Origin of the sequence: Yersinia fenwicki (assembly GCF_043099325.1) — a bacterium.
In the GTDB taxonomy this organism is placed as follows: domain Bacteria; phylum Pseudomonadota; class Gammaproteobacteria; order Enterobacterales; family Enterobacteriaceae; genus Yersinia.
The window spans coordinates 4,265,475-4,380,817 of record NZ_CP170755.1 but is presented as its reverse complement, the minus strand read 5'-3'; the positions used below and the strand labels follow the sequence as shown (position 1 = coordinate 4,380,817).

The following is a 115,343-nucleotide window of genomic DNA, read 5'->3' as shown; positions in this document are numbered from 1 at the left end:
CGGTATAACCGCTAGTCGATAAACTTGTTCTTTATCCGGCGTGCTAAGCGCTTTAAGCCGTATTTTTCCACTCTGTTTCGGCCCAAGAGTCATTTTGGTTGGAGCTGCAAACAAGGCGGGTTGTAGTTGCTCGCCGACCGGAGTTAATGATTCCTGATCAGGTGGTTCACCGGGGTTATTGAGCTGATACAGTTGCACTGTGACGTATTCAACTTCAGCGCCATGATTAGTGACTGTGACCACCGCACTTTCCTGCTGCACTTCCTGTACATGTGGCTGAATATCAATGGCAGCAAAAGCACCAAGAGGCAGGGTGCTAGCCACAATGTACAGTAAAGGTTTCATTATCTGCCTCACCAGTAAGTTGTTTGGCTGACAAAGTGACTGGGGTACCAGGGTAGAGATTCAGGCTATCTGTCAGTTTTGGGTTATCACCCGATTTCAACTGCGTAAATTTGCTGTGAACGGTACCGGTAGAGTTGAGGATAATTGTGCCATCGGCTGAGCATTGATGTTGCCAGTGACGAGTTTGCGCTGCCAAAGAAGGAACATGATGAATGAGTACTCCATAGCCGATACTAAGAGTTACTGGCGTCTGGATTTTCTTATCATCCTCTCGATTATCGATCGCTTTAACATCAACTACCGGGTTGATATACAAGCGATAAAGTGTTTCTTGTGTGGGTACTTTCAAAGGCAATAACTTAATGTCGCGTTTTTGCTTTGGCCCTAAGGTAATGCGGTTAGGATTGAAAATCATTTCAGGTTGAGTGATATCGCTTATAAGTGTTTTCAGTTCTGGACTGACTCCTGGGTTATCAACGCGCTGTAATGTGATATCCAGATAAAGTGGCTTATCCCCGCTGTTATAAACCTGCACCGTGCGACGCTGATCCAATGCTTCTACCGTGGTGCGGGTGGGGATTGCCACTAATTGCGCATAAGCAGGTGCAATAGGGGTAACCAATAAGGTAATTGCGAAGAATAAGTAAGCGTATTTCATGACCATTCCTATTGATTTTAATCCAAATGACAGAGGTAAATGTGATTGTGTTGCTGGCGCATATCACAGCGGTAACGAACAGAAGCACTTTGAACCGTGATATTTTTTAGTATCACGCCCGATTGGATAGAAAACAGCCCATTGGGATAAGCGCTATCACCGGTTTCCTGAATAACCCCACTTACTGGTTGCCCCTCTGAGTCTTTTAGAAAACCGTTGTAAAGCAGATCTAAAGTGATGTTTGCTTTGCTGGAAAAGACCTGGCCCGGATGAGCGCGCACAATATTGACCGGCAACCGAATGTTCATATCCAGATCACTGCGGTTGCTATGGGTGCGGATGAACAAGCTGTCTTGGTAGCGGGGAATCGGGATTGCGTAGGTACCGCTGCCAGTTATTGGGTGGCCTTCTGCATTGAAGCTATATGGTGTACCCGCCAGATCTGGTGTTTCTATCAGTAGTGCCGTTCCACTGTAGCTACTGCGGCCTAGTGCAATACCTTGGGGGCCGATAGCTAGCATGCCGTTATAGCTGAAACCCCCATTGGCTATCTTATTATCAATACCAAAACGTGCAGAGACATCACCACGACTACCGCTGCGACTGGTAAAGCTGCCAATGCTATTGGTGTTCCCGCTAGTGCTGCCATCGACACCCAAAGTACTGATGCCGTAGTTATCACTAAATTCTTTCTGATAGCTGGCACTGGTTGTTAACTGTTGTCGGGCATAGGCGCTGTTAATGCTGGCACTACTTTTCAGGAACGACAGGGTGGTATTGAGGAATACACCGTAATTATTTTGGCTGTTCCATTGACCGCCCTTTTGCAAGCCGAGTGACAGAGCAATACCAAACTGTGGTCGCCGCCAGTTCCAACGGCTTTGAATACGATGTTGTCTGCTATTTTTATATTGATTAAATTGATAACTAAGTTGGGTTGGCCCAAAACTACGACTATAAGAGGCTGAGGTGCTTCCCGTGTTGGGTGCGTATATCGATACATCCGGTGTTTGATAACGAGCTACCGATGCATACCCCAGGTTAGAATTTCCACCCGTTAAGCGCAAATATCCCCCACTACGTTTTTCACCTGACATGAGCCCCAGTGTTGGGGTGATATTCACACGGGATATCTCCAAAGGGTGCGAAGCATTACCTTCGCTGGCCCAGTGGCTGGCGGTGTCTTTTAGCAGGGTGATATTAGTTTGCAGACTTTTCAGATTCATGCTGCGGCCAAATTGCATCAGATGAGGATGGTGATTATTACGCACAGCACCTTTACCAAGGGTTAGGAACCAGCCATTATTGGTCTGTGTACCAATATTACTGATGGTCTGACTTTCCTGATTGATGATCTTTCCTGTGCGATCGACTAAGCGAATCTCAACAGTGTAATAACCACCGGGGAGCTGGCTGTAATCAATTTCGTTGCGGCCCAGTTGTGCTGGGATACGGCGGATCAGTTGAGCATCGCGGTAAATTTCAAAGTCGCCATCGCTGGTGGCATATAGCACTAGACTGCCTGCCGAGGGTTTATCAATGGCTAAATAGCTTTGGCTACCCAGTGTAACGAATTGGTCTAAGGGCGGGTTAATTAGGGTATGAATACTCCCCGCACTGTTATCGAGGTTATTTTGCCGGCCAGCACGCAAATAATGGGCCTGAAAGTTCTTTTGCAGATACCAGCTACCGATGCCCATCTGGGTTTGTTGCTGATATTGCGGTTGATTTATGGATACGTAATTATTCTTGGTACGAGTGGTGTTGTAAAACCAATGGGCAAAGCCAAATGATTGCCATGGCAAACCAATATACCCTTGCCCACGTGCAGAAATAGCTCGGTAATTTTTTGCTGTCATACGCAGGTCAAAGGATTGATTATGTACCAGCCCCCAAGTAGTGACTGGCATAAGATAGCGGTTGCTGTTATTGGATATGGTAACAACATGATTGACTTTATCTACGGTGACGCGGTGATCCGATAAGATATAGTCACAACCATTTTTGCATTGCAAATACGGGATTTGCGGTAAAATATCGACTAATAACGCAATCGATGATTCATCAATGTGGTTATCGCGATATTGTTGTTGGTCAAAACTTAATTGTTGTTTCTTTTCTGAGAAGAACAGCGGACTGGGTAGGGATTTTCCATCTAATATGCCCAATAATTGTCGTGTGTTATGTTCTTCTGCGGCAGAAAAACCAGTAGGAACTAAATATTCAATAGTGATATCTTCAGTGCTGGATGAGTTAAATGAAATAATCGATAAAGCAAGTACGCTAGCCTTGTTAATTTTGGGCGTTTTTTCATAGGATTCCATTCCTTACTGCATATATGGCAGCATGCTCTTCCCAATAAATAGATTTATATTAGTGGTTGTGGTAACGCTATTTTATATATGTATTTAGTTGAAAGCAGCATGCAGCCAGGAGTTCACCCCTGACTGTATGTATTCAATATAAGAAAGCTATAAAGTTTTACTTAACTACGCATCTTCTTCGATCTTTAATTTTATAGTACCAATATATGTACCTGGAGTCGCATTTTTAGGTTCTTTGGCGCTCATTATCAGTTCAAGACTTACCTCGCCATTAGCTAAATCAAAAAATTGATTTATAGGCCGCAAGGCTCCAAGAAGATTGGCGGGGGACTGCAATGTTTTTCCACCCATTGAGATTGAGTGATCGGTAAATTTATCATTCCCATTAGCCAGAGAAAAACCCTCTAAAAGCGCAACCTTGACCTTATTAGCGCCACCATTTGCTTTTATTTTAATTTGCTCTTTGTGAGTATAAGTACCGTCCATACTATTTACATCGTATTTAAGATCAATGTCATTTATTTCACCACCAAGAGCTTTACCCATGCTTAGTTTAGATTGAACTTCTGCTTTAATATCAATGTTTTTATCTAAGGATTCCGCATTAACACTGCCACTGGCTAATATCGCCATGGTCATAATTGAAAATAATGTTTTTTTCATTGTAAATATCCGATGGTTTATTATATAAAATCCTTATCCATAAATGGAAAGGTATCAATGGTAAGAGTGGCTTACATGTGTATTCGGCAATGATAACGAGGGCGTTAAATAGTTGCGTTAATGCACTCATTCGTAAGCCGGAAAGAACACTAACATTTTAAATAGCATTACTTCAAGTAAGAGTTAGTCCTATTTTATTTGGCTTTAATTATTCCATTTCTTAATGTGATAAATAATGAATCATTATGTTTTATATATATCATTAATGGTTTGTTGATGTTTAAGGTGAATTAATTTTGAGATTATTTTTTATGTTGAGTTTGTTTTTTAAGGAAATAAATAGTCACTATTGACTAATAATCGTTATTTAAATGGTTAACTTGTCTGACACATATTTGACCTGGTGCTTTCATTGTTCTGTCACTTTTTTGTCATATAAAGGTTATATTTCCGTCATGAAAAGGTGTCATGTTTGCTTCCGAACAAAAACTGATTTATTTCGCTCATCCGCGTCATTCATTGTGATGGGCTATACAGATTTATTCAGGGGCCAGATATGTTTAACAGTGCTATTCGTAAAACGTCGATTTGTGTCGCGCTGACCTTGGCATTCAGTGCCAATGCGATGGCGGTAACTGAAATTCCTTTCTGGCACTCAATGGAAGGGGAGTTAGGTGTAGAAGTTAACTCGTTAGCGGATCGCTTTAACCAGTCGCATAGCGATTATAAAATTGTGCCGGTCTATAAAGGCAACTACGAACAAAGTCTGGCGGCGGGGATTGCTGCTTTCCGTTCAGGGAAAGCGCCAGCTATTCTACAGGTTTATGAAGTTGGCACCGCCACCATGATGGCGAGTAAGGCGATTAAGCCGGTATTCCAAGTATTTAAAGATGCCAATATTACTTTTGATGAATCAGTCTTCGTCCCGACGGTTGCGGGTTATTACACTGATGCTAAAACTGGCCACTTATTATCTCAGCCATTTAACAGCTCCACCCCGGTGTTGTATTACAACAAAGATGCGTTCAAAAAAGCGGGTTTGAATCCAGATCAACCGCCTAAAACGTGGCAAGAATTGGCCGAAGATACCGCTAAATTACGTGCCGCGGGATCAAGTTGTGGTTATGCCAGTGGCTGGCAGGGGTGGATTCAAATTGAAAACTTCAGCGCCTGGCATGGCCAGCCAATTGCCAGCCGTAATAATGGTTTTGATGGCACCGATGCGGTATTGGAATTCAACAAGCCTTTGCAGGTTAAACATATTCAATTGCTGTCTGATATGAACAAGAAAGGTGATTTCACCTATTTTGGTCGCAAAGATGAATCGACTGCGAAGTTCTATAATGGCGATTGTGCTATTACCACTGCCTCTTCCGGGTCACTTGCGGATATTCGCCATTACGCCAAATTTAATTACGGTGTTGGCATGATGCCTTATGACGCCGATGCCCAAAATGCCCCACAAAACGCCATTATTGGTGGTGCCAGCCTATGGGTTATGGATGGTAAAGACAAAGATACTTATAAGGGCGTAGCTGAATTCCTACAATTCCTGACCCAGCCGGAAATTGCCGCTGAATGGCACCAGAAGACAGGCTACTTGCCTATCACTACTGCCGCTTATGAACTGACCAAGCAACAGGGCTTCTATGACAAGAATCCAGGTGCTGATGTTGCCACTCGCCAAATGCTGAATAAGCCGCCATTGCCGTATACCAAGGGCTTGCGTCTGGGCAATATGCCACAGATTCGCACGGTGGTAGACGAAGAACTGGAAGGTGTCTGGACTGGCAAGAAAACGCCACAGCAAGCATTAGATACCGCTGTGTCACGAGGTGATGTGTTGCTGCGTCGTTTCGAGCAAACTAACAAGTAATATTATTTGGGTACTTTACCGGCCAGTTTGAGCCAGCGATTTCCGCACTCAAACTGGCTGTACCAGTAACGCCAAATAGTCTTTTACTGTATTGAATCTGGATGTGATGTTTTCGATAGGCGCTTTAGTGCTAATCGCCCTCGTCCGATAAACGGTTAATTATATGTCATCTTCCCGTCCCGGTTTTTCCTGTAGTTGGTTACCTTACCTGCTGGTATTACCGCAACTGGCTATTACCGCCGTTTTCTTCCTGTGGCCCGCCGGTGAAGCATTGTGGTATTCGGTACAAATGCTCGATCCATTCGGCCTTTCCAACGAATTTGTTGGACTGAGTAACTTTATTGCGTTATTTCACGATGAATACTATTTAGCTTCATTTTACACCACACTGATTTTCAGCTCGCTGGTGGCGGGAATCGGCCTGGTGGTGTCGCTATTTCTGGCCGCGATGGTGGATTATGTACTGCGCGGCAGCCGTATCTATCAAACTTTAATGATTCTGCCTTATGCCGTAGCCCCTGCCGTGGCGGCAGTGTTGTGGATCTTTTTGTTCAATCCCGGCCTGGGGCTGATCACTCATTTTTTGGCCGCACTCGGCTACAACTGGAATCACGCCCAAAATAGTGGGCAGGCGATGTTTCTGGTGGTATTGGCGTCGGTGTGGAAGCAAATCAGTTATAACTTCTTATTTTTCCTTGCGGCACTGCAATCTATCCCGCGTTCATTAGTTGAAGCCGCAGCCATTGACGGAGCCGGGCCAGTGCGCCGCTTCTTCAATTTGGTCTTGCCGTTGATTTCACCGGTGAGCTTCTTCCTACTGGTGGTGAATCTGGTCTATGCCTTCTTCGATACTTTCCCGGTAATTGATGCCGCAACAGGCGGTGGCCCTATGCAGGCGACTACTACCCTGATTTATAAAATTTACCGCGAAGGTTTTGCCGGATTGGATTTATCCAGTTCAGCTGCTCAGTCGGTTGTTCTGATGTTACTGGTGATTGGCCTGACGGTTATCCAGTTCCGCTTTGTTGAGCGTAAGGTGCGTTACCAATGATTGAGAATCGCCGTGGGCTGGATATCTTTTGCCACGTCATGCTAATTATCGGCGTGTTGTTGATTCTGTTCCCGCTGTACGTGGCTTTTGTGGCGGCATCTCTGGATGACACCCAGGTGTTTCAGGTGCCAATGACGCTGATCCCAGGGCCACATTTATGGCAGAACATCAGCCATATTTGGCATGCTGGTGTGGGCAATAACAGCGCACCTTTTGGCTTGATGCTGTTTAATAGCTTTGTGATGGCATTTGCAATCACCGTCGGCAAAATCACGGTATCGATGCTGTCTGCGTATGCCATTGTTTATTTCCGCTTCCCACTACGTAACCTGTTTTTCTGGCTAATTTTTCTCACTCTAATGCTGCCGGTTGAAGTGCGAATTTTCCCGACGATTCAGGTTATTGTCAATCTGAATATGTTAGATAGCTACACCGGTCTGACTCTGCCGCTGATGGCGTCTGCGACCGCCACCTTCTTGTTCCGCCAGTTCTTTATGACCTTGCCCGATGAGCTATTGGAAGCTGCGCGTATTGATGGGGCGGGCGCTATGCGCTTTTTCTGGGATATCGTTTTACCGCTATCGAAAACCAATTTGGCAGCGCTGTTTGTTATCACTTTTATCTATGGTTGGAACCAATATCTCTGGCCAATCCTGATTACCAGCGATGCTTCTATGGGTACAGCGGTCGCGGGAATCAGAAGCATGATTTCCAGCTCGGGTGCTCCAACTCAGTGGAATCAGGTGATGGCAGCAATGATTTTGACTTTAATTCCACCGGTCGCGGTGGTCCTTCTGATGCAGCGTTGGTTTGTACGCGGCCTGGTAGACAGTGAGAAGTAATCTGATATGGCATGTTTAAAGCTTCAAGCAGTAACCAAATCTTATGACGGCGTCACGCCAGTGATAAAGCAGATTGATTTAGATGTCGCTGATGGCGAATTCATCGTGATGGTCGGCCCGTCCGGTTGCGGTAAATCGACACTGCTGCGGATGGTCGCCGGGCTGGAGCGCACTACCAGCGGAGATATCTACATCGATAATCTGCGAGTGACGGATATGGAACCTAAAGATCGTGGCATCGCCATGGTGTTTCAGAACTATGCGCTATATCCCCATATGAGTGTGTTTGACAATATGGCTTATGGTTTGAAAATCCGTGGTTTTGGCAAAGAGCAGATTCGTCAACGCGTGGATGAGGCCGCCCGTATTTTGGAACTAGAACCGCGGCTCAAACGCAAACCGCGCGAGTTATCCGGCGGTCAGCGCCAGCGGGTTGCGATGGGCCGCGCGATTGTGCGAGAACCTGCGGTTTTCCTCTTTGATGAACCCTTGTCTAATCTGGATGCCAAGCTGCGAGTACAGATGCGCCTTGAGTTGCAACAGTTACATCGGCGGTTAAAAACCACCAGTTTGTATGTCACTCATGATCAGGTTGAAGCTATGACGCTGGCCCAGCGGGTGATTGTGATGAACAAAGGCGTAGCGGAGCAAATTGGCACACCAAGTGAAGTGTATCAACGACCTGCGACTCTATTTGTTGCCAGCTTTATCGGCTCACCGGCGATGAACCTGTTAGCCGGTACCGTCAGCCGGGATGGGCGAGCCTTTATTTTGGCGGACGGAATGACTCTACCGCTGGAGGTTCCACGGCCACAATGGGCAGATCGGCGCTTGACCCTGGGTATCCGTCCGGAGCATATTCAGCAAACGGTATCTCAGCAGAAAACGTCAGCGCAGGGTGTGCCGATGACGTTATTAACGCTCGAATTGTTGGGGGCGGATAATTTAGCGCACGGGCAGTGGGGTGGGCAGAGTGTGATTGCCCGTTTATCTCATGAAGAGATGCCCGCGGCGGGCAGTATATTGCACTTGTATCTGCCACCTGCGGCGCTGCACTTTTTTGATTCAGAAAGCGGACTACGGATGGAATCATGAGTAAAAACTGGCCTTATCCAACGATTGCTGCTCATCGCGGTGGCGGTTCATTAGCACCAGAAAATACCCTGGCGGCAATTGATGTGGGTGCGCGTCACGGCCACAAGATGATTGAGTTTGATGCTAAGTTATCGCAAGACGGCCAGATATTTCTACTGCATGACGACACTCTGGAGCGCACCAGCAATGGCTGGGGCATGGCTGGAGACTTACCCTGGGAAACGCTGATTCAGCTGGATGCCGGTGACTGGTATAGCACCGCATTTCGTGGTGAGCGCCTGCCATTGCTCTCTGAGGTGGCGTCCCGTTGCGGCCAATATGGCATGGCGGCAAATATTGAAATTAAACCGACCACCGGGACTGAAACCCCTACCGGCCGAGCCATTGCTTTGGCTGCTCGCTTATTATGGCAAGGTCAGGCGACTCCACCGTTGTTATCCTCTTTTTCGTATGAGGCATTAGTGGCGGCGCAGCAGGCAGTACCTGAGCTACCACGCGGTTTATTGCTGGATAAATGGGATGATAACTGGCAGGCGATGACTCGCGAGTTGGATTGCGTTTCTTTACATATCAACCACAAACAACTGACAGTCGAACGGGTGGCGTTACTCAAAGCCGCTGGGCTGCGTATTTTGGTTTACACCGTCAACCAGCCAGCTCGGGCGCAGGAATTGTTAAGTTGGGGCGTTGATTGTGTCTGTACTGACCGTATAGATTTGATATATCCTCATCCTTGAAGCTACAGGGGCGTTAGCTGCGCTCACTCACCCGAATCACATACTTGTTTTGACCTTAAAAAAATAAGTATGCTCATCGGGATGTGCTTGTTTGCTGCCTACCTGTCACTCCAATGGCTTTGATATAAACAGAACAGGAAACAGAGCGGTCAGCCATTCTTACATTTCCGGGTTGACCTGGCCCGGCTTGACAGGAAGTGAACCATGCCCGCCTTTGTTATTTCGCTCTGGCACCAGATTGTCTTGTCTTCACCGCTGTTTGTCCTACTCGCACTGGGCTTCGGTTTGGTTCGATTGGGTAAATGGCCATCTACCATCACCGATGGCTTGACCCGTTTTGTCTTCTCCCTCGCGTTACCTGCCATGCTGTTTCGTATGATGTGTGACTTCTCTGAGCGCCCGGCGGTGGATGCTCGTTTGCTGCTTGCCTTTTTTGGCAGTTGTCTGGTGGTCTTTGTTATCGGGCGAATCATTGCCAGCAGGGTATTTCATCTGGATGGTGTATCCGGTTCGGTATTTGCCCTTGGGGGAATTTTTTCCAATAACGTGATGCTGGGACTACCCATTGCGACCATTATGCTGGGGGAGAAATCCATTCCCGCAGTGGCATTGGTCTTGGTATTTAACGGATTGATTTTGTGGACATTAGTGACTATTTCCGTGGAGTGGGCGCGCAATGGCTCACCAACGTTAGCCGGGTTTACGAAAACCGCCCGTAGTGTACTGACTAATCCACTGATTATCGGGATTATATCCGGTACTTTATTTAGCCTGACCGGTTTGCAATTGCCGTAATTTATCGACCAACCGGTGACTATGCTGGGGCAGGTGGCTCCGCCGCTGTCATTGATTGTGCTGGGCATGGGGTTGGCGGAATACCGCGTGAGTGAGGGCTGGCAAATCAGCAGTGCTATCTGTGTTTTGAAGCTAATTGTGCAGCCGATGGTGATATGGGCGCTGGCGTGGGCAATGAATTTACCCGTGCTGGAAACACAGGTGGTGGTATTGCTTGGGTCAATGGCCACGGGTGTAAACGTTTATCTGATGTCGCGCCAATTTAATGTGCTGACCGGCCCTGCCGCCGCCAGTCTAGTGATGTCCACGGTGCTCGCGGCGGTGACAACCCCACTGATTTTGACCATTATCGGTGTCGGGATGTCTTAACAGCGGAACATGAGTTTTCTCCTGCGAATGGTATTCTGATAGTGGGTATTATTTATTTGGTTTATTATTGCTCATATGTAAACTGAATTTGCTGATAACTAGTGTCCAACTTCCGTTACAATTGCGCTTTATCACCTCAAAGAGCCAATTATTGTGTTGTTACTGATTATTACCACTATCTTGTGGGCATTCTCTTTTAGCCTGATTGGCGAATATCTGGCCGGTCAGGTGGACAGCTGGTTCTCTGTGCTAATGCGTGTCGGGCTGGCAGCGCTAGTCTTTCTGCCTTTCCTGCGTTGGCGCAATATCAATTGGCGTGTGATTGCGCTGTATATGACGGTGGGCGCAATCCAGCTAGGTATCATGTACTTGTTCAGCTTCCGCGCGTATCTCTATTTGACGGTACCGGAGTTTCTGCTATTCACCGTGATGACGCCGCTGTATGTCACATTAATCTATGATTTGCTGCGCCGCCAGCGCCTGCGGTGGGGCTATGCCCTCAGCGCTTTGTTGGCTGTGGCTGGGGCGGCAATCATCCGTTATGACCATCTCAGTGAACATTTTTGGTGGGGATTGGTTCTGGTTCAGGCGGCAAACATTTGTTTTGCCATTGGGCAGGTGGGCTACAAACGGTTGATGGAAGTCCATCCTATCCCACAGCATGTGGCCTTTTCATGGTTCTATGTCGGTGCTTTGATTGTTGCTGTCATTGCCTGGTTTGCTTTCGGCAATCCACAAAAACTACCCACCACGCCATTGCAGTGGGGGGTGCTGGTTTGGTTGGGTGTCGGGGCCTCGGCCTTGGGCTACTTCATGTGGAACTATGGGGCGACACAAGTCGATGCCGGCACCCTGGGTATTATGAATAACGTACATGTTCCGGCTGGGTTACTGGTGAATCTGGCCATTTGGCAAGAAAAGCCCCATTGGCCCAGCTTTATCATTGGGGCAATTGTGATAATGGCCTCGCTATGGGTACACCGGCGTTGGGTCGCTCCGCATTCTTTACAAACGGCAGACTCTCGCAAGCGTGTTGCCGGGCCGAACGAATAAAAGCTTCAGTGACCGGTTGGCGCTGTTCTCCATCTCGGACGGCAGCGTATAACCGGCTCCACAAACCATTTCCCAGTGTTTTCGTCACCACCAGCCCCTGACGTTCGAAGCTCTCTACCACCCAGTGTGGTAGGGCGGCGATCCCCATTCGTGCTGAGACCATTTGAATCAGCAGTAAGGTGTTATCAACATTTTTCAATGCGGGATTGATCCCCGCCGGTTGCAGAAAATGCCGCCAGATATCCAACCGTTGGCGCTGCACCGGGTAAATCATTAACACTTCTTGTGCTAAATCTTCCGGCTCGATGCGGGCTTTATTAGCTAATGGATGGTCAGGTGCTAATACCAAACGCACCTCAAAATCAAACATCGGCGAATAGTGCAACCCACTGCGCGGCAAAATATCCGATGTCAGCACCAGATCCAACTCCCCTTGCTGCAAGGCAGGCTGTGGATCGAAAGTTACGCCTGATTTGAAGTCCATCGCCACTTGCGGCCAGCTTTTGTGGAAATTATCCAGCGCGGGTGTCAGCCACTGAATACAGCTATGACATTCGATGGCGATACGCAACGCAGTTTGATGTGGTTCGTTACAGGTTTGCAGCGCTTGCTTGATTTGCGGCAGCACTTGTTCTGCCAACTGCAACAGGATCTCACCTTGCGTTGTGAAACGTAACGGCTGGCTTTTACGCACAAATAGACGAAAACCCAGGCGCTGTTCCAGATCACTGAATTGATGGGACAACGCCGATTGAGTCTGATGAAGTTGTGTTGCCGCCGCAGCCAGTGAGCCGGTATTACGCAGAGCTTGCAGGGTGCGTAAGTGTTTCAGTTCGATCATGAGAGTCCTTCACAGTGACAGTGAGCAAATTGCGCTTGTGATTAATACAGTACCTGTTGATTATGGATGTGTAAACATCTGGATGGCTAAATGGGAAATAAGACGATGACAATTTTAAATCACACACTGGGTTTTCCGCGTGTAGGTCTGAAACGTGAACTGAAAAAAGCACAAGAAAGTTACTGGGCAGGCAACTCCACGCAAGAAGAATTGCTCAATGTGGGTCGTGAATTGCGCGCCCGCCATTGGCAACAACAACAGCAAGCTGGCGTTGATTTAGTGCCAGTCGGTGATTTCGCCTGGTATGACCATGTTCTGACTACCAGTTTGCTGCTGGGTAACGTCCCGGAACGCCATCAAAATGCCGATGGTTCGATTGATTTAGATACCTTATTCCGCATTGGTCGTGGCCGAGCACCAACCGGTACACCGGCAGCTGCGGCAGAAATGACCAAGTGGTTTAATACCAATTATCACTACATGGTGCCCGAATTCCAACAAGGCCAGCAGTTCAAACTGGGTTGGACTCAGCTGTTGGATGAAGTGGATGAAGCACTGGCATTAGGCCACAAAATCAAGCCGGTACTGCTTGGTCCGGTAACATATCTGTGGCTGGGTAAAGTGAAAGGTGAGCAGTTTGATCGCTTATCATTATTGAAAGATATTCTGCCGGTTTACCAACAAGTGCTGGGAGAATTGGCAAAACGCGGTATCGAGTGGGTGCAAATTGATGAGCCAGCACTGGTGCTGGAATTGCCACAAGAGTGGCTGGATGCTTATCAACCTGCTTATCAGGCGCTGCAAGGTCAGGTTAAATTGTTGCTGACCACCTATTTTGACAGTATCGGGCATAACCTCGACACTATCCGCGCTCTGCCAGTCCAAGGCCTGCATGTTGATGTGGTTGCCGGTCAGGATGATATTGCTGAGCTGAATGCAAAATTGCCGCAAGAGTGGTTGCTATCACTGGGCGTTATCAATGGTCGTAACGTATGGCGTGCCGACCTGAGTCACTGGTTTGAGCGCTTGCAACCGCTGGTGAATAGCCGCCCGCTGTGGCTGGGAAGTTCTTGTTCCTTATTGCACAGCCCAATTGATTTAAGTGAAGAAACGCGTCTTGATGCCGAAGTGAAGAGCTGGTTTGCTTTCGCCCTGCAAAAATGTACCGAACTGGCGCTGTTGACCCAGGCATTGAATGCACCAAGTGAAGCCAAACTGGCTGAATTAGCGGCTTATAGTGCACCAATTCGTGCTCGTCGCGCTTCCAGCCGAGTGCATAATCCGCAAGTCGAACAGCGTTTGGCGGCGATCACCGCGCAAGATATTGAACGCCAACAACCTTACGAAGCACGTGCAGCTGCCCAACGTAAGCGCTTTAACTTGCCGGCCTGGCCGACCACGACTATCGGCTCATTCCCACAAACGACCGAGATCCGGGGCTTGCGTTTGGACTTCAAGCAAGGCCGCCTGGATGGTAAAAACTACCGTACCGGTATTAGCGAACACATCAAACAAGCTATTGCTGAGCAGGAGCGTTTGGGGCTGGATGTGTTGGTTCATGGTGAAGCTGAACGTAATGACATGGTGGAATATTTCGGCGAGCATCTGGACGGTTTTGTCTTTACACAAAATGGTTGGGTACAGAGCTACGGTTCACGTTGCGTTAAGCCACCAGTGATTATTGGTGATATCAGCCGCCCTGAAGCCATCACCGTTGAATGGGCGAAGTATGCTCAATCACTGACCGATAAACCGGTAAAAGGCATGTTGACTGGGCCGGTGACTATTCTGTGTTGGTCATTCCCACGCGAAGATGTCAGCCGTGAAACCATCGCGAAGCAAATTGCGTTGGCACTGCGTGATGAAGTAGAAGATCTGGAAAAAGCCGGTATCGGTATCATCCAGATTGATGAACCAGCGCTGCGTGAAGGCCTGCCTCTACGCCGTGCTGACTGGCAAGCTTATCTACAGTGGGCGGTTGATGCTTTTAAATTGAATGCTGCGGTTGCACAAAACGATACTCAGATTCACACCCATATGTGTTATTGCGAATTCAATGACATTATGGATTCCATTGCTGCGCTGGATGCTGACGTGATTACCATCGAAACCTCCCGCTCAGATATGGAACTGTTGGAATCATTTGAAGATTTCGCGTATCCGAATGAAATTGGTCCCGGTGTTTATGATATTCACTCGCCTAATGTGCCAAGTGTGGAATGGATTGAAGCTTTACTGCGCAAAGCAGCCCTGCGTATTCCAGCGGAACGTTTGTGGGTTAACCCAGACTGTGGCCTGAAAACCCGTGGTTGGCCGGAAACCCGCCAGGCTCTGGCAAACATGGTACTGGCAGCACAACGTTTGCGTGAAGAACAAGTCTGATTAATAACGGTTTACTGTGTGTTGTGAAACTTTGGGCGCATATTTTGCGCCCTTTTTTATGGCTGTTATTTATCATCTTCGGTAATAGGATTAGCTGCGACTCCGTGCTGCGCAAACCAGTCAAGCATGCGCAGCCAGCCATCCAGTGCCGATTCTTCGTGATAGCTTGGACGGTAATCAGCATTAAAGGCATGCCCTGCATCTGGATAAACAATGATTTCGGCATCAGCATTTGCTGCTCGCAATGCCTGACGCATGGTATCGATATGCTCTTGTGTGATACTACCGTCTTTACCGCCATATAGCCCCATCACTGGGGCGCTAAGGTCGACGGCAACATCAACCGGATATCTCGGTAGTAGTAAAGTTTTTTCTCCTACCAGTTTGCCATACCAGGCCACTGCGGCTTTTAATTGTGGATTATGGGCGGCATATAGCCATGCAATGCGCCCACCCCAGCAAAAACCAGTAATGGCTAGTTTGCTGATATCGCCACCGTGACGCGATGCCCAGTGAGCAGTATGATCAAGATCTACCATGACCTGTCGATCGGGCACCTTACTCACCAGATTTTTAACTAACGCATTGATATCATCATATTCTTTGGCATCACCTTGGCGGAAAAACAGCTCAGGGGCAATGGCTAAATATCCCTGTTTCGCCAATCTGCGGCAGATATCTTGAATGTGCTCATGCACGCCAAAGATTTCTTGTACAACAATCACCACAGGATATGGCCCCGAGTGTTGGGCCGGTTTGGCAATATACGCTGGTAATTCATCGCCTTGAGAAGGGATAGTCGTTTCTGTGCAGTGAATACCTTGTTGGTTGGTATGACGGACCGTCGAGGCCAGAGGATCTACTGCGGGTGTAAATCCGCTTGTCGCCTGCCTGAGAGTCATAGATTGATCAGTTTTCACGGTAGTCTCCTTATGAAATGAGGAAAGTATGACTCGGTAAAATCTTATAGAGCTGAGCTATCCATCGCCCTTGATGTATGCTGTTGACGACTTTAACTATAGGTAATCTTTGGGATTAATGAGATGAGGTTTACAGTAATTAAGCATTTTATTGCGACATGAGTACGGTAGGTAAGTCAGTTTCTGATAAGAAGATATTCATCCAACATTGCCCAATGAGTCCTACTATTGTTATTCATATATAAAATCACTACTGCAGAGGGTGGTGTTTGTATGAAATTCCGTCTACATAGTCTTGATTTGTGATATTGATCATATTTCTAATGTATTTGCAGTAATCATTTCTTTTATCAAAGTGATAGTCGTCACGAAATTATGTGGTGATTTTGAGTAAAGTATTCCTTTGTACCTCCATATATTCCTAAGTAATTTGAGTTGCAGGACGGCGGCAAGTGAATGACAACTCGGTGAAAACCGATTTGAACAGCATTTATGCTAGCCCGCAGGGCGAGCCTCTTTGAGGCTTATTAATCCCGATGAGTTTACCTAAGTCATCTATTCGGTAGATTAAAAGTAGCCCATGCACATGCAGCTTGAAGTATGACGGACATAACATCTCTCATGAAAGAGGAGTCTCACACATGGCTAAATCCGACGTTTTTCACTTGGGCCTGACTAAAAATGATCTGCAAGGGGCGACTCTGGCGATCGTTCCAGGTGATCCACAGCGTGTTGAGAAAATCGCTAAATTGATGGATAACCCAGTGCATCTGGCTTCACATCGTGAATTTACTTCGTGGCGTGCCGAGCTTGATGGCAAAGCTGTGATTGTCTGCTCAACCGGTATCGGTGGCCCATCAACTTCTATTGCGGTTGAAGAGTTGGCACAACTTGGTGTGCGGACGTTTCTACGTATTGGTACTACAGGTGCTATTCAGCCACATATTAATGTTGGTGATGTATTGGTTACTACCGCGGCGGTGCGTTTAGACGGTGCTAGCTTGCACTTTGCACCAATGGAATTCCCAGCGGTGGCTGATTTTGATTGCACCACGGCATTAGTTAATGCGGCTAAATCAGTCGGTGCGACGACTCATATTGGTGTTACCGCATCTTCAGATACTTTCTATCCAGGGCAAGAACGTTACGATACCTACTCTGGCCGTGTCGTTAGCCGCTTTAAAGGTTCTATGGAAGAATGGCAATCTATGGGCGTGATGAATTATGAAATGGAATCTGCCACTCTGCTGACAATGTGTGCTAGCCAAGGATTGCGTGCCGGTATGGTCGCTGGGGTGATTGTTAACCGTACCCAGCAAGAGATTCCTAACGAAGAAACTATGAAAGCGACTGAAAGCCATGCAGTAAAAATCGTCGTTGAAGCAGCTCGTCACCTGCTGTAATACAGACGGCTTATGGGTAAAACTCGCAATAAGCGAATAAATGAATACCAAATGAGCGGGTCAGTTTACTGGCCCGTTCTTTTTTTCGGCTGATTATCTGTTAATGTCGTAGCTCTTATATGGACAGCAAAATAAGAGGAAAACATGACAACACCTGCTATATCTCATCCTTCCCTATTGCCACTGGACGGTGGTATTAACTTTCGTGATCTCGGTGGTAATGTCGTTGCAGATGGCCGGCGTATTAAGCGCGGGTTATTGTTTCGCTCGGGATCACTTGACCGTTTGAGCACCAAAGATTGTGCTGTTCTTAGCAGCGGCTCTGTCGCTCAAATTCTTGATTACCGTGATGCGGATGAAGTCCAGGCTAAGCCTGATATTGTGTGGCAAGGTGCCAGTTATCACAATATTCCAGCCAACCCACTCAGCAGTGAAGTTAACGCGAATCTGGAGAAACTGACTAACGAGACGTTAGCGACATTTGATGCCAGAGCTTTCATGTTAGAGCTGTACCGTCGCCTGCCATTTAATAATCAAGCTTATAAACAGTTAGTCAGTTTGTTACAAAATAGTGCCTCACCAGAGCATGCAGCGGCTGGCGTGGTACAGCATTGTGCCGTCGGGAAAGACCGCACCGGAGTGGGTTCGGCTTTGGTGTTGTTTGCTTTAGGCGCTGATGAATCGACGGTATTGGAAGATTACCTGTTGACTGAAACAACTCTGGCACCTTTCCGTGAAAGCATGCTGGCGGAACTGGCACTAAAACTAAATTCTCAGGCGCTAGGGCAATTTGCATTTGTATTGTCGGCTCGAGAAGAGTTTATTCAAACCGCATTGCGCAGTATTCAAGATCGTTACGGGAGCCGCGAGCAGTGGCTGCAGCAGGAATTTGGTCTTGGCAGCAGGGAGCGCGAAAAGTTGCAGTCATATTTCTTGGAGTAATTGTTCCTAAACATGCCACTTTTCCGATTTATCGCATATTGAGCCACCACTGGGTGGCTTTTTTTTACCGCTTAATGATGCAAACTACCGCTTAACCAGTTCGTTGATATTTCTCTTAGGGAGCAAGCGTATGTTAACGCCTGACAAATTCCCTGGAGAGAATGCTCATGCAACATGCGATTACCTTTGTTATCGCCTCCGCGTGTGTCCTTGTGATCTGCTACCGTTTATACGGTATCTTTTTTGTTCGTAAGGTTCTGCGCGTCGATGACAGTGAAGTAACACCTTCCCACACCTTTGAAGATGGCAAAGATTACGTTCCAACTAAAAAATGGGTTAACTTTGGTAGCCACTTCGCAGCCATTGCTGCGGCTGGCCCCTTGGTTGGTCCTGTATTGGCGGCCCAGTATGGTTATTTACCCGGCTTCCTGTGGCTATTGATTGGTTGTGTTATCGGCGGTGCCGTTCACGATACCGTTGTTTTGTTCGCTTCGATGAAACATCAGGGTAAATCTCTATCTGAAGTGGCTAAATCAGAACTCGGGCCAGTCGCTGGCTGGTGTACCGGTCTGGCGATGCTATTTATCATTACTATCACTATGGCCGGGTTATCAATGGTTGTAGTACATGCGCTGGAACGTAACCCTTGGGGTACTTTCGCGGTGTTCATGACAATCCCTATCGCGATTTGTGTTGGCTTATGGGAACGCATGACAGGCAGCATGAAAGGGGCTTCTTATGTTGGTATCGCCGCCATTATGGTGTGCGTGTTCGTCGGCCCTTATATTGAACACACTTGGCTTGGCGAATGGCTCATGCTGAAAGCAGATACCGTCAGTATCATTCTTCCAATGTATGCTTTCTTCGCTACGGCACTACCTGTCTGGATGTTATTGACCCCTCGCGGTTATCTCTCCAGCTTTATGAAAATCGGCGTATTCGGTGCACTGATTGTTGGCGTTGTATTTATTAACCCTGAAATTCAATTCCCAGCAGTAACACAGTTTATCCACGGTGGTGGCCCCGTACTAGCTGGCCCAGTTTGGCCATTTATCTCTATTACCATTGCTTGTGGCGCTATTTCTGGTTTCCACGCATTTATTGGTTCAGGTACTACACCAAAACAAATCGATAAATGGAGTGACATCTTACCTGTTGGTTTTGGTGCGATGCTGGCCGAGTGTATGGTCGGGGTAATGGCCTTGATCGCTGCAACATCTCTGCATCCTGCCGACTACTTCGCGATTAACTCTTCAGCCGAAGCTTGGAGTGTGCTGGGCATGGAAGTGGTTAACCTACCAAAACTGAGTCAGGAAATTGGCTTAGATTTGTATGGCCGTACCGGCGGCGCAGTCACCTTAGCTGTGGGTATGACGGATATCTTCATTCGTGTGCCGTGGTTCAGTAGTCTGGCCGCTTATTTCTTCCAGTTTGTTGTGATGTTTGAAGCTGTATTCATTCTGACAGCTGTTGACTCAGGTACCCGTGTTGCTCGCTACCTGCTGCAAGATTTTTTGGGCGATATCTGGGCTCCACTAAAACGTACTGATTGGTTACCGGGCACATTAGCATGCAGTGTTATTGCTTGCGCGCTGTGGGGTTACCTCCTTAACTCCGGTGATATCAACTCAGTCTGGGCGTTGTTCGGTGTATCAAATCAGCTAATGGCTTCTGTTGGTTTGATTATCGGTGCCACTATTATTCTGCGTCTGGCAACCAAACGGGTTTACATGCTGACTTGCGTGATTCCATTGGCTTATCTGTTTGTCACCGTAAACTATGCTGGTTATTGGATGATCACCCACGTGTACTTCAATTCAGCAGCGAAAGGTTACAACCTGTTTAATGGCATCATCTCTATCATCATGATGACATTGGGTGTCATTATCCTGATATCAGCACTGAAAAAATGGCGTGAGCTGTGGATTCGTAGATCAGCCGAGATGGCAGGCAATAAGGTGGTTACTGCCAACGCCTGATATCCTAAATCGATAGCTTTAGTCCTAATAAACGGTCGGAATCTCACGGCCGTTTATTTTTTGTTAAGTTAAAATGTCGACACATTGAGTATGCTAATGGCTACTTTATTGATAACAGGAAAATGCCTGTGACCTTAAATGATGTCATTACTGTCGTGATTGATTTTGTTCGTGAACATGAAACGTGGGCAATGCCTATCGTGTTTATTCTCGCTTTTGGTGAGTCGCTAGCCTTTCTTTCCTTACTGCTACCTGCCACGGTTATCTTGCTCGGACTAGGTGCATTAATCGGTGAAAGCGGGATTTCCTTCTGGCCAATTTGGGCCGCAGCTGTAGCAGGCGCTTTTTTTGGCGACTGGCTCTCTTATTGGATTGGCGATCATTATAAAGATCGCGTCGGCACCCTGTGGCCTCTTTCTCGCAACCCTAAACTACTCGTCCGCGGTCATGCTTTCTTTGAACGTTGGGGGTTCTTCGGTGCTTTCATCGGCCGCTTCTTTGGCCCACTGCGAGCAGTTGTCCCGCTAGTCGCCGGAATATGTGCTATGCCAAAATTCTATTTCCAGTTGGCTAATATCACATCTGCAATCATTTGGGCATTCGGTATTCTTGCTCCTGGCGCTTTCGGTATTCAGTGGCTATCTCACTGGATGGATTAACTTTGCATCAGCTTTGAAGCGGCTCCATATTTTGTGGCTGACAGTTTTAACGTATCTCTCTGTCATAGAGTAAGCGGTTTTTTATCTGCTTATTATTTATGCGCACAGCTTCGCAATATGGGATGTAACGAAAAAACACTCTGGACATCCATACAGTATCCCCTTACCTTGACTGACAATAGGTTAATGGGGAGATAACCGTGGATATCATTTTATTTTATGGGCTGGGAGGCTGCCTGTTTGGTGGACTTATAGGTTGGTTGATTGCCAGTTTGTCTCAACAGCGCAATAAAGCACAGCAGGATATTGAGCGGCGGTTACTGGAGCAGTCATTGCAACAGTCACAGCAAAACACTCTAGAATTACAGTCCCTTTTGCAACGCAATGAACAGCAATTGCGACAAAGTGAATTAGAACAGCGTAATTTGCACAGTCAACTCGCGGCAAATTCTGAAAAACTGCAACAATTAGCTCATTGGCGCAATGAATGTGAGCAGCTCAATCAAGAATTACGGGCGCAAAGAGAAGTAAATAGCGCGCAAGAAGCTGAACTACGTGAAGTCACTATACGTTTGGAAGAAACACGGCTGACTGCAGAAGAGAAGCAACGGCTGCTTCTTAACAGTGAGCAACGGCTAACCACTCAGTTCGAAAATCTGGCAAATCGTATCTTTGAACAAACTGGCCGCCGGGCAGACGAACAAAATAAGCAAAGCTTGGATCGCTTACTGTTACCTCTACGGGAGCAGCTAGATGGTTTCCGAAGACAGGTACAGGATAGTTTTGGGCAAGAAGCTCGAGAACGCCATACTCTGACCCATGAAATCCGTAGCTTACAGCAGCTCAATGCTCAAATGGCGCGTGAAGCTCTCAACCTGACCAAAGCCCTCAAAGGGGATAATAAAACCCAGGGAAACTGGGGTGAAGTCGTTTTAGCTAAGGTGCTTGAGGCTTCAGGGTTACGCGAGGGTCATGAATATCAAACCCAGGTTAGTGTAAAGATTGATAGTAATAGCCGTATGCAACCAGATGTCATTGTACGCTTGCCGCAGGGTAAGGATGTTGTTATTGACGCTAAAATGTCACTGGTAGCCTATGAACGCTACTTTAATAGTGAAGATGATATTGCGCGTGAAGCGGCATTAAGCGAGCATTTATTGTCACTACGTGCGCATATCAGGATGCTAGGTCGCAAGGATTATCAGCAACTTCCTGGTTTACGTTCGCTTGACTATGTATTGATGTTTATTCCCGTTGAACCTGCGTTTTTGGTGGCAATCGACCGTCAACCTGAATTGATCAGTGAAGCGCTACAGCACAATATTATGTTGGTTAGCCCAACAACATTGCTGGTGGCTTTACGAACTATTACCAATTTATGGCGCTACGAACATCAAAGCCAAAATGCACAACGTATTGCGGAGAGGGCTGCCAAACTCTATGACAAATTGCGTTTATTTGTTGATGATATGGAGTCGTTAGGGCAAAGCCTCGACAAAGCACAGTTAAGTTATCGTCAGGCAATGAACAAACTGTCGCAAGGCCGTGGTAACCTGATAGGGCAAGTTGAAAGTTTTCGTACTCTGGGGGTCGAGATAAAACGGCCTATTAGTCCAACACTGGCAGAGAAAGCTAGTTTGGAAGATCAACCTGAGGACGATTTAGCGCTATCCGATGATGCAGAATCCGAGATAAGTGATTTTGCACCGCTGAAGTATCAGGGTTAGTTGCATGTTCCTCTTCTGTATGATGTTGAGAAAGCTGTGATTAAGCAGTTACCTTAATACCAGGTGAGGTGGGGCTTTCATCGGAGTTCTGGTACACTTCCTCGAAAGATTGACTGAAAAGCAGGCACAGAAAATGGTAGATCAGGAGAAGGAAACCACTCATTTTGGTTTTCGCACCGTAGCCAAAGAACAAAAAGAAGGCATGGTGGCAGAAGTTTTTCATTCCGTAGCCGCTAAATACGATCTGATGAATGACCTGATGTCGTTCGGTGTTCACCGTATTTGGAAGCGTTTTACTATTGACTGTAGCGGTGTTCGGCGCGGTCAACGGGTATTGGATCTGGCAGGTGGCACCGGCGATTTAACCGCCAAGTTTTCTCGTCTGGTGGGGGAACAAGGTGAGGTCGTTCTGGCTGATATCAACGAGTCAATGTTGCGTATGGGCCGTGAAAAGCTGCGTGATAAAGGTATTGTTGGTAATGTCAGCTATGTTCAGGCGAATGCTGAAGCGTTACCTTTTCCTGATAATTACTTTGATTGTATTACCATTTCATTCGGCTTGAGAAATGTAACTGAAAAAGAAAAGGCGCTGCGGTCGATGTTTCGGGTATTAAAACCCGGTGGTCGCTTACTGGTTCTTGAATTCTCTAAGCCACTTCTGGAGCCTTTGAGTAAAGCCTATGATGCATACTCCTTCCATATTTTGCCTAAGATTGGTGAACTTGTGGCACAGGACTCTGAAAGCTACCGTTATTTGGCTGAGTCTATTCGTATGCACCCCAACCAAGAAACACTGAAGGGCATGATGATGGATGCCGGGTTTGAAAACGTAACCTATTCCAATTTAACCGGTGGCATTGTTGCGTTACATCGGGGCTTCAAGTTCTAACAGGAGTCTGGTTATGCCGCTAAAATCACTGATATTTAACTCCTTGTCACTGAAACCAACTTTGCTGTCGCCACTAATAACTGCTGCTATAGAAACATCACTAAATAGTGTGTTATTTCGTGATAAAAGCTTGAAGGCTGCACGTTTACGCTTAGCGGGAAAAGTGCTGAGTATCGAGTTGCGTGAGGTGAGTTTTCCTCTGCTATTAGTATTTAGCGAGCGGCAGGTTGATGTTTTAAGTCAATGGGATGGTGATGCGGATTGCACAGTGAAAACGAACGTTGCTGTGCTGGCAAAGCTGCGGGACCGTCAACAGCTTTCACCTTTGATGCGTAGTGGTGAATTGGTTGTCGAGGGTGATATCCAAGTAGTTCAGCAACTGATCACCTTACTTGATCTTGCTGAATGGGAACCAGCTGAATGGCTGGCTCCCTATATTGGCGATATCGCAGCGGAAACCGTTGGGCAGGTCATCCATAAAAGTAACCGTTTTCTTCGTAAGCAGTTTCAACAGCAACAGCATTACGTCGCTGAAGCAATAACTGAAGAATGGAAAATAGCGCCAGCGCCGCTGGAGGTGGTGTGGTTTAACGAAGAGGTTGATGCTACCGCTCGTGCAACCGAGGCTTTGACTGCCAGATTGGCAACCATGGAGACAAAACAATGACGCCAGGAGAACTTCGGCGCCTGTATCTTATCATTCGAGTTTTCTTGAGCTATGGGCTAGATGAGTTAATCCCGAATATACGTTTGACGTTACCATTACGTGTTGGTCGTCATCTATTTTTCTGGTTGCCAAATCGTCATAAAGATAAACCGCTGGGTGAGCGTTTGCGCCTTGCCTTACAGGAGCTAGGGCCAGTTTGGATCAAGTTTGGCCAAATGATGTCCACAAGGCGAGACCTCTTCCCGCCAGCAATTGCTGATCAACTTGCGTTGTTACAGGATAGAGTCGCTCCATTTGATGGTGCATTAGCACGCAAGCACATTGAAATTGCGATGGGAGGACCATTAGAAACATGGTTTGACGATTTTGAACAAGAAGCTTTAGCCTCCGCCTCTATCGCGCAAGTACATACGGCACGTTTAAAAGAGAACGGTCAGGAAATTGTACTCAAAGTTATTCGTCCTGATATTTTGCCAATTATTAAAGCTGATGTGCGGTTGATGTACCGTCTGGCTGGCTGGGTACCCAAACTTTTACCTGATGGCCGTAGATTGCGTCCACGGGAAGTTGTGCGTGAATATGAAAAAACACTGCTTGATGAGCTAAATTTGCTGCGAGAAGCCGCTAATGCTATTCAACTGCGTCGTAACTTTGAAGACAGTCCAATGCTCTATATTCCCGAAGTCTATTCTGATTATTGCCGGGAAAGTGTATTGGTCATGGAGCGAATTTACGGCATTCCAGTATCTGATATTGCAGCTTTGGAAGATCAAGGCACCAATATGAAGTTGCTGGCTGAACGTGGGGTTCAAGTATTTTTCACTCAGGTTTTCCGTGACAGTTTTTTCCATGCAGATATGCACCCTGGAAATATCTTTGTCAGTTATGAGCATCCTCATGACCCGCTTTATATTGGCATTGATTGCGGAATCGTCGGTTCACTAAATAAAGCAGATAAGCGCTATCTTGCTGAAAACTTTATTGCTTTCTTTAATCGGGATTATCGGCGGGTTGCAGAACTGCATGTTGATTCTGGCTGGGTTCCTCGTGATACCAATGTTGAAGATTTTGAATTCGCTATTCGTACCGTCTGCGAACCTATTTTTGAAAAACCGCTAGCCGAAATATCCTTTGGCCATGTGTTATTGAATCTCTTTAACACTGCACGCCGCTTTAATATGGAAGTACAACCACAGTTGGTTTTACTGCAAAAAACTTTGTTGTATGTCGAGGGCTTAGGGCGTCAGCTTTATCCTCAGCTTGACCTTTGGACGACGGCTAAGCCTTTCCTGGAAAGCTGGCTACGAGATCAAGTCGGGTTGCCTGCGGTCATTCGTGCATTGAAGGAAAAAGCACCATTCTGGGCTGAAAAATTTCCTGAGCTGCCAGAGCTCGTGTATGACAGTTTGCAGCAGCATAAATTATTACAGCAAAGTGTCGATAAACTCACAACTCAAATGCAAGGCCAGCAACAACGTCAGGGCCAATCACGGTATTTGTTCGGTGTTGGCGCTACACTATTAGTCAGTGGTACCATTTTATTCTTAGCCAATGCGGTAGAGCTCTCAATTGGGTTCATTGTCGCTGGAGTATTGGCTTGGCTTATTGGTTGGCGGCGAACCAGTTAATGACTTATCGCTAAAAGTATCTGTGGATAGTCTATTAGGCGACTTATGAGTTATGGAAAAGTTATTCAATAAGTCGCTTATTTGTTTAAGAAGCTATGCGCTAGTTCAAAATGCGGTAAGTTAGATAGGTATTCACAGGGGTTATATGACGTATAATGCGGCCCTCTGTGGAATAACCCTTGTATATAGAGGTGAATGTAATGGGTGGTATAAGTATTTGGCAGTTATTAATCATTGCCGTGATTGTTGTTCTGCTGTTTGGTACTAACAAACTGCGGACCTTAGGGTCAGATCTGGGCGCTTCCATCAAAGGTTTTAAAAAGGCGATGGGTGATGAGCCACAAACTCCTCCAACTGACGCTAATAAAACCAGTAACGATGCTGATTTTGCAAAATCGATTACTGAAAAACAGCAGCCAGTTGCTAAAGCTGAAGAGTCTAAGAGTCACGACAAAGAGCAGGGATAAGCTGTGTTCGACATCGGGTTTAGTGAACTGCTGCTGGTTCTTGTGATAGGCCTGGTCGTACTCGGGCCAGAACGACTTCCGGTTGCTGTTAGAACAGTTGCGGGTTGGATTCGTACATTGCGCTCACTTGCGGCCACTGTGCAAAACGAATTAGCGCAAGAGCTTAAGATCCAAGAATTGCAAGATAGCCTCAAAAAAGCAGAAGAAGCTGGTTTGCAAAATCTGACACCTGAACTGAAAGCTTCAATGGATGAACTCAAAGAGGCCGCTGAAGCACTCAAACGCTCCTATCATTCTGACATTGGTTCGGAAGCACCGCACACGATCCATAATCCGCTCGTTACCGAACCGGAAGCTATTCATGATGGTGTGACGCCTGCTGAGTCTGCAACGAAGGCTCAAGCATCACCTCAAGCACCGGCTACTGACGTTGATAAAGCTGTCACCCCGACAGCGGTTGAAACTGCTTCTAATAACAATGAGAAACCCATTGTTCAGGTTGAGGCATTTTCTTCGTCTATCTCTTCTGCAGATAGAGAGCCGGTTCCTGTTACGAACACACCCGTAACGAAGGTACAAACGGCTACAGTTGACACCCATAGCACAGATTCACTCGGTGCTGACCAACCTCGAACTCACCAACCTGGCGGCGATCGGTAAACATGGCTGTTGATGATACCCAACCCCTTATTACTCATTTAATAGAACTGCGTAAGCGGCTATTGAATTGCATCATCACTATTTTAGTGGTTTTTTTCGTATTGATTTTCTTTGCCAATGATATCTACCACCTGGTCTCAGCACCGTTGATCAAACAACTGCCTGTTGGTTCCAGTATGATCGCAACAGATGTCGCATCACCGTTCTTTACCCCGATTAAATTGACCATGATGGTCTCGGTGTTTGTTTCAGCGCCGATGATCCTCTATCAGGTTTGGGCATTTATAGCCCCTGCGCTGTATAAACATGAGCGCCGCTTGATGGTCCCGCTGCTGATATCTAGTAGCTTCTTATTTTATCTGGGAATGGCATTTGCTTACTTTGTTGTTTTCCCGTTAGCTTTTGGTTTTTTTGCCAAAACAGCGCCGGAAAGTGTGCTTATCGCAACGGATATCACCAAATATCTTGATTTTGTCATGGCACTTTTTATGGCTTTTGGTATTTCTTTCGAAGTCCCGATAGCGATAATTCTTCTGTGCTGGGCTGGTGTGACAACGCCGGAAGCATTGAAGAAAAAACGCCCTTATGTGTTTGTTGGTGCATTTGTTGTAGGGATGCTTCTCACCCCGCCAGATGTGTTATCACAGACATTATTAGCGATTCCGATGTATCTGTTATTTGAAGTGGGGGTGTTCTTTGCTCGCTTCTACACTGGCAAACAACGCCGTACAGATATTGAGGAAGAGGATGAAGAAGTCGATAATCATCCTAAAGAGTCTTAAGTCTCTACTTTAATATTTTAGCCGCCCTCTGGGCGGCTTCTGTTTTGGGACGCTTATGTTTGATATCGGTGTGAACTTAACCAGCTCACAATTTACAAAAGACTGTTCTCAAGTTGTGGCTCGGGCAAAAGAGGCTGGTGTTACCGGTATGCTGATTACCGGGACAAATGCTGAAGAAAGCCAGGCAGCCTCTGAGCTAGCTATGGCTTATCCCGGCTATGGCTGGTCAACCGCAGGTGTTCATCCTCATCATGCGAGTAGTTGGCAAATAGATGTGGAGCAGCAAATCAGGGTATTGGCAGCCAATGCCAGTGTGGTCGCCATTGGTGAGTGTGGTCTAGATTTTAATCGCAACTTCTCTACTCCAGTTGAACAAGAGGTTGCCTTTACAGCACAGTTAGCCTTGGCTGCTGAATTTTCTTTGCCGGTATTCCTGCATTGCCGAGAGGCACATGATCGTTTCATCACTCTACTTTCACCTTGGCTAGATAAAATCCCCGCAGCTGTTGTGCATTGTTTTACCGGCACCGCTGATGAATTGGATTCCTGTCTGGCATTGGGCTTATCTATCGGTATCACTGGTTGGGTTTGCGATGAACGCCGTGGCCTTGAGCTGAGAGCATTATTATCGCGTATTCCCGCCCAACAATTACTGTTAGAAACTGATGCCCCATATTTATTGCCGCGGGATATACATCCTAAACCTGCATCTCGTCGCAATGAGCCCTGCTTTCTGCCTCATATCGTCCAGCAGGTTGCTGTCTGGCGACAAGAAGACCCCCAATGGCTGGGACAGAAAACTGATGAAAACGCCCGCCGGATTTTCCGGTTGGTTTGAGTTAGGAGAACAATATGAGCTATGCATTTCCGGGCACCTTCCCTGGTCGCCGTATGCGCCGTGTGCGCCGTCATGATTTCAGTCGTCGACTGGTCGCTGAAAATCAGCTGACAGTTAATGATTTGATCTATCCAGTGTTTGTGATGGAAGGAAACAACCATCAGCAAGCCGTTTCGTCTATGCCGGGTGTCTCGCGTATGACGATTGATTTGTTGGTGAAAGAAGCTGAGGCCATTGCCAAGCTTGGCGTCCCGGTCATATCGTTATTCCCGGTCATTGAACCAGGTATGAAGTCACTACACGCGGAAGAATCCTATAACCCGAATGGCCTGGTACAGCGCACTGTCCGTGCATTAAAAGATGCAGTGCCAGAGTTAGGTATTCTTACAGATGTTGCACTCGACCCATACACGACCCATGGGCAAGATGGTGTGATTGATGCTGATGGTTATGTCATAAACGATATCACCAAAGAAATTTTAGTGCGTCAGGCCTTATCACATGCAGAAGCTGGCGCAGAGATTGTTGCCCCGAGCGATATGATGGATGGCCGCATTGGTGCTATTCGCGATCAGTTAGAACTTCAAGGTCTGGTAAATACACAAATCATGGCGTATTCAGCCAAGTATGCCTCTTGTTATTATGGCCCATTCCGCGATGCAATTGGCTCCAGTAGCAATTTGAAAGGTGGCAATAAAAAAACCTATCAAATGGACCCGGCGAATAGCGATGAAGCGTTGCAAGAAATCGCTCAGGACTTGCAGGAAGGGGCGGATATGGTGATGGTTAAACCGGGCATGCCATATTTGGATGTAGTGCGTCGGGTGAAAGATACCTTTGGGGTTCCGACATTTGCCTATCAGGTTTCTGGCGAATATGCGATGCATATGGCCGCAATACAAAATGGCTGGCTGCAAGAGAAACCGACGGTGATGGAGTCTCTATTGTGCTTTAAACGCGCGGGTGCGGATGGGGTATTAACCTATTTTGCCAAGCAAGTCGCACAATGGCTGCATGACGATCAGATGCAACGTTAACCGTTTGATTATCAAGAGAATTAGTTCTCAATAATAAGCACCAAGGTAGGCACTGAAATATCTACCTTGGTGCTGTGAGTTAGTATCTTATTTTTTTTCGAATTGACGATTATCCAGGCTTTGCAATACTGGGCTATTGAGCATATTCAATAATAGCATTGAGCGTGCCTCGCCATCTGGTTCGGTATAAATTGCTTGTAAACCAGCAAATACCCCCTCTGTAATAATCACGGTATCACCGGGTGTAGGTATCTCTGGCGCAATGATTTTATCCGTTGTATGAGATTGCATTTCGCTAATCACCATTGCCGGAATGACCGCAGGTTGTGCACCAAACCTGACAAAGTGGCTTACACCTCGGGTGGCACTTATCGTTGTGGTATGAATGTGTTCTGGATCAAACTCCACAAATAAATAATTCGGGAATAATGCTTCCGTGGTTTCAATTCGTTTTCCGCGCATTATCTTTTCGATAGTGACAATCGGTGTCCAGCAAGTCACTTCTTGTCGCTCTAAGTGTTCCTTAGCGCGTAATAGCTGACCACGTTTACAATATAATAAATGCCAATGTTTCATAATTTCATATGCCTTTAGGTACTACTTGGCAGCATAGCAAAAGTGGGGATACATATACAGTGAGCCAAAAAACGTCATTTGATATATATATTTGTTCTGTAAAGAGTTAGCTATATTTTATATCGACAACATTCTATCGGTGCTTGTAAATGTTGATGCCAAATAGCAGCATGCTATTTTTCGAGTTAGTCTGCATTCATTTTTAACAAAAAGACAGCAACTGCTATAAAGACAGCCTATAATGGCGCATCACCTAGCCGCCGAAATGATCAGCATGAAATACCGTGACTTACGTGACTTCCTCTCGTTGCTGGAACAGAGGGGCGAACTTAAACGAATTAGCCAGCCCATTGATCCCTATCTGGAAATGACAGAAATAGCCGATCGTACTTTGCGAGCTGGCGGGCCTGCATTGCTTTTTGAGAATCCGAAGGGCTATAACATGCCCGTGCTATGTAACCTGTTTGGTACGACTAAGCGGGTTGCGATGGGGATGGGGCAAGAAGATGTCAGCGCATTGCGAGATGTCGGCAAATTATTGGCGTTCCTGAAAGAACCTGATCCGCCGAAAGGTTTTCGTGACCTGTTCGATAAACTGCCTAAATTTAAGCAGGTATTGAATATGCCGACGAAATGTTTAAGCTCCGCCCCGTGCCAAGAGCAAGTGTGGGAAGGCGAGGATGTCGATCTGAGCCGAATTCCTGTTATGCACTGCTGGCCGGAGGATGCAGCCCCATTAGTCTCTTGGGGCCTGACGGTGACCCGCGGGCCGCATAAAGAGCGGCAGAATCTGGGTATTTACCGCCAGCAAGTGTTGGGCAAAAACAAGTTAATTATGCGCTGGCTTTCCCACCGAGGCGGCGCTTTAGACTATCAAGAATGGTGCGAGGCGCATCCTGGTGAACGTTTCCCGGTCGCCGTCGCGTTGGGGGCTGATCCTGCGACTATTTTGGCTGCGGTAACGCCTGTGCCAGATACCTTATCTGAATATGCTTTTGCCGGTTTATTGCGTGGGCATAAAACCGAAGTCGTAAAGTGTCTCTCCAACTCACTTGAAGTTCCTGCAAGTGCAGAAATTGTATTGGAAGGATATATTGAGCAGGGTGAGATGGCACCGGAAGGCCCTTATGGCGATCATACCGGTTATTACAACGAGATTGATAGCTTCCCTGTCTTTACCGTCACACATATTACCCAACGCAAAGACGCGATTTATCATTCAACCTATACTGGTCGTCCACCGGATGAACCGGCGGTAATGGGCGTTGCGCTGAACGAAGTATTTGTTCCTATTTTGCAAAAGCAATTCCCAGAGATTGTTGATTTTTATCTGCCGCCAGAAGGCTGTTCATACCGCCTGGCTGTGGTAACCATCAAGAAACAGTATGCTGGTCATGCTAAACGCGTGATGATGGGCGTTTGGTCGTTTTTACGCCAGTTTATGTATACGAAATTTGTTATTGTTTGTGACGATGATATTAACGCTCGTGATTGGAATGATGTTATTTGGGCAATTACCACCCGAATGGATCCGTCGCGCGATACGGTGTTAATTGAAAATACACCAATAGATTATTTGGATTTCGCCTCACCGGTTTCCGGTTTGGGATCGAAAATGGGGCTGGATGCCACTAACAAATGGCCAGCTGAGACTCCGCGTGAATGGGGGCGTCCAATTAAAATGGATGAAGAAGTCCGCGCCCGTGTTGATGCTATTTGGGACGAGCTTGCCATTTTCAGTGATAAAGAGACGAAACGCTAACCAGCGTCCATTTTGTCCTTAGTTTTGCATTTGATGACCCGACAGAGGGAAGGCATGACAACTTTAAGCTGTAAAGTAACCTCCGTAGAGGCCATTACCGATACGGTGTACCGGGTGCAGTTGGTACCTGCATCTGCATTTTCTTTCCGTGCTGGGCAGTATTTGATGGTCGTAATGGATGAGCGCGATAAGCGCCCATTCTCTATGGCATCCACGCCACTGCAAAAAGACTCCATTGAGCTGCATATCGGGGCTTCGGAGCTGAATTTATACGCCATGGCGGTAATGGATCGAATTCTGAAAGAGAAAACGTTGGATGTGGATATTCCTCACGGTGAGGCATGGTTCCGCGAGGGCAGTCATCGTCCATTGATATTGATTGCAGGCGGTACTGGTTTTTCCTATGCGCGTTCAATTTTGTTGGCGGCGTTAGCAGAACAACCTGATCGTGAAGTTTCTATCTATTGGGGCGGACGCGAAGCTGTGCATTTATATGACCTCAGCGAATTAGAAGCGCTGTCGATTCAGTATCCGCAGTTGAAAGTTATTCCTGTGGTTGAGCAACCAGAAGAAGGCTGGCGCGGTCGTACCGGAACTGTGCTAAGTGCCGTATTGCAAGATTATGGTTCTCTCGCTGAGCAGGATATTTATATCGCAGGTCGTTTTGAAATGGCGAAGATTGCTCGTGAGCGTTTTTGTGCCGAGCGTGGTGCACTGGAAGCGCATATCTATGGTGATGCTTTTGCTTTTATTTAAGTGAAACACCAGATAAAAAGCCCGCCCCTGACAGGCGGGAAAACGGCAACTAAACTCTGGTTATCAGGGCCTGTATTCAGGCCCTAAATATTTTGGTCATACGCGCTCAAAGATGGTAGCAATGCCTTGGCCTAAGCCGATACACATGGTTGCCAGACCGAATTGCACGTCACGGCGCTCCATCAGATTGAGTAACGTGGTAGAAATACGCGCTCCTGAACAGCCCAATGGATGGCCGAGTGCAATGGCTCCCCCATTCAGGTTTACTTTATCATCCATGCTCTCCAGCAAACCCAAACCTTTCAGGCAAGCCAGTGACTGAGCAGCAAACGCCTCATTTAATTCAAATAATCCAATATCTTCGAGCTTAAGCCCAGCACGTTTTAGCGCCAGTTGGCTGGCGGGTACTGGGCCATATCCCATAATCGACGGATCGCAGCCGACGACAGCCATTGAGCGAATACGAGCGCGTGGTGTTAAACCTAAGGATTTTGCTCGGGATTCGCTCATGATAAGCATGGCAGAGGCCCCATCGGAAAGTGCTGATGATGTCCCAGCGGTCACTGTGCCATTCACTGGATCAAAGGCTGGTCGCAAAGCCGCTAGCCCAGTTAGATTGGTTTCTGGACGAATGACTTCATCGAAATCAAAGCGTTTTAATATGCCATCAGCATCATGCCCATGGGTGGCGACAATCTCTTTGGCAAAATGGCCCGCCTGAGTAGCAGCATAAGCGCGCTGATGAGAGCGTACCGCAAATTCATCTTGTGATTGACGACTGATATTGTGGATTTTTGCCAGCATTTCAGCTGTTAACCCCATCATACCGGCTGCTTTAGCCACCGTGCGGCCCATGCCTGGATGAAAGTCCACGCCATGATTCATCGGTACGTGGCCCATATGTTCTACGCCACCAATCAAACTGACTTGTGCATCACCCACCATGATAGCCCGAGCTCCATCATGCAAAGCTTGCATCGAGGACCCACACAGGCGGTTAACTGTTACCGCCGGGACGCTATGGGGAATTTCTGCCAGTAAAGACGCGTTGCGGGCGATGTTAAAACCCTGCTCCAGCGTTTGTTGCACACAGCCCCAATAGATATCGTCGATTTCGGCAGCATTCAGCTTAGGGGTGCGGCTCAGTACTTCTCGCATTAAATGCGCGGAGAGGTCTTCTGCTCGAACCTGTCGGAATGCACCGCCTTTGGAGCGGCCCATCGGTGTACGGACGGCATCAATAATGACTACATTTTCCATGTTTTCAGACCTCATGCCGGTTGACTGATAGAGACATCCAGCAGCGCTGCTGCCACAGGATAATAGCTTTCGTTATGTGCAGCTTTGGCTCTCAATCCCGGCGGGATTTGATACAACGGTCCAAGATGGGTATATCGTTGAGCCATTTCGGCATAATTTGCACTACCGAGGGTATCCAGGTAACGGAAGACGCCGCCGTGGAATGGAGGGAATCCAAGTCCATACACCAACGCCATATCACCTTCCGCAGGGCTGGCAATAATGCTTTCTTCCAAGCATCTCACCACCTCATTGATCATCGGGATCATGGTTCGGGCAATAATATCGTCATCACTAAATTTCTGATGCGGTTGGCTGACTTGCGCCAGTAATGCGTCTACTTGTTCATCATTCTCTTTACGCGGTTTGCCTTTGGTATCTTGGGTATAGCGATAGAAGCCTTGGCCATTCTTTTGACCAAACCGTTGGTTATCAAACATCACGTCAACTGCATCGCGATAATCTTTATTCATACGCTCAGGGAAACCAATGGCCATCACAGCCTGTGCATGGTGCGCGGTATCAATGCCCACCACATCTAATAGATAAGCAGGGCCCATTGGCCAGCCAAATTGCTTTTCCATCACTTTATCAATTTGGCGGAAGTCCGCCCCGTCTCTGACTAACATGCCGAATCCAGCCAGATACGGGAATAAAACGCGGTTAACAAAGAAGCCTGGGCAATCATTGACTACAATCGGGGTTTTACCCATTTGCGTGGCATATGCCACAACCGCGGCGATAGTTTTATCTGAGGTTTTGGTACCACGAATAATTTCAACCAACGGCATCCGGTGTACTGGATTGAAAAAGTGCATGCCGCAGAAATTTTCTGGACGTTTAAGGGATTTGGCGAGCTGATCAATCGGAATTGTAGAAGTGTTAGAAGCCAGAACAGTTTCTTCGCCGATAAGCGTTTCAACCTCTGCCAGAACCGCCGCTTTGACTTTTGGATTTTCTACTACCGCTTCCACAATGACTTGAGCGCGTTCGATGCCGGCATAATCTAATGTTGGCTGGATGGTTGCTAAGATATTTGCCATTTTTAGGCCATCTATCTTGCCGCGTTCCAGCTGTTTATTCAGCAATTTGGCCGCTTCATTCATCCCTAATGTGAGGGATTTGTCATTAATATCTTTCATGATGACCGGCACACCTTTCAGTGCCGATTGATAGGCAATCCCGCCGCCCATAATCCCGGCACCCAGCACCGCGGCCTGTTTTGGTGCGCTGACACCTTTGGACAGCTTTTTAGCCTGACCTTTAACATATTGGTCATTCAAGAAAATACCGACTAATGCACGCGCTTCATTGGAACCAGCTAAGGGAACAAAACTATTGGTTTCCAGCTTCAATGCTTCGGCGCGGCCAAATTTCGCCGCGGCTTCAATAGTTTTGACGGCAGTCAAGGGAGCTGGATAGTGTTTACCGGCGACTTGCATGACCATACCTTTGGCAATGGTAAAGCACATCGCGGCTTCGGTCGGATTGAGCTTTAGTGGCTCTAATTTCGGGCGACGTGCAGCTTGCCAGTCGAGTTTCCCGTCAATCGCTTGTCTCAACATGCTTAACGCGGCATCGACCAACTTTTCGGGGGCGACAACGGCATCAACCAGCCCAACTTTTAAGGCATCTTTGGCAATAATGTCTTTACCTGCCGCAATAATTTCCAGCGCACTGTCTGCGCCTAATAAACGCGGTAAACGAACTGAACCGCCGAAGCCCGGCATGATACCGAGTTTGGTTTCCGGTAGGCCGATACGTGCTTCTGGCGAGGCCACGCGAAAATCAGTCGTTAAAATACATTCACATCCGCCACCCAGTGCATACCCATTGATTGCTGCAATGGTCGGCACCGGTAAGTCTTCTAAACGATTGAAAATATCGTTGGCGAAAACCAACCATTGATGCAACTTTTCTGGCGGCTCGTTAAACAGGGATAGAAACTCGGTAATATCGGCACCGACAATAAAGGCTGCTTTGGCTGAGCGTAATAGCAACCCTTTGAGTTCACTTTGTTTTTCTAACACAACCAAGGCTTCGCCCAGATTGGCTACAGTTAGGGTATCCAGCTTATTAACTGAACCTGGTGCATCAAACACCAACTCGGCAATGCCGTTTTCCAGCCAGTGAAGCTTTAGTGTTTCGCTTTGGTAGAGCATATCTATCTCCTGAATAAGCGCATGTGATCTGGTATGACCAGATATTCAGGAAGTGTGGATATTTTGTTAATGAATTGCAAACAAGAGATTGATTTTTTGCAGTGAAGATCACAGTCAATCAGATGGGTTAATTGATTTTTATCATGTTTATTCACCACAGTTTTACGCGTAAGGTAGTGTCATTAACTCGCCAATAAGAGGTCGTCGAAACATGACTTTGGCGACTATGATAAGATGAAAAAATTAAGTTCTAATAGCGAAGGGTACTGTGATGGAAACGCTGGCTTCTTTATATAACGAACATTTGTCCACCCTGCAACAACGCACCCGCGATGTGTTAGAGCGCCATCAGTTGGATGCTTTATTGATTCATTCCGGTGAGTTACAACGTATTTTCCTTGATGACCGCGACTATCCTTTTAAGGTTAATGCTCAATTCAAAGCTTGGGTGCCGGTGACACAAGTTCCAAACTGCTGGTTATGGGTTGATGGCGTTAATACGCCGAAGTTATGGTTTTACTCCCCGGTAGATTATTGGCACAGTGTTGAGCCACTTCCAGACAGCTTCTGGACCAAATCCCTTGATATTCAGCCTTTAGCTAATGCCGATGACATTGCACAGCAATTGCCGGTGCAGCGCGAGCGAGTTGCCTATATTGGTTATGCTCAGCAACGCGCTCAGGCTCTGGGTTTCAGTGCTGAAAACATTAACCCTAAACCGGTGTTGGATTACCTTCATTTTTACCGCTCTTATAAAACAGATTATGAGCTGGCGTGTATGCGTGAAGCGCAAAAGACCGCAGTGGCTGGGCATCGGGCTGCTCATGAAGCATTTCAGTCCGGCATGAGCGAGTTTGATATCAATCTGGCCTATCTGATGGCCACGGGGCATCGTGATACTGATGTTCCATACGATAATATTGTTGCGCTGAATGAACATTCGGCGGTATTGCATTACACCATCTTGCAGCATCAGCCTCCGGCAGAGATTCGTAGTTTCCTGATTGATGCGGGTGCTGAATACAACGGCTATGCTGCTGATTTGACCCGTACCTATGCCGCAGACAGTGAAAACGATTTTGCCGCATTGATCAAAGATCTTAATAATGAACAGCTTGCACTGATTAAAACCATTAAAAGCGGTGAGCGCTATACCGATTATCATGTTCAGATGCATCAACGTATTGCGAAGTTACTGCGCACTCATAATCTGGTCACCGGTATCAGCGAAGAGGCGATGGTTGAGCAGGGTATTACCTGTCCATTCCTACCTCATGGATTGGGCCACCCTCTTGGATTGCAAGTACATGATAGTGCTGGTTTTATGCAGGACGATAAAGGGACTCACCTTAGCGCGCCATCCAAGTACCCTTACTTACGTTGTACCCGTATTCTGCAACCGCGCATGGTTTTGACTATCGAACCGGGCCTCTACTTTATTGAGTCACTCTTGGCACCTTGGCGCTCAGGGAAGTTCAGTCAGCATTTCAATTGGGATCTTATTGAAACACTGAAGCCTTATGGTGGCATTCGTATAGAAGATAATATCGTTATTCATGATAATCGGGTTGAGAACATGACTCGCGACCTGAAGCTGGACTGATGCAGCCTTATTTGATACCTGCGGCTTCGGTGACTATCAGCGAAGAGATTAAAAAAAGTCGTTTCATTACTTTACTGACTCATACCTGTGGGGTGAATGAAGCGAAAGATTTTATTCAGCAGGTAAAGCAACAACACCCAACAGCCCGGCATCATTGCTGGGCTTTTGTTGCTGGGACGCCCACAGATTCACAGCAGTTAGGATTTTCCGATGATGGCGAGCCTTCAGGCACCGCGGGTAAACCGATTCTGGCTCAATTGATGGGCAGTGGGATAGGTGAAATTACTGCGGTGGTTGTGCGCTATTATGGCGGTATCAAGCTGGGTACTGGTGGGTTAGTCAGAGCTTATGGCAGTGGTGTTCAGCAAGCGTTAAAACAGATTGAAGTAAAATATAAAGTCCCGCAGGTAGAATATACTTTGCAGTGTGACTATGGGCAGCTCGCGATGGTCGAAATACTATTACAGCAGGTTGAAGGCCAGATTTTACAGAGTGAATATGCACAATTCGTGACTCTTCATCTCTCTTTGCCAGCAACTCAAGCCAGTCAGGTCGGGGATAAATTGCGAGATCTCAGTCGTGGTACGTTGCAATTGACGCCCATTTCGCAATAATCCCCATCCAAGTGAATTGCTAAGGAACGCGCCGGAATGCATTTTCGTGCCATAACCCGTATTGTTGGCCTGCTAGTCATCTTATTCTCCGGGACAATGTTTATTCCCGGCTTAGTGGCCTTGATCTATCGTGATGGTGCCGGCCGTGCCTTCAGCGAAACTTTCTTTGTTGCTTTGTCAATAGGCCTGTTGCTGTGGCTACCGAACCGAAAACAGAAGCATGAGTTGAAGCCGCGCGAGGGGTTTCTGATTGTAGTGTTGTTCTGGACGGTGCTGGGCAGTGTCGGGGCATTACCTTTCTTATTCTCTGAGCGCCCGAACCTTTCGCTAACTGATGCATTCTTTGAATCATTCTCTGGGCTGACCACCACAGGAGCTACCACGCTGGTGGGGTTAGATTCACTGCCTAAGGCCATTTTATTCTATCGACAAATGCTGCAATGGCTGGGCGGCATGGGGATCATCGTATTGGCGGTGGCCATTTTGCCTATTTTGGGTGTTGGGGGGATGCAGCTCTATCGGGCTGAAATGCCAGGCCCATTGAAAGACAATAAAATGCGGCCTCGAATCGCCGAAACTGCGAAAACACTGTGGCTTATCTATGTCTTGCTAACCATTGCTTGTGCACTTTCTTTATGGGCCGCGGGTATGTCGGTGTTTGATGCTATCTCTCACAGCTTCTCGACTATTGCGATAGGTGGCTTTTCTACCCATGACGCCAGTATCGGATATTTCAACAGCCCAACGATTAACACCATCATTGGTATTTTCTTGCTGATTTCGGGCTGTAACTTTGGTCTGCATTTCGCTGTACTCAGTGGCCGCAGTTTGAAAGTTTATTGGCGTGATCCCGAATTCCGTATGTTTATCTTTGTACAATTGACGCTGGTTATCGTTTGTACCTTGGTGCTCTGGCAGCACAGCGTATACAAGTCGGGGCTGGAAACCTTAAATCAGGCATTCTTCCAAGTGGTCTCAATGGCGACCACGGCGGGCTTCACAACGGACAGTATTTCTAAGTGGCCGTTGTTCCTGCCGATACTTTTATTGTGCTCCGCGTTTATCGGGGGGTGTGCCGGGTCAACCGGTGGTGGTTTGAAAGTTATCCGTATCCTGTTGCTCTATCTGCAAGGCTCGCGTGAATTAAAACGTTTGGTTCATCCGAATGCGGTTTACACCATTAAGCTGGGGCGGCGAGCATTACCAGAACGAATACTGGAAGCGGTGTGGGGGTTCTTCTCCGCATATGCTTTGGTTTTCATTATCAGCATGTTGGCCATCATCGCGACGGGTGTCGATGAGTTTTCTGCTTTTGCGGCAGTGACTGCAACACTGAACAACCTTGGGCCAGGCTTAGGTGTTGTCGCCGATAACTTCACATCTATGAATCCTGCTGCTAAATGGATATTAGTGATAACAATGTTATTTGGCCGGTTGGAAGTTTTCACTTTGCTGGTTCTCTTCACCCCAACATTCTGGCGTGAGTAATTCTGCATAAGGAACATTGTTATGAAAGTATTGATACTTTTCTCCAGCCGAGACGGCCAAACACAAACCATCGCCTCTTATATAGCGAAGGAATTATCAACTGCAGCTACGTGCGAAATACAGGACTTGGCCGAGGCGGGGCAAATAGATCTGAGCCAGTATCAACAAGTAATGATTGGTGCTTCTGTTCGTTATGGGCATTTCAGTCCGGTGTTGAGTAAATTCGTCAATCAACACCTCGAACAACTTAATCAGATGCCAAGCGCGTTCTTTGCCGTCAACCTGACTGCGCGTAAACCAGAGAAGCGTTCACCACAAACCAATGCCTATGTGCGCAAGTTCTTACTTAGCACGCCTTGGCAGCCAACATTGTGCGCGGTATTTGCTGGAGCGCTGCGTTACCCTCGCTATCGGTGGATAGACAAAGTCATGATTCAACTTATTATGCGCATGACGGGCGGAGAAACGGATACCAGTAAAGAAGTTGAGTATACCGATTGGCAACAGGTTAGCGGTTTTACCCAGAATTTCTCGGCGCTACAGTACGAAAAGTAACAATAATGGTGGTTATCACCGCAAATTGTTGAAATAAAACACGGTTGAAAAGTTTTTTGAAATTAGGGGTTGCAGGCTGTCAGGAACTCCCTATAATGCGCCTCCACTGACCGGGAACAACGAAATACACTTCGCCGGGTCAGGAAGAGAAATGATTGAGTTTGACTTCGAAAGAAACCAAATAAACTCTTGACTCTTCAGCGGGAAAGCGTATTATCTTCCTCCCGCGTTACCGTAAGATTCGCCGCAAGGCAAACGGGTAACGAACGCTCTTTAACAATTTATCAGACAATCTGTGTGGGCACTCGCAAGACGATATCGAAGCCTGTTTCGACAGGCAGAAGAAATATCAAAGTCTTGAAGAGTGACCAAAGCAGTACACATTTGAACTTCGGTTCGAATGCATATTTGCAGAAAGTAATCTTTGAGCATCGCTATGTTAACTCATAGCAAATCAAACAAATCTTAAATTGAAGAGTTTGATCATGGCTCAGATTGAACGCTGGCGGCAGGCCTAACACATGCAAGTCGAGCGGTAACACAAGAGAGCTTGCTCTCTGGGTGACGAGCGGCGGACGGGTGAGTAATGTCTGGGAAACTGCCTGATGGAGGGGGATAACTACTGGAAACGGTAGCTAATACCGCATAACGTCTACGGACCAAAGTGGGGGACTTTCGGGCCTCACGCCATCGGATGTGCCCAGATGGGATTAGCTAGTAGGTGGGGTAATGGCTCACCTAGGCGACGATCCCTAGCTGGTCTGAGAGGATGACCAGCCACACTGGAACTGAGACACGGTCCAGACTCCTACGGGAGGCAGCAGTGGGGAATATTGCACAATGGGCGCAAGCCTGATGCAGCCATGCCGCGTGTGTGAAGAAGGCCTTCGGGTTGTAAAGCACTTTCAGCGAGGAGGAAGGCATAAAGGTTAATAACCTTTGTGATTGACGTTACTCGCAGAAGAAGCACCGGCTAACTCCGTGCCAGCAGCCGCGGTAATACGGAGGGTGCAAGCGTTAATCGGAATTACTGGGCGTAAAGCGCACGCAGGCGGTTTGTTAAGTCAGATGTGAAATCCCCGCGCTTAACGTGGGAACTGCATTTGAAACTGGCAAGCTAGAGTCTTGTAGAGGGGGGTAGAATTCCAGGTGTAGCGGTGAAATGCGTAGAGATCTGGAGGAATACCGGTGGCGAAGGCGGCCCCCTGGACAAAGACTGACGCTCAGGTGCGAAAGCGTGGGGAGCAAACAGGATTAGATACCCTGGTAGTCCACGCTGTAAACGATGTCGACTTGGAGGTTGTGCCCTTGAGGCGTGGCTTCCGGAGCTAACGCGTTAAGTCGACCGCCTGGGGAGTACGGCCGCAAGGTTAAAACTCAAATGAATTGACGGGGGCCCGCACAAGCGGTGGAGCATGTGGTTTAATTCGATGCAACGCGAAGAACCTTACCTACTCTTGACATCCACAGAATTTAGCAGAGATGCTTTAGTGCCTTCGGGAACTGTGAGACAGGTGCTGCATGGCTGTCGTCAGCTCGTGTTGTGAAATGTTGGGTTAAGTCCCGCAACGAGCGCAACCCTTATCCTTTGTTGCCAGCACGTTATGGTGGGAACTCAAAGGAGACTGCCGGTGATAAACCGGAGGAAGGTGGGGATGACGTCAAGTCATCATGGCCCTTACGAGTAGGGCTACACACGTGCTACAATGGCAGATACAAAGTGAAGCGAACTCGCGAGAGCAAGCGGACCACATAAAGTCTGTCGTAGTCCGGATTGGAGTCTGCAACTCGACTCCATGAAGTCGGAATCGCTAGTAATCGTAGATCAGAATGCTACGGTGAATACGTTCCCGGGCCTTGTACACACCGCCCGTCACACCATGGGAGTGGGTTGCAAAAGAAGTAGGTAGCTTAACCTTCGGGAGGGCGCTTACAACTTTGTGATTCATGACTGGGGTGAAGTCGTAACAAGGTAACCGTAGGGGAACCTGCGGTTGGATCACCTCCTTACCTAACGATACGCATTGCGCAGTGTCCACACAGATTGTCTGATAGAAAGTAACGAGCAAATAAGGCCGGACTGAGAAATTAGTCGGGCTTTAGTACCTTGTTGGGTCTGTAGCTCAGGTGGTTAGAGCGCACCCCTGATAAGGGTGAGGTCGGTGGTTCAAGTCCACTCAGACCCACCAACTCACCATTCCCTGTTGAGTTGCAGCAATAAGGTGATTTGCTTTTTATATGGGGCTATAGCTCAGCTGGGAGAGCGCCTGCCTTGCACGCAGGAGGTCAGCGGTTCGATCCCGCTTAGCTCCACCATATAAAAATTATTTCAAAACGTACTGCGGTCGCAAGACACAGTGTGTTGTGAAATATTGCTCTTTAACAATCTGGAACAAGCTGAAAATTGAAACAATACAGCTGAAACTTATCTCTCCGTAGAGGTACTGAGATAAGGATTAACCTGTATTAGAGTCTCTCAAATAATCACAACGCAAGTTGTCGTCAAGACACCTTCGGGTTGTGAGGTTAAGCGACTAAGCGTACACGGTGGATGCCTAGGCAGTCAGAGGCGATGAAGGGCGTGCTAATCTGCGATAAGCGTCGGTAAGGTGATATGAACCGTTACAACCGACGATACCCGAATGGGGAAACCCAGTGCAATTCGTTGCACTATTGCATGGTGAATACATAGCCATGCAAGGCGAACCGGGGGAACTGAAACATCTAAGTACCCCGAGGAAAAGAAATCAACCGAGATTCCCCCAGTAGCGGCGAGCGAACGGGGAGGAGCCCAGAGTCTGAATCAGTTTGTGTGTTAGTGGAAGCGTCTGGAAAGTCGCAGGGTACAGGGTGATACTCCCGTACACAAAAACACACTTGCTGTGAACTCGATGAGTAGGGCGGGACACGTGACATCCTGTCTGAATATGGGGGGACCATCCTCCAAGGCTAAATACTCCTGACTGACCGATAGTGAACCAGTACCGTGAGGGAAAGGCGAAAAGAACCCCGGCGAGGGGAGTGAAATAGAACCTGAAACCGTGTACGTACAAGCAGTGGGAGCACCTTCGTGGTGTGACTGCGTACCTTTTGTATAATGGGTCAGCGACTTATATTTTGTAGCAAGGTTAACCGAATAGGGGAGCCGTAGGGAAACCGAGTCTTAACTGGGCGTCTAGTTGCAAGGTATAGACCCGAAACCCGGTGATCTAGCCATGGGCAGGTTGAAGGTTGGGTAACACTAACTGGAGGACCGAACCGACTAATGTTGAAAAATTAGCGGATGACTTGTGGCTGGGGGTGAAAGGCCAATCAAACCGGGAGATAGCTGGTTCTCCCCGAAAGCTATTTAGGTAGCGCCTCGTGAACTCATCTTCGGGGGTAGAGCACTGTTTCGGCTAGGGGGCCACCCCGGCTTACCAAACCGATGCAAACTCCGAATACCGAAGAATGTTATCACGGGAGACACACGGCGGGTGCTAACGTCCGTCGTGAAGAGGGAAACAACCCAGACCGCCAGCTAAGGTCCCAAAGTCATGGTTAAGTGGGAAACGATGTGGGAAGGCATAGACAGCCAGGATGTTGGCTTAGAAGCAGCCATCATTTAAAGAAAGCGTAATAGCTCACTGGTCGAGTCGGCCTGCGCGGAAGATGTAACGGGGCTAAACCATGCACCGAAGCTGCGGCAGCGACACTTAGGTGTTGTTGGGTAGGGGAGCGTTCTGTAAGCCGTTGAAGGTGACCTGTGAGGGTTGCTGGAGGTATCAGAAGTGCGAATGCTGACATAAGTAACGATAATGCGGGTGAAAAACCCGCACGCCGGAAGACCAAGGGTTCCTGTCCAACGTTAATCGGGGCAGGGTGAGTCGACCCCTAAGGCGAGGCTGAAAAGCGTAGTCGATGGGAAACAGGTTAATATTCCTGTACTTGGTGTTACTGCGAAGGGGGGACGGAGAAGGCTAGGCTAGCCGGGCGACGGTTGTCCCGGTTTAAGCATGTAGGCGGAGCGACTTGGTAAATCCGGTTGCTTATCAACGCTGAGGTGTGATGACGAGCCACTACGGTGGTGAAGTAGTTGATGCCAAGCTTCCAGGAAAAGCCTCTAAGCATCAGGTAACATTAAATCGTACCCCAAACCGACACAGGTGGTCAGGTAGAGAATACTCAGGCGCTTGAGAGAACTCGGGTGAAGGAACTAGGCAAAATGGTGCCGTAACTTCGGGAGAAGGCACGCTGGCATTAGGTAAAGAGACTTGCTCTCGGCGCCGAAGCCAGTCGCAGATACCAGCTGGCTGCAACTGTTTAATAAAAACACAGCACTGTGCAAACACGAAAGTGGACGTATACGGTGTGACGCCTGCCCGGTGCTGGAAGGTTAATTGATGGGGTCAGCCGCAAGGCGAAGCTCTTGATCGAAGCCCCAGTAAACGGCGGCCGTAACTATAACGGTCCTAAGGTAGCGAAATTCCTTGTCGGGTAAGTTCCGACCTGCACGAATGGCGTAATGATGGCCAGGCTGTCTCCACCCGAGACTCAGTGAAATTGAACTCGCTGTGAAGATGCAGTGTACCCGCGGCAAGACGGAAAGACCCCGTGAACCTTTACTATAGCTTGACACTGAACATTGAGCCTTGATGTGTAGGATAGGTGGGAGGCAACGAAGTGTGGACGCCAGTCTGCATGGAGCCAACCTTGAAATACCACCCTTTAATGTTTGATGTTCTAACTCGGCCCCGTAATCCGGGGTGAGGACAGTGTCTGGTGGGTAGTTTGACTGGGGCGGTCTCCTCCCAAAGAGTAACGGAGGAGCACGAAGGTTAGCTAATCACGGTCGGACATCGTGAGGTTAGTGCAAAGGCATAAGCTAGCTTGACTGCGAGAGTGACGGCTCGAGCAGGTACGAAAGTAGGTCTTAGTGATCCGGTGGTTCTGAATGGAAGGGCCATCGCTCAACGGATAAAAGGTACTCCGGGGATAACAGGCTGATACCGCCCAAGAGTTCATATCGACGGCGGTGTTTGGCACCTCGATGTCGGCTCATCACATCCTGGGGCTGAAGTAGGTCCCAAGGGTATGGCTGTTCGCCATTTAAAGTGGTACGCGAGCTGGGTTTAGAACGTCGTGAGACAGTTCGGTCCCTATCTGCCGTGGGCGTTGGAAGATTGAGAGGGGCTGCTCCTAGTACGAGAGGACCGGAGTGGACGAATCACTGGTGTTCGGGTTGTCATGCCAATGGCATTGCCCGGTAGCTAAATTCGGAAGAGATAACCGCTGAAAGCATCTAAGCGGGAAACTTGCCTCGAGATGAGTCTTCCCTGGGGCTTTAAGCCCCCTGAAGGAACGTTAAAGACTATGACGTTGATAGGCTGGGTGTGTAAGTGCAGCGATGCATTGAGCTAACCAGTACTAATGATCCGTGAGGCTTAACCTTACAACACCAAAGGTGTTTTGGATTTGAGAGAGTGAGATTAATTTTCAGCGAAGTTCCGAGATTGGGTTGGCTGGCTGGGTAGAGATACCAAGCGGGTTAATTAAAACAGAATTTGCCTGGCGGCCATAGCGCGGTGGGACCACCTGAACCCATGCCGAACTCAGAAGTGAAACGCCGTAGCGCCGATGGTAGTGTGGGGTCTCCCCATGCGAGAGTAGGACACTGCCAGGCATCAAATCAAGCCAAGACCCCATGCCAAAAGCGTGGGGTTTTTGCTATGTGTGAACTAAAAGCGCCATAAAAGAAGCCTTCTGCTGTGCAGAGGGCTTTTTTTATGCGCTCACTTAAAACAAAATACAATATGAGTATTATGATCGGTTAGACTAGCGCCAGAGCTAGTTAGAATGAGTACCTAATGTAATGTCGAATCAACGTTCCCCGCTAAAACATCTAAACACTTTTGCACTATCAGCCTACGCGAGCAATGTAATCAGTGCCAACTCTACACAAGAATTGATTGATGCATGGCATGAGTCTGTCTCGAAGCATCAACCTGTACTCTTGCTTGGGGAAGGTAGCAACGTGCTGTTTATTGAGAATTACTCAGGCACAGTATTACTTAATCGTATTAAAGGTATTACCTTTACTGAAGATGATACAGCTTGGCATCTGCATGTAGGCGCAGGGGAGAATTGGCACCAGTTGGTATGCTACTCGTTGCAAAACAATATGCCGGGTTTAGAGAACTTAGCCTTAATTCCAGGCTGCGTAGGCTCTGCTCCGATTCAAAATATTGGTGCATATGGTGTTGAGCTGCAGAAAGTATGTGAATATGTTGATTTACTCGATATGGAGAAAGGCACGCTTTTACGCCTTTCTGCTGAAGATTGCCAATTTGGTTATCGTGACAGCATATTTAAACATCACTACTGTCATAGGTTTGCCATTGTAGCTGTAGGTATCCGATTAATAAAATCTTGGGTACCAACACTAGGTTACGGCGATTTAACGCGTATGAACCCATTGACCGTGACAGCAATAGATATTTTCAACTCAGTCTGTGCGATGCGTCGGAGTAAGTTGCCGGATCCAACAGTGACTGGCAACGCAGGCAGTTTCTTTAAAAATCCTGTTGTGGATGCCGCTGTGGCTGAAGATATCGTGAAGCTTTATCCCAATGCGCCTCACTACCCACAGCCTGATGGAACAGTAAAGCTGGCTGCAGGCTGGCTTATCGATCAATGTGCGCTTAAAGGATACCAGATTGGTGGAGCCGCAGTGCATCAGCAGCAAGCTTTGGTACTGATTAATCTTGCAGAGGCAACTGGGCAGGATGTATTGGGGCTAGCTAGCCATATTCGTCAGCAGGTCGCAAAGAAGTTTGCCATTTGGTTGGAACCCGAGGTGCGCTTTATCGCAAGTAATGGTGAAGTTAATGCTGTGGAGCGTTTGTCGTGAAAGATATAAAAGTCCCCTTGCGATTAATCGGCATACTTGCCGACGGTGCTTTTCACTCAGGTGAGCAATTAGGTGAAATGTTAGGTATGAGTCGTGCTGCAATTAATAAGCATATGCACACAATCAGAGAATGGGGGCTAGATGTCTTCACTGTGCCTGGTAAGGGTTATAGCTTACCGGCACCTATCCAATTACTTGATGAACAAACCATATTAAGCTATTTGCCCTCAGGCCAAGTTGCTGTATTACCAGTAGTTGATTCGACGAATCAATATCTGTTAGATCGCATCACTGAACTTAAATCCGGTGATGCTTGTGTTGCCGAATATCAGCAAGCTGGCCGGGGTAGACGTGGCCGCCAGTGGGTATCTCCTTTTGGTGCTAATCTTTATTTATCAATGTTCTGGAGATTGGAACAAGGTCCTGCGGCCGCAATGGGACTAAGTTTAGTGGTGGGCATTGTCATGGCTGAGGTACTGCATAAATTGGGTGCAGAGCACGTCCGCGTCAAGTGGCCGAATGATTTATATTTGAACGATAAGAAACTGGCTGGAATATTAGTGGAACTCACTGGGAAAACGGGTGATGCAGCACAGTTGGTTATTGGTGCCGGTATTAATCTGACCATGCGTGAATCAACGACTAATGTTATCAGTCAAGACTGGATCAATTTACAAGAAGCTGGCGTTAATATTGATCGTAATAAACTGACAGCTGAATTGCTATCCGAGTTACGATTGGCAGTAGTTAAATTTGAAAATGAGGGGTTATCCACCTTTATTTCACGTTGGCGAGAAATGGATAATTACCTTGATCGTCCAGTGAAGTTGATTATTGGAAACCAAGAAATATTTGGAATTGCTCGAGGGATAGACCAGCAAGGTGCACTATTATTAGAGCAGAACGGAAATGTAAAGTCGTATATTGGTGGCGAAATATCCCTTCGCGGAGTTTAATTGAGATATTAGGCGGGTAGTTATTCTACCCGCAATTTATTATTTTCTTAAACGCACGCTTTCAACCGCATGATTGGCACTTTTGGTCATTATCAGACTGGCTCGCTCACGCGTTGGTAAAATATTTTGCTTTAAATTCAATCCATTAATTTCTTTCCATAACTGAGTCGCAATCTTTACTGCTTCTGTTTCTGGCAGCTTTGCATAGTTATGGAAATAAGAATCAGGATTAGAAAACGCACCCTGGCGAAACTTAAGAAACCGGTTGATATACCAACTTTGGAGTAAATCTTCTGGCGCATCTACATATATAGAGAAGTCTACAAAGTCAGAGACAAATACATGGTGTGGGTCATGAGGATAATCCATACCACTTTGCAGAACATTTAACCCCTCTAATATAAGAATATCTGGTTGTTTGATAATCTTATTACCATCAGGGACAATATCATATATTAAATGGGAGTAAACTGGTGCGGTAACATGATCAGCACCTGATTTAACCTCAGAGACAAATTTCACCAAACTATGCATATCATAGGATTGTGGGAATCCTTTTTTCTTCATCAGTCCGCGTTCGTTCAGCACTTTATTTGGATAAAGAAAACCATCAGTAGTAATCAGCTCGACACTACGATGCTCTGGCCAGCTGCTTAGCAGAGCCTGTAGTAAGCGAGCGGTTGTACTTTTTCCTACCGCGACACTGCCCGCAATACCAATAACATAGGGAATACGTTGGCCATCAGTTCCAAGAAATTGCTCCAGAACTGCCTGGCGACGCAAATTTGAACTGATATAAAAATTAAGTAGTCGTGAGAGTGGTAGATATATCTGTGCCACTTCATCTAATGAAAGGTCTTCGTTAATCCCTTTGAGTTTAACGATTTCTTCTTCTGTTAGCGTCAATGGTACTGAGTCGCGCAAAGCAGCCCACTGAGTACGATCGAACTGTAGATAAGGCGTCGCTAAAGATTGATCTCTTTTTGTCATAAGCCAAATTCTGCCTGTTAACGCAGGTTGGGAAAGGCGCTGGACGCCAACTCCAGATAAGAAACAAGCTGCATATTATAGGCAGCTTGCTTTTTGGCGTAGACATTTTTGTATTTAGTGAGTGATTTCTTTGATATGTGTTGCTATTCCGAACAATCAAGAAGGGCTATGCCAGGCTTCTACACTGTGGTTGATGGGATTTATCATTATTAGCTAGCTATCGAGGTATGTGTCTGATTCACTGAGAATAAGCGCTTGAAGTAAATAGCAGTTGGATGATAGTAACCATCTGGTGTACAGGCATAATCAGGGATCTCGCCCATACATCGGTACCCTTGCGCACGATAAAAAGACTCAGCTGGTGAGCCTGCTTCAGTATCTAAGTATAATAATCCGCGACGAAGTTGAACCGCAGTATTTTCCATCTCAATAATCAATTTATGCCCAATCCCAGCACGTCGGCTACGGCTGTGAACTAATAACTTTTGTACTTCAGCTCGGTTTAAACCATTTGGTTTTTGGCATAAATCTAATTGGATAGTACCCACGACACCGGTTTTATCACGTGCTATCCATAATAGTAATGTACCTTTCGTGATGGCAGGGTGAAGACTATGGTAGTAGTTCTCAGCTTCATCTTGTGAGAGATCGCGGGTGCTATAGCCGATTGATGCACCATGTGATACAGCATCAATCAGTAAATGTGCCAACTCACTTCGGTATATCGGCAATGTTGCCGCATTCAGTAAAACTATCTTCATAATAAAACCCCTGATTAATAGCTGGTTGACGCATATATTGATGTTTAAGCAATAAGTAAGCCAAATAGGTGACCGCGAGATTACTGACGTTGGGCCATCTTTTCTTGCCATCCCTGCCCCAAAATTGACGTATTTCCCCATTTTGGGGCAGGAGACTAAACTTATTTTAGGTTTGTACGCGGGAAGATTGTTTGGCTATGGGATATGAACAGGCTTTTTGCGGATGATTTTCATTCATTGATTTTGGTAATATAGCCTAATTGCTGAGCGCGATTTAAGCTAACCTTGTTCAATAATACACCTTACGTTTAAAAAGCGGCTGTTTTATGAGCGAAAGAGCATGTTATGCAATTTTTTTGTTGCATCATAGGCTCACTCTACCTAGAATGCGCTGCACTTGATGCCGGCATAGCTCAGTTGGTAGAGCAACTGACTTGTAATCAGTAGGTCCCGAGTTCGACTCTTGGTGCCGGCACCATTCAAGTATTAAAAATTAGGTGGGGTTCCCGAGCGGCCAAAGGGAGCAGACTGTAAATCTGCCGTCATCGACTTCGAAGGTTCGAATCCTTCCCCCACCACCATATTTAACCTTGAGTCCCAAGGTGATTCAGAATATCGAACCACCAATCAACACTCAAGGCGAGAGCAGCGCTCTCGATGAAGAGTGAAGTGGCCAAGCCCTTCCTTTCAAGTTTCTGCAGATTAAGTCAGGTAGCCGAGTTCTAAGATGCGGGCATCGTATAATGGCTATTACCTCAGCCTTCCAAGCTGATGATGTGGGTTCGATTCCCACTGCCCGCTCCAAGATGTGCTGATATGGCTCAGTTGGTAGAGCGCACCCTTGGTAAGGGTGAGGTCGGCAGTTCGAATCTGCCTATCAGCACCACTCCTCATTCTCTCGTCCCCTGATTTTCTTTCTGCGTAATGGATTCAACAAGCATGCGCTTGGTTGATGTGGTGAAACCACCGATTCCGTGTCTTAGAGGGACAATCGATGTCTAAAGAAAAGTTTGAACGTACAAAACCGCACGTTAATGTGGGTACTATCGGCCACGTTGACCATGGTAAAACTACCCTAACTGCTGCAATTACCACCGTTCTGGCTAAAACCTACGGCGGAAATGCTCGTGCATTCGACCAAATTGACAACGCTCCTGAAGAGAAGGCGCGTGGTATCACCATCAACACGTCTCATGTTGAATATGACACCCCGTCACGTCACTATGCGCACGTCGACTGCCCAGGGCACGCCGACTACGTTAAAAACATGATCACCGGTGCTGCTCAGATGGACGGCGCTATTTTGGTTGTTGCTGCAACTGATGGCCCAATGCCACAGACTCGTGAGCACATCCTGTTGGGGCGTCAGGTTGGCGTTCCTTACATCATCGTATTCATGAACAAATGTGACATGGTTGACGATGAAGAGCTGCTGGAACTGGTAGAAATGGAAGTGCGTGATCTTCTGTCTACCTATGACTTCCCTGGCGATGATACGCCGGTTGTTCGTGGCTCAGCGCTGAAAGCATTGGAAGGCGAACCTGAGTGGGAAGCAAAAATTATCGAACTGGCTGGCTACCTGGATTCTTACATCCCAGAACCAGAGCGTGCTATTGATAAGCCGTTCCTGCTACCAATCGAAGACGTATTCTCTATCTCTGGTCGTGGTACCGTTGTTACGGGTCGTGTAGAGCGCGGTATTGTTAAAGTTGGCGAAGAAGTCGAAATTGTTGGCCTGAAAGATACAGTTAAGTCTACTTGTACTGGCGTTGAAATGTTCCGCAAACTGCTGGACGAAGGCCGTGCCGGTGAGAACGTTGGCGTTCTGCTGCGTGGTATCAAGCGTGAAGATATCGAACGTGGTCAAGTTCTTGCGAAACCAGGTTCTATCAAGCCACACACCAAATTTGAATCAGAAGTTTATATTCTGAGCAAAGATGAAGGTGGTCGCCATACTCCGTTCTTCAAAGGCTATCGTCCTCAGTTCTACTTCCGTACAACTGATGTAACCGGTACTATTGAACTGCCAGAAGGCGTTGAGATGGTGATGCCAGGTGATAACATTCAAATGATTGTTAACCTGATTGCTCCTATCGCGATGGATGACGGCTTGCGCTTCGCAATTCGTGAAGGCGGTCGTACTGTAGGTGCTGGCGTTGTTGCTAAAGTCATTGAATAAGATTTGACGCGACATGCGATAAAAGGGCATCATTTGATGCCCTTTTTCTACGTTGTCATACTAGAACCTATCTCATCAGTAGTTTTTTCATCATAATTACTGGTGAGATGGGCTCTGGAAGTACGGCGGATAGTGCTGAGTGGTGCCGATTAGAGAGTCTCTAGAGCATCCTTCGGCTTGGTTTGCTTTGCGGTGCGAAGCAAAGTTGTTTGTTCTGAATCATAGTGACAGGTTGGTTTATGAGTGCGAATACCGAGGCTCCAGGGAGCGGACGCGGCCTGGAAACGGCTAAATGGCTGATCGTTGCTGTACTGTTAGTTGCAGCTATAGTTGGTAATTATTATTACCGTGATTTCAGCCTGCCGCTGCGCGCGTTGGCAGTTGTAGTAATTATCGCTGTTGCCGGTGCTGTTGCATTGATGACGGCAAAAGGCAAAGCCACTGTAGCGTTTGCTCGTGAAGCACGCACGGAAGTGCGTAAAGTGATTTGGCCTACCCGTCAGGAAACTCTGCACACAACGTTAATCGTTGCTGCGGTAACTGCTGTAATGTCACTGATTCTATGGGGACTGGATGGTATTCTAGTCCGCCTGGTATCATTTATTACTGGCCTGAGGTTCTAAGATGTCTGAAGCACCAAAAAAGCGTTGGTACGTCGTTCAGGCGTTTTCCGGTTTTGAAGGCCGCGTAGCACAATCGCTGCGTGAGCATATCAAGTTACATGACATGGAAGAGCTGTTTGGCGAAGTCATGGTTCCAACGGAAGAAGTCGTCGAAATTCGTGGCGGTCAACGTCGTAAGAGTGAGCGTAAATTCTTCCCAGGCTATGTACTGGTTCAGATGGTGATGAACGACGCCAGCTGGCACTTAGTACGTAGCGTGCCACGTGTCATGGGCTTTATCGGCGGTACATCCGATCGTCCTGCACCAATCAGTGATAAAGAAGTTGATGCGATTATGAATCGTCTTCAACAAGTGGGTGATAAACCACGTCCTAAAACACTGTTTGAGCCAGGTGAGTTGGTTCGTGTCAGCGATGGTCCGTTTGCAGACTTCAACGGTGTTGTTGAAGAAGTGGACTACGAAAAGAGCCGCTTGAAAGTGTCTGTTTCCATCTTTGGCCGTGCAACTCCGGTTGAACTGGATTTCAGTCAGGTAGAAAAAGGCTGATTCATTTTTCGCCATTGGTTGAAATTTGAGTCTTGTCTTAGGCGTGAAATTACAATATAATTTCGCGCCTTTTGTTTTTAGATGTCTTGCTTTTTGTCATCCGTGACAACTTATTTCATAGTAAATAATAGCGAGACAAAACACGGGGAGCCTTGAACACGAGGCGATATTACCCAAATCGAGGAAATCGTAAATGGCTAAGAAAGTACAAGCCTATGTCAAGCTGCAAGTTGCAGCTGGTATGGCGAACCCAAGTCCACCAGTTGGCCCAGCATTGGGTCAGCAGGGTGTTAACATCATGGAATTCTGTAAAGCGTTTAATGCTAAAACTGAAAGCATTGAAAAAGGCCTGCCAATTCCTGTTGTTATTACAGTTTATTCTGACCGCTCTTTCACTTTCGTTACTAAAACCCCGCCAGCAGCAGTTCTGCTGAAAAAAGCGGCAGGTATTAAGTCTGGTTCCGGCAAGCCGAACAAAGACAAAGTAGGGACTGTGACCGGTGCTCAGGTCCGTGAAATCGCAGAAACCAAAGCTGCGGATATGACTGGTGCTGACGTTGACGCTATGATGCGTTCAATCGAAGGTACTGCTCGTTCCATGGGCCTGGTAGTGGAGGGTTAATAAATGGCTAAGCTGACCAAGCGCATGCGCGTGATCCGTGACAAAGTTGATGTTACTAAGCAATACGATATCAACGAAGCTGTTGCCCTGCTGAAAGAGCTGGCTACTGCTAAATTCGTAGAAAGCGTGGACGTTGCCGTTAACCTCGGTATCGATGCACGTAAATCTGACCAGAACGTTCGTGGTGCAACTGTGTTGCCACACGGTACTGGCCGTTCAGTCCGCGTTGCTGTTTTCGCTCAGGGTGCAAACGCTGAAGCTGCGAAAGAAGCAGGCGCTGAATTGGTAGGTATGGAAGATCTGGCTGATCAAATCAAGAAAGGCGAAATGAACTTCGACGTTGTTATTGCTTCTCCAGATGCAATGCGCGTTGTTGGTCAATTGGGCCAAATCTTGGGCCCACGTGGCCTGATGCCTAACCCTAAAGTGGGTACTGTTACTCCTAACGTTGCTGAAGCAGTTAAGAACGCTAAAGCAGGTCAGGTTCGTTATCGTAACGATAAAAACGGTATTATCCACACTACCATTGGTAAAGTTGATTTCGACTCAGAGAAGTTGAAAGAAAACTTAGAATCTCTGGTTGTTGCGCTGAAGCGTGCTAAACCTGCTACAGCGAAAGGCGTTTATATCAAGAAAATCAGCCTGTCCACCACCATGGGCGCCGGCGTTGCTATTGATCAAAGCGGTCTGTCAGCAGTAGTGAACTAATCACTAATTGCTTTTATCGCTTTACGTGGGCGTAAGGTTTGTCTAGAATCTTACGCCCATGCTTCTGTTGATGGCTCATTTGTTAATCATAAATGTCCGATAAGCAGAAGAACAGAATTTTTCGGTTGGAGCTTGGCCTTATCCAAGCCTCCGTCCAAGACCGCAGGTGTGTTGTAAAACACTTAATTTCCTGCGTAGACGGTGACAGAACCTGAAGCGTTTTTTTATTTTTTGTTTAACAAGAATAAAAAAGAATGGCCTTTGCTGGATTCTGCTCACCGTGTTTCAACGCCCATTCATTGCAACTTAGTAATGTTTTGGGTGACGTGAGTTCCGGGGAATTAATCCCCGGTTAATCCAGGAGCAAGAACTAATGGCACTAAATCTTCAAGGCAAACAAGCGATTGTTGCTGAAGTTAAAGAAGTAGCCAAAGGTGCGCTGTCTGCGGTTGTTGCGGATTCCCGTGGCGTTACCGTTGATAAAATGACTGAACTGCGTAAAGCAGGTCGTGAAGCTGGCGTTCACATGCAAGTTGTTCGTAACACCTTGCTGTCACGCGCAGTTGAAGGGACTCCGTTTGAGTGCCTGAAAGACACGTTTGTTGGTCCAACCTTGATTGCATTCTCTTCAGAACACCCGGGCGCAGCTGCTCGTTTGTTCAAAGCTTTTGCTAAAGATAATGCGAAATTTGAGGTTAAAGCAGCAGCCTTTGAAGGCGAGTTAATCCCTGCGGCTCAGATCGACCGCCTGGCAACTCTGCCAACCTACGAAGAAGCAATCGCACGTCTGATGGGAACCATGAAAGAAGCCGCTGCTGGCAAATTGGTTCGTACTCTGGCTGCGCTGCGCGATCAGAAAGAAGCTGCATAATTGCCTTTTTTCGCCATCGTTGCTTTTTAACGTATAAACTATTTCTGTATTTTAGGAACAATTGTTATGTCAACTATCACTAAAGACCAAATTCTGGAAGGCGTTGCAGCTCTGTCTGTAATGGAAATCGTTGAACTGATCTCTGCTATGGAAGAGAAATTCGGCGTTTCAGCTGCTGCTGTTGCTGCAGGTCCTGCTGCTGCTGCTGAAGCTGTAGAAGAACAAACTGAATTCAACGTTGTTCTGGCTTCATTCGGCGACAACAAAGTTGCAGTAATCAAAGCTGTTCGCGGCGCAACTGGCCTGGGCTTGAAAGAAGCTAAAGACCTGGTTGAATCTGCACCTGCAGTTCTGAAAGAAGGCGTGAACAAAGACGAAGCTGAGTCTCTGAAAAAATCTCTGGAAGAAGCTGGTGCTTCTGTTGAGATCAAGTAAGTTAAGCTTTGAGTTCGCAGCCTGACTTATAGGCTGATGGCTGGTGACTTTTTAGTCATCAGCCTTTTTGCGCTGTAGGGCGTTAGTCGCATTTCACACTGTTTAGCGGCTAACTAACCCCTAATATTCCTTTCTATTGACGACTTAATATACTGCGTTCTCAGCTACGACCCACTCGGGTAGCTCGGTAGTCAAAGTAACGCGATGAAATGGTTTAAGAGTGATAGAAAAGAGTATTCCGAGAAGTGTTTCGACTTCTCGTTCTAAATAATAGTGTTGCACGACCTGTCCTGGTTTCAGGGCAGACAGAGTGGGTCGACTTTTCAGCGAGCTGAGGAACCCTATGGTTTACTCCTATACCGAGAAAAAACGTATTCGTAAGGATTTTGGTAAACGTCCACAAGTTTTGGACATACCTTATCTCCTTTCTATCCAACTTGACTCGTTCCAGAAATTCATCGAGCAAGATCCAGAAGGACAGTACGGCCTGGAAGCAGCATTCCGTTCTGTTTTTCCAATTCAGAGCTACAGCGGCAATTCGGAGCTGCAATACGTTAGCTACCGTCTTGGTGAGCCAGTATTTGACGTCAAAGAGTGCCAGATCCGTGGTGTGACTTATTCAGCACCGCTGCGCGTGAAACTGCGCCTGGTCATCTATGAGCGCGAAGCCCCGGAAGGTACGGTCAAAGACATCAAAGAACAAGAAGTCTACATGGGTGAAATTCCACTCATGACCGAGAACGGTACCTTTGTCATTAACGGTACTGAGAGGGTTATCGTATCTCAGCTGCATCGTAGTCCTGGCGTATTCTTTGACAGCGATAAGGGTAAAACCCATTCATCGGGTAAAGTGCTGTATAACGCACGTATCATCCCTTACCGCGGTTCATGGTTAGATTTCGAGTTTGACCCGAAAGACAACCTGTTTGTCCGTATTGACCGTCGTCGTAAGTTGCCGGCAACAATCATTCTGCGTGCATTGAATTTCACCACTGCACAGATCCTGGATCTGTTCTTTGAAAAAGTGGTCTTTGAGATTCGTGACAACAAGCTGCAGATGGAATTGGTTCCTGAGCGCCTGCGCGGTGAAACGGCTTCCTTTGATATTGAAGCGAATGGCAAAGTTTACGTCGAGAAAGCGCGTCGTATTACTGCACGTCATATTCGCCAGCTTGAAAAAGACGGCATTGATCGCATCGAAGTTCCGGTTGAATACATTGCCGGTAAAGTGGTCGCTAAAGACTACATCGATGAGAACACTGGTGAGCTTATCTGTGCAGCCAACATGGAGCTGTCACTGGATCTGCTGGCTAAACTGAGCCAGGCCGGTCACAAGCAAATCGAAACATTATTCACCAACGACCTGGATCACGGTGCTTATATCTCCGAGACTCTGCGTGTTGACCCAACCAGCGATCGTCTGAGCGCTTTGGTTGAGATTTACCGTATGATGCGTCCTGGTGAGCCACCAACACGTGAAGCAGCAGAAAATCTGTTTGAGAATCTGTTCTTCTCTGAAGACCGCTATGATTTGTCTGCGGTTGGCCGGATGAAGTTCAACCGTTCACTGCTGCGTGACGAGATCGAAGGTTCCGGTATCCTGAGCAAAGAAGACATCACCGAAGTGATGAAGAAGCTCATCGATATCCGTAACGGTAAAGGCGAAGTGGATGATATCGACCACTTAGGCAACCGTCGTATTCGTTCCGTTGGTGAAATGGCTGAAAACCAGTTCCGTGTTGGTCTGGTTCGTGTTGAGCGTGCAGTGAAAGAGCGTTTGTCTCTGGGCGACCTCGACACACTGATGCCTCAGGACATGATCAACGCCAAGCCTATTTCGGCTGCGGTGAAAGAGTTCTTTGGTTCCAGTCAGTTGTCACAATTTATGGACCAGAACAACCCGTTGTCTGAGATTACGCATAAACGCCGTATCTCTGCATTGGGCCCGGGTGGTTTGACCCGTGAACGTGCTGGCTTTGAAGTTCGAGACGTACACCCGACTCACTACGGTCGCGTATGTCCAATCGAAACGCCAGAAGGTCCAAACATCGGTCTGATCAACTCCTTGTCCGTGTACGCACAGACCAACGAGTATGGTTTCCTGGAAACCCCTTATCGTCGCGTCCGCGAGGGTGTGGTGACCGATGAAATTAATTATCTGTCTGCTATTGAAGAAGGCAACTTCGTTATCGCTCAGGCGAACTCCAACTTGGACGAAGACGGCCGCTTCATCGAAGACTTGGTCACTTGTCGTAGCAAAGGCGAATCAAGCCTGTTCAGCCGCGATCAAGTTGACTACATGGACGTTTCCACTCAACAGGTGGTGTCCGTTGGTGCTTCTCTGATTCCATTCTTGGAACACGATGACGCCAACCGTGCCCTGATGGGTGCGAACATGCAACGTCAGGCAGTTCCTACTCTGCGCGCTGATAAGCCGTTGGTGGGTACTGGTATGGAACGTGCGGTAGCGGTTGACTCAGGGGTAACCTCTGTAGCCAAACGTGGCGGTACCGTTCAGTACGTAGATGCATCTCGTATCGTGATTAAAGTTAACGAAGACGAGATGCATCCGGGCGAAGCAGGTATTGATATTTATAACCTGACCAAATACACCCGTTCTAACCAGAACACCTGTATCAACCAGATGCCGTGTGTGAATCTGGGTGAGCCAATCGAGCGCGGTGACGTGCTGGCAGATGGCCCATCTACAGACCTGGGCGAACTGGCATTGGGTCAGAACATGCGCGTAGCGTTCATGCCTTGGAACGGTTACAACTTCGAAGACTCCATCTTGGTCTCCGAGCGCGTGGTGCAAGAAGATCGCTTCACAACTATCCACATTCAGGAACTGGCATGTGTGTCTCGTGACACCAAGCTGGGGCCAGAAGAGATCACTGCTGACATCCCGAACGTGGGTGAAGCTGCGCTCTCCAAACTGGATGAGTCCGGTATCGTGTATATCGGTGCTGAAGTGACTGGTGGTGACATTCTGGTTGGTAAGGTAACACCTAAAGGTGAAACCCAACTGACGCCAGAAGAGAAGCTGTTACGTGCGATCTTCGGTGAGAAAGCGTCTGATGTTAAAGACTCTTCTCTGCGTGTACCAAACGGTGTTTCCGGTACGGTTATTGATGTACAAGTCTTTACTCGCGACGGCGTAGAAAAAGACAAACGTGCATTGGAAATCGAAGAGATGCAACTGAAGCAGGCTAAGAAAGACCTGACGGAAGAGTTGCAGATCCTGGAAGCGGGCCTGTTTGCACGTATCCATGCTGTACTGGTTTCTGGTGGCATCGAAGCTGACAAGCTGAGCAAATTACCACGTGACCGCTGGCTGGAACTTGGCCTGACTGACGAAGACAAGCAAAACCAGCTGGAACAGTTGGCAGAGCAGTACGACGAAATGAAATCCGAATTCGAGAAGAAGATGGATGCCAAACGTCGTAAGATCACCCAAGGTGATGATTTAGCACTAGGCGTGCTGAAGATCGTCAAGGTGTATCTGGCCGTTAAACGTCAGATTCAACCGGGTGACAAGATGGCCGGTCGTCACGGTAACAAAGGTGTTATCTCTAAGATTAACCCGATCGAAGATATGCCTTACGATGAAAACGGTACGCCGGTAGACATCGTTCTGAACCCGCTGGGCGTACCATCGCGTATGAACATCGGTCAGATTTTGGAAACCCACTTAGGGATGGCAGCGAAAGGCATCGGCGAGAAAATCAACGCCATGCTGAAAAAGCAGGAAGAAGTTGCCAAACTGCGTGAGTTCATCCAGAAAGCCTACGATCTGGGCGATAGCGTTTGTCAGAAAGTTGATCTGAGTACCTTCACCGATGACGAAGTACTGCGTCTGGCTGAGAACCTGAAAAAAGGTATGCCAATCGCGACACCAGTCTTCGATGGTGCGACAGAGAAAGAAATCAAGGAGCTGTTACAGCTGGGTGGCCTGCCAACTTCTGGTCAGATTACTCTGTTTGACGGCCGTACCGGCGAGCAATTCGAGCGTCAGGTTACTGTCGGCTACATGTACATGCTGAAACTGAACCACTTGGTTGATGACAAGATGCATGCGCGTTCTACCGGTTCTTACAGCCTGGTTACTCAGCAGCCGCTGGGTGGTAAGGCTCAGTTCGGTGGTCAGCGCTTCGGTGAGATGGAAGTGTGGGCGTTGGAAGCTTATGGCGCCGCGTACACATTGCAGGAAATGCTTACCGTCAAGTCCGACGATGTAAACGGCCGTACCAAGATGTACAAAAACATCGTGGATGGCGATCACCGTATGGAACCAGGCATGCCGGAGTCGTTCAACGTATTGTTGAAAGAAATCCGCTCGCTGGGCATCAATATCGAGCTGGAAGAAGAGTAATTCTTCGCCAGACGGCAAGCTCTCATAGCCGGGAGCTTGCTGGTGGTTCGCACTGGTCACAGGGGCGCTCAAACTTAGGTTTTTATATGCTTAGGTTTGGGCGCCTATCAGGTCTAACTCCGACAGGAGCCAATCCGTGAAAGACTTATTAAAGTTTCTGAAAGCGCAAACTAAGACCGAAGAGTTTGATGCGATCAAAATTGCTCTGGCCTCGCCAGACATGATCCGTTCCTGGTCATTCGGTGAAGTTAAAAAGCCGGAAACCATTAACTACCGTACGTTCAAACCAGAACGTGACGGCCTTTTCTGCGCCCGTATCTTTGGCCCAGTAAAAGATTACGAATGCCTGTGCGGTAAGTACAAGCGTTTGAAACACCGCGGTGTTATTTGTGAGAAATGCGGCGTTGAAGTGACTCAAACCAAAGTACGCCGTGAGCGTATGGGTCACATCGAACTGGCTTCTCCGACTGCGCACATCTGGTTCCTGAAATCGCTGCCATCCCGCATCGGTTTGCTGCTGGATATGCCATTACGTGACATCGAACGTGTGCTGTACTTCGAATCCTATGTGGTTGTTGAAGGCGGTATGACCAACCTGGAACGTCGTCAGATCCTGACTGAAGAGCAGTATCTGGACGCGTTGGAAGAGTTTGGTGATGAGTTCGACGCGAAAATGGGCGCCGAAGCTATTCAGGCCTTGTTGAAAAACATGGATCTGGAAGCAGAGTGCGAGATCCTGCGCGAAGAATTGAACGAAACAAATTCTGAAACCAAGCGTAAGAAGCTGACCAAGCGTATCAAGCTGCTGGAAGCGTTCGTACAGTCTGGCAACAAGCCAGAGTGGATGATCCTGACAGTGTTGCCGGTATTGCCGCCAGATCTGCGTCCATTGGTTCCACTGGATGGCGGTCGTTTTGCGACTTCTGATCTGAACGATTTGTATCGTCGCGTGATCAACCGTAACAACCGTCTGAAACGCCTGCTGGACTTGGCTGCTCCGGACATCATCGTGCGCAACGAAAAGCGTATGCTGCAAGAAGCAGTAGATGCATTGCTGGATAACGGCCGTCGCGGTCGTGCGATTACCGGCTCTAACAAGCGTCCGTTGAAGTCACTGGCTGACATGATCAAAGGTAAGCAAGGTCGTTTCCGTCAGAACTTGCTGGGTAAACGTGTTGACTACTCAGGTCGTTCGGTTATTACCGTTGGTCCATACCTGCGTCTGCATCAGTGCGGTCTGCCGAAGAAAATGGCTCTTGAGCTGTTCAAACCGTTCATCTACGGCAAGCTGGAATTGCGTGGTCTTGCTACCACCATTAAAGCCGCCAAGAAGATGGTTGAGCGTGAAGAAGCGGTTGTTTGGGATATCCTGGATGAAGTTATCCGCGAACACCCAGTGCTGCTGAACCGTGCACCAACCCTTCACCGTTTGGGTATCCAGGCGTTTGAACCGGTTCTGATCGAAGGTAAAGCAATCCAGTTGCACCCACTGGTTTGTGCGGCATATAACGCCGACTTCGATGGTGACCAAATGGCTGTTCACGTACCGCTGACACTGGAAGCTCAGTTAGAAGCACGTGCGTTGATGATGTCTACCAACAACATCCTGTCACCAGCGAACGGCGAGCCAATCATCGTTCCTTCTCAGGACGTTGTATTGGGTCTGTATTACATGACCCGTGACTGTGTTAACGCTAAAGGCGAAGGCATGGTACTGACTGGCCCGAAAGAAGCTGAGCGTATTTATCGCGCTGGCTTGGCATCTCTGCATGCGCGGGTAAAAGTCCGTATTACTGAAGAAATTCGTAATACCGAAGGCGAAAGCACTTCGCGTACCAGCATTATCGATACGACTGTAGGCCGTGCTATTTTGTGGATGATCGTCCCGAAAGGCCTGCCTTACTCTATCGTTAACCAGCCGCTGGGCAAAAAAGCTATCTCCAAGATGCTGAACACCTGTTACCGCATCCTGGGCTTGAAGCCAACGGTTATCTTTGCTGACCAGATCATGTACACCGGTTTTGCTTACGCAGCGCGCTCAGGCGCCTCTGTAGGTATCGATGACATGGTTATCCCAGAAGCGAAAGCAGGGATCATCGAAGAAGCTGAAACTGAAGTTGCCGAGATCCAGGAACAGTTCCAATCCGGTCTGGTAACAGCAGGCGAACGTTATAACAAAGTGATCGATATCTGGGCCGCGGCTAACGAACGTGTTGCCAAGGCGATGATGGATAACTTGTCTGTAGAAGATGTTGTCAACCGTGACGGCGTAGTCGAACAGCAAGTGTCATTCAACAGCATCTTTATGATGGCCGACTCCGGTGCGCGTGGTTCTGCTGCACAGATTCGTCAGCTGGCAGGGATGCGTGGTCTGATGGCTAAGCCAGATGGCTCGATCATTGAAACGCCAATCACCGCGAACTTCCGTGAAGGTTTGAACGTACTTCAGTACTTCATCTCAACCCACGGTGCGCGTAAAGGTTTGGCGGATACCGCATTGAAAACTGCGAACTCCGGTTACCTGACCCGTCGTTTAGTTGACGTGGCACAGGATCTGGTCGTAACCGAAGACGATTGTGGTACCCATAACGGTATCGTAATGACCCCGGTTATCGAAGGTGGTGATGTTAAAGAGCCACTGCGCGATCGCGTTCTGGGTCGTGTGACTGCTGAAGAAGTTATCAAACCGGGTACGGCTGATATTCTGGTTCCGCGTAACACCCTGTTGGACGAAAAATGGTGTGATCTGTTAGAAGAAAACTCCGTCGACAGCGTTAAAGTTCGTTCCGTAGTAAGCTGCGAAACTGACTTTGGTGTGTGTGCAAACTGCTATGGTCGCGACCTGGCACGTGGTCACATCATCAACAAAGGTGAAGCGGTTGGTGTTATTGCAGCACAGTCCATCGGTGAGCCGGGTACCCAGCTTACGATGCGTACGTTCCACATCGGTGGTGCGGCATCTCGTGCGGCAGCAGAATCCAGCATTCAGGTTAAGAACAAAGGCAGCTTGAAACTGAGCAACGTCAAGTTCGTTACCAATGCAGCGGGCAAGCTGGTTATTACTTCTCGTAATACCGAGCTGAAACTGATCGACGAATTCGGCCGTACTAAAGAAAGCTACAAAGTGCCTTACGGTGCTGTAATGGCTAAAGGCGATGGTGCAGAAGTCCAGGGCGGCGAAACCGTTGCTAACTGGGATCCGCACATCATGCCAGTTGTGACCGAAGTGAGCGGTTTCATCCGCTTCGCGGACATGGTTGACGGCCAGACCATTACACGCCAGACCGACGAACTGACTGGTTTGTCTTCTCTGGTGGTATTGGATAGCGCAGAGCGTACCGGTAGCGGTAAAGATCTGCGTCCGGCACTGAAAATCGTTGATGCCAAAGGCAACGACGTATTGATCCCAGGTACTGATATGCCTGCTCAATACTTCCTGCCAGGTAAAGCGATTGTACAGCTGGAAGACGGTATTCAGATCGGTGCGGGTGATACCCTGGCGCGTATTCCTCAGGAATCAAGCGGTACCAAGGATATTACCGGCGGTCTGCCGCGTGTTGCTGACTTGTTCGAAGCACGTCGTCCGAAAGAGCCTGCAATCCTGGCTGAAATCAGCGGGATCATCTCGTTTGGTAAAGAGACCAAAGGCAAGCGCCGTCTGGTTATCTCACCGTTGGATGGTAGTGATGCATACGAAGAGATGATTCCGAAATGGCGTCAGCTCAACGTGTTCGAAGGTGAAATCGTAGAACGCGGTGACGTGGTTTCCGATGGCCCAGAATCTCCACACGACATTCTGCGTCTGCGTGGCGTTCACGCGGTAACTCGTTACATCACCAACGAAGTGCAGGAAGTTTACCGTCTGCAAGGCGTTAAGATTAACGATAAGCACATTGAAGTTATCGTTCGTCAGATGCTGCGTAAAGGCACCATCGTTGATGCAGGTAGCACCGACTTCCTGGAAGGCGAGCAGGCAGAAATGTCTCGCGTTAAAATCGCTAACCGCAAGCTGGCAGCTGAAGGCAAAATCGAGGCTACGTTCACACGTGACCTGCTGGGTATCACCAAGGCATCCTTGGCGACCGAGTCCTTCATCTCTGCGGCTTCGTTCCAGGAAACCACGCGCGTTCTTACTGAAGCGGCAGTTGCCGGTAAACGTGATGAACTGCGTGGCCTGAAAGAGAACGTTATCGTGGGCCGTCTGATCCCAGCCGGTACCGGTTACGCTTATCATCAGGATCGTATGCGCCGTAAAGCACAGGGTGAAGCACCAGTAGTTCCGCAAGTGAGCGCGGACGAAGCGACTGCTAACCTGGCTGAATTGCTCAACGCTGGTTTTGGTAACAGCAAAGACTAATCTCTTTGTTTGTCACCAACGTAAAAACCGCTCCTTTCGGGGCGGTTTTTTTTTTGCTTATTTTTCAGAAAAAAGTACGAAGTTTATTGGGATATGCGCCCAAAATGACGATCCCAATCCTTCCATACAGGTTGTAGCCCTGCCAGCGTTAGTGCGTGAGCCACCTGCTCAGGCGTTCGATTGTCATGGGGGGCAAATTGCTCAAGCTCTGGATGGTCATCGGCATATCCACCCGGCTGAGTTTTCGACCCCGCACTGACATTATTTATCGCCAGCGGAATCACGTTATCGCGGAAGAATGGTGATTCTCGAGTCGAGAGTGACAGTTCCACATCCGGTGCGAAAAGACGGAAAGCACAAATCAGTTGCAGCAATTGTGATTCACTCATTAGAGATGCGGGCTCAATTCCCCCGGCACATGGACGTAAACGTGGGAATGAAATTGAGTAACGACTCTGCCAATAAGTTTGTTGCAGGTAAAACAGATGCTCCGCCAGCATGTAGCAGTCGGTACGCCAACTGCCAGACAAGCCAATCAATGCACCTAATCCGATCTTATCGATCCCCGCGCGTCCCAGGCGATCAGGAGTCGCCAGCCTCCAATGAAAATCCTGTTTATGGCCGCGTACATGATGTTGCTGATAAGTCCCCGGATGATAGGTTTCTTGATAAACCATCACACCATCCAATCCCAGCGTTTTGAGCTCTGCATACTCTTCTTCTGCCAATGGTTGAACTTCCATCATCAGCGAGCTGAATTGACTGCGGATAGTTGGGAAATGACGGCGGAAATAGTCCATTCCCACTTTTGCCTGATGCTCACCAGTGACCAGCAGCAAGTGTTCGAAGCCCAGTGCTTTGATGGCTTCACACTCACGGATGATTTCAGTTTCATCCAATGTTTTGCGCTTGATGCGATTGCTCATCGAAAAACCGCAGTAAGTACAATCATTGGCGCACAGATTGGAAAGATAAAGCGGCACATAAAAACTGACGGTATTACCAAAACGCTGGCGTGTCAGCTGTTGGGCTTTCTGCGCCATCGGCTCCAAATAAGCCAGAGCCGCAGGTGAAATCAATGCCATGAGATCTTCACGACTGGGTTTTACCGCGTGAATAGCTCGCTCAACATCTGCGGCGGTTTTACTGTTAATGCGCAGAGAAATATCATCCCAATTCAATTGCTGCCAGCGCTGGCTGAATCCCTCAGACATGATTTTCTTCCTCAAGCTGGCTGAGGAAACCGGTCAGTGGGCTGGTGGCTATTGCCTTATCAAATTGTCGGTTACCAAGCCCTGCCTGACGCGCCAATTCGCCAGATTCTACCGCTAAGCGAAATGCATGAGCCATTTGTACCGGTGAGCGAGCAACAGCAATCGCGGTATTCACCAGAACAGCATCAGCGCCTAGTTCTATAGCTTCAAGTGCATGGCTTGGCGCACCAATACCGGCATCAACCACCACTGGCACTTTGGCCTGCTCGATAATAATTTGCAGAAAGTCACGAGTACGCAATCCCAAATTTGATCCAATAGGTGCCCCCAATGGCATGACGGTAGCACAGCCGACTTCTTCCAGCCGTTTACACAATACCGGGTCTGCGCCGCAGTAAGGCAGAACCACAAATCCCTCTTTCACCAATATTTCGGCGGCCTTGAGGGTTTCTATTGGATCGGGCAGCAAATACTTCACATCTGGATGAATTTCCAGTTTTACCCAATGGGTTCCTAGTGCTTCACGTGCCAGGCGCGCGGCGAAAATAGCTTCTTGCGCAGTTTTCGCTCCAGATGTATTAGGCAGTAAGCGCACGCCTAGTTGGCGCAACGGTGCAAGAATGGCATCGTTACCGGCCTGGAGATCTACCCGCTTCATTGCCATGGTAATCAGTTGTGAACCGGAGGCGCGTAGTGCTTCCAGCATCAATTCAGCCGTGGCAAATTTGCCCGTACCGGTAAATAAACGTGAGGTAAAAGTGGTATCGGCGATCTTCAGCATGTCAGCCTCCGGCAATGGCATGGAATAGCAAAATGTTGTCACCCTCGTGCAACTGATACCCTTCCCAGTCAGTACGCGGGATGATGACCTGATTGACCGCCAGCGCGGTTCCCAACTGGTGGTGGTTCAGTTGTTGGAGCAACTTTTCGACGGTTATTGTGTATTCCACCTCAAGCGGCTGATCATTAAGCACAATATTTATATGGTCGCTCTTCACTGTGAGCCTCCACAGACAGGGCAATGCTTCGCCCGTGTCAGTTGCAAGGTGCTCCAGCTTTGCTGCTTGCCATCGAATAAGCGTAACTTCCCGCTCAATGCTGACGGAAGACCAGCCAACATTTTGATGGCTTCCAGTGCTTGTAAGGTGCCGATAACGCCGACCACCGGCCCCAAGACGCCCGATGTACGGCAGTTGCGCTGCGGCAGTTCTTTATCGGGATAAAGACAGGCGTAGCAACCGTGGGAAAAAGGTGGCTCAATCACCAGCAACTGCCCGCTAAACCCCACCGCACTGCCACTGATTAAGGTCTTTTGTGCAGTGATACAGGCGGCGTTCACCTGATGGCGGGTTTCCATGTTGTCACTGCAATCGAGCACCAAATCAGCACTGGTCACTGCATCAGCCAATGTCGCACCTGCCAGGCGAGTATCGAAGGTGATAATCTCAACCAGCGGGTTAAGATTTTGCAAATGACGCTGGGCTAATCGCACTTTAGTTTGGTTGCTGGCAGAGGTTTGGTTGATATCGGTGGTACGGTACAGGATTTGGCGCTGTAAATTGGTTAAATCCAATTGGTCATCGTCAGCCAGTAATAATTTGCCGATACCCGCGGCCGCCAAATAGAGCGCGGCGGGGGAGCCAAGGCCACCCAGACCGATGATCAACACGCGGGCACTTTTCAGCTTCAGCTGGCCCTCCGGGCCAATATCTTCCAGCAGCAATTGGCGGCTGTAGCGCAAGAATTCGCTGTCACTCAGCTCATGCTTGTTTATCATCGTTCAGCCCCTTACCCTCAATCAGACGTAGCAATTGTGCCGTGGCTTGCTGCCAATCCTCGGCTTGGGTAATGGCGCTCACGACAGCCACACTGCCCACGCCGGTTGCCAATACGGCGGGGACTCGCTCAATACTGATGCCACCGATAGCGACGGTGGGGTAGTCCGGCGTGTTTTCCACCATCTGCTTGAGCACCGCCAGCCCCTGAGGGGATGACGGCATTTGCTTAGTTTGGGTCGGGAAGATATGACCCATTGCAATGTAAGAAGGCCGCACAGCTTTAGCTATCGCCAGTTCGTGCTCATCGTGGGTAGATACTCCGAGCCGCAATCCTGCTTGTTGTATGGCGGCCAAATCAGTGGTCTCCAAATCTTCCTGCCCCAGATGCACACCGTAAGCGCCATGCTTAATCGCCAGCCGCCAGTAATCATTAATAAATAAGCGTGCTTGATAGCGTTTGCCCAATGCAATTGCTGCGGCAATATCCTGCTCTACCTGAGAATCATCTAAGTCCTTGATACGTAATTGGATAGTGGTTACCCCCGCCGCCAGCAGGCGTTCTATCCATAGCACAGAATCGACGACCGGATACAAGCCAAGGCGCTGTTCAGTCGTCGGAAAACCCTTCTCGGCGGAGAAGAGTGGTGTATCAGATGGTTTCATTATCAGTCTCCGCTTTCAGATTCGCTGGGTTGTGATGTGATTTGCTGAGATACAATTCACTGCCACGAGAGCGGAACTCGGCTGACATCTGATCCATACCCGATTGCAGTACTTCAATGGGTTGAGCAGCTGCCTGTTCTTGCCTGGTGGCATAATCTCTCACTTCTTGTGAAATCTTCATCGAACAGAACTTCGGCCCACACATAGAGCAAAAGTGAGCGACCTTGCCAGATTCTTGCGGCAGGGTTTCGTCGTGATAGGCTCGTGCTGTTTCAGGATCGAGGGCTAAATTGAACTGATCTTCCCAGCGGAATTCAAAGCGCGCTTTCGACATGGCGTTGTCGCGGATCTGCGCACCGGGATGGCCTTTGGCCAGATCAGCGGCATGAGCTGCGATTTTATAGGTGATAAGACCCTGTTTTACATCTTCTTTATTGGGAAGCCCAAGATGCTCTTTGGGGGTGACGTAACACAGCATGGCACAACCGAACCAGCCAATCATGGCCGCACCGATACCGGAGGTGAAATGGTCATAACCGGGGGCAATATCCGTGGTCAATGGGCCTAAGGTATAAAATGGCGCTTCGTGGCAATGCTCCAACTCTTCGGTCATATTGCGGCGAATCATCTGCATTGGCACATGCCCGGGGCCTTCTATCATCACCTGCACATCATATTCCCAGGCAATTCTGGTCAATTCACCCAAGGTATGCAGTTCGGCAAACTGAGCTTCATCATTCGCATCCTGAATAGAACCAGGGCGCAGGCCATCACCCAGTGATAATGAAACATCATAGGCGGCACAAATTTGGCAAATTTCGCGGAAATGCTGGTACAGGAAGTTTTCCTGATGATGAGAAAGGCACCATTTCGCCATAATCGACCCGCCGCGAGAGACAATACCGGTCAGCCGTTTGGCGGTCATCGGCACATAGCGCAGCAGTACGCCAGCATGAATGGTGAAGTAATCGACACCTTGTTCAGCCTGCTCTAGCAAGGTGTCGCGGAACATTTCCCACGTCAGGTTTTCCGCTACCCCATTCACTTTTTCCAGCGCTTGATAGATAGGGACAGTGCCAATAGGGACCGGGCTATTACGCAGTATCCATTCACGGGTTTCATGAATATAGCGGCCAGTGGACAAGTCCATCACGGTGTCAGCACCCCAGCGAGTAGACCACACCAGTTTTTCCACTTCTTCCTCAATGGAGGAGGTCACGGCAGAGTTACCGATGTTGGCGTTTACTTTTACTAAAAAGTTACGACCAATAATCATCGGTTCAGATTCGGGGTGGTTAATATTCGCAGGAATGATGGCCCGCCCCGCAGCGACTTCCTGTCGGACAAATTCTGCGGTGATATTGTCGGGCAGATGTGCACCAAATGCTTGCCCCGGATGTTGCTGGCGCAAGACTTCGCCGCGAATACGTTCACGCCCCATATTTTCTCGCAGTGCAATGAACTCCATTTCTGGGGTGATGATCCCTTGGCGGGCGTAATGTAATTGAGTAACACATTTGCCTTCGACGGCTTTCTTCGGGCGGGGAAGATGCTCAAAACGCAAATGATCCAAACCTTCATCAGCCAAACGTTGTTGAGTAAAACCAGAGCTAACGGAGGTCAGTGCCACGGTATCCTGACGATCGGTTATCCAGCTGTCGCGTAATTTGGGCAAACCGGCATGGACATCCAGTTTAGCGCTGGGATCGCCATAAGGGCCGGAGGTGTCATACACCGGAATGGCTTCGTTATCCTCATAGCGAGGATCGTCTTTTCCACCACCGATCAATGTTGGGCTGAGTTGGATCTCGCGCATTGGCACTTGAATATCGGGCCGTGAGCCTTGCAGATAAATACGTTGTGAGTTGGGGAAAGTGACACCTTGCAAGGTATCAATAAACGACTGAGCTTGTTCACGTTGCTGTTTTCGTGGAATAGAGTGGCGTGGGCGTGATGAATCGTTAGCGGTTGTATTATTAAAAATTGTATTATTAGACATAGCAATTCCTACCAATGTGGTTATAGAGCCAATGTGGTTTATAGGGAAAATTGCTTGTCTGGAGCTTGGCGGGAGTAACGATGTTGGCCAGTGACCGGCAGCCACCTGTAAGGGGAATACCGGGCCTGTAGCGATAAATTACTCTTGTTCCCTTCGCGGGTATTAACCCGATCAGGTTCCGCGGATCCCGAATTAACGGTCTCAGCCTGCATTTGCTTTCTGAAGAAAACAGATGCTAGGCACTCCGACAAGAAACCTCAGTATATACCCTTCTTACTTGAAATTGCAGCGGTGTTAGCTATGTTCATTCACCCGAATCACTTACCTGTGTAAGCTCATCGGAATTCATTCACTTGCTGCCTACCTGCAATCTCAATCACTTTGGGTATTGAGGTTGAATGAAAACTACAAACCTGCGCTGATCAGTGGACTATTTTACTTGCCCTGCTTGATCCACTGACTGAGCGGCTTGCCATGACTCTGCAGCCCATTGAATAAGTTGATCTTCCAGCCGAAAACGAGCATCAAGCGCTTCCCCGATATCGGATAAAGCTTGTTGAAACTCGGTGCAGCTATCGTCGTCTATCTCAATGTTTGTATAACGATCATGGAATGCCATGATAGTTTGAGTGTTATTTTTTAAAGCGGGATAAACTTTGGTCGTCAGAGCCATTTTCGGGCTAGACGCACCTTCTACTTGTTTGATAATTCTATCGTAGATATGGAAGTGTCCGGAGGAGAGGTAATCCACCAGATTATGGCAAAAGTTCTCCAGCGCTTTTTCATTAAGCGGGGTATGCTTTCCTTTTTGTGGCTTAATACCGATCACTGTGCAATACGAGACTAAAAGTTCTTTACGTGCATGAAGCCATTGATCAATTAATTCATTACTGCCGCCAACGCGTTGAGTCAGGCTTTCTAGTCGGTTAAGCATGAGATCGACTCCGTGAAGTAATAATGGGTTACAAAAATGTAACAAGCCGGATTCTAGATTGCCAGTGAAGTCGAGGTTGTGCAACAACGATATGGAACTACAACTTACAGGTAAAGAAAGTGGCTGGTGGATTGTCAGCCATGAAAACAAATTATGGTTACCAAAAGGGGAGTTACCACAAGGTAACGCGGCCAATTGGTCATTACAGGGCGCGACCGCAAGGCAGATTGGTGAATGGCAAGGGCAGGCGGTTTGGCTTATTCGCCAGATGATGTCTACGGATATGGGGTCAGTGCGGCAATTACTGGATGTCGATCGCGGTTTGTTCCAATTGGCGGGTCGTGGCGTGCAATTAGCCGAGTTTTACCGCTCTCACCGCTATTGTGGCTATTGTGGTCATCAAATGCATGCCAGCCGCACCGAGTGGGCTTGTCTGTGCAATCACTGCCGTGAACGCTATTACCCACAAATTGCCCCGTGCGTGATTGTTGCCATTCGCCGCGGTGATGAGATTTTATTGGCACAACATGTTCGCCATCGTGGTGGTATTAACACGGTGTTAGCCGGGTTTGTCGAAGTGGGGGAGACGTTGGAACAGGCGGTATCCCGCGAAGTGCTGGAAGAAAGTAATATCCACATTAAAAACCTACGTTACGTGACATCGCAGCCGTGGCCATTTCCGCACTCACTGATGATGGCATTTATGGCGGAGTATGACAGCGGTGAGCTGCGACACGATCCTAAAGAGCTGCTGAATGCCGGTTGGTATCGCTATGATCAATTACCCTTGTTGCCACCACCAGGCACCGTGGCACGTCGCTTGATTGAAGATACCGTCGTATTATGCCGCGAGGAGCAGTTCGACGACAGAGAATAGCGAAAAGCCGCTTTTAGCTGCTACAGGAAAGTATTATCTGGCATGCTACAATGCGTGCGGATAATTAAGGGAGCCTTATCATGAATGAGTTGAAAAACGATCGCTATCTGCGTGCTTTGCTACGCCAGCCGGTAGATGTCACTCCGGTGTGGATGATGCGCCAGGCCGGCCGCTATTTGCCAGAATATAAAGCCACCCGCGCTATTGCCGGGGATTTTATGTCGCTGTGCAAAAATGCTGAATTGGCCTGTGAAGTAACGATGCAACCATTGCGTCGTTATCCGCTGGATGCGGCGATTCTGTTTTCCGACATTCTGACTATTCCCGATGCAATGGGGCTGGGGTTGTACTTTGAAACCGGCGAAGGTCCACGTTTTCAATCTCCGATTACCTGTCGTGCAGATGTTGAAAAGCTCCCTATTCCCGATCCAGAGCAGGAATTAGGTTATGTCATGAACGCGGTGAGAACTATCCGCCGTGAGCTGGCCGGTGCGGTGCCATTAATTGGCTTTTCCGGCAGCCCGTGGACATTGGCGACTTATATGGTTGAAGGTGGCAGTAGTAAGGCCTTCACCAAACTGAAAAAAATGATGTATGCCGAGCCGCAGACTTTGCATCTGTTGCTGGATAAATTGGCTGACAGTGTCATTTTGTATCTCAATGCTCAAATCAAAGCTGGCGCACAATCTGTGATGATCTTTGATACATGGGGCGGGGTATTGACCGGGCGTGATTATGCAGAATTCTCCTTGAGTTACATGCATAAAATCGTTGATGGTTTGATTCGCGAAAACGATGGACGTCGGGTACCGGTGACCTTGTTCACCAAAGGCGGAGGACAATGGTTAGAAGCGATGGCCGCCACCGGTTGTGATGCTTTGGGACTGGATTGGACTACGGATATTGCCGATGCACGCCGCCGAGTAGGCGATAAAGTTGCTCTACAAGGCAATATGGACCCTTCCGTTCTTTATGCGCCTGCTGCGCGTATCGAGGAAGAAGTGAGCACAATTCTGGCCGGTTTTGGTCAGGGTGAAGGGCATGTATTTAATCTGGGTCACGGTATCCATCAGGATGTCCCACCAGAACATGCGGGTGCTTTTGTTAAGGCAGTCCATGCATTATCAAAGCCTTATCACCAAAAATAATCAATCTATAGACAGGGTAGCAGATGGTAGACACCAAAGCGTTACGGGCAGAACAGCTTCAACGCGCATCTGAAATTAGCCTCCAAGATGATATCGCAAGTGAGTCAGTGCGCTTTATCGCGGGGGCAGATGTTGGTTTTGAGCAGCAGGGGCAAGTGACCCGAGCTACTATTGCCGTTTTACGTTACCCTTCGCTCGAATTGGTGGAATATCAGGTTGCCCGCGTGGCAACTTCACTCCCGTATATCCCCGGTTTACTCTCCTTCCGTGAGTATCCTGCATTATTAGCCGCTTGGGCGCAGATACAGCAACGCCCTCAACTGGTTTTAGTTGATGGGCAGGGGATAGCGCATCCTCGCCGCTTAGGGGTTGCCAGCCATTTTGGTTTGCTGGTTAATGTCCCGACCATTGGTGTTGCCAAAAGCCGTTTGTGCGGGCATTTTGAGCCATTGGGCGACGATAACGGCGCATTGCAGCCTTTGGTTGATGCCGATGAGCAGCTAGGTTGGGTATGGCGCAGCAAAAACCGTTGCAATCCGCTATTTATTTCACCCGGTCACCGGATGAGTGTTGGCAGCGCATTAGAGTGGGTTCAACATTGCATGGCGGGTTACCGTTTGCCGGAACCAACACGTTGGGCCGATGCTATCGCCTCAAACCGCCCGCAATTTCAGCGTTGGGTGTGGAAAAGTCCTGATTTGCTTGGCAAGCATAGGGATATGATTTAATTTCGGGTACACTGCCGCGCAGATAATGAATAATGAGAACTCATCATGATACGTAATCCGATTCATCTACGTCTCGAAAAGCTGGAAAGTTGGCAACACCTGACTTTCATGGCTTGTTTGTGCGAGCGGATGTATCCCAACTATCAGCAATTTTGCCTGGAAACCGAGTTTGGTGATCCGGCCGTTTACCGACGTATTCTGGATCTTATCTGGGAAACATTGGTGGTAAAAGACGCTAAAGTGAATTTTGATAGCCAATTAGAGAAGCTGGAAGAGGCAATTCCTTCCGCTGATGACTATGCTATCTACGGTGTTTACCCTGCTATCGATGCCTGTATTGCTTTAAGTGAAGCTATTCATTCACGTTTGAGTGGTGAAACTTTAGAACATGCTATCGCTATCAGCGAAACATCAATTCGTACCGTTGCGATGTTAGAAATGACATTGGCTGGCAAAGAAATGACCGATGACGAGCTGAAAATCTTACCCGCGATTGAAGAAGAGTGGGATATCCAATGGGAGATTTTTCGCCTGTTAGCCGACTGCGAAGAGCGCGATTTGGATCTGATTAAAGGGTTACGTTCTGACCTCCGGGAAGCGGCTGTTAGCAACATTGGTATAAATTTAACGCAATAAGACAAGAAAACGTGATTTAACGCCTGATTTGTCACGTCTTAAGGCTTCACATCTGCCCCCTGTCTGTTCTACATTTGGGGGGCGAAAAAAAGTGGCTATCGGTGCGTGTATGCAGGAGAGTGCTGTCAATCGGCATATCCGTCGCACTCGATGCTTTGCAAACGATAAACACACTGTAAGGATAACTTATGAATAAGACTCAACTGATTGACGTAATCGCGGACAAAGCGGACCTTTCTAAAGCTCAAGCAAAAGCGGCTTTGGAATCCACACTGGCTGCAATTACCGAATCTCTGAAAGAGGGTGATGCAGTACAATTGGTTGGTTTTGGTACCTTCAAAGTAAACCATCGCAATGAGCGCACTGGCCGCAACCCACAAACCGGTAAAGAAATCAAAATTGCTGCAGCTAATATGCCAGCGTTTGTTTCTGGTAAGGCATTGAAAGACGCTGTTAAATCTTAATAGTGTGTCAGTGAAAATAATAAACGGGGGGGTGGCAAAGCCCCTTTTGTTTATGCAGCGGGTGCTGATGACCCTCGGTCTAGCCTTTGGTCTCAGCGCCTGTAGCAGTCAGTCAGGCTCCCCTCAATTCAGTGCCAGCGGTTATATCGCCGACAGCGGTGTAGTGCGTTTATGGCGTCAGGATAATGCACAACAGCAACCACAAGTGCTGATGAGCGTTTATAGCCCCTACTCCGGGGGTAACACTCGCGTGACTTTCTACGAATATCAACATGGCGTATTGCGGGAAATCTGGCGTAATGACCTGGGTGATGATCCACAAAGTGTCGAGCTACGTTTTGATGAACAAGGACAGGTCAGCTTTATGCAGCGCCAACTGGCAACACGGCGTGAGCAACTCTCGGTTGATAATATTGCCGTTTATCAGTTGGAAGCTAAGCGGATTCTGGAACTGAGTAGCGCGCTGCGCGCCGGTAACGTTCAGTTAATTCAGGGGCGCTGGCAAGAGGGTATCGTGACAACCTGTGCTGGGAAAACGTTGCGCCTGAGTCTTGATGATAATTCGCAAGCATGGTTGAGTAAACGGGGCGCAAATAGCGCAGAACCATTGGGTGTCGCGTGGCTTGATTCATCGGAAGGACAGCAATTGCTATTGGTTGCTAATCAGGACTTCTGCCGCTGGGAGCCTAAAGCCGGTAGTCTATAAGGCCGAAAGAAGTAGGGCACAGCAAACTGTGCCCACAGAATACAGCGGTAGCGTTATTTACCGCGAGCCACTATTCTTCACAAACCACTATTCTTCACGAACCACGATTTTCACGGGCAATAGCTCGATAGCCAATGTCCTTGCGGCAGAATGCGCCTTCCCACTGAATCTTCTCTACGAGCTTATAGGCATGTTGCTGTGCCTGTGCAACCGTTGCCCCGAGCGCCGTCACACACAACACGCGGCCACCGCTGGTCACCACATTATTATTGCTGTCTAGCTTGGTTCCAGCATGGAACACTTTGCCATCAGCCACTTCATGTTGTGGTAACCCATGAATGATATCACCCTGACGGTAATCCGCTGGATAGCCGCCTGCGGCCAGAACCACACCCAGTGACGGGCGTTCATCCCAGTCAGAAGTTTTCTCGTTCAACTTGCCTTGTGCGCCTGCTAAACACAACTCAACCAAATCTGAACGCATGCGTAACATGATGGGTTGGGTTTCCGGGTCGCCAAAGCGGCAGTTGAATTCGATAACCTTTGGTTGCCCATCGGCGGAGATCATCAATCCTGCGTAAAGAAAACCGGTATAAACATTACCTTCTGCCGCCATACCACGTACGGTGGGCCAGATAACCTGATCCATAACTCGCTGATGGACTTCATCCGTGACAACAGGTGCCGGAGAGTAAGCGCCCATACCGCCGGTATTCGGGCCAGTATCACCATCACCAACGCGCTTATGATCCTGGCTGGTGGCCATTGGTAACACGTTTTCACCATCAACCATCACAATAAAGCTGGCTTCTTCACCATCGAGGAACTCTTCCACCACGATACGATGGCCGGCATTACCAAATGCATTGCCAGCGAGCATGTCATGAACTGCGGTTTCTGCCTCTTCCAGCGTCATTGCCACAATCACACCTTTACCGGCAGCCAGTCCATCAGCTTTAATCACGATTGGTGCACCAATTTTGCGCACATAAGCTAAAGCGGGCTCCACCTCGGTGAAATTCTGGTAAAACGCGGTTGGAATATTATGGCGCGCCAGGAAATCTTTGGTGAAAGCTTTAGAACCTTCCAATTGGGCTGCGGCTTGCGTTGGGCCAAAGATAGTCAGGCCCGCTGCGCGGAAGGCATCAACCACGCCGATGACGAGTGGTGCTTCTGGGCCGACGATAGTTAGACCAATATCGTGGCTTTGCGCAAATGCCAGTAAACCAGCAATGTCGGTGGCGGCGATATCGACATTTTCTAGTGTGGGTTCCAGGGCCGTACCAGCATTACCCGGTGCAACATAAATTTTATCGGCTAAAGGTGACTGTGCTGCTTTCCAGCCCAGCGCATGTTCCCGTCCGCCATTGCCAATAATCAAAATATTCATCTGATGACTCCGTTAAGCGGGTTAATTAATGGCGGAAATGGCGCATATCGGTAAAGATCATGGCGATACCATGCTCATCAGCCGCAGCAATGACTTCATCGTCACGAATAGAACCACCTGGTTGGATGACACAGGTGATCCCGACCGCTGCCGCGGCATCAATACCGTCGCGGAATGGGAAGAAAGCATCAGAAGCCATGGCAGACCCTGCCACTTCTAAACCTTCATCTGCCGCTTTGATACCGGCTATCTTGGCTGAGTAAACGCGGCTCATCTGGCCTGCGCCTATGCCGATAGTCATATTGTCGCGCGCATAAACAATGGCATTAGATTTAACGAACTTGGCGACATTCCAGCAGAACAACGCATCACGCAGCTCTTGTGCGGTCGGCTGGCGTTGAGACACCACACGTAAATCCGCCTCAGTCACCATACCTAAATCGCGGTCTTGCACTAACAAACCACCATTAACACGTTTGAAATCCAAGCCGGCAGAGCGCCCTTGCCACTGACCACAAGTCAGAACACGCACATTCTGTTTGGCGGCTAACAGCGCCAAAGCTTCAGTACTGACAGATGGGGCAATAATCACTTCGACAAATTGACGGCTGATAATGGCGCTGGCGGTTTCGGCATCCAACTCACGGTTAAACGCGATAATGCCGCCGAAAGCTGACGTTGGGTCAGTTTTATAGGCTTTGTCATAGGCGGCCAGCAGAGAGTCAGCAATCGCCACGCCACATGGGTTGGCATGTTTAACTATCACACAAGCAGGTTCGCTAAATTCTTTCACACATTCAAGTGCGGCATCGGTATCAGCAATATTGTTATAAGAGAGGGCCTTGCCTTGTAATTGCTGTGCGGTAGCTACTGATGCTTCTTTCACATCTTCTTCTATATAGAAGGCGGCTTGCTGGTGGCTATTCTCACCGTAACGCATATCTTGTTTCTTTATATAGTTAAAATTCAGGGTGCGAGGGAAGCGGCCAGATGGCTGTTCGGTATCACCATGATAAGGTGGTACCAATGCGCCGAAGTAGTTGGCAATCATGCTGTCGTAAGCGGCGGTGTGTTCGAAAGCTTTGATAGCCAGGTTGAAACGGGTTGGGTATGTCAATGAACCGTCATTCTCGTCCAGCTCGGCAATAATTGCTGGATAGTCGCTACTCTTAACGACAATGGCGACATCTTTATGATTCTTGGCCGCAGAGCGCACCATGGTTGGGCCACCGATATCGATATTCTCAACGGCGTCTTCCAATGAGCAATCCGGGTGGGCCACGGTTTGGGCGAATGGATATAAATTTACGGCTACAATATCAATTGGCTGAATATCATGTTGAGCCATGATTCCGTCATCCTGGCCGCGACGGCCTAAAATGCCGCCATGTACTTTGGGATGCAAAGTCTTAACGCGCCCGTCCATCATTTCCGGGAAGCCGGTGTAGTCAGACACTTCGGTGACAGGCAGACCTGCATCAGCCAGCAGGCGGGCAGTCCCGCCGGTGGAAAGTAACTCGATACCACGTTGTGAAAGTGCAGTGGCGAATTCGATGATGCCGGCTTTGTCAGATACACTGAGCAGAGCGCGGCGGATTGGGCGGCGTTGTTGCATGGTTTTATCCCTTGGCTTTGGAGTCGCAGTTGTTCTTCGCAATCAATCAATAGAGCGTTACGTGAATCTCTTCTATCTATATAAAGAGAAAAACAGATTCAGATAACATCCCAATAGCGAGAAATGCCAGCCAGTGGCAACTTTTATGTGAGACGGCCCCCTCGACAGCATCAAAATACGCTTTATCGCGGGCTGTATTGCCTCATTTTATAAAAACCACTTCATCTCATCGATATTTTGCACGCGAGGTCACTCTTTTTCGACGCGGGGAATTGTAGCGAAAACGATTGCGTGATGCTCGTCAATTTTGAGAACAGTTTCAATCTGTGGATAAGTTTGTGCACAACAGGGTATAAGGAGGGGTTTTGCTGTGGAATGCAGCAAACAGTCATTTTTATTGAAATTAGCGGTTGCGGGCGGCTGAGAACTCCCTATAATGCGCATCCATCGAGACGGCACACAACGAATCAAGTAGTTAAGTGACCGGCAAAGAGAACAGAGAAATTCAACAAAATTAAATGTTGACTCTGAATGAGGAAAGCGTAATATGCGCACCTCGCGTTACCAACCAAGTGTTGCTAACGCACTGCTCTTTAACAATTTATCAGACAATCTGTGTGGGCACTCGCAAGACGATATCGAAGCCTGTTTCGGCAGGCAGAAGAAATATCAAAGTCTTGAAGAGTGACCAAAGCAGTACACATTTGAACTTCGGTTCGAATGCATATTTGCAGAAAGTAATCTTTGAGCATCGCTATGTTAACTCATAGCAAATCAAACAAATCTTAAATTGAAGAGTTTGATCATGGCTCAGATTGAACGCTGGCGGCAGGCCTAACACATGCAAGTCGAGCGGTAACACAAGAGAGCTTGCTCTCTGGGTGACGAGCGGCGGACGGGTGAGTAATGTCTGGGAAACTGCCTGATGGAGGGGGATAACTACTGGAAACGGTAGCTAATACCGCATAACGTCTACGGACCAAAGTGGGGGACCTTCGGGCCTCACGCCATCGGATGTGCCCAGATGGGATTAGCTAGTAGGTGGGGTAATGGCTCACCTAGGCGACGATCCCTAGCTGGTCTGAGAGGATGACCAGCCACACTGGAACTGAGACACGGTCCAGACTCCTACGGGAGGCAGCAGTGGGGAATATTGCACAATGGGCGCAAGCCTGATGCAGCCATGCCGCGTGTGTGAAGAAGGCCTTCGGGTTGTAAAGCACTTTCAGCGAGGAGGAAGGCATAAAGGTTAATAACCTTTGTGATTGACGTTACTCGCAGAAGAAGCACCGGCTAACTCCGTGCCAGCAGCCGCGGTAATACGGAGGGTGCAAGCGTTAATCGGAATTACTGGGCGTAAAGCGCACGCAGGCGGTTTGTTAAGTCAGATGTGAAATCCCCGCGCTTAACGTGGGAACTGCATTTGAAACTGGCAAGCTAGAGTCTTGTAGAGGGGGGTAGAATTCCAGGTGTAGCGGTGAAATGCGTAGAGATCTGGAGGAATACCGGTGGCGAAGGCGGCCCCCTGGACAAAGACTGACGCTCAGGTGCGAAAGCGTGGGGAGCAAACAGGATTAGATACCCTGGTAGTCCACGCTGTAAACGATGTCGACTTGGAGGTTGTGCCCTTGAGGCGTGGCTTCCGGAGCTAACGCGTTAAGTCGACCGCCTGGGGAGTACGGCCGCAAGGTTAAAACTCAAATGAATTGACGGGGGCCCGCACAAGCGGTGGAGCATGTGGTTTAATTCGATGCAACGCGAAGAACCTTACCTACTCTTGACATCCACGGAATTTAGCAGAGATGCTTTAGTGCCTTCGGGAACCGTGAGACAGGTGCTGCATGGCTGTCGTCAGCTCGTGTTGTGAAATGTTGGGTTAAGTCCCGCAACGAGCGCAACCCTTATCCTTTGTTGCCAGCACGTTATGGTGGGAACTCAAAGGAGACTGCCGGTGATAAACCGGAGGAAGGTGGGGATGACGTCAAGTCATCATGGCCCTTACGAGTAGGGCTACACACGTGCTACAATGGCAGATACAAAGTGAAGCGAACTCGCGAGAGCAAGCGGACCACATAAAGTCTGTCGTAGTCCGGATTGGAGTCTGCAACTCGACTCCATGAAGTCGGAATCGCTAGTAATCGTAGATCAGAATGCTACGGTGAATACGTTCCCGGGCCTTGTACACACCGCCCGTCACACCATGGGAGTGGGTTGCAAAAGAAGTAGGTAGCTTAACCTTCGGGAGGGCGCTTACCACTTTGTGATTCATGACTGGGGTGAAGTCGTAACAAGGTAACCGTAGGGGAACCTGCGGTTGGATCACCTCCTTACCTAACGATACGCATTGCGTAGTGTCCACACAGATTGTCTGATGAATGTAAACGAGCAAGAGCACCTGTTGATGTTGTGAGTTTCGACTCATGCTGACGCGAAACGGTTAGATTTCGGTTTAATCGGAACTTCGTGTCCCCATCGTCTAGAGGCCTAGGACACTGCCCTTTCACGGCTGTAACAGGGGTTCGAATCCCCTTGGGGACGCCAATCCGATAATGTGTGAAAGACATTATCAACTGAATATCTTAAAGATGACTTTAACAAGTCGTGTTTAAGATATTGCTCTTTAACAATCTGGAACAAGCTGAAAATTGAAACAATACAGCTGAAACTTATCTCTCCGTAGAGGTACTGAGATAAGGATTAACCTGTATTAGAGTCTCTCAAATAATTACAACGCAAGTTGTCTGTAAAGACACCTTCGGGTTGTGAGGTTAAGCGACTAAGCGTACACGGTGGATGCCTAGGCAGTCAGAGGCGATGAAGGGCGTGCTAATCTGCGATAAGCGTCGGTAAGGTGATATGAACCGTTACAACCGACGATACCCGAATGGGGAAACCCAGTGCAATTCGTTGCACTATTGCATGGTGAATACATAGCCATGCAAGGCGAACCGGGGGAACTGAAACATCTAAGTACCCCGAGGAAAAGAAATCAACCGAGATTCCCCCAGTAGCGGCGAGCGAACGGGGAGGAGCCCAGAACCTGAATCAGCGTATGTGTTAGTGGAAGCGTCTGGAAAGTCGCACGGTACAGGGTGATAGTCCCGTACACAAAAATGCATATGGTGTGAGTTCGATGAGTAGGGCGGGACACGTGACATCCTGTCTGAATATGGGGGGACCATCCTCCAAGGCTAAATACTCCTGACTGACCGATAGTGAACCAGTACCGTGAGGGAAAGGCGAAAAGAACCCCGGCGAGGGGAGTGAAATAGAACCTGAAACCGTGTACGTACAAGCAGTGGGAGCACCTTCGTGGTGTGACTGCGTACCTTTTGTATAATGGGTCAGCGACTTATATTTTGTAGCAAGGTTAACCGAATAGGGGAGCCGTAGGGAAACCGAGTCTTAACTGGGCGTCTAGTTGCAAGGTATAGACCCGAAACCCGGTGATCTAGCCATGGGCAGGTTGAAGGTTGGGTAACACTAACTGGAGGACCGAACCGACTAATGTTGAAAAATTAGCGGATGACTTGTGGCTGGGGGTGAAAGGCCAATCAAACCGGGAGATAGCTGGTTCTCCCCGAAAGCTATTTAGGTAGCGCCTCGTGAACTCATCTTCGGGGGTAGAGCACTGTTTCGGCTAGGGGGCCACCCCGGCTTACCAAACCGATGCAAACTCCGAATACCGAAGAATGTTATCACGGGAGACACACGGCGGGTGCTAACGTCCGTCGTGAAGAGGGAAACAACCCAGACCGCCAGCTAAGGTCCCAAAGTCATGGTTAAGTGGGAAACGATGTGGGAAGGCATAGACAGCCAGGATGTTGGCTTAGAAGCAGCCATCATTTAAAGAAAGCGTAATAGCTCACTGGTCGAGTCGGCCTGCGCGGAAGATGTAACGGGGCTAAACCATGCACCGAAGCTGCGGCAGCGACACTTAGGTGTTGTTGGGTAGGGGAGCGTTCTGTAAGCCGTTGAAGGTGACCTGTGAGGGTTGCTGGAGGTATCAGAAGTGCGAATGCTGACATAAGTAACGATAATGCGGGTGAAAAACCCGCACGCCGGAAGACCAAGGGTTCCTGTCCAACGTTAATCGGGGCAGGGTGAGTCGACCCCTAAGGCGAGGCTGAAAAGCGTAGTCGATGGGAAACAGGTTAATATTCCTGTACTTGGTGTTACTGCGAAGGGGGGACGGAGAAGGCTAGGCTAGCCGGGCGACGGTTGTCCCGGTTTAAGCATGTAGGCGGAGCGACTTGGTAAATCCGGTTACTTATCAACGCTGAGGTGTGATGACGAGCCACTACGGTGGTGAAGTAGTTGATGCCAAGCTTCCAGGAAAAGCCTCTAAGCATCAGGTAACATTAAATCGTACCCCAAACCGACACAGGTGGTCAGGTAGAGAATACTCAGGCGCTTGAGAGAACTCGGGTGAAGGAACTAGGCAAAATGGTGCCGTAACTTCGGGAGAAGGCACGCTGGCATTAGGTAAAGAGACTTGCTCTCGGCGCAGAAGCCAGTCGCAGATACCAGCTGGCTGCAACTGTTTAATAAAAACACAGCACTGTGCAAACACGAAAGTGGACGTATACGGTGTGACGCCTGCCCGGTGCTGGAAGGTTAATTGATGGGGTCAGCCGCAAGGCGAAGCTCTTGATCGAAGCCCCAGTAAACGGCGGCCGTAACTATAACGGTCCTAAGGTAGCGAAATTCCTTGTCGGGTAAGTTCCGACCTGCACGAATGGCGTAATGATGGCCAGGCTGTCTCCACCCGAGACTCAGTGAAATTGAACTCGCTGTGAAGATGCAGTGTACCCGCGGCAAGACGGAAAGACCCCGTGAACCTTTACTATAGCTTGACACTGAACATTGAGCCTTGATGTGTAGGATAGGTGGGAGGCAACGAAGTGTGGACGCCAGTCTGCATGGAGCCAACCTTGAAATACCACCCTTTAATGTTTGATGTTCTAACTCGGCCCCGTAATCCGGGGTGAGGACAGTGTCTGGTGGGTAGTTTGACTGGGGCGGTCTCCTCCCAAAGAGTAACGGAGGAGCACGAAGGTTAGCTAATCACGGTCGGACATCGTGAGGTTAGTGCAAAGGCATAAGCTAGCTTGACTGCGAGAGTGACGGCTCGAGCAGGTACGAAAGTAGGTCTTAGTGATCCGGTGGTTCTGAATGGAAGGGCCATCGCTCAACGGATAAAAGGTACTCCGGGGATAACAGGCTGATACCGCCCAAGAGTTCATATCGACGGCGGTGTTTGGCACCTCGATGTCGGCTCATCACATCCTGGGGCTGAAGTAGGTCCCAAGGGTATGGCTGTTCGCCATTTAAAGTGGTACGCGAGCTGGGTTTAGAACGTCGTGAGACAGTTCGGTCCCTATCTGCCGTGGGCGTTGGAAGATTGAGAGGGGCTGCTCCTAGTACGAGAGGACCGGAGTGGACGAATCACTGGTGTTCGGGTTGTCATGCCAATGGCATTGCCCGGTAGCTAAATTCGGAAGAGATAACCGCTGAAAGCATCTAAGCGGGAAACTTGCCTCGAGATGAGTCTTCCCTGGGGCTTTAAGCCCCCTGAAGGAACGTTAAAGACTATGACGTTGATAGGCTGGGTGTGTAAGTGCAGCGATGCATTGAGCTAACCAGTACTAATGATCCGTGAGGCTTAACCTTACAACACCAAAGGTGTTTTGGATTTGAGAGAGTGAGATTAATTTTCAGCGAAGTTCCGAGATTGGGTTGGCTGGCTGGGTAGAGATACCAAGCGGGTTAATTAAAACAGAATTTGCCTGGCGGCCATAGCGCGGTGGGACCACCTGAACCCATGCCGAACTCAGAAGTGAAACGCCGTAGCGCCGATGGTAGTGTGGGGTCTCCCCATGCGAGAGTAGGACACTGCCAGGCATCAAATCAAGCCAAGACCCCATGCCAAAAGCGTGGGGTTTTTGCTATGTGTGAACTAAAAGCGCCATAAAAGAAGCCTTCTGCTGTGCAGAGGGCTTCTTTTATATCTGAAATTTGAATATGACTTAATAATATATGAATCACATATACAGGTATATGGTCATTGCATATCTCTGAGCTTACAGAATGCTTGAGTGCTGAGACAATCTTCCTGCTATATTAATCTTTCTGCCATTTTTATAACCACGACCACAGAAATAAAGCCTCATTCCCTTAAAATTATTCACTCTAAAATTGAAACGACGTTTTGATTATGAGGTCTAAATGAATGCTGGTCTCTTTGTACATACCGTAATTACCGCAATATTGGCGACGACGCTTACCTGTGCCGCGGCCCAAGCAAGCCCAGTGACATACCAAAAGACAGCTATTACTGAAAATAACCTACCGGTGTTTTATCCACAGCTAAAAAAGCAAATGACTTATCAACGCTCATGGTTAGCAGGCAAATATAGTGATTTTGCTTTGTGGAAAAGTGATACCAGAAAAATTCTTCGACAGGCACTCCTCACTCCTGACTCCACAATTGCTTTCTCCGTAGAAAAGATCGAACAACAAGAGCGGGGTAGCTATCTTGCTGAAAAGATAGTATTTAATATCACTGACGAAAGTCGTGTACAGGGATTGCTATTAACACCAAAGAGCAAAGGGCCTCATCCAGCGATTGTTTTATTGCATGATCATGGTTCCAAGTTTGATATCGGCAAAGAGAAAATGATTCGTCCTTGGGGGGATAGCGCGCAGCTTGCCTCAGCACAAGCATGGTCAGATAAATTCTTCAGCGGTAAGTTCATTGGCGATGAATTGGCAAAACGAGGCTATGTGGTGCTATCCATCGATGCTATTGGTTGGGGTGCTAGAGGCCCTATCAGCTATGAACAACAACAAGCTTTAGCCAGTAACTTCTTTAATCTTGGGCGATCATTAGCGGGAACAATGGCTTATGAGGATATGCGAACTGTTGATTTTCTGGCGACACTACCAGCGGTTGATCCACAACGTATTGGCGTTGTAGGTTTTTCTATGGGGGCTTATCGCGCCTGGCAGTTAGCTGCATTGTCCGATAAAGTAGCTGCAACTGCGGCCATATCTTGGTTTGGTAACTACCAAGGTCTGATGACGCCGGGGAATAACGTACTCCGCGGACAGTCCGCTTTCTATATGTTGCACCCTGGTATTGCCAATAAGTTAGATTTTCCAGATATTGCTAGTTTAGCCGCACCAAAGCCGATGCTACTTTTTAACGGCGGAAAAGATAAGCTATTCCCATCGGATGCTGTGCAAGAGGCATACAACAAAGTACATGCCATTTGGCGCTCGCAACATGCGGAGTCACGGCTGGTCACTCGCAATTGGCCAGCATTGGGGCATGTATTTTATCAAGAACAGCAAGATGTGGTCTTCCCGTGGTTAGATCGCTGGCTCAAACCATAAAAAGGCCCCGCAGGGCCTTGTATGAAGTCGACCTAATTAGTGAGAGCTGCTCTGAGAGGCACCCAAGCCAGTTTGTGAACGTACAAACTGGGCTTTAAAGCGCAGCCGTTCTTGCTGACCTTCTTCTGAGTTATCGGTGATAGAGAAGAACCAGATACCGACGAATGCCACTATCATTGAGAATAGTGCTGGATATTCATAAGGATAAATTGGTTTTGCATGCCCTAGGATAGTTACCCAGATTGTCGGCCCTAGAATCATCAGGATGACCGCAGTCAGTAATCCTAACCAGCCTCCAATCATTGCTCCGCGAGTTGTCAGTTTTTCCCAATACATAGAAATGAAAATAATAGGGAAGTTACAACTGGCTGCAATGGAGAATGCCAGGCCAACCATGAAGGCAATATTTTGTTTTTCAAACAGAATACCCAAGCCGATTGCGACAAACCCTAAAACCACGACGGTGATTTTCGATACTCTTAATTCATCACGCTCATTTGCTTTGCCTTTCTTGATAACACTGGCGTAAAGGTCATGAGAAACCGCAGATGCACCCGCTAATGTCAGGCCTGCGACCACCGCCAGAATAGTTGCAAAGGCAACAGCTGAGATAAAGCCTAAGAAGAAACTACCGCCTACAGCATCAGCCAGATGAACTGCTGCCATATTATTGCCGCCCAGCAATGCGCCAGCCGCATCTTTAAAGGCCGGATTTGGGCCGACTAACAGGATCGCGCCAAAGCCAATGATAAAGGTCAATATGTAGAAGTAACCAATAAAGCCTGTTGCATAGAATACGCTTTTACGTGCTTCTTTGGCATCACTTACAGTAAAGAAGCGCATCAGGATATGTGGTAAGCCAGCGGTACCAAACATCAATGCCAGGCCAAGAGACAAGGCGGATATAGGGTCGGATACTAACCCCCCAGGGCTCATGATCGACAGGCCTTTAGGGTGAACTTTCACCGCTTCGCTGAACAGCGTATTGAAGTTGAAGTTAACCGACTTCATCACCATAAGGGCCATAAAGGATGCGCCAGCCAGGAGTAATACGGCTTTGATTATCTGTACCCATGTTGTGGCCAACATGCCACCAAACAGGACGTACAGCACCATCAATATACCGACCAATACGACGGCAACGTGGTAGTTTAAACCGAATAGCAGCTCAATTAATTTACCAGCCCCGACCATTTGGGCAATCAGGTATAAAGCCACTACAACTAGCGAGCCACAGGCAGATAAGGTACGAATAGGTCTTTGTTTCAGCCGGTAAGATGCCACATCGGCAAAAGTATAGCGGCCCAGGTTGCGCAGACGTTCAGCGATTAAAAATAGAATGATTGGCCAGCCGATTAAAAAACCGATGGAATAAATCAGACCATCATAACCGGAGGTATAAACCAATGCAGAAATACCGAGGAATGAGGCTGCAGACATAAAGTCACCGGCAATCGCCAAACCATTCTGGAAACCGGTTATACGCCCACCCGCAGTGTAATAATCGCCACGTGAGCGAGTTCGTTTAGATGCCCAATAGGTGATATACAGTGTTGCGCCGACAAACAGCACAAACATCACAATTGCTTGAATATTAAGGGGTTGACGATGAACTTCACCGGTAATTGTCTCTGCTTGTGACAGAGCAGGTAGAGTCAATAAGGAAAGTACGGACCAATGGCGAGTCTTCATTGCTTCACCTCACGCAGAATTTCTGCCGTCAGACGGTCAAACTCGCCATTAGCACGAATAACGTAAATACCTGTAAGAACGAAAGAAGTCACAATCAAACCCACACCAACGGGAATGCCGCGAGTAATGGTCGCACCTGCATATAGCGGGGTGCCGAGCCATTGTGGTTCGAAAGCAATAAGGAAAATGAAACCGACATACAGCGCCAGGGTAATCAGCGACAGTAGCCAGGCAAAGTGACTGCGCTTTTGCACCAACTCTTTGAAACGCAGGTTATTTTCAATCTCTTGATAAATGTTGTCATTCATCAGAGTCTCTCCTTTGAGGCATTAAATAAGGTGCCGCCCGAAGGCGGCATAATTTACGATGGCGCTTGCATTGATTGTTTTTCTTCCAGCAACTTGTCGACGACACCCGGATCGGCGAGCGTTGAGGTATCCCCTAAGTTACTGGTATCACCTGCGGCGATTTTGCGTAGGATCCGGCGCATGATTTTGCCCGAACGTGTTTTGGGTAATGAATCGGTCCAGTGCAAGATATCGGGTGTGGCGATGGGGCCAATCTCTTTACGCACCCAATTGCGCACCTCGGTATATAGCTCAGGCGTGGGTTCTTCACCATGATTCAGGGTGATGTAGGCATAGATAGCCTGACCTTTAATGTTATGCGGAACCCCAACGACAGCGGCTTCGGCAATTTTGGGGTGTGAAACTAGCGCTGATTCAATTTCAGCGGTACCCAAACGATGACCTGATACGTTCAGCACATCATCAACGCGGCCAGTTATCCAGTAGTAGCCATCTTCGTCGCGGCGTGCGCCATCACCACTGAAATACATACCTTTAAAGGTAGAGAAATAAGTCTGTTCAAAACGGTCATGATCGCCAAATAGAGTACGGGCCTGGCCGGGCCACGAATCGGTGATGACTAAATTACCTTCGGCGGCACCTTCTTGTGGGTTACCCAAGTTGTCTACCAGCGCCGGTTGAACACCAAAGAATGGGCGAGTTGCAGAACCTGCTTTTAATTCGGTAGCCCCTGGGAGGGGAGTTATCATGAAACCACCGGTTTCAGTCTGCCACCAGGTATCAACTATCGGGCATTTGCTGTTACCGATTTTGTTGTAATACCATTCCCATGCTTCTGGGTTAATCGGCTCCCCAACCGACCCCATGATACGCAACGAAGTTCGTTTCGTGCCTTCGATGGCTTTATCACCTTCGGCCATTAAGGCGCGGATGGCAGTGGGGGCGGTATACAGAATATTGACCTGATGTTTATCAATGACCTGGCCCAAACGATTGACGCCCGGATAGTTTGGAACACCTTCAAACATTAAGGTAATGGCACCGCAAGCCAGTGGGCCATACAGTAAATAGCTGTGGCCAGTCACCCAACCCACATCAGCAGTACACCAGTAGATATCGCCAGGGTGGTAATCAAAAACGTATTTAAAAGTCAGTGCGGCATAAACCAAATAACCGCCAGTGGTATGTAATACCCCTTTCGGTTTACCGGTAGAACCGGAGGTATAAAGGATAAACAGTGGATCTTCAGCATTCATTTCTTCAGGTGGGCAGTCGGCCGGGGCATCTTTAATCAGGTCATGCCACCACAGGTCTCGCCCATCTTTCCAATAACTGGCATTGCCGGTTCGTTGGAATACAACCACATTTTTGATACTGGTAATGGCAGGGTTTTTCAGCGCTTCATCGACATTTTTTTTCAGTGGAATTGCGCGGCCAGCACGGATGCCTTCATCGGCAGTAATCACCAGTTTTGAGTTAGAGTCGATAATTCGGCCAGCGACTGCATCTGGTGAGAATCCACCAAAAATCACCGAGTGAACCGCACCAATACGGGCGCAGGCTAGCATCGCAACCGCAGCTTCTGGCACCATTGGCATATAGATAGCAACAACATCACCTTTCTTGATGCCCAGTTTTTTCAGCACATTAGCAAACTGGCATACATCATGATGAAGTTGTTTGTATGTAACGGTTTTGGACTGATTAGGGTCATCGCCTTCCCAGATAATCGCAGTTTGATCACCGCGTTCTGCCAGATGGCGGTCCAGACAGTTTGCTGCAAGATTCAATGTACCATCTTCAAACCAGCGGATACTGACATGGCCGGGATCGAAAGAGGTATTCTTCACCGTTTTATACGGTTTAATCCAATCAATAATCTTGCCATGCTCACCCCAGAATTCATCTGGGTTTTGAACCGACTGTTGATAGTATTGATGATATTGTTCCGGGTTTATCAGGGCGTGCTCTGCAATTGCAGTTGGAATAGGGTGCTTATGTATTTGGCTCATCATCATTCTCCTTGAGATTGTTAATAATATGTCAATCAAAAGTTAATTATAGTGTGGGGGGATGTTTTGTTTCTTTTTTGGGCGACAGATCACGCATAAAAGATGTTGATTTAGAGACTTACTTAATGCGCTGAGTGGTGAATCGATATCTTAATGATAGAAGAGCTGTCATCTGACCATGCTATAAAGGAAAGGAAATGTGGATATCAGCTCATTTTATGTGCGAAAAGAGGATATTTATAGACAGACAAAACGAATAGTATTAACGCTAGGTGATTAACACTCTTTGGTATTAATTGTTAACCGAAAAAAGTAATATTAATTGACTACTGAAGAAAGATTATTATTTTAATATCTTACTGTAATTAAAAGCTTGTATATATTCTAAGATGAAATATGCATTGGAAAATAGAAAACAAACGGCATAAATATTCATTTTAATATTTTTATTTTTTTAACTTTCACTTAAGAATTTTCTCAAGAAAATCGACTTTGATTGCGGAATATCCAAAATAGGCGGAGAATCACCATAAATTAATTTAACAAAATAAAAACAAAATAATCCACAAAAGAAAACATAATTGTGGATTATGCCATAATTTAATTTCGCTCATTTTTTCTACTGACTTGTTGGCTTACTATTTATCATTGATGTATTTTACTTTTTTAATAACAAATATTTACTGAAAATTAGTGATTGTTCAGGCTGATTTTAAACACGGGTGTGATGTAGGCTTAGTGTAAACAAGGCTTGCAGAAGAGTGCCTAGAAATGATACTGATTTATAACGTGGACGGCTGGCGGGAGGCTGAACCATAAGTTTTATCAACTATAGCCCCGTACTTAATGATTAAGTATTCTATTTAAGATGCTTGGTAACTTGCATTTTATCGGATGCTTTGAGGAATTTTTAGGGTATGAAAAGTGTAAAAATAAGTCTGGCCTGGCAAATACTCATTGCTCTGGTATTAGGTATTTTGGTTGGTGCAGTTTTGCATAACCAAATTGAGTCTAGAGAATGGTTAGTTAATAATATTTTAAGCCCAGCGGGCGATATCTTTATCCGCTTAATTAAAATGATTGTGGTGCCGATTGTTATTTCAACCTTGATCGTAGGTATTGCCGGTGTTGGTGATGCGAAGAAGCTTGGGCGAATTGGTCTGAAAACCATTATTTATTTCGAAGTTATCACGACTATTGCCATTATTGTCGGGATCACCTTGGCAAATGTGTTCCAGCCAGGGCATGGCATTGATATGTCAGCGTTGACCGTGGTTGATATCTCTCAGTACGAAAAAACTACCGAACAAGTACAAAGTGGTAGCCACAGTCTGGTAAGCACTATCTTGTCGCTGATCCCTGCCAACGTCTTTGCCTCTATGGCAAAAGGCGATATGTTGCCAATTATTTTCTTCTCAGTGTTGTTTGGTTTAGGGCTGTCTTCATTGCCAAAAGAAACCAAAGAACCACTGTTGAATGTGTTTAAAGCAGTATCTGAAAGCATGTTCAAAGTTACACACATGATTATGCGTTATGCGCCGATCGGGGTGTTTGGCCTCATCTCGGTCACGGTCGCCAATTTTGGTTTTGCATCACTGATTCCGCTCGCCAAATTGGTTGTTTTGGTTTACGCCGCTATTATCTTCTTTGCTTTAGTGGTTCTGGGTACCGTGGCGAGATTATGTAAGTTGCGTATTTGGACATTGATTCGAATTCTAAAGGATGAGCTGATTCTGGCCTATTCTACGGCCAGTTCTGAAACTGTATTGCCGCGAATTATCGAAAAAATGGAAGCTTATGGTGCGCCAAAAGCGATTACCAGTTTTGTCGTACCAACCGGTTATTCATTTAATCTGGATGGCTCTACGTTATACCAAAGTATTGCAGCGATATTTATCGCACAACTTTATGGTATTGAGCTGTCAATCGGGCAAGAGATTATTCTTGTGCTGACTTTGATGGTGACTTCGAAAGGTATTGCCGGTGTTCCGGGAGTCTCTTTTGTTGTTTTGCTGGCAACATTAGGCAGCGTCGGCATCCCGTTAGAAGGCTTGGCCTTTATTGCTGGCGTTGACCGTATTCTGGATATGGCGCGTACTGCACTGAACGTGGTGGGAAATGCATTAGCCGTATTAGTTATTGCCAAGTGGGAACATCAGTTTGATCATAAGAAAGCCAAGGCTTATGAAAAAGCCTTATTTGCACCGCAACAGACGCCGATTCAAAGTTAGCGATTAATCGATCTATTAATGTCCCCCCTGTTGGCGTAATACTAATAGGGGGGTATTTGGCACCCCACAAATAATAAGCATATCGATAACTTACTGGCATTACTCATTTAAACCTAAACGATATGACCATTGAATTAATTCTGCGACTTTGTGCACATCCAGTTTTTTCATCATATTAAGGCGATGGGTTTCAACGGTTTTCTGGCTGATCGAAAGTTGGGTCGCGATAATACGATTACAGGATCCTTCAGTGATCAGTTTTAATATTTGCCGCTCTCGCGGTGTTAAAATGGTTTGATTCGTCCCGCTATATTGAGTTAATTTGCTCAATAAAGTGCTGTTGAGTGCGGGGTCAATATAGCGCTTCCCGGCTGCCACGGTTTGAATAGCAGTCATCAAAATCTGTTGTGGGCTTTTCTTCAGAACATACCCTAGCGCACCACTATTTAAGGTTCTGTTGGCGTAATGCTCCTCATGGCGAGCAGTCAATACCAGAGTCTTCATTGTTGGCCAGCGGCGAAGAAGTTGAATAATCACATCACGACCATCCATACCGGGTAACCCTAAATCGATTATGACAATGTCTGGCTCGGTTTGGCGGCATAAGTTATACACATCCAATCCATTCTCCGCTTCACCGACTATCTGATAGCGCGGATAAGCTGCAAGCATATTTTTGATGCCATTAATAATCAGCTCATGATCGTCCACAATTAATAATTTTGTATTCATAAAGTTATTCTTTACCTGATGATTTAAATAGAGTCGTGATCACTCTCTGGTTGACATTGCCAATGGATTATCTTATCGAGGCGAGTGATGATGACTTTTCTAAAAAGTTACATGACTGTTTTTTAGTACGCCACAGTCAAAATTTGATATCAAGAGTTATACTGATTTCGTTACTACTCGTTATAGATTCATTTAATTCTGAAAATTCATGGGTAATGAAAATAAATCATCAAATAATTAAATTATTTTGGGCGGAACCCAGGAGATATCAGAGGATAACCCATGTTCATCAGGTAAATGTAAATTACAGCTTCATTAAATTTAAGGTTTATACCGGATATCACCTTGCCATATTATTTTTCATTCTTGGAACACAACTATAAAACTCGAAAGAATATTATGAAATCAATACAGTTTATTCTATTTCGGCACGAGGAAATATTACGTAGTGACGAAGTATGTTATACCGTACCTGCTGGTAATCTAGTGATTACTGATGAGCAAGCGAGTGTGTCCTCTTTTTCACAAAGTACTTTTACTTCGATATTGTGTCATCCTATAGACCTTTTACCCCTCTATAAGAATTTAGCCAGTAAGATGGCACAACCAAATAAATTCTATTTGCCACAAAACGTATATGAGCGATATAAAATATTACCGGCTAACAACGATATTATTTGTGCTGCTGAGAAATTAGTTGATATTGATCGGACTTTGTCACTGCGGTTTCTTTATCTTTATCTTTATTGTTTGGGTTTGGACTATGTTTATTTTTCCAGATTATTAGAATCAATTGTAGGAACTAATAACGAATTGCTGGAATTTTTTGAGAAAAATTGTCTCAATCCGTGGACAGTTTCCCGCTATACCAGTGAGTTAGGTATTTCGACGCGTAAATTGAATTTTTTATTTTATGAAAAATTTGGAATGTCGACAAAACAATGGCTATTGGAGCAACGTTTGAAAAAAGGTTGTGAGCTGTTGTTATCCACGCAGCTTCGTGTGGCAGATATTGCCATGGAATGCGGTTTTAGTAATCACGCCCATTTCTCTGATAGTTTCCGTCGCCGTTTTCAGCTATGCCCGACACGCATGAGAGCACTTATGGAGTAGGGAGACTTCATGGATATCAATACTAAGTTAACTTTTGTCTAACATCTAAATTTCAATGCGTCATACCTCCATTAAAGGAATAATTGGCTTATTATACGTAGGTCTATTTTCTCGTCCCGGCATATGAACCTGCTCTTGTCGGCGACAACACGTATTTTGGAGGTGTCGGTGTGAGCTGGCAGATGTTTAAATCTCACTATTTGGTACGTTTTTGGGCCCCTCTGCCAGCGGTAATTGCCGCCGGTATCTTATCGACTTATTACTTTGGTTTAACCGGTACTTTTTGGGCTGTGACGGGTGAGTTCACTCGCTGGGGTGGTCACCTGATGCAACTGTTTGGTGCGCATCCGCAAGAGTGGGGGTATTTTAAAGTTATCGGGTTAGAAGGGACGCCATTAGATCGCATAGATGGCATGATGATCATTGGTATGTTTGCTGGATGTATTGCCGCAGCGCTGTGGGCCAATAATGTGAAATTGCGCAAGCCCCAGCACGGTATTCGTGTTGCTCAGGCACTGGTCGGTGGCATTATTGCCGGTTTTGGTGCGCGGCTGGCAATGGGGTGTAATCTGGCGGCTTTCTTTACCGGCATTCCCCAGTTTTCACTGCATGCCTGGTTCTTCGCGCTCGCGACGGCGGCCGGTTCCTATTTCGGTGCCAAATTTACGCTGTTGCCGCTGTTTCGTATTCCGGTGAAATTGCAAAAAGTGACAGCAGCCGCGCCATTAACCCAGCACCCAGCCAGGGCTGCGCGACGTTTTCGTCTTGGTATGGTGGTGTTTGTTCTGGCGTTGGGCTGGTCATTGATTGAGCTGTTCCGCCACCCCAAACTGGGTATCGCCATGCTCTGTGGGATTGGGTTTGGACTTTTGATTGAGCGGGCGCAAATTTGCTTTACCTCTGCCTTTCGTGACCTGTGGATAACCGGACGTACGCACATGGCGAAAGCAATTATTCTGGGGATGGCGGTCAGTGCTATTGGGATTTTCAGTTATGTGCAACTGGGTGTCGCACCGAAGATTCTATGGGCCGGGCCGAATGCGGTGATTGGTGGTTTATTGTTTGGTTTTGGTATCGTGCTAGCCGGTGGTTGTGAAACGGGCTGGATGTATCGCGCGGTAGAGGGGCAGATTCACTATTGGTGGGTGGGTTTGGGTAATATTATTGGTGCCACTATTCTGGCGTATTATTGGGATGACTTTGCACCGGCATTGGCGACCAATTATGACAAAGTCAACCTATTGGAAACGTTCGGCCCAATCGGCGGGTTACTGGTGACTTACCTGATGCTGGCTATCGCTTTTGCTGCCATGTTGTGGTGGGAAAAGCGCTTCTTCCGCCAACAAAAAGCCACTGCATCTACTTTGCTTAAGGAGCCATCATGAGTCATTCTTCGTCTTTAGCCATTGATAGTTCAGTAGCACCTACGGCTATCGTGCCGGATTACCGTTTGGATATGGTGGGCGAACCCTGCCCATATCCAGCGGTCGCCACACTCGAAGCGATGCCACAACTGAAACCAGGCGAAATCCTAGAAGTGATCAGTGACTGCCCGCAATCCATTAATAATATTCCGTTAGATGCCCGAAATTATGGCTATACGGTATTGGATATTCAGCAAGATGGCCCGACTATCCGCTATCTGATTCAGCGCTGAAATGGGCAATCGATAAGACTGTTAAAGGCGGGTTTAACCCGCCAGTAAGGCTTGAATCAGTTTCAAATCTGTTTTAGTTGCCATCATTAACATGAATATTAGCCTTAACCTTTCACGTTATAAGCAATCGGCGCTATTAACTCAATCACCCCGTTGCGCAGTAGTTCGGCGGGGGGAATGGGTAACGGTTGGGCGCGAGAAATCAGCATCATTGCTTCACGATCCAGCATTTTAGCACCAGAGGTGGCGAACAACTCCGCAGCTAATACTTTTCCTTTATGATCTACAATAAAGCGTACGTGGCTGACCCCTTCCAGGCGATAGCGCAAGGCTTCTCGTGGATAGCGTTTATAGCGCGATAGATGGGCCAGAACATCACTCTGCCATGAGGCTTTCCCACTGATTGCGGCTGAAGCATCGCTGGAAAAAGTCGCAGCGTTTTTATGACTCTCACCCGGTAATGGCGCGCTAGTGGTTGGGGCCGCCTTCTCTGCGACGACTGGTAGCGGTGTATCTGTCCGTGGTTTAGTCGGTTCTGTTTTTTTCTTCTGTACCACTTTCTCCGGCCGAATAGCATGGGTGCCTGTAGCGGAGTGGATTAATTTTGGTAGATCTTCCGGTCGTTTTTCGGGGGGGGCATCATCCGGTGCTGCCATGCTTTGCTGTATCCCTTGGGGGATTTCGCGAGGGATCGATTTGGCTTGTTGATACATCGTCAGTTCAATCATTACCGCCGGGGGTAACACGCCCTGGGGGGCCATTTTATTTATCCAGCCGAGCATAAACGCGGCGGCAAGCAAGTGTAGCCCAACTCCCAATAGTAAGCTGATACTCCAGCGTGTCCTGGGCCACCCGAAAGGTAAGTCCATTCTAAAATCATGGTTATTTTTTATTATCGACATAACTGTGCTGCCTTCCTGCAACTCGAATTATTTATGATTCATATATTTGATTAGTAATATTTTTATTGTTTTTTTACTGGCAAATAACACTTTTCTGCCAAAGGCAATAATTGACAGATTATACAAACCAATAAATATAATGATAGTTATTGTGATTATCATTTGCATTTGATCGGGTTTTTCGCTTATAACCGCCAGCCTTAGAAGAGTGAAACCCTATGGTATTCACCCTCGTTTAATTCGCTGTGTTATTGCTTATTTCACCAGCCTTTTCTACCTGCAAAGTGGGCCACTGGATAAATGTACCTGATGCCGAAGGGTTGCCGCGTAACTGCCCGTTCGCCAGCCTGAGGCCGTATTGTCTAACGGATGCATTCATGGATAAACCGCCATCAAACAAAGTGAGTCTGGCCTATCAGAACACTTATGGTCAGTTGGTCAGCTTCTTTCGCAAAAGGCTGGATAATGCCAGCGACGCCACGGATCTGTCGCACGATGTCTTTACGCTGTGGCTAAAGCGGGCGAAACAGACACCTGTCGAGCATTCGCGGGCATTTCTTTTCAAGATTGCTCATCGGGTATTGATTGATCATTGGCGGGCTGCGGGCAAGCAGCGTATGGCGCTGGCACAAAGCCATGAAGATGACGACGTCGAGCAAGAAATGGCACCGTCCGGGGCTGATCCGCAACATGTACTGGAGCAGCAGCAACGATTGAGTCGATTGGAACAAGCGCTAAATAGTCTTAGCCCACGCCGCCGTGAGGCCTTTCTGATGCATCGTTTCGACGGTTTATCCCAAATTGAAGTAGCGGAGAGAATGGGGATTTCTGTCAGTATGGTCGAAAAACATATCGCTGGCGCATTACTGCATTGTAAGCGCCACGTTGCTGAACAAGGGAGTGAGCAACATGACGAATGAGAGCCGTTCTCTGAGCGCTGAGGTTGATGAGCAAGCGGCGTTATGGTTCAGCCGCCGTCAGGCTCGACGTTTAACCCCCCAAGAACAACAGCAACTGGATACATGGTTGCAATGCTCCCCCTCCCATGCGCAGGCCTATCGTCAGATGCAGCAGATTTGGGGGGATTGCGCATTGATTCCACGACCGGCTAGTGCGCCACAACCAGAAAAATCAACCCGCGGTTGGCGGCCCTTGCGCAGTTGTGCCGCCGGGATATTTTTCCTATTTGCATTGCTACTGCCGATGAGCCAACTGCCCTTGTTGTTGACCAATGAGATGAGTCTGCAAACCACGGATTACAGTCGTGAAATCGTGTTATCAGATGGTACCCGGGTGCATGTGAATCGCCATTCACAGGTTCGTGTTCATTATGCAAAAGATAATCGTCAGCTCTGGTTGGATCAGGGGGAAATTTACCTGCAAGTGGCCGCCAATAAAGCCCGGCCATTTATTGTTTACGCCGGTGAGAGCCAGGTGAAAGTGGTCGGAACCGAATTCGATGTGCGATACGACTTAGGCGAGGTCGCGGTGGCGGTCAAAGAGGGGATTGTCGCGATGACCGGCAGGCCGAATATGGCGGCAGTTATGCTGCATGCCGGTGACCGTGCGCAGTTGTTACCCGCGAAGAAGCGCTTGCTGTTGAGCAAAAGTGCGGTGGCCGAAATAGGTCAATGGCGCAGCGGGCAATTGCTATTTCGTCATCGTCCTTTGGGGGAACTGGTCACTGAATTGCAGCGCTACCGACCGGGTAAGATTGAATTGACCGATACTCGTTTGGCGCAATTACCCGTATCCGGTTCACTGGATTTAAATCATCCAGATGAGTTCCTCGACTCATTACCGTTGCTGCTGGCGGTGAATGTGGTGCATGACGAGAAAGGTAACGTAATGATTTTTAGAGATTTAAATAAAAAGTAAAAAATAGTTAATTTTATAGGTGAGGATAATTCTCATTATCACGTCTTCCCTGATGCTGGTGCTTATTGGCATCGCATTGACATTTCTTAGGGAAGAAATAGCGTGATGATAAACAATAAAAAGAAAGTTTCTGGGGTGCCTGTTCTCACTGCCTTAGCGCTGGCAACGCTATTAACGACACAGGGCGTTATGGCAGCGGATGTTTCGTTCAATCTGACCGCACAACCGCTGGCGAATGCCATTACTCAGGTGGCTCAACAGGGGCAATTACACGTCATTTTCGATGAGTCTGATGTGCGTAATTTGCGCGCTCCGGCTCTCAGCGGTAACTACAGCGCGCAAGATGCATTACAGCAACTGCTGGCAGGTAGCGGGTTGGAGCTTGTTGCCAGTGGTAAGGGGTATGTCGTCCGCCCTATGCTGGTATCAGGGGCTGCGGCTGGTAGCATGGTGTTGCCAACTACCTCGGTGATGGGCGAGGCCGGTGGGCGTGCAGCGGTAGACAACGTGATGTCGGCTCCGCAAGTGGTGACCTCGGAAGAGATCCGCCAACGCCCTACCGGCAACGGCAATATCACCGAATTACTGCGCACCAATCCGGCAGTGCAATTCTCCAATAGTGACAACACCAGCCTGACGCAGGGCGAAATCAAACCCGGAGCCATCTCCATTCATGGTTCGTCGAGCTACCAGAACGCCTACAATCTGGATGGTGTCAGCTTTAATAACGATATCGATCCGGCCAGCGATGGTAACGGCGAAACCATCACCCGCATTGATAGTAGTGATCAGGGCATGTATATCGATAGCCGTCTGATCGACAGTGTGACGGTATTCGACAATAACATTCCGGTGGAGTTTGGCGGCTTTACCGGCGGTACTTTGGATGTCTCCAGTCGCCGTTGGCGTGGCGAGAACAGCGCCCATGCTTTTTACCGAGAAACTCGTTCATCGTGGAACAAGGTTTTCACTGATCCGGATATGGAGTTCGACAGTTCAAAAAACGACACCAGCCGTCCAGCGCGTTATCAACCCAAATACAATAAACAAAGCTTTGGTGGCTGGTTTGAAGCGGGCATTACCGACAATATGGGGATTGTATTTTCTGCCTCGCAGCGTCTCTCTGATATTCCGACCTACACTACCGGCGGCAGCGGCCTGCAATTAAGCCCGAATAACGAGTTGGAAGTCGTCTCGGTGACGCCGGGCTATCGCAGCCAAAAGCGGGTTTCTGATAACTATTTTGCCAAAATCTCCTGGGATGCTAATGAGCGCACCAGTGCCCATCTATCGGCCAATTACTCAGCTTATACCAGCACACTTTTCTCCAGCAGTGTCATTAACTCCGGCTATGACAATGACCATAACGGGTTGAGCACCACGCTCCAGTTGGAGCACCGTTTTGATATTGCCAATCTCGATTTTACCGCCGGCTATCAGCAACTAAAAGATGAACGCACCAATGATGTAAAAGACTTTTTCACTTTAGAAGACTACATGACCGACTGGCGGAATCCGCAGTTTTATAACAATGGCGGGCAAGGAGATTTGACTACTCGCCAGAACAGCGCCAGCGCCAAAGGGGTACTGCGTTTTAATGAATTTAATGCCTTAGGCCTGCAACATTCGCCTAATCTTGGCTTTGAACTGAACAAAACTACCGCCCGATATATCCGTGATCGCGACTATTACCGCTACAAATTCAGTGCCGCGGCGGATGATATCGCTTCTCTAACTGAAGCCAGTTATATCACCCGCTTTCGCGCCGGTAACTATGAGGCTGGCTACACCAACTATGCGCTGTTTTTGGATGACAGCATGCAGTATGGCCGCTTGACCGTACGCCCAGGTGTACGTTTGGATCGCGATGATTTTGTTCAGAAGACCAATATCGCTCCGCGCCTGAGCAGCAGTCTGGATCTGTTTGGTACTGGTGACACCGTACTGATCGCCGGGGCCAACCGTTACTATGGCCGCTCGATGTTGACTTACGCGCTGTACGAAGCACAAAACGCGGGTATGGAGCATTGTTACTACTTCTGTTCACTGGCCCCATCCGAGAATGAGTGGGATGGCGTGAAAGATTTCGAGGGTATCGACAGCTTAAAGACACCGTATAACGATGAACTGAGTTTTGCGCTCCAGCAACAGGTGATGCAGAGCACATGGCGCTTACAGTATGTACATCGTGAGGGTTACGACGAAGTGCGTAGCCGCACCAAATACCGTAAACCAAACAGTGCATCTCAAGCCCGTATCAGGACTTTTGATAACGGTGGTCGTAGCAGTAACGACCAGGTCTCACTCTCGGTCAGCAACAGCAAACCTTGGGAACTGGCCGCCACAACTCATGCTTTTACTGGCTCACTCACCTGGCAGCAAAGTAAAAGTAATACGCCGAAAGATCAGGGCTATGCCTTCTTTGATCCGAACACCAAGCTGGATTCAGACAAAGTGTGGTACGACGGCAAAGTGATTAATGCCTCCGATTTGCCATCGACCAATTTCAACTCGCCGTGGCGGCTCAATCTGGAGCTAACCAGTGAGTGGCAAGAATACGACCTTACCTTCTATAACCTGTGGCAATGGCGCAGTTCGCGCGATCAAGCGGTGCGCTATCAGAATGAGTATTACACCGACATCAGCACTGGCACTCAGATGCTGAAATACGAGAAAACCCATTTTGCCAGTAATTTCCGCTGGGATACCAAAGTGACCTGGCAGCCCGCATTCGCTTATGGGGCAGGCATCTCGATTGAGGTAAATAACCTACTCAATAAACGCAATGTTTCCGATACCTTTGTGTATGGCGATCGGGTGCTGCACTCCTATGATCCTGGCCGCCAATTCTGGCTGCAATTGAGCTACGACCTGTAATCAGATCTTTGACTAAAAACCATCGGGTTGCTTAGGCGGCCCGATACTTTTTGTTCTGAATCTTCAGAACTCATGCTTGCAGTTTGTTGATGAAAGCAATTGGCTTTATTTATGAAAAAGAAAAAATCATGAAAACACTGAAACAGTTCTATCACCTTGCCAGACCGTTCTGGGGCATCCGCTCAGCACTACTGGCTTGGCTGTTACTGCTGGTGGTGTTGGCGCTCAGCCTTTCTTCTGTCTGGTTTAATGTGCAACTGAACCAATGGAATGGCAATTTTTACAACGCGTTACAGCAACTGAACAGCCAGGTGTTGTACCAGTTATTGCAACATTTCATCCTGTTGGTCAGCGCATTGATTTTAGTGGTGGTTTTTGCCGACTACCTTAAGCAACGATTGATTATGCGCTGGCGTATCGGCATGACTGAACATATCCTGGCGCGCTGGTTATCGCATAAAGGCCAGCATTATGCGTTAAAAATCAATGCGCTGGTGCCGGATAATCCCGACCAACGTATTGCCGAAGATGTCCGGTTGCTGATTGAATCCAGCCTGCGGTTGCTCATTACTTTCCTGCATTCACTGCTCACTCTGATTTCGTTCGCCACTATTCTGTGGCAACTCTCTGGCAGTATTAGCTTCTCGCTAGCACAACACAGTTTCACCCTGCCGGGCTATATGTTCTGGGTGTGTATTCTGTACACCTTGCTAGGTATTGGCTTGACCCATTGGATTGGGTATCCGCTACGCCAGCTTAATATGGATCGCCAACGGCGTGAGGCTGATTACCGCAGTAGCTTGATTGCTCGTCGTGAAGCCAGTGATGCCATTGCCGGGCAGCGCGGTGAATACCATGAGCGCGCGGCATTATTACAACGTTTCCGTGCGGTGGCCGATAACTGGTACCAGCTGATTCGCTATGAAAAAAACCTCTCATTTTTCACTGTGGGTTATCAACAACTCAGTGCGCTGGCTCCGATTTTCTTTGCACTACCCAAGTTTTTGGCCGGTGAGTTATTACTGGGCGGGCTGATGCAAATCCGCCAATCCTTTGCACAAGTTGCTGGGGCGTTGGGTTGGTTTATTTTCTCTTACCGTGAGATTGCCGCCTGGCAGGCTACGGTCACCCGCTTGTATAACTTTGTGGTGTTACTGGATGCTGAGCCGGATAGTCCGGTTGAAAGTGCGCCAGACGACGGCTTGCCACTGCGCGCTGCACTGGATCTCTATACCGCGAATGGCGTGATGTTACTGCGTAATATCACCCTCAAGGCGACGGCGGGTAGCCTGACCTTGCTCCAAGGGCGGTCGGGGATCGGCAAATCTACCTTGCTACGCACTTTAAGTGGCCATTGGCCTCATTATCAGGGCCGCATTCAGCGCAGTGACAGTGTGAGCTGGTTGCCTCAGCGCCTCTATCTACCCCATGAGCGACTGGATGACTTACTGGCTTATCCGGGACAACGCGAAGATTTCACTGAAGCGCAATTGCAGCAGGTGTTGGTGCAAGTTGGATTGCCGCAACTGAATTATCAGTTAGCGCTGTCAACTGATTGGCAACAGCGTCTGTCCGGTGGCGAACAGCAACGGCTGATGTTCGCCCGCTTATTACTGAATAAGCCTCGGCTGATTTTGCTGGATGAAACCACCGCTGCACTGGATGCCGCCAGTGCTCGCCACTTATTAGAGTTGCTCAGGCAGCAGTTACCGAACAGCGCGGTACTGCTGGTCAGCCATCAAACCTTCTTGGCTGATATTGCCGACCACCAATACCACCTCGACGATTCATCCGATGCTATTCAAGGAGTTGCCACACCATGTTTAACCCACTAGTGCGGACATTATCCGTTTGCCTGTTTTTGGGTTGTGTTCTACCGGTTTCAGCGCAAGAGCAAACACTGCCGGTGCGTGCTGATCTTCAGCATTTCACTCTTGGTAATGGTATGCAGGTTTACCTGTTGCCGCGTGATCAACCCGGTGTAGAACTGCGCCTGTTGGTGAACAGTGGTTCATTGCAAGAGAGTGAGCAACAGCGCGGGCTGGCCCACTTTGTTGAGCATATGGCGTTCAAAGGCACTCGTCACTTCCCCGGTACCACTAGTTTTAAATCGCTCGAGAAACAAGGGATTACACTGGGCAGCCATGTCAATGCCGTGACCAGCTTGAATACCACCACGTATAAGCTATCTCTGCCAAATGCCGATGAAAAACAACTGACATTGGGGCTGAGAATCTTATCGGACTGGGCGCAGGGCATCAGCTTTGAACCTGCCGCCTTTGATAAAGAACGGCAAGTAATCGTCGAAGAGTGGCGCTTGCGCCAAGGTGTGGGGTTCCGTATCAATCAGACTTTGGAGCAGCTACGTTACCACGGGAGCCGCTATGCAGAACGTGATCCTATTGGGTTGCTGGATGTGGTGCGACAAGCTCCTGTCAGCGAAGCTGTTAATTATTATCAGCAATGGTATCAGCCTCAGCGCATGGCATTGGTGGTGGTCGGCCAATTTAAAGTGAATGATTTACGAAAACAGATCAAGGAGTTATTCGCGATTCCTGTACCAGAAAAGTTGGCGAAGGATGATGCCAGTTGGTCGAAATTCGCCCCGCAGCCAGGGTTAATGCTCAGCACGGTATTTGATGCTGAGCAGGGGACGCGCATTATTCAGCTAGCACTACAGCGTGACCTCGCGGCCCCGCTAAACAGTGACAATGGGCAGTGGCGTGATCTGCTCGATACCTTGTGGCTGACTATTTTTAATCAGCGGCTGTCATTGCTGGTGGATAACGACCTGTTATCGGTGGCAAGCATCAACCAACAAGGTGCTTTGCTGGATAACCGTCGCATTCAACACTTGATGATTGCCCGCCCACGAGGCAGTGACTATAACGGCACATTGCGCCAGCTATTCACTGAGTTGCAGCGAATGGCAACTGCGCCAGTTAGTGAGGTAGAGCTGAATGCGGCCCGTCAACAAATCCTCATCAAGCTGAGCCAGCAGGCGGCTTCCGAGAGCCGCTATCAGCATGGGTATCTGGCGGATAATCTCACCACCGCCATTGAATTTGAACTGCCAATGCTAAACAAACAGCAGCAATTGGCGATGACAAAAACCTGGCTTGAGGCCATTGGTCCACAGCATGTTCAGGCACAAGTAGCTGAATTATTACAGGAAGGATCTGCCCGGTTGGCACTGATTGGCCCGGATAGTGATAAGTCACTGGTGGATAATCAGCAATTGGCGACGATGTGGAACAGTATTCGCCAAAGTGCTCCAGGGCCGTTTACCCTGAAACCGAACCCGGTTACCTTGGCTGTCACCCCGCCACCTGCCGGTAAGATTGTGCAGCGCCAGACTTTACCTATCCCCGATACCCAACTCTGGACATTGAGTAATGGTATTCGGGTAATTGTAAAAGCCAATAACCGCTTAAAAGATGATGTGCAACTGTCGCTGCGGATACCGGGCGGGCGCTCATTGGAGGATGATAATACTGTCGGTGAAGTGAATTGGGCGATGCGGTTACCGGAAGTGAGTGGTTACAGCCAATACAACCCACGGCAGTTAGCCCAATTAGGCAAACAATCCGAAGTGGCTATCGCTCCTTATGATGAGATGCTGTTCCACGGTTTGCGCGGTTCGGCCCCGGCAGACAAACTCGAACCTCTGTTGCAATTGCTGTATTTGAAAATCACCGCACCTCAGTTTTCCGTAGAAAAATTAGCGCAACAGAAACAATCATTTGGGTTGGGATTGGAGAAGCAGCCTGTTGAGCGTCGCTTCCTCGACAGCATTACACAAGCGGGTTATCAACATGGCGATCAGTTGCTCGTCACCGCAACAGGGCCGTGGCGTAACTTCACCGTGGCGGGCCTTGAACAACGCCATCGGCAACTCTTTTCTGCCACACAAGATATGACTGTGACCCTCAGTGGCGCGTTAGATGAGAAACGCTTACAGCCGCTGGTGGAAAAATGGTTAGGTGGCTTACCGCACAGCGAACAGCGTTTGCATTGGCGGGATTTAGAGATAAAGCCACTGAACCAGGCGATGAGCCACGATTATCCGCTCGCCAGTAGCCCGAAAACGATGGTCAGCATGCAGTTCTCAGCCGATGCTAATTGGTCGCAGCCGAACCTGTTGGCACTGCAATTATTGGATAAAATCGTCACATTGCGGTTGCGTTATGACATGCGCGAGCAAGCCAGTGGTATTTATACGTTAGGTTTCTCACAACTCTTGGCAAAACTGCCACAACCTTATTATCTGGCACGGCTTAACTTTACCTCAGCCCCTGAACGCTCACAGGAAATGGTGCAAATGGCGCAGAAAGTTTTACAGCAAATAGCCACGGCGGGTGTCACGCAATCAGAGTTGGATAAAGCGAAAAAAGCCTGGTGGATCGAGCAAGATGCTAGCCGTACCAGTGCCAGTTATTGGACTGATGCACTGGCACAAGTGGCCAGCGATGATAGCAACTTTGCTTTGTTGGCCGAAGAAGAGCAGCAGATGAAAGCGGTCACGCTTGAGCAGGTTAATGTTTTAGCTGCTCAATGGTTAGGGCGAAATCCAAAAGCGTTTAGCCTGAGTCCGGCGAAGTAAATTATTGATGGGCCACAAGTTTTATCATCATGATATAACTTATGGCCCACTTAAGGTTAATTCACTGTAGTTATCGTTTTGGTCGGAGCTGCCACCGCCAGAGATACACCTGCGGCCCGAAGTCTTTTTAGTATACTGAATAACAACGAGCTTTTAGTATTACTCACCATACGTGGACTCGGTACCAAACCGGTGACACTGAGCACAATACCGTCTGGGCTTAATTGACTAAATTTCACTGAGGGAGCCGGGGTATCGAGTATCGATTCGTGTTCTTCATAAGCTTCTATCAGCAGCGCTTGTGCCAGTTCAACATCTAAATCAAGCGGGAATGTCAGGGCAATAGTCACAACCCCTTGCGCATTAGCCATGGTGGCGTTACGCACATTCTGCGAAATCAATTGAGAGTTTGGCACGATAACTGTCGAGCGGTCGCTAAGTTGAATTTCTGTGGCGCGAACATTAATGCGCCGAATATCACCCTCAACGCCACTAATACTGATTAAGTCACCCACTTTGACTGGTCGCTCAGTGAGCAAAATAATGCCGGAAATAAAGTTCTTCACAATCTCCTGCAAACCAAAACCAATACCCACTGATAATGCACTGACAATCCAGGCTAATTTATTCCACTGAATACCGAGTACCGATAAGGTCAGCAGAATCACCAACACATAGCCGATATTACTGAACAGAGTGACCGCCGAGGTTTTTATCCCTGTATCCATCTGGGTTTTTGGCAGAAACTCATTACTTAGCCAACGTCGCGCGACATTCAGCGCATATAGCCCGATGAGCAGGCAAAGTGCGGCATTAAATAAATTCGTCGGGACGATATTTAATTTTTCCAGCCCTTCCCCACCTAACAGTTCCACGGTCTTTTGTAACAGCGAAACTGGTGTTGTCGAGCCAAAGGTACCATTAAATAGCGCGATAATAGCCAGTAATATCAGCGTGACTTTGCTGGTAGCGGATAATAGTGTTGCAACTTGAGCCAGATGGCGATCGTCAATATTTAGCGTCTGTTTAATCGCTTTGCCGGCACTGCTGGTCGGTGAAAATAGACTTTCCGCCAAATCAACACAGAGATGGGTCAGTAAATATAAGCAGGAGAGTACCAGGCAAACCCACACCAATTTGTAACTTAAGAATTTTGCTAGTGCGATATATCCCACTAACAAAGAAAGTAATATCGCTATTGCCGTAATCCCAATAGCCAGATGAATCAATCCGGCTAATGTGGAATAAGCTTCTGGTTTTTCGCCATTAACCACCAAATTACGGCGTATTCGGTTAGCACGTAGTGGAATAATGGCGGCGGTCAGTGCCACTAACAGAGCCGATATCCCATTGCCAAAAATTGTCCCCGATACGCTGATATTGATCATATTGTTCATCTGATCAATGGCACCAAAAATCATGATGCAACTGGCTAATAGAGGAGGGAACAACTTGAGAGAGGCGGCAACTTCATCGGCAATAGCGGGTAAACGCCATGAGGGGCGCTGGTTGGATAAGAATGCTCGCCCGAGGCCTGCCACTAACGCAGAGAAAAACATCAACTGAACAAAAGCCAGGGCAAAGTCCATCACCACCTGCGAGACATCCGGCGTGCGAGTCAATGCCTTGATGATACATTGTGCAATGGTGACCGTGATCAGTACGGTGTACAAGGTGGTCGCTGAGGCCATAAAGCTGCGGCGCAATGGGCCTTGAGGTAGGCACTTAGTACAAAACCAGGCCGTCAGTTTGTCGAGGAGTTTAAAGCCCAATGCACCGATCAACAGTGCCAGCAACAGGTATATTGCCGTGCCGGTCCGCCATTCGGGCTGCCAGGCAGCATTCCAGGCATCAGTGAGTTCTTGTACAAAATCTTTCAGTCGCTTGTCATCATCGGCATTGGGATTGACAATCGGAGCCCAAAATTTAGCCCCCAAAATACTGCCGGAATTTAAGGCAATTTGTGATTTCAGTGCCGTTCGCCGTAAGGCGATAATCTGTGTTTCCAGGTTTTCCGCATTCGCCTTGATAGACAGGGCCTGCTCATGCTGGCCTTCTAATTGTATTTTACGGGTGTTTAGCACTCGGCGTTGTTGGGCCACTATTGGGGTTTCTGTTAGTGTGCCAGCGGCGGGCGGCGGGCCTAAAACATCCAGTTGTGTTTGTAGCTGTTCCCGTTTGGGTTTCAATTCTCCCAGCAGAATATCAACATCCTTCACTAGCGCTATTGCTGCTTCATTCAGCGCGTTTAGTTGATTATCTGACGTGCTAACAGAGACATTTTGTTTTAGCTTATCTAGCTGTTTTTGCAGACTAATTAATTGTATCGATACTGCTGGTTTCGCCGGTTCTTCATCGCTTTCAGTGGTTGTCTCTGATGTTGACGCCGCCGAAGCCGTACCTGTAGTTGACATCACTGTGAGTGATGCACAAATCAGTGTAAATAACAGACAGAGTAGAGGGTAATGTCGACGTGAAACCACGTGCTCGTTCTTTTTCATAAAACCTGTCAGCCCGAATGTGAATACCACAATTAACCCATTAATTAGTGTAGGTATGCTTGCCTGATACTTATTGTGGCACACCTTGCGAGTTACTGAATAATCTTACTCCGATAATTACTTCCCTAAATTAAATATTAAAGATAATAATTATCATTGTAATTAACACTCTCATTTAATAGATTGTGCCCTGCACTTAAGGACCCACGATATGTGGCGAGTAGGCAAGAGTATTTGCCGGGCGAAAATAGCAATGGATGCTAATTGATAACCATCTATTTCATATGTTTATTATCTGGGGAAGATAACTATGTTCTCGGCTTTTATAATAAAGCGCTCCGCTATTTTATGTTCACTGGCTATGTTTATACCCTTAGCTTCCATTGCTGAAGATACGATAGAAGTGACTGCTAAAGCAGGCCACGCAGCCGATTTACCCACCTTGGGTTACACCGCAATCACCACTAAAGGATCCACCAAAACTGATCAGCCGTTAATCCTGACGGCACAAGCCGTATCCGTGGTTACTCGCCAGCAGATGGATGATCAAAACGTTGCGACAATTAATCAGGCGTTGAATTACACGCCGGGTGTCTTCACTGGTTTTTCCGGTGGTGCAACCCGTTATGACACTATCGCCTTGCGCGGTTTCCACGGCGGTGATGTGAACAATACCTTCCTTGATGGGCTGCGCTTACTCAGTGATGGTGGCAGTTATAATGTGCTGCAAGTAGACCCGTGGTTCCTTGAGCGTATTGATGTGATTAAAGGCCCATCTTCGGCGTTATATGGTCAGAGCATTCCAGGTGGCGTGGTGATGATGACTTCCAAGCGCCCACAGTTTACTTCTGAAGGTCATTTCCGCCTGACAGCCGGTAATAACAATACGCAAGTTGCGGCATTTGATTATACCGACGCGATATCTGAGAATTGGGCTTTCCGCCTGACCGGGATAACCCGTAACAGCGATACCATGTATGACCATCAGCGCGAAGAGCGTTATGCGATTGCGCCGTCATTATTGTGGCAACCAGATGAAAATACATCGCTGTTACTGCGCGCTAATTTGCAAAAAGACCCTTCCGGCGGTTACCACAGTGCGGTACCGGCTGATGGCAGTATTTATGGGCAAAAGTTGAGTCGGGGCTTCTTTGATGGCGAAAGTAACCACAATGTCTTTAAGCGCTGGCAGCAAATCTATAGCTATGAATTTTCACATAAGTTTGATGATGTTTGGTCTTTCCGCCAAAATGCCAGCTATACCCATTCCAACTCTCAGTTAGAGCAAGTTTACCAAGGGGGCTGGAATAGCGACCGTACTCTGATGAATCGCTATTATTCTGGTGAAGACTCCTCGCTTAATGCCTTTGCGGTGGATAACCAGCTGGAAGCAGATTTCGCTACTGCCGTGGTTAAACATAAAGTATTACTGGGCTTTGATTTCCAGAAGTTACGCAACAATCTGCGCAGTGATAGTGCTTACGCCACGACGTTAAATCCCTATACCGGTGTTTCGGGTGGTTCGACGCTGTATAGCGATTATCTGCTGACCACTCCCGGCATTAATACATCTTATTTAAACCGCCGCTATGAACAGAGTGGCATTTATCTGCAAGATGAAATGACGCTGGACAATTGGCACCTAAATCTGTCCGGCCGTTATGATCGGATGAAAACAGAAAATATTAATAACACTACCAACAGCACCGATAAACGTACAGATAATCACGCGAGTGGGCGTGCGTCACTGTTGTACAGTTTCGATAGCGGTATTTCGCCATACGTCAGTTACAGCCAGGCTATTACGCCAAGTTTGTTCCCGGATGCACAGCAAAAACTGCTGAAACCAATGACCAGCGAGCAGTATGAAGTGGGGATCAAATATCAGCCGCCGGGCAGCACTTCGCTTTATTCCGCCGCCTTATATGACCTGACCCAAAATGATGTGGCAAACCGTGCAGTACCAGCGACTTATTATGTGCCAGCAGGTAAGGTCAATTCACAAGGGCTGGAATTGGAAGCCAGAAGTCAGATTAGTGACCGGCTGAGTGTGATTGCCGGTTATACCTATAATCGCGTGAAATTCAAAGATGCAATTGATGGTAATGATGGTAATACACCGGTATTAGCACCGTCCAATATGGCATCGCTGTGGGCGCAGTATGAAGCGGGTTACGGTATTAATGTGGGGGCGGGTATCCGTTACATTGGCAAGCAGTGGGCGGATGATGCCAATACTTTGCGTGTACCTTCTTATACCTTGGGTGATGCCTCTGTTCGCGCTGATTTAGGGACATGGGCTGCATCGTTGAAAGGCGCGTTTGTTCAATTGAATGTGAATAATATCGCAGACAAAAAATATGTCGCCGCCTGCTATAGCACCTCGTATTGCTACTGGGGCGCAGAGCGCTCAGTACAAGCGACTGTGGGCTACGATTTCTAACCGGTTCTCTATATGCTTCTATAGCCCGCAATCTCTGCGGGCTATTTATCACATTATTTCTTTTCAGCGCCAAAACGGGCGGCTGTAATCTCGCTTAATATCCTCTCGGCTCAGGCCAATATCTTTTAGCTGATCTGAATTCAATCTCGCCATGATATTGGCTGCTTTCCGCCGCTCATTCCATTGATATGAATATCTGTATGCTTTTAGCCATAATTGACTAAAAATATTTTGGCGATTTTTTGCAGCTCGAACAGTTGACGAGCAGCATTCATCTATTTGATCTTCAATTATATTATTCATCAGCGACTCCCCGTCAGTAGGTGAGCCATTAGCATGAGACTTTGGCGAAAAACATTACAGATGCAAATTAGGACTATTATTTCCATACAGATATGCGATATATCAACTGAATGGTTTGATTTCGTGTCATCTGTACTGCTTTACTCGTCATACTTCAAGCTGCATGTATGTTGGCTAGCTTTGTTCATCCCAGTCACTGACTCGTGTCAGTTCTTGGGGACTCGCTCAGTTGCCACCTTCCTGCAACTCGAATTATTTAGAGAAATTACTCATTTATCAGGTGATATCAATGACTCGTTACCAACAACTGGCCGACATTCTTAGTCAGCGAATTAAAGCCGGGCTTTATGCCGCAGGGGAGCGGCTCCCCTCGGTCAGACTCTTGAGTGACGAGCACGGGGTGAGTATTAGCACTGTACAGCAGGCATATCGGCAGTTGGAAGAATGCTTGCTGATTGAGGCGCGGGCGAAGTCGGGTTATTTCGTGCGTTGCAGTTCAAATTTGCCTTCCTTACCCGCTGCTTGCACCCATGCACAGCGGCCGGTCGAGATTTCGCAGTGGGAAAGTACACTGGCATTTTTGCAAAAAAGTGATCAAGACAATGTTATTCATCTGGGAGTTGGCTCACCTGATCTTTCTGGCCCCGGGCTTAAAATTCTCAGCCGCTTATTGAGTCGGGTGAGTCTTCATCAGAGTGAAGAAGTGCTGGAATATGACAATATTTACGGCTCGCCGGTATTACGTGAACAAATCGCCCGGCTGATGCTTGACAGTGGTAATCATCAATCAGCTGAAAATATTATTATTACTTCCGGATGCCACGGCGCGCTGGCTATTGCATTAGGTGCAGTTTGCCAGTCCGGTGATATTGTGGCGGTGGATTCCCCCAGTTTTCATGGCGCGATGCAAACCCTAAAAGGGATGGGCATGAAGGTGATTGAGATCCCAACCGATCCGGTGGTGGGGATCAGTCTGGAAGCCTTGGAAATGGCGTTGGATCAATGGCCGATCAAAGCTGTACAACTGACGCCGACTTGCAATAATCCTCTGGGCTACAATATGCCGGATGAGCGCAAAAAGGCATTATTAACTCTCGCTCAGCGTTACGATATCGCCATTATTGAAGATGATGTGTATGGCGCTCTGGCTTATCAATATCCGCGCCCACCGACCATTGCCTCATTTGATGATGATGGGCGGGTATTGCTGTGCAGCTCTTTCTCAAAAACGGTAGCACCGGGCTTACGTATTGGTTGGATTTCTCCGGGGCGCTATTTGGATAAAGCGTTACACGTGAAATACATTTCTGCCGGACGGGTTGCATCATTGCCACAGCTGGCGATGGCTGAATTTATCAAGCAGGGCCATTACATGCAGCATTTGCGTCGGATGCGCCGCCAATACCAACGTAATCGCGACATTATGACGGGTTGGGTGATGAAGTATTTCCCGCCGAATACGTGCTTGAGTCGGCCACAAGGCAGCTTCATGTTATGGGTCGAATTGCCGCATGGTTTTGATAGTTTGCGCCTTAATCGCTGTTTGTTGCCATTAGGTGTTCAGGTAGCTGCCGGATTTATCAGCTCTGCTTCAGGTAAATATCGTAATTGTTTGCGATTGAGTTACAGCAAACCGATGACGGCTGAAATTGAACGCGCAGTGCAAAAAGTGGGTAAGACGATTTACGAACTGTTGGAAGAGGGGGGGCTGTCGACAGGGGCAGAAAAACCAAACCAACCTGAGGCCGATGAGGCTAATGACAAAGTGTCCGTAGTGATGGGAACAGGCAGATCGTAAAGACGGCGTACTTCCTTTGTTAAAACAAGCGTCCCTGGAGGCTCGAGCCGCGCCATCTCTGGCACGGACGCTTTATTCTTCAACCTGTCCTCACCTTGCAAGATCGAGTTGTTGGGGGTTGCCTTGAGATTATTGGCGCAGATAAATTTGCGGCAGGGCGCTTTCTGGGTGACGCGAAATGCCCAAATCAGCCTGATACCAGCGGGTCAGTGTTTCGGCATTGAGCACTTCCTCTGGTGTACCACAGGCCACCAGTTCGCCTTGTGCTAACAGTAAAATACGGTCGGCATAGAGTGCGGCCAGATTTAAATCATGCAGCACGCAGCACACCGCCAAGGGTTCCTGGAGGGTGAGCTGGCGTAACAAGCGCAGGGTATGTTGTTGATGATACAAATCTAATGCCGAGGTCGGTTCATCAAGGAATAACCAGCGCGGGGTCGGTTCCGGTTGCCACAGTTGCGCTAACACACGAGCGAGTTGAACCCGCTGTTGCTCGCCTCCGGACAGTGCGCGGTAATCCCGCTGTGCCAGTGCCAGACAGTCGGTTTGCGCCATCACTTCTTGTAACGCCTGACGATTTTGCGCCGCTCCATAAGGTGCTCGGCCCATTTGAATCACTTCGCTAACACTGAATGGGAAGGCCAAATCGCTGTATTGGCGCATCACCGCTCGGCTTCGGGCTAATGCTTGAGGCTGCCAACTATCGAGGTTCTTACCGAGCAACTGGCAGTGACCTTCAGATGGTGCGAGATAGCCGGTTAATAAACGCAGCAGAGTGGATTTCCCCGCGCCGTTTGGCCCGATGATCGCTACCATTTCGCCGCTGGCAATTTGTAGCGAAACGTTATTAATCAACTTTTTCCCCTGTACATGATAGGAAAGCTGATTCGCTTCTAATAGCGCCGTATCAACCAATGCTGTATCAACCACTGCGTTGCTCCCGCTGACGTAAAATCAGCCACAAAAAATAAGGGCCACCCAGTAGACTGGTGATTAACCCGACCGGCATTTCTGCCGGTGCGACCAGAGTTCGGGCTAGTGTATCGGCGGTCAGTAATAGGCAAGCTCCGCCCAGTGCCGCGCCGGGTAGTAGCCAACGATGGTCAGCCCCGATCCGCATCCGGATAAGATGCGGTACCACTAATCCGATAAAACCAATAACGCCACTGACAGCAACGGCGGCACCAATCAAAATCGCGCTGAGTAACAGCAAGCGCAGTTTGGCTTGCCGTACATTGACTCCGAGGTAGTGGGCTTCTTCATCTCCGAGCTGTAATAGATTCAACTGGCGTGCTTGCAGCAAACCGAGCACACAAGCGGGTAGAATCAATGATGTTGCCACCATGAGTGTCGACCATTGCGCCTGACCTAAACTGCCCATGCTCCACAGGGAGAACTGGCGTAATTGCTGATCATCACTGATATAAGTCAGCACGCCGACCGCTGCCCCACATAGCGCATTGATCGCAATACCGGCCAGCAGCAAGCGGGATAAGTTGCCATGCCCCCAGCGGCTGAGAGTGAAAATAATGGCAGAAATGGCCAGACTGCCAATAAAAGCTCCGACCATATGACTGTACAGCGCCAGCAGTGGTGGCAGACTGAATGGCATTACAATAATTAGTCCAACACACAGAGCTGCGCCACTGCTGATGCCTAGCAGGCCGGGGTCTGCCAGCGGGTTGCGGAATAACCCCTGCATGATCGCGCCGGAAACCGCCAGTGCGCAGCCGACCACTACCGCCAACAGCACGCGGGGCAGGCGGATATTTAGCCAAATATGCCACATGGCATCATCTAATGATGCATGCCACAAAGTACGAAACGAGAGCGTCAATGCACCCATATTGGCCGAACCGAGTGCCAGGATGATCAGGATCATCAACAGGATACTCAGCATGAGTCGCGGGTGAATACGGCAATTCATTGCGCTTGTTCCATACCTTTGCGCAGTTGCGATAGCACTTGCGGTGTTTCCAAGCCAAAGCC

85 protein-coding genes, 7 tRNA genes, 6 rRNA genes, 1 pseudogene and 1 riboswitch (2 of these 100 cut by a window edge) are annotated in these 115,343 nt (G+C 48.0%); of the genes and pseudogenes, 69 read left to right on the top strand and 30 right to left on the bottom strand.

The features are described from left to right. The 4 genes from ACF3VQ_RS19835 to ACF3VQ_RS19820 form a co-directional block, all read right to left on the bottom strand. On the bottom strand, positions 1-345 hold the 5' portion of the coding sequence (locus tag ACF3VQ_RS19835) for a hypothetical protein (RefSeq protein WP_392432662.1). The gene continues 300 nt to the left of window position 1, outside the view; only the first 345 of its 645 coding nucleotides appear in the window; the start codon lies at positions 343-345; its stop codon lies off the left edge, out of view. Next, positions 317-1,003 (bottom strand): pilus assembly protein, encoded by a 687-nt coding sequence (locus ACF3VQ_RS19830; RefSeq protein ID WP_392432661.1) that lies wholly within the window; start codon positions 1,001-1,003, stop codon positions 317-319. Before ACF3VQ_RS19830 ends, ACF3VQ_RS19835 begins: the two co-directional genes overlap by 29 nt. A 17-nt stretch (positions 1,004-1,020) precedes the next feature. Beyond that, on the bottom strand, positions 1,021-3,327 hold the full coding sequence (locus ACF3VQ_RS19825; RefSeq protein WP_392432660.1) for a TcfC E-set like domain-containing protein: 2,307 nt from the start codon (positions 3,325-3,327) through the stop codon (positions 1,021-1,023). 165 nt (positions 3,328-3,492) lie between these two features. Beyond that, positions 3,493-3,990, bottom strand: a complete 498-nt coding sequence (locus ACF3VQ_RS19820; protein WP_392432659.1) for a CS1 type fimbrial major subunit — start codon at positions 3,988-3,990, stop codon at positions 3,493-3,495. Between the two features lie 556 nt (positions 3,991-4,546). Between ACF3VQ_RS19820 and ugpB the strand changes: the two genes are divergently transcribed. From ugpB to ACF3VQ_RS19785, 7 genes and pseudogenes are all read left to right on the top strand, one after another. Beyond that, complete coding sequence (gene ugpB / locus ACF3VQ_RS19815; RefSeq protein ID WP_392432658.1) at positions 4,547-5,866, top strand: sn-glycerol-3-phosphate ABC transporter substrate-binding protein UgpB; 1,320 nt, start codon at positions 4,547-4,549, stop codon at positions 5,864-5,866. A 163-nt stretch (positions 5,867-6,029) separates the two neighbouring features. Then, on the top strand, positions 6,030-6,917 hold the full coding sequence (gene ugpA / locus ACF3VQ_RS19810; protein ID WP_392432657.1) for a sn-glycerol-3-phosphate ABC transporter permease UgpA: 888 nt from the start codon (positions 6,030-6,032) through the stop codon (positions 6,915-6,917). Beyond that, complete coding sequence (gene ugpE, locus ACF3VQ_RS19805) at positions 6,914-7,759, top strand: sn-glycerol-3-phosphate ABC transporter permease UgpE (protein WP_392432656.1); 846 nt, start codon at positions 6,914-6,916, stop codon at positions 7,757-7,759. The genes ugpA and ugpE overlap by 4 nt, the downstream gene beginning before the upstream one ends. Before the next feature lie 6 nt (positions 7,760-7,765). Further along, entirely contained in the window at positions 7,766-8,854 is a 1,089-nt protein-coding gene (locus ACF3VQ_RS19800; RefSeq protein WP_392432655.1) for a sn-glycerol-3-phosphate import ATP-binding protein UgpC, read from the top strand. Continuing rightward, positions 8,851-9,591: a glycerophosphodiester phosphodiesterase gene (gene ugpQ / locus ACF3VQ_RS19795; protein ID WP_392432654.1), complete on the top strand. Its 741-nt coding sequence runs from the start codon at positions 8,851-8,853 to the stop codon at positions 9,589-9,591. The genes ACF3VQ_RS19800 and ugpQ overlap by 4 nt, the downstream gene beginning before the upstream one ends. Positions 9,592-9,795: 204 nt before the next feature. Beyond that, positions 9,796-10,755: pseudogene (locus ACF3VQ_RS19790) on the top strand (AEC family transporter). A 153-nt stretch (positions 10,756-10,908) separates the two neighbouring features. After that, on the top strand, positions 10,909-11,808 hold the full coding sequence (locus tag ACF3VQ_RS19785; protein ID WP_392432653.1) for a carboxylate/amino acid/amine transporter: 900 nt from the start codon (positions 10,909-10,911) through the stop codon (positions 11,806-11,808). Here the strand turns inward: ACF3VQ_RS19785 and metR are convergent. Then, positions 11,696-12,649 (bottom strand): HTH-type transcriptional regulator MetR, encoded by a 954-nt coding sequence (gene metR, locus ACF3VQ_RS19780; protein ID WP_005163900.1) that lies wholly within the window; start codon positions 12,647-12,649, stop codon positions 11,696-11,698. The two genes, ACF3VQ_RS19785 and metR, sit on opposite strands and share 113 nt — an antisense overlap. A 105-nt stretch (positions 12,650-12,754) precedes the next feature. Here metR and metE point away from each other — a divergent pair, with 105 nt between their 5' ends. Beyond that, the gene (metE, locus tag ACF3VQ_RS19775; RefSeq protein ID WP_392432652.1) at positions 12,755-15,031 is read left to right on the top strand and encodes a 5-methyltetrahydropteroyltriglutamate--homocysteine S-methyltransferase; all 2,277 of its coding nucleotides are present in this window, start codon (positions 12,755-12,757) and stop codon (positions 15,029-15,031) included. 65 nt (positions 15,032-15,096) lie between these two features. Here metE and ACF3VQ_RS19770 read toward each other — a convergent pair whose 3' ends face one another. Beyond that, positions 15,097-15,951 carry a dienelactone hydrolase family protein gene (locus tag ACF3VQ_RS19770; RefSeq protein WP_392432651.1) on the bottom strand — a complete coding sequence of 285 codons (855 nt, stop codon included), beginning with the start codon at positions 15,949-15,951 and terminating at the stop codon, positions 15,097-15,099. 641 nt (positions 15,952-16,592) lie between these two features. On the opposite strand from ACF3VQ_RS19770, the gene udp reads away from it, so the two are divergent. The 13 genes from udp (at position 16,593) to hemB (ending at position 29,629) form a co-directional block, all read left to right on the top strand. Continuing rightward, the gene (gene udp / locus ACF3VQ_RS19765; protein WP_004703927.1) at positions 16,593-17,354 is read left to right on the top strand and encodes a uridine phosphorylase; all 762 of its coding nucleotides are present in this window, start codon (positions 16,593-16,595) and stop codon (positions 17,352-17,354) included. Between the two features lie 144 nt (positions 17,355-17,498). Further along, positions 17,499-18,296: a tyrosine-protein phosphatase gene (locus ACF3VQ_RS19760; protein WP_392432650.1), complete on the top strand. Its 798-nt coding sequence runs from the start codon at positions 17,499-17,501 to the stop codon at positions 18,294-18,296. 167 nt (positions 18,297-18,463) lie between these two features. Then, positions 18,464-20,275: a carbon starvation protein A gene (locus ACF3VQ_RS19755; RefSeq protein WP_392435725.1), complete on the top strand. Its 1,812-nt coding sequence runs from the start codon at positions 18,464-18,466 to the stop codon at positions 20,273-20,275. A 128-nt stretch (positions 20,276-20,403) separates the two neighbouring features. After that, on the top strand, positions 20,404-20,934 hold the full coding sequence (locus ACF3VQ_RS19750) for a DedA family protein (protein WP_392432649.1): 531 nt from the start codon (positions 20,404-20,406) through the stop codon (positions 20,932-20,934). A 200-nt stretch (positions 20,935-21,134) separates the two neighbouring features. Beyond that, on the top strand, positions 21,135-22,661 hold the full coding sequence (gene rmuC, locus ACF3VQ_RS19745; RefSeq protein WP_392432648.1) for a DNA recombination protein RmuC: 1,527 nt from the start codon (positions 21,135-21,137) through the stop codon (positions 22,659-22,661). A gap of 133 nt (positions 22,662-22,794) precedes the next feature. Next, positions 22,795-23,550: a bifunctional demethylmenaquinone methyltransferase/2-methoxy-6-polyprenyl-1,4-benzoquinol methylase UbiE gene (gene ubiE, locus ACF3VQ_RS19740; protein ID WP_392432647.1), complete on the top strand. Its 756-nt coding sequence runs from the start codon at positions 22,795-22,797 to the stop codon at positions 23,548-23,550. A 13-nt stretch (positions 23,551-23,563) separates the two neighbouring features. Then, positions 23,564-24,217 (top strand): SCP2 domain-containing protein, encoded by a 654-nt coding sequence (locus ACF3VQ_RS19735; protein ID WP_392432646.1) that lies wholly within the window; start codon positions 23,564-23,566, stop codon positions 24,215-24,217. Further along, on the top strand, positions 24,214-25,845 hold the full coding sequence (ubiB, locus tag ACF3VQ_RS19730) for a ubiquinone biosynthesis regulatory protein kinase UbiB (protein WP_392432645.1): 1,632 nt from the start codon (positions 24,214-24,216) through the stop codon (positions 25,843-25,845). Before ACF3VQ_RS19735 ends, ubiB begins: the two co-directional genes overlap by 4 nt. 200 nt (positions 25,846-26,045) lie before the next feature. Continuing rightward, complete coding sequence (tatA, locus tag ACF3VQ_RS19725) at positions 26,046-26,312, top strand: Sec-independent protein translocase subunit TatA (protein WP_005165598.1); 267 nt, start codon at positions 26,046-26,048, stop codon at positions 26,310-26,312. A 3-nt stretch (positions 26,313-26,315) separates the two neighbouring features. Next, positions 26,316-26,972, top strand: a complete 657-nt coding sequence (gene tatB / locus ACF3VQ_RS19720; RefSeq protein WP_392432644.1) for a Sec-independent protein translocase protein TatB — start codon at positions 26,316-26,318, stop codon at positions 26,970-26,972. 2 nt (positions 26,973-26,974) lie between these two features. Next, positions 26,975-27,754 (top strand): Sec-independent protein translocase subunit TatC, encoded by a 780-nt coding sequence (gene tatC, locus ACF3VQ_RS19715; RefSeq protein ID WP_392432643.1) that lies wholly within the window; start codon positions 26,975-26,977, stop codon positions 27,752-27,754. A 55-nt stretch (positions 27,755-27,809) separates the two neighbouring features. Then, positions 27,810-28,592 carry a 3'-5' ssDNA/RNA exonuclease TatD gene (tatD, locus tag ACF3VQ_RS19710; protein WP_392432642.1) on the top strand — a complete coding sequence of 261 codons (783 nt, stop codon included), beginning with the start codon at positions 27,810-27,812 and terminating at the stop codon, positions 28,590-28,592. A 14-nt stretch (positions 28,593-28,606) separates the two neighbouring features. Next, the gene (gene hemB / locus ACF3VQ_RS19705) at positions 28,607-29,629 is read left to right on the top strand and encodes a porphobilinogen synthase (protein WP_392432641.1); all 1,023 of its coding nucleotides are present in this window, start codon (positions 28,607-28,609) and stop codon (positions 29,627-29,629) included. Between the two features lie 87 nt (positions 29,630-29,716). On the opposite strand, the gene rfaH is transcribed toward hemB, so the two are convergent. Further along, positions 29,717-30,205, bottom strand: coding sequence for a transcription/translation regulatory transformer protein RfaH (gene rfaH, locus ACF3VQ_RS19700; protein WP_392432640.1), 489 nt, complete (start codon positions 30,203-30,205; stop codon positions 29,717-29,719). Between the two features lie 265 nt (positions 30,206-30,470). On the opposite strand from rfaH, the gene ubiD reads away from it, so the two are divergent. Together ubiD and fre are read left to right on the top strand one after the other, a co-directional pair. After that, the gene (gene ubiD, locus ACF3VQ_RS19695; protein WP_392435723.1) at positions 30,471-31,967 is read left to right on the top strand and encodes a 4-hydroxy-3-polyprenylbenzoate decarboxylase; all 1,497 of its coding nucleotides are present in this window, start codon (positions 30,471-30,473) and stop codon (positions 31,965-31,967) included. Positions 31,968-32,021: 54 nt separating this feature from the next. Then, positions 32,022-32,723: an NAD(P)H-flavin reductase gene (gene fre, locus ACF3VQ_RS19690; protein ID WP_046050043.1), complete on the top strand. Its 702-nt coding sequence runs from the start codon at positions 32,022-32,024 to the stop codon at positions 32,721-32,723. Positions 32,724-32,819: 96 nt separating this feature from the next. On the opposite strand, the gene fadA is transcribed toward fre, so the two are convergent. Then, positions 32,820-33,983 (bottom strand): acetyl-CoA C-acyltransferase FadA, encoded by a 1,164-nt coding sequence (gene fadA / locus ACF3VQ_RS19685; protein ID WP_392432639.1) that lies wholly within the window; start codon positions 33,981-33,983, stop codon positions 32,820-32,822. An 11-nt stretch (positions 33,984-33,994) separates the two neighbouring features. Continuing rightward, the gene (gene fadB, locus ACF3VQ_RS19680; RefSeq protein ID WP_392432638.1) at positions 33,995-36,184 is read right to left on the bottom strand and encodes a fatty acid oxidation complex subunit alpha FadB; all 2,190 of its coding nucleotides are present in this window, start codon (positions 36,182-36,184) and stop codon (positions 33,995-33,997) included. Between the two features lie 271 nt (positions 36,185-36,455). Between fadB and pepQ the strand changes: the two genes are divergently transcribed. The 11 genes from pepQ to birA all read left to right on the top strand — a co-directional run bounded on the left by pepQ (position 36,456) and on the right by birA (position 48,289). Beyond that, positions 36,456-37,787: a Xaa-Pro dipeptidase gene (gene pepQ / locus ACF3VQ_RS19675; protein ID WP_392432637.1), complete on the top strand. Its 1,332-nt coding sequence runs from the start codon at positions 36,456-36,458 to the stop codon at positions 37,785-37,787. Continuing rightward, entirely contained in the window at positions 37,787-38,401 is a 615-nt protein-coding gene (locus ACF3VQ_RS19670; protein WP_392432636.1) for an IMPACT family protein, read from the top strand. The genes pepQ and ACF3VQ_RS19670 overlap by 1 nt, the downstream gene beginning before the upstream one ends. Positions 38,402-38,437: 36 nt before the next feature. Then, entirely contained in the window at positions 38,438-39,889 is a 1,452-nt protein-coding gene (gene trkH, locus ACF3VQ_RS19665) for a Trk system potassium transporter TrkH (RefSeq protein ID WP_005176271.1), read from the top strand. 21 nt (positions 39,890-39,910) lie between these two features. Then, positions 39,911-40,444, top strand: coding sequence for a menaquinone-dependent protoporphyrinogen IX dehydrogenase (gene hemG / locus ACF3VQ_RS19660; protein WP_392432635.1), 534 nt, complete (start codon positions 39,911-39,913; stop codon positions 40,442-40,444). Between the two features lie 467 nt (positions 40,445-40,911). Next, positions 40,912-42,454 (top strand): 16S ribosomal RNA (locus tag ACF3VQ_RS19655). A 102-nt stretch (positions 42,455-42,556) separates the two neighbouring features. Further along, a tRNA-Ile gene (locus ACF3VQ_RS19650) sits at positions 42,557-42,633 on the top strand. A gap of 51 nt (positions 42,634-42,684) precedes the next feature. Beyond that, positions 42,685-42,760: transfer RNA gene (locus ACF3VQ_RS19645), tRNA-Ala, on the top strand. A 208-nt stretch (positions 42,761-42,968) separates the two neighbouring features. Continuing rightward, a 23S ribosomal RNA gene (locus tag ACF3VQ_RS19640) occupies positions 42,969-45,875 on the top strand. Positions 45,876-45,990: 115 nt separating this feature from the next. Continuing rightward, positions 45,991-46,106: ribosomal RNA gene (gene rrf, locus ACF3VQ_RS19635) — 5S ribosomal RNA — on the top strand. The 16S, 23S and 5S rRNA genes sit together here with 2 tRNA genes alongside, the layout of an rRNA operon. Positions 46,107-46,295: 189 nt before the next feature. Further along, entirely contained in the window at positions 46,296-47,333 is a 1,038-nt protein-coding gene (gene murB / locus ACF3VQ_RS19630) for a UDP-N-acetylmuramate dehydrogenase (protein WP_392432634.1), read from the top strand. Then, positions 47,330-48,289, top strand: coding sequence for a bifunctional biotin--[acetyl-CoA-carboxylase] ligase/biotin operon repressor BirA (gene birA, locus ACF3VQ_RS19625; protein WP_392432633.1), 960 nt, complete (start codon positions 47,330-47,332; stop codon positions 48,287-48,289). Before murB ends, birA begins: the two co-directional genes overlap by 4 nt. Positions 48,290-48,328: 39 nt before the next feature. Here birA and coaA read toward each other — a convergent pair whose 3' ends face one another. Together coaA and ACF3VQ_RS19615 are read right to left on the bottom strand one after the other, a co-directional pair. Next, on the bottom strand, positions 48,329-49,279 hold the full coding sequence (gene coaA, locus ACF3VQ_RS19620) for a type I pantothenate kinase (protein ID WP_392432632.1): 951 nt from the start codon (positions 49,277-49,279) through the stop codon (positions 48,329-48,331). Between the two features lie 209 nt (positions 49,280-49,488). Beyond that, on the bottom strand, positions 49,489-50,040 hold the full coding sequence (locus ACF3VQ_RS19615) for a GNAT family N-acetyltransferase (RefSeq protein ID WP_392432631.1): 552 nt from the start codon (positions 50,038-50,040) through the stop codon (positions 49,489-49,491). 402 nt (positions 50,041-50,442) lie between these two features. Between ACF3VQ_RS19615 and ACF3VQ_RS19610 the strand changes: the two genes are divergently transcribed. From ACF3VQ_RS19610 to rpoC, 13 genes are all read left to right on the top strand, one after another. Then, positions 50,443-50,518, top strand: a tRNA-Thr gene (locus tag ACF3VQ_RS19610). 18 nt (positions 50,519-50,536) lie between these two features. After that, positions 50,537-50,621 (top strand) — tRNA-Tyr (locus tag ACF3VQ_RS19605). A gap of 148 nt (positions 50,622-50,769) precedes the next feature. Then, positions 50,770-50,844, top strand: a tRNA-Gly gene (locus tag ACF3VQ_RS19600). Positions 50,845-50,850: 6 nt separating this feature from the next. After that, positions 50,851-50,926, top strand: a tRNA-Thr gene (locus ACF3VQ_RS19595). 108 nt (positions 50,927-51,034) lie between these two features. Further along, positions 51,035-52,219: an elongation factor Tu gene (gene tuf / locus ACF3VQ_RS19590; RefSeq protein ID WP_005165809.1), complete on the top strand. Its 1,185-nt coding sequence runs from the start codon at positions 51,035-51,037 to the stop codon at positions 52,217-52,219. A 239-nt stretch (positions 52,220-52,458) separates the two neighbouring features. Continuing rightward, entirely contained in the window at positions 52,459-52,842 is a 384-nt protein-coding gene (gene secE / locus ACF3VQ_RS19585; RefSeq protein WP_004704671.1) for a preprotein translocase subunit SecE, read from the top strand. A gap of 1 nt (position 52,843) precedes the next feature. Further along, positions 52,844-53,389: a transcription termination/antitermination protein NusG gene (gene nusG / locus ACF3VQ_RS19580; RefSeq protein WP_002210671.1), complete on the top strand. Its 546-nt coding sequence runs from the start codon at positions 52,844-52,846 to the stop codon at positions 53,387-53,389. A gap of 193 nt (positions 53,390-53,582) precedes the next feature. Further along, on the top strand, positions 53,583-54,011 hold the full coding sequence (rplK, locus tag ACF3VQ_RS19575) for a 50S ribosomal protein L11 (RefSeq protein WP_392432630.1): 429 nt from the start codon (positions 53,583-53,585) through the stop codon (positions 54,009-54,011). Positions 54,012-54,014: 3 nt separating this feature from the next. Further along, positions 54,015-54,719 carry a 50S ribosomal protein L1 gene (gene rplA, locus ACF3VQ_RS19570; protein WP_005165803.1) on the top strand — a complete coding sequence of 235 codons (705 nt, stop codon included), beginning with the start codon at positions 54,015-54,017 and terminating at the stop codon, positions 54,717-54,719. A gap of 373 nt (positions 54,720-55,092) precedes the next feature. Next, the gene (gene rplJ, locus ACF3VQ_RS19565) at positions 55,093-55,590 is read left to right on the top strand and encodes a 50S ribosomal protein L10 (protein ID WP_392432629.1); all 498 of its coding nucleotides are present in this window, start codon (positions 55,093-55,095) and stop codon (positions 55,588-55,590) included. A gap of 66 nt (positions 55,591-55,656) precedes the next feature. Further along, positions 55,657-56,025: a 50S ribosomal protein L7/L12 gene (gene rplL / locus ACF3VQ_RS19560; protein ID WP_004876762.1), complete on the top strand. Its 369-nt coding sequence runs from the start codon at positions 55,657-55,659 to the stop codon at positions 56,023-56,025. Between the two features lie 343 nt (positions 56,026-56,368). After that, positions 56,369-60,397 carry a DNA-directed RNA polymerase subunit beta gene (gene rpoB / locus ACF3VQ_RS19555; protein WP_392432628.1) on the top strand — a complete coding sequence of 1,343 codons (4,029 nt, stop codon included), beginning with the start codon at positions 56,369-56,371 and terminating at the stop codon, positions 60,395-60,397. Positions 60,398-60,533: 136 nt separating this feature from the next. Then, positions 60,534-64,754, top strand: a complete 4,221-nt coding sequence (gene rpoC / locus ACF3VQ_RS19550; RefSeq protein ID WP_392432627.1) for a DNA-directed RNA polymerase subunit beta' — start codon at positions 60,534-60,536, stop codon at positions 64,752-64,754. Positions 64,755-64,837: 83 nt separating this feature from the next. Here the strand turns inward: rpoC and thiH are convergent, their stop codons facing one another. From thiH to ACF3VQ_RS19515, 7 genes are all read right to left on the bottom strand, one after another. After that, positions 64,838-65,968, bottom strand: a complete 1,131-nt coding sequence (thiH, locus tag ACF3VQ_RS19545) for a 2-iminoacetate synthase ThiH (RefSeq protein WP_392432626.1) — start codon at positions 65,966-65,968, stop codon at positions 64,838-64,840. Next, positions 65,961-66,749, bottom strand: coding sequence for a thiazole synthase (locus ACF3VQ_RS19540; RefSeq protein WP_392432625.1), 789 nt, complete (start codon positions 66,747-66,749; stop codon positions 65,961-65,963). The genes thiH and ACF3VQ_RS19540 overlap by 8 nt, the downstream gene beginning before the upstream one ends. Position 66,750: 1 nt before the next feature. Next, positions 66,751-66,966 (bottom strand): sulfur carrier protein ThiS, encoded by a 216-nt coding sequence (gene thiS, locus ACF3VQ_RS19535; RefSeq protein ID WP_392432624.1) that lies wholly within the window; start codon positions 66,964-66,966, stop codon positions 66,751-66,753. Continuing rightward, the gene (locus ACF3VQ_RS19530) at positions 66,963-67,745 is read right to left on the bottom strand and encodes a HesA/MoeB/ThiF family protein (RefSeq protein ID WP_392432623.1); all 783 of its coding nucleotides are present in this window, start codon (positions 67,743-67,745) and stop codon (positions 66,963-66,965) included. Before ACF3VQ_RS19530 ends, thiS begins: the two co-directional genes overlap by 4 nt. After that, positions 67,729-68,409, bottom strand: coding sequence for a thiamine phosphate synthase (gene thiE, locus ACF3VQ_RS19525; protein WP_392432622.1), 681 nt, complete (start codon positions 68,407-68,409; stop codon positions 67,729-67,731). Before thiE ends, ACF3VQ_RS19530 begins: the two co-directional genes overlap by 17 nt. Further along, positions 68,396-70,408: a phosphomethylpyrimidine synthase ThiC gene (gene thiC / locus ACF3VQ_RS19520; protein ID WP_392432621.1), complete on the bottom strand. Its 2,013-nt coding sequence runs from the start codon at positions 70,406-70,408 to the stop codon at positions 68,396-68,398. Before thiC ends, thiE begins: the two co-directional genes overlap by 14 nt. A gap of 131 nt (positions 70,409-70,539) precedes the next feature. Further along, positions 70,540-70,665, bottom strand: a riboswitch (TPP riboswitch). A 173-nt stretch (positions 70,666-70,838) separates the two neighbouring features. Next, a complete protein-coding gene (locus ACF3VQ_RS19515; RefSeq protein WP_019080245.1) occupies positions 70,839-71,342 on the bottom strand; it encodes an Rsd/AlgQ family anti-sigma factor in 504 nt (167 codons plus the stop codon). A gap of 91 nt (positions 71,343-71,433) precedes the next feature. Here ACF3VQ_RS19515 and nudC point away from each other — a divergent pair, with 91 nt between their 5' ends. The 6 genes from nudC to ACF3VQ_RS19485 all read left to right on the top strand — a co-directional run bounded on the left by nudC (position 71,434) and on the right by ACF3VQ_RS19485 (position 75,901). Continuing rightward, entirely contained in the window at positions 71,434-72,219 is a 786-nt protein-coding gene (nudC, locus tag ACF3VQ_RS19510) for an NAD(+) diphosphatase (RefSeq protein WP_392432620.1), read from the top strand. Positions 72,220-72,299: 80 nt separating this feature from the next. Further along, the gene (gene hemE, locus ACF3VQ_RS19505; protein WP_392432619.1) at positions 72,300-73,367 is read left to right on the top strand and encodes a uroporphyrinogen decarboxylase; all 1,068 of its coding nucleotides are present in this window, start codon (positions 72,300-72,302) and stop codon (positions 73,365-73,367) included. A gap of 23 nt (positions 73,368-73,390) precedes the next feature. Further along, complete coding sequence (nfi, locus tag ACF3VQ_RS19500; RefSeq protein ID WP_392432618.1) at positions 73,391-74,095, top strand: deoxyribonuclease V; 705 nt, start codon at positions 73,391-73,393, stop codon at positions 74,093-74,095. 45 nt (positions 74,096-74,140) lie between these two features. Further along, positions 74,141-74,731 carry a YjaG family protein gene (locus ACF3VQ_RS19495; protein ID WP_392432617.1) on the top strand — a complete coding sequence of 197 codons (591 nt, stop codon included), beginning with the start codon at positions 74,141-74,143 and terminating at the stop codon, positions 74,729-74,731. A 188-nt stretch (positions 74,732-74,919) separates the two neighbouring features. Further along, entirely contained in the window at positions 74,920-75,195 is a 276-nt protein-coding gene (hupA, locus tag ACF3VQ_RS19490) for a nucleoid-associated protein HU-alpha (protein ID WP_392432616.1), read from the top strand. A gap of 52 nt (positions 75,196-75,247) precedes the next feature. Then, positions 75,248-75,901 carry a DUF1481 domain-containing protein gene (locus tag ACF3VQ_RS19485; RefSeq protein ID WP_392435721.1) on the top strand — a complete coding sequence of 218 codons (654 nt, stop codon included), beginning with the start codon at positions 75,248-75,250 and terminating at the stop codon, positions 75,899-75,901. 94 nt (positions 75,902-75,995) lie between these two features. Here the strand turns inward: ACF3VQ_RS19485 and purD are convergent, their stop codons facing one another. Continuing rightward, a complete protein-coding gene (purD, locus tag ACF3VQ_RS19480; RefSeq protein ID WP_392432615.1) occupies positions 75,996-77,291 on the bottom strand; it encodes a phosphoribosylamine--glycine ligase in 1,296 nt (431 codons plus the stop codon). Between the two features lie 25 nt (positions 77,292-77,316). Next, positions 77,317-78,906, bottom strand: a complete 1,590-nt coding sequence (purH, locus tag ACF3VQ_RS19475) for a bifunctional phosphoribosylaminoimidazolecarboxamide formyltransferase/IMP cyclohydrolase (protein ID WP_392432614.1) — start codon at positions 78,904-78,906, stop codon at positions 77,317-77,319. Between the two features lie 787 nt (positions 78,907-79,693). Here purH and ACF3VQ_RS19470 point away from each other — a divergent pair. From ACF3VQ_RS19470 to ACF3VQ_RS19450, 5 genes are all read left to right on the top strand, one after another. Then, positions 79,694-81,236 (top strand): 16S ribosomal RNA (locus ACF3VQ_RS19470). A 135-nt stretch (positions 81,237-81,371) separates the two neighbouring features. Continuing rightward, a tRNA-Glu gene (locus ACF3VQ_RS19465) sits at positions 81,372-81,447 on the top strand. Between the two features lie 225 nt (positions 81,448-81,672). Further along, positions 81,673-84,579, top strand: a 23S ribosomal RNA gene (locus ACF3VQ_RS19460). 115 nt (positions 84,580-84,694) lie between these two features. Beyond that, a 5S ribosomal RNA gene (gene rrf / locus ACF3VQ_RS19455) occupies positions 84,695-84,810 on the top strand. Positions 84,811-85,287: 477 nt separating this feature from the next. After that, positions 85,288-86,304, top strand: a complete 1,017-nt coding sequence (locus ACF3VQ_RS19450; protein ID WP_392435720.1) for a dienelactone hydrolase family protein — start codon at positions 85,288-85,290, stop codon at positions 86,302-86,304. A gap of 36 nt (positions 86,305-86,340) precedes the next feature. Here ACF3VQ_RS19450 and actP read toward each other — a convergent pair whose 3' ends face one another. Genes actP through acs form a run of 3 tightly spaced genes read right to left on the bottom strand, consistent with a single transcriptional unit; the run spans position 86,341 to position 90,316 of the window. Next, positions 86,341-87,996 carry a cation/acetate symporter ActP gene (actP, locus tag ACF3VQ_RS19445; protein WP_392432613.1) on the bottom strand — a complete coding sequence of 552 codons (1,656 nt, stop codon included), beginning with the start codon at positions 87,994-87,996 and terminating at the stop codon, positions 86,341-86,343. Continuing rightward, positions 87,993-88,304 (bottom strand): DUF485 domain-containing protein, encoded by a 312-nt coding sequence (locus tag ACF3VQ_RS19440; protein ID WP_392432612.1) that lies wholly within the window; start codon positions 88,302-88,304, stop codon positions 87,993-87,995. Before ACF3VQ_RS19440 ends, actP begins: the two co-directional genes overlap by 4 nt. Positions 88,305-88,357: 53 nt before the next feature. After that, the gene (acs, locus tag ACF3VQ_RS19435; RefSeq protein WP_392432611.1) at positions 88,358-90,316 is read right to left on the bottom strand and encodes an acetate--CoA ligase; all 1,959 of its coding nucleotides are present in this window, start codon (positions 90,314-90,316) and stop codon (positions 88,358-88,360) included. Positions 90,317-91,233: 917 nt separating this feature from the next. Here acs and gltP point away from each other — a divergent pair. Next, positions 91,234-92,547 carry a glutamate/aspartate:proton symporter GltP gene (gene gltP, locus ACF3VQ_RS19430; RefSeq protein WP_392432610.1) on the top strand — a complete coding sequence of 438 codons (1,314 nt, stop codon included), beginning with the start codon at positions 91,234-91,236 and terminating at the stop codon, positions 92,545-92,547. A 99-nt stretch (positions 92,548-92,646) separates the two neighbouring features. On the opposite strand, the gene ACF3VQ_RS19425 is transcribed toward gltP, so the two are convergent. Then, positions 92,647-93,279 carry a two component system response regulator gene (locus ACF3VQ_RS19425; protein WP_392432609.1) on the bottom strand — a complete coding sequence of 211 codons (633 nt, stop codon included), beginning with the start codon at positions 93,277-93,279 and terminating at the stop codon, positions 92,647-92,649. Between the two features lie 399 nt (positions 93,280-93,678). On the opposite strand from ACF3VQ_RS19425, the gene ACF3VQ_RS19420 reads away from it, so the two are divergent. The 3 genes from ACF3VQ_RS19420 (at position 93,679) to yedF (ending at position 96,049) form a co-directional block, all read left to right on the top strand. Then, complete coding sequence (locus ACF3VQ_RS19420) at positions 93,679-94,392, top strand: helix-turn-helix domain-containing protein (protein WP_392432608.1); 714 nt, start codon at positions 93,679-93,681, stop codon at positions 94,390-94,392. Positions 94,393-94,562: 170 nt separating this feature from the next. After that, positions 94,563-95,777 carry a selenium metabolism membrane protein YedE/FdhT gene (yedE, locus tag ACF3VQ_RS19415; protein WP_392432607.1) on the top strand — a complete coding sequence of 405 codons (1,215 nt, stop codon included), beginning with the start codon at positions 94,563-94,565 and terminating at the stop codon, positions 95,775-95,777. Beyond that, complete coding sequence (gene yedF / locus ACF3VQ_RS19410; protein WP_019084286.1) at positions 95,774-96,049, top strand: sulfurtransferase-like selenium metabolism protein YedF; 276 nt, start codon at positions 95,774-95,776, stop codon at positions 96,047-96,049. The genes yedE and yedF overlap by 4 nt, the downstream gene beginning before the upstream one ends. 104 nt (positions 96,050-96,153) lie before the next feature. On the opposite strand, the gene ACF3VQ_RS19405 is transcribed toward yedF, so the two are convergent. Continuing rightward, positions 96,154-96,918, bottom strand: coding sequence for a TonB family protein (locus ACF3VQ_RS19405; RefSeq protein ID WP_392435717.1), 765 nt, complete (start codon positions 96,916-96,918; stop codon positions 96,154-96,156). 410 nt (positions 96,919-97,328) lie between these two features. Here ACF3VQ_RS19405 and ACF3VQ_RS19400 point away from each other — a divergent pair, with 410 nt between their 5' ends. The 5 genes from ACF3VQ_RS19400 to ACF3VQ_RS19380 all read left to right on the top strand — a co-directional run bounded on the left by ACF3VQ_RS19400 (position 97,329) and on the right by ACF3VQ_RS19380 (position 106,309). Further along, a complete protein-coding gene (locus ACF3VQ_RS19400; RefSeq protein WP_050162001.1) occupies positions 97,329-97,871 on the top strand; it encodes an RNA polymerase sigma factor in 543 nt (180 codons plus the stop codon). Beyond that, positions 97,861-98,829, top strand: a complete 969-nt coding sequence (locus ACF3VQ_RS19395) for a FecR family protein (protein ID WP_392432606.1) — start codon at positions 97,861-97,863, stop codon at positions 98,827-98,829. Before ACF3VQ_RS19400 ends, ACF3VQ_RS19395 begins: the two co-directional genes overlap by 11 nt. 105 nt (positions 98,830-98,934) lie before the next feature. Next, entirely contained in the window at positions 98,935-101,706 is a 2,772-nt protein-coding gene (locus ACF3VQ_RS19390; protein WP_392435716.1) for a secretin and TonB N-terminal domain-containing protein, read from the top strand. Between the two features lie 89 nt (positions 101,707-101,795). Next, entirely contained in the window at positions 101,796-103,541 is a 1,746-nt protein-coding gene (locus tag ACF3VQ_RS19385; RefSeq protein WP_392432605.1) for an ABC transporter ATP-binding protein/permease, read from the top strand. Next, positions 103,526-106,309 (top strand): M16 family metallopeptidase, encoded by a 2,784-nt coding sequence (locus tag ACF3VQ_RS19380; RefSeq protein ID WP_392432604.1) that lies wholly within the window; start codon positions 103,526-103,528, stop codon positions 106,307-106,309. The genes ACF3VQ_RS19385 and ACF3VQ_RS19380 overlap by 16 nt, the downstream gene beginning before the upstream one ends. Positions 106,310-106,365: 56 nt before the next feature. On the opposite strand, the gene ACF3VQ_RS19375 is transcribed toward ACF3VQ_RS19380, so the two are convergent. Next, on the bottom strand, positions 106,366-108,840 hold the full coding sequence (locus ACF3VQ_RS19375) for a DUF3772 domain-containing protein (RefSeq protein WP_392432603.1): 2,475 nt from the start codon (positions 108,838-108,840) through the stop codon (positions 106,366-106,368). 280 nt (positions 108,841-109,120) lie between these two features. Between ACF3VQ_RS19375 and ACF3VQ_RS19370 the strand changes: the two genes are divergently transcribed. Then, positions 109,121-111,253 (top strand): TonB-dependent siderophore receptor, encoded by a 2,133-nt coding sequence (locus tag ACF3VQ_RS19370; protein WP_392432602.1) that lies wholly within the window; start codon positions 109,121-109,123, stop codon positions 111,251-111,253. 63 nt (positions 111,254-111,316) lie between these two features. Here ACF3VQ_RS19370 and ACF3VQ_RS19365 read toward each other — a convergent pair whose 3' ends face one another. After that, the gene (locus ACF3VQ_RS19365) at positions 111,317-111,556 is read right to left on the bottom strand and encodes a DUF1127 domain-containing protein (protein WP_392432601.1); all 240 of its coding nucleotides are present in this window, start codon (positions 111,554-111,556) and stop codon (positions 111,317-111,319) included. A gap of 289 nt (positions 111,557-111,845) precedes the next feature. On the opposite strand from ACF3VQ_RS19365, the gene ACF3VQ_RS19360 reads away from it, so the two are divergent. Then, on the top strand, positions 111,846-113,354 hold the full coding sequence (locus tag ACF3VQ_RS19360) for a PLP-dependent aminotransferase family protein (RefSeq protein ID WP_392432600.1): 1,509 nt from the start codon (positions 111,846-111,848) through the stop codon (positions 113,352-113,354). A gap of 129 nt (positions 113,355-113,483) precedes the next feature. Here ACF3VQ_RS19360 and ACF3VQ_RS19355 read toward each other — a convergent pair whose 3' ends face one another. The 3 genes in view from ACF3VQ_RS19355 to ACF3VQ_RS19345 are tightly spaced (at most 7 nt apart) and all read right to left on the bottom strand, a layout consistent with a single transcriptional unit that may run on beyond the window. Next, a complete protein-coding gene (locus ACF3VQ_RS19355; RefSeq protein WP_392435713.1) occupies positions 113,484-114,269 on the bottom strand; it encodes a heme ABC transporter ATP-binding protein in 786 nt (261 codons plus the stop codon). A 7-nt stretch (positions 114,270-114,276) separates the two neighbouring features. After that, entirely contained in the window at positions 114,277-115,281 is a 1,005-nt protein-coding gene (locus ACF3VQ_RS19350; RefSeq protein ID WP_392432599.1) for a FecCD family ABC transporter permease, read from the bottom strand. Then, positions 115,278-115,343: the end of a hemin ABC transporter substrate-binding protein gene (locus ACF3VQ_RS19345; RefSeq protein WP_392432598.1), read on the bottom strand. Its footprint extends 774 nt past the window's final position; 66 of the gene's 840 nt are visible here — the last part of the coding sequence; its start codon lies off the right edge, out of view; the stop codon is at positions 115,278-115,280. The genes ACF3VQ_RS19350 and ACF3VQ_RS19345 overlap by 4 nt, the downstream gene beginning before the upstream one ends.

Excerpts from the sequence above, each read along its gene's own strand:
- ACF3VQ_RS19830 (WP_392432661.1), bottom strand. The coding sequence starts at position 1,003 with ATGAAATACGCTTACTTATTCTTCGCAATTACCTTATTGGTTACCCCT.
- ACF3VQ_RS19825 (WP_392432660.1), bottom strand. The coding sequence starts at position 3,327 with ATGGAATCCTATGAAAAAACGCCCAAAATTAACAAGGCTAGCGTACTT.
- ACF3VQ_RS19820 (WP_392432659.1), bottom strand. The coding sequence starts at position 3,990 with ATGAAAAAAACATTATTTTCAATTATGACCATGGCGATATTAGCCAGT.
- ugpB (WP_392432658.1), top strand. The coding sequence starts at position 4,547 with ATGTTTAACAGTGCTATTCGTAAAACGTCGATTTGTGTCGCGCTGACC.
- ugpA (WP_392432657.1), top strand. The coding sequence starts at position 6,030 with ATGTCATCTTCCCGTCCCGGTTTTTCCTGTAGTTGGTTACCTTACCTG.
- ugpE (WP_392432656.1), top strand. The coding sequence starts at position 6,914 with ATGATTGAGAATCGCCGTGGGCTGGATATCTTTTGCCACGTCATGCTA.
- ACF3VQ_RS19800 (WP_392432655.1), top strand. The coding sequence starts at position 7,766 with ATGGCATGTTTAAAGCTTCAAGCAGTAACCAAATCTTATGACGGCGTC.
- ugpQ (WP_392432654.1), top strand. The coding sequence starts at position 8,851 with ATGAGTAAAAACTGGCCTTATCCAACGATTGCTGCTCATCGCGGTGGC.
- metR (WP_005163900.1), bottom strand. The coding sequence starts at position 12,649 with ATGATCGAACTGAAACACTTACGCACCCTGCAAGCTCTGCGTAATACC.
- metE (WP_392432652.1), top strand. The coding sequence starts at position 12,755 with ATGACAATTTTAAATCACACACTGGGTTTTCCGCGTGTAGGTCTGAAA.
- udp (WP_004703927.1), top strand. The coding sequence starts at position 16,593 with ATGGCTAAATCCGACGTTTTTCACTTGGGCCTGACTAAAAATGATCTG.
- ACF3VQ_RS19760 (WP_392432650.1), top strand. The coding sequence starts at position 17,499 with ATGACAACACCTGCTATATCTCATCCTTCCCTATTGCCACTGGACGGT.
- ACF3VQ_RS19755 (WP_392435725.1), top strand. The coding sequence starts at position 18,464 with ATGCAACATGCGATTACCTTTGTTATCGCCTCCGCGTGTGTCCTTGTG.
- ubiE (WP_392432647.1), top strand. The coding sequence starts at position 22,795 with ATGGTAGATCAGGAGAAGGAAACCACTCATTTTGGTTTTCGCACCGTA.
- ACF3VQ_RS19735 (WP_392432646.1), top strand. The coding sequence starts at position 23,564 with ATGCCGCTAAAATCACTGATATTTAACTCCTTGTCACTGAAACCAACT.
- ubiB (WP_392432645.1), top strand. The coding sequence starts at position 24,214 with ATGACGCCAGGAGAACTTCGGCGCCTGTATCTTATCATTCGAGTTTTC.
- tatA (WP_005165598.1), top strand. The coding sequence starts at position 26,046 with ATGGGTGGTATAAGTATTTGGCAGTTATTAATCATTGCCGTGATTGTT.
- tatC (WP_392432643.1), top strand. The coding sequence starts at position 26,975 with ATGGCTGTTGATGATACCCAACCCCTTATTACTCATTTAATAGAACTG.
- tatD (WP_392432642.1), top strand. The coding sequence starts at position 27,810 with ATGTTTGATATCGGTGTGAACTTAACCAGCTCACAATTTACAAAAGAC.
- hemB (WP_392432641.1), top strand. The coding sequence starts at position 28,607 with ATGAGCTATGCATTTCCGGGCACCTTCCCTGGTCGCCGTATGCGCCGT.
- rfaH (WP_392432640.1), bottom strand. The coding sequence starts at position 30,205 with ATGAAACATTGGCATTTATTATATTGTAAACGTGGTCAGCTATTACGC.
- ubiD (WP_392435723.1), top strand. The coding sequence starts at position 30,471 with ATGATCAGCATGAAATACCGTGACTTACGTGACTTCCTCTCGTTGCTG.
- fre (WP_046050043.1), top strand. The coding sequence starts at position 32,022 with ATGACAACTTTAAGCTGTAAAGTAACCTCCGTAGAGGCCATTACCGAT.
- fadA (WP_392432639.1), bottom strand. The coding sequence starts at position 33,983 with ATGGAAAATGTAGTCATTATTGATGCCGTCCGTACACCGATGGGCCGC.
- fadB (WP_392432638.1), bottom strand. The coding sequence starts at position 36,184 with ATGCTCTACCAAAGCGAAACACTAAAGCTTCACTGGCTGGAAAACGGC.
- pepQ (WP_392432637.1), top strand. The coding sequence starts at position 36,456 with ATGGAAACGCTGGCTTCTTTATATAACGAACATTTGTCCACCCTGCAA.
- ACF3VQ_RS19670 (WP_392432636.1), top strand. The coding sequence starts at position 37,787 with ATGCAGCCTTATTTGATACCTGCGGCTTCGGTGACTATCAGCGAAGAG.
- trkH (WP_005176271.1), top strand. The coding sequence starts at position 38,438 with ATGCATTTTCGTGCCATAACCCGTATTGTTGGCCTGCTAGTCATCTTA.
- hemG (WP_392432635.1), top strand. The coding sequence starts at position 39,911 with ATGAAAGTATTGATACTTTTCTCCAGCCGAGACGGCCAAACACAAACC.
- murB (WP_392432634.1), top strand. The coding sequence starts at position 46,296 with ATGTCGAATCAACGTTCCCCGCTAAAACATCTAAACACTTTTGCACTA.
- coaA (WP_392432632.1), bottom strand. The coding sequence starts at position 49,279 with ATGACAAAAAGAGATCAATCTTTAGCGACGCCTTATCTACAGTTCGAT.
- ACF3VQ_RS19615 (WP_392432631.1), bottom strand. The coding sequence starts at position 50,040 with ATGAAGATAGTTTTACTGAATGCGGCAACATTGCCGATATACCGAAGT.
- tuf (WP_005165809.1), top strand. The coding sequence starts at position 51,035 with ATGTCTAAAGAAAAGTTTGAACGTACAAAACCGCACGTTAATGTGGGT.
- secE (WP_004704671.1), top strand. The coding sequence starts at position 52,459 with ATGAGTGCGAATACCGAGGCTCCAGGGAGCGGACGCGGCCTGGAAACG.
- nusG (WP_002210671.1), top strand. The coding sequence starts at position 52,844 with ATGTCTGAAGCACCAAAAAAGCGTTGGTACGTCGTTCAGGCGTTTTCC.
- rplK (WP_392432630.1), top strand. The coding sequence starts at position 53,583 with ATGGCTAAGAAAGTACAAGCCTATGTCAAGCTGCAAGTTGCAGCTGGT.
- rplA (WP_005165803.1), top strand. The coding sequence starts at position 54,015 with ATGGCTAAGCTGACCAAGCGCATGCGCGTGATCCGTGACAAAGTTGAT.
- rplJ (WP_392432629.1), top strand. The coding sequence starts at position 55,093 with ATGGCACTAAATCTTCAAGGCAAACAAGCGATTGTTGCTGAAGTTAAA.
- rplL (WP_004876762.1), top strand. The coding sequence starts at position 55,657 with ATGTCAACTATCACTAAAGACCAAATTCTGGAAGGCGTTGCAGCTCTG.
- rpoB (WP_392432628.1), top strand. The coding sequence starts at position 56,369 with ATGGTTTACTCCTATACCGAGAAAAAACGTATTCGTAAGGATTTTGGT.
- thiH (WP_392432626.1), bottom strand. The coding sequence starts at position 65,968 with ATGTCTGAGGGATTCAGCCAGCGCTGGCAGCAATTGAATTGGGATGAT.
- ACF3VQ_RS19540 (WP_392432625.1), bottom strand. The coding sequence starts at position 66,749 with ATGCTGAAGATCGCCGATACCACTTTTACCTCACGTTTATTTACCGGT.
- ACF3VQ_RS19530 (WP_392432623.1), bottom strand. The coding sequence starts at position 67,745 with ATGATAAACAAGCATGAGCTGAGTGACAGCGAATTCTTGCGCTACAGC.
- thiE (WP_392432622.1), bottom strand. The coding sequence starts at position 68,409 with ATGAAACCATCTGATACACCACTCTTCTCCGCCGAGAAGGGTTTTCCG.
- thiC (WP_392432621.1), bottom strand. The coding sequence starts at position 70,408 with ATGTCTAATAATACAATTTTTAATAATACAACCGCTAACGATTCATCA.
- ACF3VQ_RS19515 (WP_019080245.1), bottom strand. The coding sequence starts at position 71,342 with ATGCTTAACCGACTAGAAAGCCTGACTCAACGCGTTGGCGGCAGTAAT.
- nudC (WP_392432620.1), top strand. The coding sequence starts at position 71,434 with ATGGAACTACAACTTACAGGTAAAGAAAGTGGCTGGTGGATTGTCAGC.
- hemE (WP_392432619.1), top strand. The coding sequence starts at position 72,300 with ATGAATGAGTTGAAAAACGATCGCTATCTGCGTGCTTTGCTACGCCAG.
- nfi (WP_392432618.1), top strand. The coding sequence starts at position 73,391 with ATGGTAGACACCAAAGCGTTACGGGCAGAACAGCTTCAACGCGCATCT.
- ACF3VQ_RS19495 (WP_392432617.1), top strand. The coding sequence starts at position 74,141 with ATGATACGTAATCCGATTCATCTACGTCTCGAAAAGCTGGAAAGTTGG.
- hupA (WP_392432616.1), top strand. The coding sequence starts at position 74,920 with ATGAATAAGACTCAACTGATTGACGTAATCGCGGACAAAGCGGACCTT.
- ACF3VQ_RS19485 (WP_392435721.1), top strand. The coding sequence starts at position 75,248 with ATGCAGCGGGTGCTGATGACCCTCGGTCTAGCCTTTGGTCTCAGCGCC.
- purD (WP_392432615.1), bottom strand. The coding sequence starts at position 77,291 with ATGAATATTTTGATTATTGGCAATGGCGGACGGGAACATGCGCTGGGC.
- purH (WP_392432614.1), bottom strand. The coding sequence starts at position 78,906 with ATGCAACAACGCCGCCCAATCCGCCGCGCTCTGCTCAGTGTATCTGAC.
- ACF3VQ_RS19450 (WP_392435720.1), top strand. The coding sequence starts at position 85,288 with ATGACTTATCAACGCTCATGGTTAGCAGGCAAATATAGTGATTTTGCT.
- actP (WP_392432613.1), bottom strand. The coding sequence starts at position 87,996 with ATGAAGACTCGCCATTGGTCCGTACTTTCCTTATTGACTCTACCTGCT.
- ACF3VQ_RS19440 (WP_392432612.1), bottom strand. The coding sequence starts at position 88,304 with ATGAATGACAACATTTATCAAGAGATTGAAAATAACCTGCGTTTCAAA.
- acs (WP_392432611.1), bottom strand. The coding sequence starts at position 90,316 with ATGAGCCAAATACATAAGCACCCTATTCCAACTGCAATTGCAGAGCAC.
- gltP (WP_392432610.1), top strand. The coding sequence starts at position 91,234 with ATGAAAAGTGTAAAAATAAGTCTGGCCTGGCAAATACTCATTGCTCTG.
- ACF3VQ_RS19425 (WP_392432609.1), bottom strand. The coding sequence starts at position 93,279 with ATGAATACAAAATTATTAATTGTGGACGATCATGAGCTGATTATTAAT.
- ACF3VQ_RS19420 (WP_392432608.1), top strand. The coding sequence starts at position 93,679 with ATGAAATCAATACAGTTTATTCTATTTCGGCACGAGGAAATATTACGT.
- yedF (WP_019084286.1), top strand. The coding sequence starts at position 95,774 with ATGAGTCATTCTTCGTCTTTAGCCATTGATAGTTCAGTAGCACCTACG.
- ACF3VQ_RS19405 (WP_392435717.1), bottom strand. The coding sequence starts at position 96,918 with ATGGACTTACCTTTCGGGTGGCCCAGGACACGCTGGAGTATCAGCTTA.
- ACF3VQ_RS19400 (WP_050162001.1), top strand. The coding sequence starts at position 97,329 with ATGGATAAACCGCCATCAAACAAAGTGAGTCTGGCCTATCAGAACACT.
- ACF3VQ_RS19395 (WP_392432606.1), top strand. The coding sequence starts at position 97,861 with ATGACGAATGAGAGCCGTTCTCTGAGCGCTGAGGTTGATGAGCAAGCG.
- ACF3VQ_RS19390 (WP_392435716.1), top strand. The coding sequence starts at position 98,935 with ATGATAAACAATAAAAAGAAAGTTTCTGGGGTGCCTGTTCTCACTGCC.
- ACF3VQ_RS19385 (WP_392432605.1), top strand. The coding sequence starts at position 101,796 with ATGAAAGCAATTGGCTTTATTTATGAAAAAGAAAAAATCATGAAAACA.
- ACF3VQ_RS19380 (WP_392432604.1), top strand. The coding sequence starts at position 103,526 with ATGTTTAACCCACTAGTGCGGACATTATCCGTTTGCCTGTTTTTGGGT.
- ACF3VQ_RS19370 (WP_392432602.1), top strand. The coding sequence starts at position 109,121 with ATGTTCTCGGCTTTTATAATAAAGCGCTCCGCTATTTTATGTTCACTG.
- ACF3VQ_RS19365 (WP_392432601.1), bottom strand. The coding sequence starts at position 111,556 with ATGAATAATATAATTGAAGATCAAATAGATGAATGCTGCTCGTCAACT.
- ACF3VQ_RS19360 (WP_392432600.1), top strand. The coding sequence starts at position 111,846 with ATGACTCGTTACCAACAACTGGCCGACATTCTTAGTCAGCGAATTAAA.
- ACF3VQ_RS19350 (WP_392432599.1), bottom strand. The coding sequence starts at position 115,281 with ATGAATTGCCGTATTCACCCGCGACTCATGCTGAGTATCCTGTTGATG.